The organism is Ochrobactrum sp. P6BSIII, assembly GCF_014138065.1.
Taxonomy (GTDB): Bacteria; Pseudomonadota; Alphaproteobacteria; order Rhizobiales; family Rhizobiaceae; genus Brucella.
In genome coordinates, this window is sequence record NZ_JACGXB010000014.1 from 1 (window position 1) to 108,358 (window position 108,358).

A 108,358-nucleotide genomic window follows, 5' to 3' on the forward strand; every position below is an offset into this window, starting at 1 on the left:
TTTGTTCATATCTCTGCGGTTGAACGCGCAGGTATGTACTCGCTGACCGAAGGCCAGAAGCTCACTTATGATCTGGAACAGGATCGTAAATCAGGGAAAATGTCAGCCTGTAATCTGCAAGCAGCGTAAATGAAGCTTCTTCTTTCTTGTGACCACGGATGTACTGGCACGAATGAAAGAAGTCGGCTTTAGGGTCGGGCATTCGCCCGACCTTTTTTTATTTTAATTGCTTGGCAAGGGAGCCAACACGAAAGAGAGATTAAAATGGATAACCATGTAAAGAATATCGGCCTTGCCGTACCGGCCACGAATCTTAGCATATTGAAAAATTCTGTTGCTACGCAGCGCGAGATTGAAGACGCTCACAACCAGATGTCATCCCCCTCAGAGGATTGGACAAAGCTTTCTAATATACTGAGGCGGTCATGCGGAGGCTCATCCCGAAGGCGGTCTTTTCGTAGATAGCTCCAAAAGGACGCGCGCTACTGGCTAAGTTTTCGTTCTCGTCTCCAACGCTTTCAGCCTCTCCGCAAAATAGATGATTTTATTCAGATCATACATTCGGCTGGCCGCGTCTTTCTCCCCAAACCGATAACAAGCCTTGAAGATATTGCCGAGCGCGAAGGACATGCCTTTGTGCTCGATAAGGTCGTTTAGCTCGGTCGCTTGTGGAGGCAGCTCGTAATAGCTCGTGCTGCCGCCGTCGGAAGTGACGGACGAGAAAGGGCGGTCGCAATCGGGCGCTTTTGCTATGTCAGCGGCCGATCTACCGCTGCGCGCCCATTCAGCCATCTCACGATCAATTCGTGCATCTGGAACCATTAGACTTCCTCCCTCACCTTCCGCTTCGGCTCTTCAAACTCCTCAGTTACAGGGCCACCAGCAAGTAGTCCCCGGACCGACGACAGCTTATCCCGAACAAGCGGGCGAAACCGACGCGCTGCGAACGGCGGATTGTCATACCCGAACTGCGGGCAGATGCCGCGATCAACGCCTTTGAGCCGTACACCGATGTAGCTGCCCTGCGTGTAGTGCTCGAACGGGCCGATCCAGCTTACGGTATAAACTTCGCCCTCTTTGATCTCGATGAACTGTTCGAAGCCGACCTTGGCATCGATGCAGACGACTTTTTCGCCAACTTTGAAGGGGATCATGGCGCCTCCCCAATCATTTCGAGAGCTTCTGTATAGCGCACGCGATGTTCCTCATCGTCGCCATAGGCACGTAGATTGTCGCGCAGGTCTGCGATCTTCACCGGTCGCGCGATAGGATTGGAGCAGGCCCGTTTGACGTAGACGAGATAGTCTTCGTCATCGCGACGGGTGATCGCATTCAAGGCAAGAACGATGTCGTCGTCAAAGCCGAACGAATAGATATCGTTCAGCGACGTGTTCGTGTGCTCGATCATGTCATGCATAACAGCGAGGATCTGCGTTTCGCGTGTCTCCTGAGCCATCATAACGCGCAGTGGATGCAGAATGTACGGATCGCCGTTGTCGCTCTTCTGGTCCATATGCGCCGCTGCCGCTACCGCAATTGCTGTTTCAAGGTTACTCATGGGTTTTCTCCTGCGAGGATGGCGGCCGCAACGTCAGGCCCGAGGAGCTCGCCGTCGTGATCGTACCATGCCTCTCGCTCACGTGTTGCCACATCCGCGAAACGCTGACGCTCTGCGAGGATGGAGCGGGCGATGATCTCCTTCACAGAATTTGCCAGCCCGTTCATGTCGAAGCTATCAATTGCGGCGTCACGCACATCGCGCGGTGGGAGCCACAATTCCACCGCCTTCTTTGCCGTTGCTTCAATATCTTCTGGTATCGTCACGCCGCTGCCCTCCATGCCGTCAAACTCCGAAATTCCCACGGCACGCCGTGGTCGTAAGCGCGCGCAATACCAGCTCTCATTCCATTGCTTATACCAAGATCTTCGTAGATCACGCATCTCTCTGCCACGCGATACCATGCAAGGCCAGCCTCAATGCCCAGTTCTCGCTCATCAGGCCGCAAGTCGTCCAGCACTTGCGTGTGTAGCAAGTGGCTCGCAATCGGTGCTTCGCCCCGGCGCAGGCTGTCTAGAAGGCATGCGCGGGCATAAGCGGTATTGCGCACGACATCGCCGCCGTACGGGCTTTCGATGATGACGAGTGGCTTGCGGCTATCGTTGTAAGGTTTTGGCGCGCGGCTTATAACTGTCCCGCCCGCCCTGATCTGTCGTCCTTCAACCGCCGCTCGCGCGGCGCGGTCTTCTTCCGGCCATTCATCGCCCGGTCTATGCACGCCGTAAAGCTGGTGTAGCTCCATATTTCTCTCCTCGTATTTTGTGCTTTGATGGTTGGTGTTTTGGTTAATGAATTACTAATATCACATTGATTTTATTTAATGTTTGCGCCGAACTCTGTTCATCTGCCATTCAGTTCGTCCCCGATATGTTGCGGACAACAAAGGAGAGTATTTATGTTCAAGAAAGCCGTACTAGCAGCCATCGCAATGACCTTCGTTGCCGCTCCGATGGCGCAGGCCCGTGATTACCACCATGGCAAGCCCGCTCCGCATCGCTACGAGCCGCAGCGCCCACATCATGGCAAGGAGTTCTATCGCCATGATCGCCGCGACCACGGTCGTCATCAGTGGTCGAAGGGGCAGCGTTACAGCGATTGGCGTCGCCATCAGGAGATTCGCGACTACCATCGCTATGGCCTTCGTAAGCCTGGCCGTGGCCAGCATTGGGTAAAGGTCGACAACCAGTATCTTCTGATCGCCGGCGCTACCGGATTGATCGCAGGCATTCTCGCTGCACAATAGGGCAACCAAATTAGAGGCGGGCATTTGCCCGCCTTTTCTCTTTAGGCCGCCGCACGACTGGGTTGATTATCATTCGCGGCCACCGGCACACGCGCTGCGCCTTGGACCATTTCAGGCCGAAGAATGTCGCGACCTACTTCGCCAAACTCTTTGCTGTAGGTGATCCGCTTTGCCGACCGCCCAGATAGCCATCCTCCGCCCGCTGCGTATGCGTCAGGAGCGGCAAGCGTTTCGTGCTGCTCGACATACATCAGCGCGCCTTTGCGGGCATCGTCGCTGTGTCTGTGCCCGATGTGCACGTAGGCTTGAAGCGACCGCCCGAACATTTCGCGGAACATGCCAGCAATCGTCGCCTCGATATTCGCTACGCCGCGTTTGTGACCATGATGATAGGCCAGCATCGTTCGACCCCATTCGAAGGCATAGTAAAGAGAGGGCGAGTTATCGACGGTGATACGCGGCTCGTTTTCGTACATGACTGCCAGCATTTCGCGAAGCCATGCAGATGACGCCGGATCATGATTGCCTGAAGCCATCACAACATGCACGCGCTCATGCTTCTGCAAGAGCATATCGATGATGCGTCTGATTGTGCGGATTACCACCCGGATGACTTTTTGCAGACGGCTGTCAGCATCAAGAACGTGCTTGTGTGCCGGTGTGACGCTTTCCAATGCATCGTGATGCATGAGATCGCCCAACTGTGCCAGAATAGCCGTGGATGCGTCAGGTGCCTGCGCTACAGCAGCAGAGAACCAATCAAGTAGAAGTTGCTCTGCGATGCGCAGATCGTAGTCGCTGCCCGTCTCTTCGCGCCATGACATCATCCCGAAATGGTTGTCAGTGATCGTGAACTGGTTGAGCAGATCTTCGCGGCAGCCTTTCGGAGCTGGCATAATGCTGACACGCGGCAGGTCTTCCTTGAGCGCATCGACCATGGCGGCCAACGCCCCGGCTCTCGCCTTACCGTCAGCCCGCTCCATGATGTGCTGCGTGATCACCCTGCCTTCAGCGTTCACGAGCGTTGTCTTGCCCCTGACAGCGAGGCCAGCCGTAGGCTCATAGACCGGGCCAGCCTCTTTCGTCTGGCGCACGTAAGTGCCGTTCGGCATCTCAGTCAGGCTTTTGATCGCACAGCCGGGCAACGTCGGCGACGGACCCAACAGCCCAATCTCCGCGGCCCGCTTTATGCTCTCGTGAAATGCCGACTTCTTTATGCCAAGCGCAGCGGCAGCCTTAACCAGCGTGCCGTGCTCGCGGTAAGCATCAGCGCGCCGCAGGAGTTCTTCGTATGAAAGGCGCGCACCCGCGCCCTGTCTGTCATGGGACATACAGTCTCCTCATGTTCGGTTGGTAGCCGTGGTGAGCGGCTCGGATTGGTCGTCCGAAAGCGGAAAGAGAATGAGTCTCGAGGTGAGATGTAAAGTGGAAAATGGAAAAGCTGCAACACAACCTTCACGCAAGGTTCATCCCCCAGCCTCCGCTTTGTGAATATGGAACAGGTGTAGTTGTTGATGAATGAAACCCGTAGGCGTGAGCGCCGTGGTCGCCCAAAAAATCCAATCGAAAAGACCAGTATTTCCATTCGGCTTGAAGTTGAATTAGTGCACAGAATACAAGCGTCTGACCCCAATTGGCGCGAGAATATCGCCGAACTTGTAAGACGAGAATATCAGTTAGATGTTACGAAATGATCAGCACAGCCTCGCTAACCGTGGTGAGCGGCGCAATATGCAGGATGGAATATCTCGATAAATGTGGTGTTAATGGACTAAATAAAAAGAGCGGCCCGAAAGCCGCTCTCTTAAGAAACTGGTCACTTGGCCCATCGACCCTCGTACTTAAACTCGGTGGCCTTTTCGAGCTGTTCCTTGGTGGCGTTCATTTTTGCCGACCATTTCTTATCATTCTCAGAGTAGACAATCTCGATGGCATCCGGGTCAACGACCACATACTTTTCGCCTACGCCCAAGAAGCCGCCAACCGATACGATATAGCCTTCGACGTCACCGTCGCCCATCACTACATCCTGGATCTTGCCGATGCTCTCATCGTTAGCATTCGTAACGTCAAGATTTAGAATATTGCTAGTAATAACGTCGGTCGGCTTTGCAGTAACAAATGCCTCTTCTTGTGTTGCGGTAGCGTTCTGCGCATTTGCAAAAGAAACGAGTGCAGCAGTTGCAACAGCAGCTAGCAAAATACGACGCATATTATATTCTCCATTCTTATTTGGTATTTCCGAACATATAATGCGTATGCAGTATCTTTGGTTCCAATCTTTACGGAATTAAGTTCTACTTCTCACCGATTTTGGCTGCATGAGATTATCAATCCGCTCGGTGAGCCCATCAATGCGATGCGCTACGCTTTCGATGGCTCGCATGATCTGCGACGTCTGCTCCTGCATGCCTGCCTTGGTAGCGAACGTCTCTGCCGCGCGAAGCTTGTAATCGGAAAGCTCCTGCCGCGTCAGGCTGGCAAGAGCGGTTGCAGCGTCAGCTTTGGCAGCGTTGCGCGTTTCAGCTTTCGCGATCTGGCTTTCGACGTACTTCCAGAGGCCAAACAGAAAGCCCATCAGCATTACGATGAAGCCGACCACGGCCATGATTTCAGCGCCGGTCATCCGATAATCCCCCTTGCTGCTACGCCCAGCCATAGGCAGGCCAGCCACATTCGCGTCCTCACGGGCGCACCCCGCACAGCTTTTCAAGTTTCGTGTTTTCTGCGACGATCTGACGTTTCGTGCCGTCGGTCAGGCTGTCTTCAACACTCGGGCGGACGGGCCGCGCGACATCGCAATAGCTACCGGCCGTCACGCATCCACCGAGACAGAGCAGCGTCAACATCGCCGCCGCCAAGCTTGCTGGTTTCATCTTCGATCTTCCTTGCTTTATTGGCGGCTTTAAGCCGGTCAGCGGTGGCGCTTGTGGCATTGTCCGCCCTGCCTTTGAGGTAAGCACCCGCTAGAATCGCAAGGGCCGCAGCGATAGCCACGGCCCAGCCTGTGATCTTGGAACGCAGGGTTAAGAGCCAGGTCATGTCGGCACTCCCGTCAAAATAAGCGCGCGCTGCTGCCCTGTGAGCGGCAGCAGATAGCCGTCGCGGGTTGCTGTGGCATCGCAGACTGTGAGTTTGGCGTTGTCCCACTGCTGCGAGCCGTTATCGATCCGCACCGTGGCCGTTCCCGCGTCGCTGTCATATTCAATGGCAATCCTTGTAAGGCTCACGCCGCCACCCTCTTCAGTTCGAGCCTGCCGCTCTTCCAGAGCCAGAAGCCCGCGCCTGCTGCGACCAGCAGGAGCGCGACAGTTGCGAATGCCCATGGATTGGAAACTGCGCCGATAAGGCCGGTAACGAGCGTCCCGCCTGTGCCTGCGACGATCGTCTGCACCGTCTTGTCCTGCAACAGAGGCACATCATCAGGCTTGGCGTCTTCGGCAATGACAGGCTTCATTTCGCGCGCCGCCACAAGGCTGTCGAGGAAGTTGCGGTAATAGCCGGCGATCAGGCTGGCTTTGTCACTGCCGTTGACGATGGCGCGGGCGCCTTCTGGGTTAGCGTTACCGGCGCCGAAGTAGTCAGCCAGCCGCTTGCCGGTAAACTTGCCGTTGATCATCCCGTCAAACAGGATGCGGATAGCCGTCGCCATCTCCAGCGCGGAGTCGGGGTTATCGCCAAGGCCGTACTTCTTATAGTTGTCGCGCCCGGTGATCATCGCCAAGGCACGACCGCGGTATAGCCAGCCGTCGTTCGCACCGGTATTGCCCATGCGCCCGCCGTAGACCTTGTTAGCCAAGGCCTGCGGATTACGCACATAAGGCTGGGCGGCAGCAACAGAAGCGAACCGCGACGGCCAGACCTGCCTTATGCGAGCGGCACTGGTGTAGGTGAGGTTTTCCTCGATAGGCTGCATCTTGCCGCCAGTTTCGTGGAATGCTGTCGCGAGCACGTAAGCCGTCTGCTCGTCCGGCAGGCCTCGCCGCTCTGCTTCGGCCAGAATTGCCGACGTGCCGTCGACCTGCGCCTGGCTCAAGCGCCCGCCAAAAGGCGCGCGCCTCGCATACGCGAAGAACGTTGTTTTGTTCATGGGGATTCCTTGTGAAGAGTCGATGTGACGACAAAGCACCCGCTTCCAGTCGGAAACGAGTTTCAAGAACATTCAAACTTCGGATTGATAGGGATGCCGCAAGCCAGACTATCGTATTGGCGCTGTCCGGCTCACAGACTCGTGACCTAGCCAGCCTTGACTGGTTTCACTTGTAATAGAAACTGACGTCCTGCTTTTCAGTGGATTGAAGTGCAGAACTTGGAGACGTTCCCGAGCATCGCGGGCGTCTCCTTTTTTTGCAAAGAGGGGCCGCCCCGTCCTCGCACGCACACTGACCGGGGCTTTGTTCAATTTATACGTGCCAACTGAACCTTCTCCCGCAATGAGAGTTATCTTGTGAGGAGGAGAGCGAATGAGTTGGTGGTTTATCGGAACGATAATGGTCGCGCTGCTTGCCCTGATCGGCTTCATGGTCTGGATAGAGAAGAATCGCGAATGACTATCTTCAATCTCACAATCTCAGATCATATGATTGTATTGGGCGGCGTAATTGCCGCTTTAGCCGTTGCGTGCTTTTTGCTATGGCGACTTCCTCGCTGAGGGAGATGAAAAAGCCGCCTCCATGGATGGCCTTCACACAAAACTAAGGCGTCTTTGATAGGCGCGGGGATGGTGAAAACTGGTTTTTTCTTTGCTCTGCCGGCAAAAAACTGTTTGATTGCCATCAACTACTTTACGGGGAATGCATATGCTTAACCGAATGCGTAGACGTGCACTCAGACTGATTTCCAGAACGAGACCCAAAACCTTTCCGACGAGAGAGAGCATCTACTCTATCGTTGATAGTGGAAGTGGTATTCTGGAGATTGGGCCATTTTATAGTCCCACCGCGATGGGACCGAATGTTAAATATTTTGACGTTATGGATCAATCATCTCTGCGGGAAAGAGCTAAAGTTCACGGTGCGCCAATCGATAAAATACCAAATATCGACTTTGTTTCTCCATCCGGTGACCTTTCGATAATTGAAGAGAATTTCTCCAAAATACTTAGCTCTCATTGCATCGAACATCAGCCTGATTTGATACGTCACCTCAACCAAGTTTCGAAAATCCTTAATGAAGACGGCATCTACTATCTGATCATTCCTGACAAGCGATATTGTTTCGATTATGCGATACCGCATTCTACGCTTGAAGAAGTTATCTTCGCTCAAGGGGACACGCGTCACCCATTGTTAAAGGTAATCGAGCATCGAGCGCAAACGACGCACAACGATGCCTCCCGACATTGGAACGGTGACCATTTCAATGATGATTGGAAACGGTCGCAGACTCACCGCGCAAAGGCGGCTATCGCAGAATACGAAGCCGCCGCCGGGGGTTATGTAGATGTCCATAGGTGGCAATTTACACCTGACGTGTTTCAAAACATTATTATGGCGTTATTTGAAAGACGACTTATAAATTTAACTGTTCGTGAGATAAATCAAACACCCGTCGGCCGGTTCGAATTTACGTGCTTGCTTGCCAAATCATAAGAACAGACGATAGTGCTTCGAGGCAAGCTCCGATTACTGGTGATATTGATCTTACAAATTAGTTGCCCCCCAGCAATTCCGCCGCCCTTTCCTCACCAAACAAATCCGTCGCCATCTGAACGAGCAGCGGCCAAAGCTCATGATCGGAGCGGAACGTGTTTGCGGTCAGAAAGATTTGACGGGTGCGGAACGGTTGAGTGGCCATAGCCGCATTTACCTGTTCGGCCTCGACATCAGTCATGCGTTCCCAGAGAGTAACAGCAGGGATGATCGCGACGGGATCGACAGCTGGCGGTGAATATTCGACCACTTGCCCATTTTCCCAACGGCGCAGCCCCTGCCATGATAGAAACTCCTGATGCTGCTCGACTGATATCTCAACCGCTTCGGCAGGAATTTTGCAGTTAGGATTGTCCTGATAGCCGACAATTTCAACGACGGGATTGGGATTTTCCTCAGTCGGGTCCGGCACTGCACTATAGACCGGAAGCTTACGGAACCCGTGAATTCTTTCATCATAAAATGCAGCCGGGAAACCCTCATTATCAAATATACCATAAATCATAAGGCTAATTTCCCCTTGTTTGAAAGCCAATTCTTATGGTGCCTGTAGCGGCACCATTTGCCGCAATTTGCATTGTGGAGTTGGTAAAATTGACGACAACCGGCTGTGCGGCACGTTGAGAAGCCGACGCCCAATCACCGTTTGTAAGAAGTGCCCCATGAAATTGCGCCGTTGGGAAAGCTGTCGGGAGTGTAATGGTTGCTGCCAAGGAAGCGCTCAATGTTAAGACGGCAGAACCGAACTGCGTGATTAGGCCGTCCGGATCTCTAGTCCAACCATTTTGACCGACCAATCCTCCGCATATCTCCTGCCACGCTCCCCAAACGCCATTGGTCAAGTTGCGCGAGAACACACGTGATCCGTCTCTTTGCCAATATATTTGGCGACCATAGGTCGTAACGTTCATCATGACTTGCAAGAAGCCCGCTCCAGCGCCCGGATTATTTGCTGCCGATGCGTTCAGGACGTAAAATCCGGTCAATACTGCAAGATTGGCGTCGGTTAGCGGCGGTGCATACTCCTGTAAACGCCCCGGCAGCTGCGCGTTAGGTATTGTTCCCAATGTGCCATAAACGCCCGCCGCCGTTGTATCGTCAAGAATGGTGCGAGCGAACGGAGATAGTGGGGTGACGTCCATACCATTGACGCCCGTAAAATACGGCATGGTATCTGCCGCACCCGGAAGCGCATCCATACTGCCAGCGCCGGTAAAGTACGGTAGCGTCTTGGTCGCGCCATTGACACCCGACAAGGCTTGCAGGTTGCCATTTCCGAGCAACTCAATCAACGTCGTCGTCTGCGCAGTGACGCGAGCACCATCCGGCATGAAGCGCATACGATAAGCAAACGTTCCCGAAGGCCCCGGCCACGGTTCGGTGAACGTTCCCGCGGTGTTCGAGGCAATGCGCGGGTCAGAAGCCGATGAGGCCGCGATGATCGCCGTGTATCCCTTCAGTTGAACGGTATCGCCCTCTCGGAACTGTGCCGTTCTCCAAAGGGTGTTTGTGCCCGTAAAACTCACTGAATTTTGGGTAACAGTGATCGTTCCCGACACGTAGTCGGACAAAACAGCCATAGATTTTTCTCCTGAGATCAGCTCGGCGTTATGCCGAAAATGTAGTACCGGACACCCTGAATGCGGGCACCGTAGTCAAGGCGCGTCCAACTGCCAGCCTGACTGAATGCATCAGACCAACCGCTATCTGGCGAGCAAAAGAAATCGACATAGGTGTCATTCACTTCGGCCAGCATGGATATGTTGGAAACATCGACCCCGCGCTCCGCTCGATAGATCGGCGTCGTCACACAGTTCGGAAACACGGTTGAGTATTTCAGGTAAGGCACGAAACCGGCGTTGTTGAAGTTCAGCCGATAGGTTCTTGCGCCTTTATCTATCGAGGTCGGAGGTTGCGTTGCTCCAAAGCTGGATATCGGAATAAAGCCCTGAGCGATGATCTGGAATTGCGGATACCGACTGTCAAACAGGATATCATTCGGACGGCTGGCAGGGTCACTTGTGCCGGGTTTCTTGATCTGAACGAAGTCCCGCGTTCCATCATTGCCACGGAAGATGACCTGATTGCCGCCCGTCGATGTCGGCTGATCATCCACGTTAAAAACGACATATCGCAAGTCAACAGCGTCTTTCTCCGAATTGTAGAACGTGATGCTGTTGTTGGACACGGTGTAGGATAACCGCCAAAGTCCCGCCGCTGTGGTGTCCGTCAGAAGCCCAGGTACGCGCCACGTCTGCCCGGAGACACGGAACATCACGTCAACAACCGCCCTTTGCGAGAGGATGACGCCAGCAGGTGCTGCTATCGTTCTAGATTCATTGGCGGGGATATTGTTCTCGGTTCCGTTCATGACGCACAAAGCCGGGGAGCGGTTGTTCGTACTCATGATCGTGCCGAACTCATTCGTCGTATTCACGTCATAGCCGGGTCTGGAAAGCACAAACCGACTGGAACTTGCTTCCAGCGACAGTAGGCCCGTTGTCGTCGTGTAAGTCCGCATAGCCGACGCATCGGCAGGCAGGTCCCATACACTCGGATAAATGGCGTTGGGGTTTCTGTTGTCGGTGTAGATCAGCTGGTTTTTCCAGACGAACCATTCTCCAAGCCCGACAAAGCCTTGGTCAGTCGTGGAGATTATGCCGTTGTAGACCGTCGGGAATGTGGTTGATCCACTCGTCGTTCCAACCATTTTTCCCATCACGGTATAGAACTGCTGCGCCGTCACCACGTTATGATTGGTCGAGCCAACCAAGGCGTAATAGCTGAGGAAAGACCCGCACTCAATTCGGTTGGTCAGCAGATCAACCTGCCTGAACTCCGACATCGGAACATAGCCCATGCTCGGATAGGCGTTCGTTATTCGGTAATACGTTGTGACATTGTAGAAACCTGTAGCCGTTCCCGTCCGTCCAGAAATGACCACGTTGCCCCGATCATTTGTGATGTTGAAGGTTGCCGGGAGCGCAGATAGTTCTGCCGAGCGATAGAAAAACGGGTTCGTCGGAAAGACATAGGACAGGTTCTGTGTCTCCGAATTGAAGAAGAACCTGTCAAATGCCGTGTTCGCCAGCGCCAACGGATCGTCAGTGTCGTATTTCAGGCATTTTAGAACCGGGCCAACGCCCGGTTTGTAGCCGATGAACGTCTGGGTCATGTGAAAATCCTGAGATCTGCCAGCGAGCCGCTGCCGCGAATAATCAGCTTGCCGTTATTGGACTGAAGCTGATCGAATTTCAGCGTCCCCAGCCTCATGTTTTGGGCATAGACTTCTCCATTTTGCACAACGAACGGATAGGTGAAGCTTCCATCATCGTTTGGATCGGCAATGGCAAACTGATTGGCAAGGACAACAAACTGACTACCTGTCGGTGTGATATTCACAAACCATCCGGCCTGCCGCCACGTGCTCCCGGTATTTAGCCTGCCGTACGCGGCAATCTTTACCGATCCGCTTGTCCCGGCTGTAGCTGTCATGCGCCATGTGGCGTTTGCGCTAACATCATTGACCGACGCATTCACATCTGTGAGTGCGTTTGATACCGCCGTTATCTCGCCGTCGACATTGTCCACGCGGCTTTGAAGCAGACTGACAGTGCTCGCATCGGCCTTTTCGCCAAGGCTCACATTGATCTGTATTAACTGTTGACCGATGGCGCTGTTCGGCCCGGTAGCTGTCAGAATATCTTCCTGCCACTGAGCTTGCGCAGTTCCGAAGGTGCTGGTCAGTTCACGGCGAATGGCTTGGCGGTCAGCGTAATTGCTGTTGTGGTTGTCCGACGTCGTTGTCGCCAGTTCCTGCGCCTGTCGCTTCAACTCGCGCATATCATCGGTCATGTAGTTGATGAGGCCACGCACATCTTCGTCAAGGCGCTCGTAATCAACTGGGATATCATCGCCTGCCGCCTTAAGTGTCGTGAACGGCGTTGCTGTCGACCAAGCCACCGACCGACCATTGTCCACGCGCAACCGTGTCCGGACAAACCAGTCAGTCAGCGAGGTCAAGCCTTCGACAATAGGAACATTGATCACGTCCCACGTCACGAACTTGGTAAACACCTGCGACGGATCATTCGCTGGCCAATATTCGATATCGACGCCGACTACCGAGATATCATCAATTGGATCCCAGATCAGTCGCACACCGGGCAATTCGCCTTGCCCATCTGCAACGACAACAATTGGAATGGCGAAGAAGTTCTGCACTTCAGCCAGGTATTGCGGCGGCGGCACGACGATGATGTTCGGCGGGTTGGTCTCATATGCGGTCGGGTCGAAAACACCATTGCTGATCTGCTGCAACGACAGTGAAATGTCTCTGGCGCCATCGGTATTGATGCCGCCAAGCTGGCGCGTCAGAACCTGAAATGTGCGGTCCCCATACTTCTTGCTGTTCCAGCGAACCCACCGGCCTTCCTTGATCGTGTCGAGGAACTTCGGATGAACGACGATTTCCGCTGATGCCTGATAACGAGCGCCACGAATGGCGATATCGGCAAGTCGGTCCACCTGCCGAACATCCGTAACAGCGGAATAAGGAATGGCGCTGGCAAGCGTTTCCCTATCCTCGGCCAATGCCCCGGCGTCAATCCGGGTTGCCGCATCCTTCGTCTCATAGAAATCATCCGGCGAGATATAGGACGCCGCGACTGTATTGATCAGTTCCGTACGCTTGCGCTTGACGCTGAAGCGCAACGCCGCACCACGCTTGATATCGTCATCGGTAATGGTTGCAACGATAGCTTGTGGAGGGCCAGCAATGGGAAACTCGCCGTCAACACGTTCAACCCATGAGCCGCACATGGCTTCTAGGATCGGCGTCAGGTTTGCATCGTGGTTCGCGCCGGGGCCGTCCTTGGCAATAGCATGGGCGCGATAGCGCTTCGAACCATCGACCATGAATTCATCGCAGATATTGGCAGCTTGGGTGTAATCACCGAGCGGCAAGCGGCTTGCGCGGACGGCCTTGCCGACCATTCGCTGAGTACCATTGAAGAAACCGCGCTCCAGATTGTAAATCTCGACAACCGGATTGTCGGAATATTCCCATGTGCTCTGGTCTTCCCAGCGATGCGCACCGGAACCGCCCACAGTGCTGTCTTTGCGCCAGTCATAAAGCGGCGCGCCGACGACTTCGAACAGAAGCTTTGCTGGCGAGGTAAGGCCATCGCCATCCTTGCGCAGTTCGGAGAACACGATTGCATAGGCAACGCCTGCGCCGCGATGGTTCGCAGTCCAGCGCCCGGAAGGACGGGCATTGTTGATCAGCGTCGGCTCGGCCTGCTGATCCATCGTGCCGTAATAGAACTTGACCCGGACGTTATCATGATCGTCGCCGCTCGTGCCTTCATTCGGCACAAGCCAGTAACCGTCCGCGTCTTGGACTGACAGGACGCGCCATTCACCGTTGTAGCGAACACGCGGCACAGAGGTGATGCGGAAACTCGACAGAACGAACACGTCCTGAATGAGCCGCCCGCCACTGCCGTAGCTGTTGCGATAAATATGATGGCCTTCGGTCGCACAGGTGCCGAGAATGACCGAACGCGGGATATTCGAGCCGTATTGAGTTTCCAGTTCGGAAGCACGGCTTTGCGACTTGGGCGGGAAAAGCGCGTTGAGAGCAAACCTTGCCGCAATGCCGAATGCAGTCTGCGCAATACCCGCAAGGATCGGGCTTGCAGCTGCCCATGCGGCCACGCTCGATACAATGCCGCCGATAGCGGTAAATATTGGTGCGAGAAATGGCATGCAAAAGCCTCATGCAGGCGCAACAAAATAGGCCCGCTGTCAACGGACCTTCAAAGGCGCGAATTATCGTATGTTTTAGATGCCGACCTTGTAGGCCTGCACGATATCGGTCACCGGGTAGAATGCGAGGCCGTTAGGCTGTTTGACCGCGAACCCGGTGCCGCTGATGAAACCGGCGACGTATTCGTCATTGATTATCATCACGCCGACATCACCCCGACGGGCAGAGAGCCGGTTGACGGGTTCAAGCTTGAGGTAGTTCTCAAAAACGTCCTTGACGTTCTCGCAGCCATTGGCGCGCATCTTGCGAGCGGCCCCGGCCTCGGTTTTATATTTGCCCCGGAACTCGGCGAGAGGGTTTTCACCGATAACCGCTTCAATCGCATCTGCCGCCGTCATCAGGCAGTCCGAGACGCCCCATTCTGGAGTGATGGATACGTGAGCCGTCGCAATATCTTCCAGCGCCCGATCCCAGCTCGGGACCCTAGCCGAATTTGATTTTGAAGAATTCATTCTTGATCCTCGCTGCATACTCAAAAAGCATGTCGCCTAACGAAACAAGCTGCTGATCCTCGTGCGAGGCATAACGATAGCCTTCGCGGAAATTGTCGACTGCACCGGTCTCGATATTGCCTTCCAGCCACACATTGTCGCCTTCCTCGCGGTGGTCGATAGTATCGACATAGCCGTACCAAGTCGGCTCGGCGTGAAGGAAAGCGTTCGAGTCTGGATCGAAATAGAAGTCGTAGAACGTGACAGGACGGTTCTTGTAGTCTTCCTGCTCAATAAGCTTCAGCTTGTCGGGTGTAAGCCCGAAATCAGCAGCGGCAGGCAACCGCATAGTCACGGGCTGGGCAGCCGTACCGAGCGCATACATGGGCTCGTCGATGTCGACCAGTGTGTTGCCGTTGTACGTGAGGCCGCCGTAAGGGACGCTTCCCTTGCCAGAAAAAAAGCCATAAGTGCCGGTGCCGAATTCAACTTTGACGGCAGAGGCAATCTTGCCCCTGCCCTCGTCGAGCAATTGCTGTAGACGTGCTGGGAAAGCCATGAGGCCTCCTGATTTGGTGGGATACTCGACTTCCGATTGCGACTCGGCTTTGATGCTCGCGTTAACAATGGGAGGCTTGAAATGAAGCAGATACGACTACAAGCAACTGATTCAATTCCGGAAATGGGGATGGACCTCGTCGGCGGCTACGGTTATGAAAAAGATCAAAATGGCGCCGATTTGTTGTGTGGGCATTGTGATGCCGTCATATTCCCCGCGCACTCCTTAGATGACAAAGGCATGCGTTTACAGATGCAGGGAGTCACCTGCCCCTCATGCGGGGGTAGCAACACCTTCGACACGCAGGCTCTTAAGGGAGAATGATCCCTCGATAGTCAATTTGATGGAGGGCTGCTCATCAACGTCGAAAATGAGTTCGTGCAGCCCTGCTTCAATTCTCGTGATGCGGCGCAATGTCCAAGGCTGACTGACCATCATCCGTGGTTTCTCTTCCATCATCTTCTCCTTCACTTCGGCACTTCAATCAACTGAAACGACGCATCGGGAAACTTGCCATCGCCAATTTCCCACGTCTTCGGCATCAACCGCATGTTCATCACCGGTTTTTTGAAGCGGACCGTCGCGCCGACCGTGATGTAAGACGGTAGAAACGGCTCGGTCTTCACCTGCACGCTCGTGCTGGCTGCTGTGGCATCAGCAACAACGCGAGCGATGAAGTTGTAGTCACCGACGGTTAAACCGACCAAATCGCCGTTCATCAGCTTCAAGCCGACTGCGACGCCATTCAAAGTGAGCGTGTTGCCGTTGATCGCAGCCAGCGTCGCGGTGCCGGTGATTGCCGGGTTATTCGCGTCACCCCAGTAAGCTTGTGGGATGCAAACATGCTTCGGTGTGTAGTGCACCGTCACTTGACCGCCCCGGCATCGATCGATAAACGCCTCGAGCAGATTGCGCTTGGCGTTCGTCAGCGCTGTAATCTTTGCGGTCCACGTCCAAAACGGATCGCCGTTCTCAATCGCAGAAATCGCCCGATCTCCGTATTGAGACATGGAAACCGGGCGATTCAGGATCGGGAAAGTCGGCTGATATCGCAGGCCAGTCGGAAGAAGTTCAGCCATTACCTTGCTAGCCCCCTTGAATTGACTTGCCTTAGATCGCGTGCCGTTCGCATTGCGCCCGTTTTATCGAAGGCGGTAAGCCCCTGTTTCACGTTCCGCTGTGAAATGCGTTCGACTTCGGCCTGCCAATTGCCATCGCGATCCATGTAGACGCGAACATCGGCAATGCCGGATTGAGCTTGCTGCGTTGCAGCAGATGAGCGCAGGATCGGCATGGATGGGGCGCGCAAAGGTGAGCCGCCATCCTTCAGTCCAATGACGCCGCCGCTGTTGATGGCTTCAAGCAAGCCGCGGTTGCGCTTAGTGGCAGCTGCATTCACGACGAATTCCTCATCGCTCAGCATCGCCGGGATTTTGTCGCCACGCGGCCCGCCAGGACCGCGAACGATTCCCCCGCCAGCGCGCTTCACCGGTCCACCATTCTTACGGAATATGCCGCCCAGAGCGCCGAATAGATTGAAGCCGCCCTTGTCGGTATCGAAGATGTTCGCGAGGCCGATTTCAATCAGCTTATCCGCGATCTTCCCGAGCGCGTTAGCAAAGGTTTCTGCTGCGCTGGCGCCATTGATAAGATCGTTAGCTATGCCGCTGACCATATCCTTTTGGAAAGCCGCCATATCTTTGGCACTTTCCTTGATCCGGTTTTGTGCCTCGGCCAACTTGGCCGCTTCTGCGCTAGCTAACGCCCACTGATCTGCCGCAGCAGCGATTTGTGCTCGCAGTTCAGGTGTGAGCGCGACACCTGCCTTTTGAGCCGCATTGAGCAATTCCTGCTCAGTACGGGCCTTTTCCATGGCATAGCCATAGTCGTTGATCAGCGGATTGATCTGGCGTTGCGCTTCGGTCTCGGCGACAAGTGCAGCAGTGCGGTCGGTGATACGTCGAATATCGCTGTCGAACCGCTCAGCGGACGTCTTCTTCGTGCGGCCCTTCTTCTTGTCGTCTGGTGTAGTCGCGATGCCGCCGCCGTAGCCCGATGGCGTTGAGGCGAGGATCTGCTGAGCTTTCTTCTGTTGGTCTTCTAATACGCCAACTGCGCTTGCCAGCGCGATAGCGTCATTTCCCGCGGTCTCAGCGGCATATCTAAGAGGCTCAAACCTCATCCCAGTCGCATGGAGGAAGGATTGATCCCGCATGAGGGCCGCATCTGCATTTGCGCTTGCCTGCGCATAGGCTGCTTTGGCTGCTTCAAGCTGTAAGCTGATCTGCTTGACCAATTCAGTCTGGTATTGTCGCGAAGCTGAAGCCGCACTTTCCAGCGCAACCTTGTTTTCACCAACCGCATCACTGAATGATTTTGCGGTCCGGTCGCCGGACGACATATTGTTATAGAGCAGGTAAACCGCCCCTGCCGCAGCACCTGCTAACAGGCCGATTGGCCCAAGCGATGCACTGAAGGCGGCAACTACACTCGTACCTGTACGAAGTGCGGTCAGGAATGAGCCTAAAGCAACAACGGCCTGGCCAAGTCCGACTACTACGCCAGCGATCGCCCGCCCCGTGAACGCGGTAATCAGCACGGTCGCAAAGACTGCGACGACGTCGGCTATTTCTTTGAAGTTGTCAGCAACATACTGCAGCGCCTGAACCAGTTGCCTACTCGCGCCAGCTGACTTATCGGCATTGCCGATATAAGCGGTAAACTCGTTATTAATCTGCGTGAAGGCGTCGGCAATGGTCGCGTTGGTGGCCTTGAACTGAGCCTCAATACCCTTTTGCGCATTCAGGATAGCCTTGAACACGCGATCGGACGTCAGTTTCCCATCGGCGCCAAGCTGCTTCAAGCCTGCGATCGTGGTCTTAAACTCGTCAGCAATTGCCTTCGCAATGACCGGAGCGTTTTCACGCAACGACCGGAGTTCATCGCCCTGCAACACGCCAGAACCCAAAGCTTGCCCGAGCTGGAGAATGCCAGCAGCTTGTTCCTGTGCGGACGCACCGCCAGCCTTAAAGGCTTTCGAGACAAGCGACGTTGCCAAAGCAATCTCGTCTTCCGACTTGGCTACGGCGGAGGCCGATCTGATCAGCCGAGCATATAGGTCAGTATAGGCTTCGAGACTTGTCCGAGCTTCGTTCGCACAGCCCTTCAACTCATTCAGCGAACGTGCGCCAACACCAGCTGCCGTCGCTGACGAACGAATGAGGTTTCCAGCCTGCGTCCAAGCATCCGCATATTGCATCAACTCGCGCGTGCCCAATGCGGCAGTAATGCCGGTTAGGGGAGCAGCGAGGTCTTGCATCGTGCCCTTGCCGATGTTTCCAAGCGCCGCATTTATGCGCTGCACACTTGCGTTTGCTGACTTCTCCATCTGGTCCATCTGGCGGGTGAATTGACCACGTTGCCGATTAATCGCGTTCTCCAAGCGCTTGAAATCGGCCGAAAATTGAATGACAAGGGATTCAAGGTTAGTGGCCATGGTGGGGCACCTATGTAAATAGAACAGAGATTTAATGGTTTGGGCTGGCTAGGAATCGCGTTCCTATTCGCCGGCCCTCTGGTGTCCGCGTATGGCTATTGGGATTTGCTCGCGACGGTCGCGAAGAACGTGCAATTCGGCGGCTATTACAATCAAAGTGTGGTCATGCCGTATGCGCTACTGACCCTTGGCGGTATCGCGTCACTGGCATCGCTGCCGCTGATTATCATCGGTCGTGACTTCGAAGGATTTGCCACGGGAGTCGACGGCGCCAAATCTGGCTCTCGCGTGAAGGAGCCGACGTTTTAGCAAAAGGATCTGCCATGCACCCGGACTTAGAATCTCTTTGCTCCGATGTAGATGAGATCGTTGCAATTTTGCGCGCCCATAATGTTCAGGGCTGGGCAAGAGCGCTCGAAAAAGGCGCTTCAGAAATCAGACTTTCTGACTTTCACGGCGTGATACGCATCCTGCACTGTTATGGCGGCATGGGAACGCTCAACGACATCATCATATATGAGCAAAATGGTAGATTGTTCGATGCTCTTAGAACCCAAATCTATCACAAAGCTGAAGCTATCCGAGCGGAAGAAAATATAATTGCGCGTGCAGGTTTTAACCCATTAACGTAGAAAATAGTCCAAGGAGGGGGATAAATGAAAGTCATCGTCACTATTTGCGCGATCACGCTGACTATAACCGGTTGCGCCAGCAGTAAGGCATCTGACCCTGCAAACAAAGAACTGAGATGCCAGCAACTGCTTAGCCGGGCCAACATCCCAAGATTGCTGGAAGCGGAGCGCGCTCAGGCTCAGGCCGAGGCAACGCAGCTGGGTTGCTCCTAGCAGCCCAGCTTACCCCTCGCTCACCCACTCCCAAAGCTCGTCTTTTTCCTTCTGGCTTAAACCGCCATCGTCGGTCGAGTTAGCTTTGACGTAACCGTCAACGGCAGCCATGAACTGCCACATGGACATGCGTCTTACTTCTTGCGGCGTGAAGCCGAGCGCCGCACCATTGCCGTAGACCGCGGCAAATCTGACTTTTCCGTTGGGGAGACTGTCAAGTTGCTCTCCGTCTGATTTGCCGCCGCTGGCTCCCCCACCGGCTCTTCCGGTACGCCTTGAATGCCAGCCTGCAGGATGATGGTGGCGAAGACGATATTTTCGGCAGGTGGGCGCTTTTCGATGTAGGTTCGCACGAGTTTCGTGGCCGCCGTTGGCTCCAGACCGCCACCAATCAGTCCCTGCCGGATAACATGGGCAATATCGCCAACACGACATTGTTTAGTGAAAAGCCGATCCAGAATGACCCAAGGACCAGCGTCGCAAGCTTCCTGCAACGCTTCCAATTCGCCCCAACCAAGGCGGAAGGTATAAGTACCATCCGCCCAGTCGAGTTCAACTTTCGCGTCTCTGCTCATTATGGAGCCGTCGGAGTCGAGGTGCGGACCATCTCGCCGTCGGATTGCATAGAAACGTTGTTTGTCGCGCGTTCGCCGTTGTTGCCGCCAATTTCGAGACTTTCGACGTGCATTCTTCCCGTGTAAGTGTACGTCGTGGCGGGAAACTCGAGATCAAGCTGGACAGGAACGCTATCAATCGATTCCGCGGCATCAAGCCAATCTTCGACTGACTCTGCGGCCAATACGCCTTCTCCGTTCACCCCCATAGAAAGCGACACCGCGTCGCGACCAACCCAGTCGACCTTATCGGGGTCTTCACAATCTGGGATCGGAACTTCATTGAGGTTTTTAGTCAGACTGATAGAACGCTGCGTGAAACCGCAAGGTGCAGCGTAGGTGATTTCACCGCCAACACCCACTGTACCGATCTTGACGCGGACTTTGCCACCTTTGATCGTAGTTGCTTGAGCCATTGCGGCCCTCCATACGAAAACAGCCACCCAAGGGCGGCCTATAAACAGATTTTCGGGGTGATCGGCGCGGAGTGCCTTAGGGCTGCTCGATGATCGCCGTGTAACGGATCGACGCGTGGTTGATTGCGCCATCCTTGATGTAGTCAGTTCGCCAATATTCGAATGTCACGAGGGCGTTTGCTGTCAAAACAGGTTCCCACCCTCGTGTTGCGAGACGCACTGCGTTTGCGACGTCGCGCATCTGCTTTTTGGCTGGCTCAATCGACCAGACATCCAGCTGGAAAATGATATCGTCAGCGTAAATGCAATCGGCATCAGCCTGTTGAGCGCTCGACGTGCCAATACTGACGTATGGAAAGATTGAGGGCGAAACCTGCCCTTGGTCGTTCGTGGGAGGATTATCGTAACTGCGCTGGCCAATCAGGGCGACGAGCGCGGGAAAGTTGCGTAGGCGCTGAATGATGGCGCCCTGAAGCTCTAAAACCGGGTCCATTAGCGATCCGCCGCAATCTGTTTTGCCGCTTTTGTAATGGCACGAGATACGCGAGCTTTTGCGCTGCGCCGCCTCGCCCGCCACGAAACATAGAAGAACGGCTGCGCCTTGGCGCCCGGATTAAATGTGCCGGGATACATGCCGCCGTTCACGTGTGGTGCGCTGCCGAATTCGACCAGATGCGCGTAACGCACCTTGGAATTGCCGGCGTAGATCGTGATTGTCAGTTTGCCGTCATTCGACTTAACGCTGCCAATGCGCTGGCTGTATTTTGGAGCTGCGCCCCACGTCCACCCGATGCTTTCCATCAGCTCTCCGTCATCGACGGGGACCAGGTTTTGCATCATGTTGACGATTTCCTGCGCGCCTTGCTCCATTGCCGATCTAACGAGTTTTTCAGCTACTTCTGGGAACTTAGTTAGCTTGATCTGTAAACGGTCGAGACCTTTAATCTTAACCGCCATCAAGTTTCCTCGCCTTCAACAACGAGCAATTCCAGATAAGCGCCGCGCTCGTCCGGATTGACGACGGTCTTAATTCCGAAAACCCGGTTCGGTCGTTGCGCGCCTTGGATGTCGACTGTAACGCCAGCCCGAGCGTCGTATGCCCGCCACGATGCCGTTATCTGCCTTGCCGCAGTGCTACTGCGAATGGTCAGATTGTACGGCTGCATGGACTGCATTCGCGCTGCCATGACGCTTTCGGCATTACTGCCGTATCGCGGTTCCAGCCTTCCGGGCACGGTGAACTGGTCGATCCACTCACCGCGCGTGCCGCCCCACTCATCGCTTATTTGTTCGCGACGCTGAAACGTCAAACGGCAGTTCAGGCTGCCGGCACCTGCGCGCTTCGCCATGCTTCAGCCTCGTCTTTCGTGGGAGTTGGAAGCCGCTCGGCTTTGCCAGCGGCAATGGCGCGATTAGCGCAGGGCGTGGTTACAAGCCCGACGTAGCCTGCCGGATAGCGGATCGTCACAGCTGGTTTGGGGATGAAATCGTAAGTGGCTGTGAAGTGGAGCCAGGGCATGCGCGTTCCTTTGGCTGGCTTTTGATCTGCGCAATGACTATTTAAGGTCATTACTTGCCCCGTTCATCGAACTCATTGCGGAGAAGAATGAAGAGGACGTTCATACTGACCTTCGTGGCTCTGAACATATTATCTGCACCAGCGTCGGCTAATGACGCGCAACTGGTTGCAGATATGGCCGCCAAGTGCTGGACACTGCCGGAGGGAACAGACTATCAGCGAGCGTCTGCGACGTTCGAAGTTACCTACAACGCGGAAGGGCAGTTGACGCAAATCGTCACCGTTGAATACCAGCCCGTCCGAAGAGCGGGCGAACAGTTCGCAGTCAGCGCTCAAGAAGCGTTGAAACAGTGCGCCGGTGAAACGACCATCAAGTCAAAGACGGTACGCGTCGTCATGAGGTATGTTGCACCACAACCTAACGGACCGCTCATCATGAAGAAGCCGCTTCGGTAGTTTCAAACCCTCAACAGCCTATACGGATCAAGCAGCCAGCGCGCCGAACGGTTCTCGAACACCTCGGCAGTCGATTGTCGCTCGCGGTTCTCGTACAGATCACCCGCTATAAGCAGGACTGCCGCGTCCACTTCGGCTTCAGCGCCTGCAGGCACTGTGTCGCGGTTCATATAGCGCAACGCAGACCCTTGAGCGGCGGTTAAATATCCTTCAAGCTCCGCATCCTCATCAGCGAATTCAATTCGAAGATGTCGCTTTAACCGATCAAGATCCACCGCCACGGTCGAAGCCCTTCTTCTTAGCAGGCTCATCTGCGACACAGCCCAGCGTTCGCGCAACCTCGGCAATGCGACCAGTCACAGTATCGCCTACCTCAAACTGGCGTGGATAAACCTCGCCTTCAGGCACTGCCTTGAATGCCTTCGCAACACGCACTTCCATCAGCGCCTCCTGTATGAAGGGCGCCCGAAGGCGCCCTTGTATTGTTAAGCAGCTGCGATCTTGTGGTAACGCAGGGCCGTCGGATCAGTAACGCCACCGCCAACGCGCTTCGTGGTGTAAAACTGCACGAAAGGCTTGTTGGTGTACGGATCGCGAAGGATGCGAATACCCGTGCGGTCAACCACGAGATAACCGCGCTGGAAATCACCGAAGACAACCGGGATGGCGTCAGCGGCAATGTCCGGCATTGCAGCAAGTTCCGTGACTGGGAAGCCAAGGATCGTTGCAGGCTGGCCAGAAACCAGACCCGGCTGCCAGATGTAATTACCCTGACCGTCCTTCAGTTTACGGATAGCACCCTGCGTCTTGCGGTTCATAGTAAACCGCGCATTCGGCGTGCGCTCACTTGGCAGGTCGTAAACCAGATCAATGAGGCCGTCGGTCGTAAGGCCAGCTGCGTCACCGCTATTCACGGTCGGGATTGCGCCCCACGGATGCGAGGCCGCAGTCGTGTAGGTCAGCAAGCCTTTGGGCTTGTCAGTGCCGTTGCCGGAAACGAACGCGATGCCTTCCTGATAGGCGAACTCAGTCTCGACTTCACCGGCAAGCCAGTTTTCGAGATTGATTTCGGAATCATCCAGCAAGCGCTGCGTTGCTGCAGGATTGGCGTAGATTTCGCCGGTGTTGAACTTCACCTCGGCGAACTTTGCAGCCGGGGTTTCAGGACGCGCAGCGGATTCGCCTACCCAGCCAGACGCGGTAGCGCGGTCGTTGTAGAGCTTGGAGAAGCCGTTACCAGAAATCTGAATGACCGAAGCGATGCCACGCATCGGAGAAACGATCTTTAGCTTGTCGGTAATGGTGCGGTCCCATTCGGTCGGAGCCGTATAGCCGCCATCTTCTGGAACTGCGACGCTCATCGCGGCTTGTGGGTTGGCCTGAATGAATGCATCGATGCTCGCCTCGTCGCCCTTGCGGAAAAAGCGATTGAATGCCTTGGTATATTCGGCGTTCTTCGCTTCATCGCCAGGCTTGGACGCGCCTGCCGTCTGCAAAGCGGCGAGCTTCTGGGCCTGCTCGTCGAGGGCAGCCTGAAGATCGCTTACAGTGGCGTTGATGCGCTCGACCTTTTCGGTGCGAACTACATCCTCCGTGCCCTTCTTTACGTCATTGAGCGCTGCGCTGTGTTCTGACTTGAACGCTTCAAATGCGCGGCCCTGCGCTTCAATGAGCGCCTTGATTTCATCGGGTTCCATGTGGTTATCCCTTGGAAAGAATATTGGTTGTGCTGACAAGCGCGGCCATAATGCCGGTCATGTCTTTGGCTCTGGTCTTGCCAGCGTCGCGCGTGGCGTTCTCGGCGGCATCGCGCTCACCTCGAATTTCATGGAGCAGTTGTGTACGCGAACGGCGCGTCTCACCTGCGGCAGCTAGCGCTCGGTCAATCCGACGCATTGCTGCGATATGTGCGGGAAGTTCAGCCTTTGCGTCGGGCTTGCCAGTTCCAGCGCCCTTTTCGTCCGCAAAGCCCTTTTCAATTGCCTCATCGGCAGACAGCCAAGTGCCGTCCGACGCCTTTGACGGGCCATCCAACAGAGAAAGCACGACGTCTTGTGCCAGTCCGGTTCGGGCAGCGTAAATATCCGCCATCGAACTATCGAAGGACTGGAACAGCGTCGCGGCATCGGTGAAATCATGCGTGTTGCCGACGGCAAGCCCCCAGGCTCGGTGGATCATCATCATTGAGCCGGTCGACATGATCACCCTGTCGCCAGCCATCGCGATGATTGATGCCGCAGACGCCGCATAACCCATCACGTTGACAGTGACTTCGCCGGGATGGCTTGCGAGGAGATTGTAAATCGCCAATCCCTCGAACATGTCGCCGCCTGGCGAATTCACGTTCACTGTAACTGGGTTTTTCCCGATAGATCGAAGCGCAGCAGCGGCTCGCTTGGCCGTAAACCCGCCTCCGCTCCAATAATCCTCTCCGATCACGTCAAAGATCGAAAGTGTGTTCGGATCGTCAGCTTCTGCCGCTTGTGGAGCGCTCTCCCACCGCTCCAAGGCGGAGAGAGGCACATCCCACTGATACGACTTCGGTCGCGCAACGGCTGCAACCGGCGTTCTGTTAAGGCTCATTGCGTGTTCCTGAAGGAAGGCGGCCAGTTTCTGGCTGCGTCATTGGATTTTTGAGGCTGTCCGCGTCTGGATCGTCGCTCTGGCTCAAGCCCACATAATCGCGAGCTTCATTCTGGGACATCCACGGTCTGGAGCCACCCGAACCCAAGGCTTTCGCGAGGAATTCGGCCTGATCTTTAATCGAACCGCGAAGCAATTCGCGCTCATCGAAATCAGCCTGATACGATCGACGTTCTTCGCGGGTCAGAAGGCACCGAGAAACCGCCTGTTCCCAAGCGATGAACCACGGTGCCAGTCCATAACGAACGAAAAATTGGCCAAGGGTTTCAATGCCACTGCCCCATGACGTGTCATCCATCATCAGAAGAGGCCGCGGCACACCAAAAGCGCGCGCAACCTCTTCGATCTGGTGATTTCTTGTCTCGATCTGCTGGCTGTCTCTAGCCGTCTGCGAGAATGGCTCGGCCTTCATGCCTTCTTCAAGGATCAGCCACTTGTGCGCGTTTTCCGCGCCGGAGAACTTTTCCTTTAGGCTCGTATCGAGGTTTTCAAACTCGTCATCACCAAGTTTGCCGGGGTGCGTGAGCGCACCGCCGACCATCGTACCGTTCTTAAACAGACGAGCCGCGGCTTTCTCGGTCTGCATGGCAAGGCCGATAGCCTCTTTTGCCTGCTGGACACGGGAAAGGCCGATGACGCCATCGTCCGTCATGTCACGGAGGTGAAATACCTCCGACTGGGGCAGCTCGACATATCGACCGCCCTTCAAGACGACTTTGTAGATGACGGTCAGGTCGTCTTTCTGCTCGACGGTGACATTCGTCGGGTGCAAAGGCTGCAACGCAACCACGCGCCTACCGCTTCGAACAATACGGGCGTATGCATTGCCGTAGGTCAGTGCATGCGACTGCAGCTGTCGGCGGAATTCATACGCCGTCTGCCATTTATTCGGCTGCGTAAGAAGAACATCAAACAGAGAATGATCATCGGCTGGGTGAAGTCGCCCCTTCCCGTCCTTGTACATCAAGTAAAATGGCAGCATCCCGATGCTGCCTGAGATGAGGTCAACACAGCGAAAAACCGTTGTGTTGAACAGAGCAGCCTTTGGCGTTACCGCCATGCCGCTTGCGGTTTCTGCACCGCCGCCAATAAATGCGGCCAGCCTTGGATCATCCAAGCCGTCAAAATATTGCCAGTCAGCTCGCGGAGCTCGTTTCGGCGCGACCGAAGGCGCTGCCTCCGGTTTGGACCGGAACAGGTCTAAAATACCCATATCTTTCCTTGTTCCGATTAGCCGGCCATTCGGATGCCGCGTTTCTTGTAGACGGACTCTTTCGGCATAACCGCGCCGTCCATCGCCACACCAATCGCCATTGCCAGAGCGACGGCAGCGTCGATGCGCACCGATGCCTTCGTCTTTACGAACCACCGATTGTCTTGCGGGTCATGATCGAAGGTGGCACCCATCAGGGCAGTCATGAGCACCGGACTACGCCGCATACGAATGCGACCGTCGATAATCATGTCTTCGAGTGCCAGAACAGAACCCGGCATCCACAAACCTTGTGGCGGCGGTAAGCCAGCAGCTTTCGCCGCTTCTACCTTTGCAGGCTCAGGCCGAGCCCGAACCTTGCCGCCCTGTGGGTGTGCGACATGTTCAATGTCCAAACCCAACGCTTCGACTTCCTCGCGGAACTTGTCATAGGCGTAGCGGTCATAGGCGATGGCTTGAATGTCAAAGGCTTGATCGATTTGCTGGACCCGCGAGGCCACGAAGTCATATCTAATTCGCTTGCCGGGCGGAGCATTTAGCCAGCCCTGTTTTACCCAAAGCGCATATGGCGCCTTGTCAGCCTGTTCTCGCGCTTCCAGCGTATCAGCTGGCGTCCAGGCCTCTACCCACGCATCAAACGTCGGCAGATTGACAGTAGATCCGTCCTCACGGTCCATTTCCTTGAAGCCAGTGGGCACAACGCACGCAAGAACTGTCATGTCCTTGCTGCCGGACAGGTCGACGCCCATGAAAACCGGCTTGTCTACGTATTCGACTTCCGGGTCGAAGTCATCCATAACGCTTTCAACGGTCTCGCGTGGCATCCATGCCTTGTCTGCATCGGTCCAGCAGCAGAAATGCAGGCGCAAAATGCCGTTCAGCTTGCCCGGCATCTGCTTTGCCTGAGCTACAACACCGGCCAGATATTCCTGCGTCAGGATAACACCGAGAAGCGGGTTAGCCTTCTTCCAGCAAGTTTCGTCCTTGAGTGGATCGTCGCCCTTGTCCAGCGCGCAGACGTAGGAAAACGTCGTGTCGTCGATCACCTCGCCGACATAGGTAAAATCCTCGTCCGGCGTCTGCGTTCCCGCAGCTACCTTGACGGCATGCTCGTGCTCTTCCCAGCAAATGCTGTTTCGGTCGCTACCCGAGTTCGTAATCATCAACAACAGAGGCTGACGGCGAAACTTAAAGCCTCGCTCCAGCATTTCCATCGTCGATCGGTCAGGATGTTCGTGCACCTCGTCGCAAAGCGCAAAGTGCGGGCGCGGACCGGAGCCCGACTTGCCGGAATCCTTTGAAATCGGGCGAAAGAACGATTGTGACTTGTGATGTGCGATGTTGAATTCTCGACCGATACCGCCGCTGAATTTCAGCCGTTCGACCAGCGCGGGAGCGGCGCAAACCATCTTCACGGCATCCTGAAACAGAATGCCGGCCTGCTCTTTCTTGGCAGCCGCCGCATAAATCTGGGCGCCAGCTTCCTTATCTGCAATCAGACCGTAAAGACCGACACCGCCAGCAAACGGCGACTTACCGTTGCCCTTGCCTTCCTCGATGTAAGCACGGCGAAAGCGGCGCGATCCGTCGGCACGTTTCCAGCCGAACAGCGAACCAAGCTTGAAAGCCTGTGAGGCATGCAGCTTGAAGGGCTTACCTTCGAACTGACCTTCGGAAAGCTTTAGCCGCCCTTCAAAGAACCGAAACACGCGGTCGGCAGCATCGTCGTCCCAGTAAAGCCCGCGCTCATGGCAATGTTCGAGATCGTCAAAATGGCGGCGACAGGCATTGCGAACGTGAGGGCCGGCAACTTCTCTGCCATCAATGACAGCTTGCGCATAAGCGCTCACACGCTCAAGCGCAGGCATATCAGTCAAGCAGATCGTCCTTTTCTTCGCCCTCGTCAGGTGCCGCCACCTTGGAAGCATCAGCAGGCGTTGCGCCCATCTGGCCAAGCATCTGGCGAAGCAGATTCATCGCCTGTACGCCAACTTCCTGTCCGGCCATGATGCGACCCTGAATGGTGGATGCCATGCCGACCAGCGTGCGGTGCGATTCATTCAGCCACGGCAGCTCTTTCGCGAAAAGCTTCCAGGCTGACTTCGCCTTGATATCGGCGCTGTCCTTCAGCCACATGGGAGGAGCGCCAAGCGGGCCGTTTGCGGCTGGGTCTGTGCGGTTTTTGTACCGTCCGGCATGCGTTTTGTCTCGCCCCTCGACTTTGGCCTTGCCGAGGGGATTTCTCGGCTTTGCCATGGAATGAAATCCTTATGGGGTCATATTTTGAATTGGAGATGCATGCGCTGTGGGTCGCCGCCGGTCCGGGGCTGACAGCCCTCTGGACTTTTCGATGCCCCCGGGGTCGATCAGATGACCGGCCATCCGTCTGGTCCAAACCGAACGACGCTCTGCCCGAGCTCTTCACGCTGCTTGATACGGTCATGGCAGGGCTTGCAAAGTGATTGCAGGTTATCTGCATCCCAGAACAGATCCTCATCGCCTTTATGCGCAATAATGTGGTCACATATCGTGGCCGCTGTGACGTCCTCTTGCTGCATGCAGTAGGCGCACAGAGGATGCGCAGTCAGTTGCCGCTCACGTAAGCGTTGCCAACGTGCGGTTCGATATAGCCGCAGCCAAGGCCGAGAAGATGCTGACATGTGGGGTTCTCGTCCCTATGCCAAGGAACATTTTTCACTGTCCCCGCGTTAGTTCTGCATCCCTGAAGGGACACATCGATTGGTCAGAAATCCAAACCTGAATAGGAGGAAGATATGCCACGCGGTGACAAATCCAAATACACTGATAAGCAAGAACGCAAAGCAGATCACATCGCCGAAGGATACGAAAAGAAAGGCGTATCAGCTAAGGAAGCTGAACGCCGTGCTTGGGCTACTGTGAATAAGGACGATGGTGGTGGCAACAAGCCTGGCGGCTCAGGTCGCGGCAAATCTACAGGCAATCCCGCCGCACATAAGGGCGGGAAGGAGGGCGGTGAAGCAGCTGCCTCCAGAAGCGCTGCAGAACGCTCCGCCTCTGCGAAGAAGGCAGCCGCAACACGCAAGCAGAACGAGGAACACGCCCATCACCATTAAGGGCATCATATAATCAGCAAAGGGAGAAGACGTCATGAACAGCACAGAGATGAAAGCCTGCATTGAAGCATGCCTTGCTTGTTATCAAACGTGCCTCGGGATGGCGTCTACCCATTGTCTTGAGGAAGGTGGTGAGCACGTTGAGCCCGTGCATTTCCGAACAATGCTCGCCTGCGCTGAGATATGTAGGACGTGCGCCCATATCATGCTTTTGAGGACGCCTTTGCATCAGGCGGTGTGCAAAGCCTGTGCTGAAATATGTGAGGCCTGTTCCAAGAGCTGCGAAGACTTGGATGGGATGGACGAATGCGTGGCCGCTTGTGATCTCTGCGCTGCAACTTGCCGGGAGATGGCGGCTTAGTAGTTACTCAAAACCTGCATAAGGGTGGAACAATTCATTACTCTTCGCCGTTTCGGTTTGGCAATTCAAAAGGAGAATGAAATGGCTCAGACCACCGAAGGCATGCTTTCCGAACAGATCGACGCACTGCGCAAGGAAATCAGCAGCCTATCGTCCCGACTGTCAGATCATCTCGGCAATCTATCCGGCGCAACCGACGACGCCCTCGCGTCCACGAAAGACGCTGTAAATGTGCTCGCCGAAGGCGCGCGTGAACATGGCCAGCGTGCTGTTCAGTACGCACGAGAAAATCCCGGCACAGCATCCGCATGGGCTTCTGTTGGTCTGGATGCATTCGTGGCCTGCATGCTCATGAAGGGCCGCGGCAACCGTTACCGTTAGAACACAATCGGCGGGGAGCCCACCGCAATAGGCTCAACCCACCGAACCAGCAGCCGGAGGAGAAACGGCGCTGGAATAGTTACCCGGTCGTGGACCGGGGGGCATAGAACGCCCAATAAAAAGGCCCGCAAACGGCGGGCCAATCTTTTTGTGTCTTCTCACCCATAGGTGACTTGAGTGCGCGTTACTTAAAGTGATCCTGATTTTTTGTTATTTATCCGATAGTTATCGTTATCCGCCTTGGATTTTTGGTGTGAGAAAAATCCATCAAGGACTGTAAGACCGCGGTAAACCAGCCCTTTCCCGGCCAATGATGCTGCCGTTCCCTTGAATCCCTCAGCTTCGCCGACGGCTAGTAGAGTCTGCCCACCAAGAACCGCGTCTTCAACCGGGTCCAGCAATGCGCCCAGAGCCGACCTGATGCGTGCCAGTACGGGCTTCTTGTCGATATAGTCAGCTAGCGTATCCTCGTTTAGTCTAACGTGCATGCTCTCGGTTCGACCTGACACCTGCTCCCCTCGATCATTGATAATTGACGCTCGAACCCGAACCGCGGGAATGTCATAAGCGGATTTAGACCGCCGCACCTTCGATGAGCGAACCAGTTCCCCATCTTCAAAGTTAGAATAAAACACCGTAGCCGAGCTATCAGAGCCGCCATAACTCTGCCCCTTCAAAGGCTCGGATTCACACAGCGCCACCAACTGACGATACTGCAATACTGCTGCAATCAGATCTGGGCGCTTATCCCTGCGCAGAACAGCAAGGAGAGGGAAATCCTCATCGCGCGACTGAACGCAGTTCGGATCACCAATGGATTGGCGTTTTTCGATTTTCTTGCGCAGTCGTGTGAGAGCCCGCTTTTCTGTGGCTCTGTTGTTTCCCGCGAAATCCCGGCCAGATGCTCGATCTTCAGGTGAGCGGATAATCCTCGGCTTTTCATCTTCCTTTGTCGGCTCCACTGCACGAAGCGTGTACTTGCCGTTTCCATCGCGTTCAAACCTGGTGTCGGTCCGATATTCGTGATCACCCTTCATTCGTGGGTGATATTCGCTCACCGGCTCCTGCGAATTATCGTTAGAAGCATCGTGTTGTCGGTAATGCCCATCAACAAATCCGATCCTACGCGCACTTGTCTCGTTGACGAACTGATGTGCGTCAATTTCCAGCATCAGATCATCAACGGCTTTCAGCGTGCCATCCGAAATATCCCGATACTCAAAAGAACGCTGATACGTTCGAACGGGCGAGCCAACTTCGTCCAGGTAAATATCACCAGCTTTTTGAATTCTCATATGTCATCCTCGTGTTTTGGTTTGGTTGGTTAGGCTGCCTTGGAGGCGGGCGTTTCTGCAAGCCACCCCAGAACCGCCGTAACGGCCCGCTCAGCGGCTTCTGTCGTTGTGGTGGCCCGAATGACCAGAACCGTGTAGCCAAGCCGCTGTAGGGCCGCATGGCGGTCTTTCTGGGCTGGTGACAGTCTTCCCTGCCCGACCTTGTTCTCGATCAGCAGCAGACGACCGTATTCGCCATAGATGCGGAGGTCAGGTTCACCGCTCGTCATTCCCGTTGCGATTGCCTGAGCTTGTGCTCTTGGTCCACGCTTGCTGGCGTTCATGTCTCCGGCCAAAAGGAATTGGCGCTGATACTGTGGCAGTCGGCGGAGTGCGGAAACCTGTGCCGCCTGTAATTCCCATTCGAGCGGCAGGGCTGGCTTGGTCGTCACCTTGCCAGCCTTCGTGGTGATCTTGACGCGAGCGCCGTTGATGCGGACGGTTTGTGTTTTGGTGGCGGTGACGGTCGTAGATGAAGGCGCGCGTGTGCGGCTGCGTGCCATGTGAACTCCTCGTGTTGATTGCGGTATGCCGTTGGTAGCGGCGTGAATCGGATGGTGGTCCGATAGAAAGATGGAATGAGTCTCGAACGAATGTGTCAAGTGGAAAGTGGCATGGCCGGTAGAGACGATGCGATCGATTACCCGCCGATGTCAGGTTGCAGGTTGTATTTCAACCGAGCCCGAAGTGCGTAAAGTGCGTAAAGTAATAAATCGCAACTTGATGCGCTGCGCGCTCAAGTGCGCAATCTCTCTATAAGGATGATTGCGCACATTTAGCAGCGTGCATTTGCGTAGAGTTGAAGCAGAAAAAATCGACTCTACGCACCTCACTTACGCGTTACCTATGGTTGTATTTTAATTGTGACAGCAGGTTGTGCCGATAGGCAAAAAAAGAGGGAAGGCGGGGGCCCTCCCTCTCTTGTGAAGCCAGAAATCTAGGCCTTATTGATTTGGCTTATGGCCAAGTTCGTGAGCTTGTTATTTGTGGCTTTTTCCTGATCCAAAATCTGGGTCAGTAAGGTGTGCGCTTCCGTATGTCCGAGCTCCTTTGCCCACTCTCGCAGCGAACCATATCTGGAAATTTCATAATGCTCGACTGCCTGGCAAGCTGCGAGCAAGCCTGCGTCAAGAGCTGTTCCGCTTGCCTCTTCAATCAAGCCGTCGGCTTCCTTAATCAGCCCTTCGATCGCGTCGCATTTCTCAGCGGCAGGCTTTAGCTTAAGAGACTTGAACACTTCATTCAGGATCGTGATCTGCCACTTAGTTTCTTCGAGATGTTCCTCAGCGGCTTGCTTCAGTTTGGCGCTTTTGGCCGCCTTGGCGACTTTCGGGAGAGCCTTGGTAATGGCGTTTTCTGCGTAATAAATGTCCTGCAAGGTATGCTCGAAAATATCAGACAGAGTTTTCATGATCGTCCTCCTAGTTGGAAAAGCGAAACGAAACAATTGCTGATAGGTTCCTTGATCTAGTCTGACGTTTGAAAGCGCCCCGGGAAAATTATCGCCACCATCCATGCATCTTCTTTGCAGACCGATACGCAGAACAATTAAAGCTCCAGTTGCCGCAATTCAGCCTCAATTGCTTTCCTCTCACATAAGGCGCATGGTGATTGTCACGGCAGCATTTAAAAACGGGCGCTGTCGTTCAGGCACCAATAGCCTAGCCCGCAACGAAGGAGGGCATCATGTCTTCCACCGTCTTGAATTCCAGAAACATTACCATGATTTCCCGCATTCTCAGGGATGCTCGTCTACCGAGCGACACGCAAGATTTGCGAACTGACGCAACGCGATATCTCGCACGACGGTTTCGTGAAGGCACCTTTGATGAGGATCGTCTACGGATCGCTTTAAAACAGTTCATCGAAAAGCATCGAACAATGACAAAGGCCGTTGATCGTTGGATTGATGAAGGCGGAGCTGCGTAAATTAAAAGGAGGCCACAATGGCTCAGAGCATCGAAGAAAAATTAGCGGAACAGATAACAATACTCCGAGAACAAATAAAAGATTTTTCCTCCCGGGCTGCAAAACAAACCAGCAGTGCCTCCGATGGCGTAGAACGCGTCCTTCACTCAACCAGAGACGTCGTGAGCGAAATCGTAACCGAGGCGCGCGATCAAGGGCAGAAGGCCATTAATTACACCAAAGACAATCCCGGAAACATTTTTATTTGGGCCTCTGCAGGTGTTACTGCGGCGATTGCGTATCTTCTGTCACAGCGTCGCTAGTCCACAACGGAAATATTCGCCCAAAGGCGCGTGATGAAACCTGAAACCGTAACTAAAATACTCATTGGTATTTTTCTGATTATATTGATTTGGTGCTTATATCTAGTTATGGGTACTTCATATTGACCTGGCGAGCCAGCAGACGGGTTTCTTCCACCCTCCCAGCACCAATTGTCGTGTAAGAATTTCGATTCGCGGGTTTCCTCATTTTTCCCAATAAGGGTCGTTTATGATTGTGGCCTATGTTTCATCTGCTGTTGTCGGTGCAGGCGTTTATCTCCTACTGAGGCGCAGAACGCGCAAAGCGCGTATCATTATCTCAGTTGCCGTATTTCTAGTCTTGTGCGCAATTTTCAGCGTTTGGTTCATTAATACCGGGGGGACTTACGGAATTATGGGCAAAAACGGCATCACACCAGATTGGTCGCGGCAATAAAAAAAGCGGAGCCGAAGCCCCGCTTTTCAAACCTTCGCGCTAACTTACTAGCCTTCCGAACCTAGAACTTCGCACCGACCCGCAGTGCGAATGCGTGGTCTCGCGCGCCGGAACCGCCGAAGCCGGTTCGATATTCGATGCCGGTTGCCCAAGCATTCTCGAAGTTGAAATCGAGCGACAGGCCCACATTGCCGCTATCGCTGCTCTCGCCTTCGATGTCGAGCGCATAAGGAAGCCCGCCAAGCGCACTGTAGCCCATGGCGGCCCGGCTGGAACCCTGGAAATCATGGGCATATTCAGCGCGGACACCAGGGGTCAGGCGTCCCCATGTGTAGTCGATGGAGTAATTGGCACGCAAACCAACCACGCCCGTGACAGTATCCACGGTCTGATCACCATAGGTCAGCCGGTAGATGCTATCGCCGCCTTCTGAATAAGCATCAAGCCAGGAGCGCGACATTTCCATCCGGCCATAGGGCGAGACCAGCCACGTCTCTTGACGAAATTCGTAAGCAGCCGTCAGCGATCCGAACAATTGATGGCCATCCCGTTTGCCGTCGGTCAAACTGCCGTCTGCCGTGATGAAACGGGTGGAGTCAAAATCCAGAATGCTGCCGCCGACAAGCGCATCGATAAAGAAATTGTCGATTGGTTTGAAGCTACCATAGACAGCGGCGCTGTAAGCATTGGCACGGCTTTCCGTGCCGTTGTCGCCAATATCTGTACGATCCCGCCCATACCCGACACCGAAGCCCGCCACGAAGCGTTCCGAGAACCGGTAGTCGATGCCGCCGCTCACGCCGACAAGCGTATAGTCCAGATCGAGCTTGCCGCTATCGCGCTGGCCGAAGTTCACAAAGCCGCTGCTCCAGAATGCGAATGGTCCAAGGTCTGGATCGATAGTCGGCGCAGGCTGCTCCGGCTCTTGCAAGCCAATCGCCTTGCCCGGAAAAGCATCGCGCTTTTCGGGCGCATAGCCGAGGGCCGCATTATGCGTTGCAGACGCGGACGAAGACGGGTCGGACGGGTCCAACGATGCCGCGTTGGACGCCTGCCCGCCGAGCCGCACAACGAGACTGGACTTTCTGCGGTCGCCTTCATCATGCAATTGCTCAAGCCGGCTTTGAAAATTCCGGGTTTGAACTTGCGCAAAACGTCTTGCGGCACTTGTCTGTGCGTTCAACAAACCGATCACTTCGGGATCAAGCGTGGGATCGGGGAAAACCATGGCCGCACGGTTGACCACAACCGTATAGCTGCGATTGGCGCCGCTTGGCGCAGTTACAACAATCGAAACCGTATTCGCACCAACTCCCAACCCCACCGGAGTGCTTGAACTTCCCGACGCAACATTGCTTCCTGCAACACTTACCCGGGCGGAAGGCTCGGAAACGGTTGGAGCGAAGGAAATGCTCTCGACACTATTTTCGACGTTGACAGAATAGCTGAGCGTCTCCTTGTCAAATGCCGGATCCAGCGATCCGACGCTCGGAAGAAGGCTCGCAAGCGTTGCATCCGCCGACACAGCGCGCGTGACATTCACCGTATAGCTGCGTGTCGTTCCATTTTGCGCAGTGACGACAACCGTTAGGGTCGTATTGCCGATGCCCAACGGGAACGCACTGCTCGCGCTACCAGAGGACACGGCTGCTCCGTTGACAGTAATGGTTGCGGTCGGATCAGCAGAAGTGGGCGTCAGTTGTAACGACGATGTTTCGGTGGGGACCGCCAGCGCATAAGTCGTCGCGCTCGGCGAAAATGCCGGGTCAAGCGATCCAGCGCTCGGAACAAGGCCTACCAGATCGGCATTGCCCGACTGCGCGCGGATGATATTGACAGTGTAGGTTTTCGTCGTGGTTCCATTCTGCGAGGTTACAGTCGTGGTAACCGTGTTGCTCCCCACCACCAATGTGATTGCAGCACTGGACGTTCCATTGGGCGTTGAAACCCCGTTGACGGTAACTGTTGCGTTGGTATCTGCAAGCGATGGTATGAACGAAATGTTCTCGACATCGTTTGCGACATTCAACGTGTATGCGTTTGTGTTGGGAGCAAAGGCGGGTGTTAAACTGCCTGCGCTGGGAATGAGGTTCTGCAAATCTGCGCTTGGTAAGGGATCGAGTATTAGGTTCAGTGCATTGGAACTGAAGTTGCCATTTCCTGCCACGTTGACGACAGACCCAGCTCGTATCGTCAAGGTCGCAACGCCAGATCCAGACATTGTAACGACAAAGGTATATGTTATGTTGTCGCTAGTCGCCAATGAGTGCATGGTGCCATTGATCGCTCCGGCAGAAGAAATATCGAAATCGCCTAAAGTGAATCCCGTTACCGGCTCAGAGAATGTAACTGTTACATTTTTGATGGCGTCAAACTGTGTTGACGAAGTTGAAAGCGTAACTGTAGGTCTCGCAGTGTAGACCAATACTCCAGACGTGACCCCGACATTATTGAGAGTTAATGCCGCTGAATCATTCGCGCTATTACTAATGGACCCGCCGTTGGCCGCAAGTGCACCAATTGCAATTCCGTCTATATCCATGTCACCGGGCTGAATCGTATAGGAAAAAGTGAGGATGCTCGAACCGCTGCCGCCCTTATATTCCGCATGCTTGGTGTCTGACCCGATAGTAATTGATAATGACGGGGTGCCAGTTACAAATACGGGTTGATCAAATATCACCGCGAAATTCAGATTTGAGCCCGCGTTGTAATATCCACTCGCAGGAACAGTAACTGACGATACTCTTGGCTCGGCGGCTGAAATCGTGAGATTGGCCGTGTTTTCGGAGTACTCGTTGCTGTCATCCGTGGCCCGGAAAACAAAGGAATCGTCACCTACAAATTCAACATTGGGCGTATAAGTAAAAGTGCCGTTGGTATTTAGCACAACACTGCCAGAGGCCGGGACCGTCAATAGGCTGAATGTAACCCTATTCCCCGTAGCCGTGAGACTACCAGTTATCCATTCATTCTTCGAACCACTAAAGTATTGAGGCGAAGTCACTGGAGCGGAATAAGCGCTTAACAGAGATGAAAGCAGCCCCAATATTCCTAGAAAAGGAATCAAGTAACGGCGCCATCTACAAACGCCAAACGCGCCGCTCATCCCCATTGCCCGCATGTGCCCCCCCGCCATAGCGATTAAATAAAGTTTTATTGTCACTAAAAGAGATGAGCGACAAGAGGTTTACTGGATAAATAAAAGCAAAAAAGAAATACGGCAAATGCCGTATTTCTCAAACCGCCCTAACGAAAGTTGTCATGCGACGCTGAACGGGGTCCCTCTCTTCCACTTTGGACAAAAAGCCTTCCTTGAACAGTGCCTTGGTTATCATACCGGCTTTCTTCCGCTGTGCATCGTCGTCGGCGTCCAGCCCTACGGCATAGGCAACAGCCAACCCGACCCAGTCTTTGGCATTTGCCGCCTGTTTGTACATGCCGCCGTTTACAGCGCCTCGAATGGCTTCTCGCTGTTCATCAGTCAGCCCTTCGGCCACTTCCTCGCTGGACGGCCAATGCCATTCGGTTACGACCGGCGCGTGGTCCTGCGGCTGGGTCAGTCCGCGGCCATTGCCCAACGCCACGCTTTCGATATGCCGCCAGTCCAGCCGGTGTGACAGCGGCGTAAGGTTCGACTTGCCGTATGTGATCGAGAAATAGCCGAACCGATCCATACCGGGAATGCCAGCTTCATTGGCCTGTGCCTCGGACATACGGTTGAGCACGCGCACCGAACGCGCTGCACCGATCAGCGCCACAGCACCGCGAGCATCTTCGACTGTTGCCTCGCGGTCGCTCACCTTGCGCAGATGGTGCACGATGTCGATGGAACAGTTGGTGTAGTCCGCGATCTGCGCCCATAGCTTTGCGACCTTATCGATTGCGCCGTTGTCGTTTTCGTTGACCTGGTGCGTGGACACGAACGGATCGACGATCATCACGTCGATGCCATTGGCAAGGATGGTCTCGGCAACGGCTTCTACGATCGGCTCCTGGATTTTGACGCCTTTCTTGTCATCTATCGCTACGACAAGCTCTTGCTCGCGGCCACTGTCGAGGAACAGATGGCCATCAATGTCTTCCGGCTTGAGGTTGAAGTGGATGCACGCCGCCATGATACGGCGCTCCAACTCGTCGCGCGGATCTTCGACGTTAAAGAGCCAGACCTTAAGCCGACGCGGAGGCTTAACGCCATTCAAAGCCTTGCCAGACGCCATAGCGAGCGCTTCCACGATGCTGTTTGCAGTTTTGCCTAGGCCACCGGGCGCAACAGTCTCCGAGACGTACTTGCGGATGAAATGCCGACCGAAAGCAAACTCTCGGCGTGGCAGGGTAGACGGGTCTTTCCACTGAAATGGCGTAGCTGAGAGGATGGGCTGGTCGGTGGGGGCTTCTTCAACGACGGGGACGTCAGGTTCCTCGTTGTGTGCTTCGGGTTCTCGCTGCACATCAACTTTCGCCCGCGCGTTGTCGAGCATGCGCGTGATGTCCACGAGTTTGGTATTGTCATTAACGGCTTCCGGCGTCTGACGCGGATGCATTTTGCCCGCCTTCAAGCCATTGTCGATTGTCTTGCAGCAACGTGGAAAGTCCCTGCCCCAGCCGCGCGCCACGTCCTGCAGTAAGGCCCGCGCTTCGGATTCCGACAAGGCCCCAGCACCGACGAATGTTCCCATCCGGAATGCAGCGTCGTTCAAGCGGTTGTTGCGGTTGCCCATCGGCTCCATGGCGAGGTCGTCGAGCTCGGACTGTACCGCGCGCTCGACGTATCGGTCGTTGATCGTGCCGGATACTGACGGTGCCTGGTACATGGTCGTGCTGTCGTATGACCGCGGCAGAACGAGCTCCAGCAGCCAGTTCGGCGCATCAACTGGTTCCATGTCGACCAACCAGCGGTAAGGCTGGCCAACAGCAGGCACACTGCCAGCCGCGATGACATAGCCGCCGTCGCCGCGAACGTCGATGCCAGCGCCCAATGCCCCGCGGTTGCGAACGCCAGCCTTGTGCTTGAAGAAGTAATGTCGGCCGCCGCTCGTGGTTTCAGCAGTTAGCGTGGGTGGCAAGGCGCCGTGCTCGGCTTCCAATGCGGCGAGCGTATCTGGGCCGCCGTGCTTCGGATCGATATCAAGCACCCACGCCCCGATAGGTGTACCGGTCGGCACACCGATCATAGCACCTGGATTGCGGCGCCAGAGTTCACGCACAATGCGCTCATTCAGCGTCGCGCCGCGGAACCCATTTGAGGTCAGCGGAGTTTTGGTGGCGAGAATTTCAATGATGCCATCCTCGTCGACGAACTCCTCGTCAGCGGCACGGCATGGGAAGACAGGCCAGTTGCGCGCCGTGTAAGACAGTGCGACGTCGAGCATGGAGTCTTCACCCGAAAACACTTGGATGTTATTTTGCATCAATCTTCCTTATTGGAGCCTGAAGATGTCCAAAGGACGGTATGAAATGATGAGAACGAGCAACGGCAAATGGTCGGTCATCGATACCGAAACCGACCACGTGGCCAAGCTGCAAGATTCCTATTTAAGAGACCTCGATATCGATGAGGCCGAGGCGGCGGCGGCTCTAATGAACCGAATTCATGCCGCAGGTCTAAACGTCACGCCGCAGTGATTGTCGGGCATGGGTTCTAATGGAGCGGTGGAGGGCTGAAACATTAAAACTCCTCACGGGAGAAATCCAATGATTGAGAACGGTTATGATGTGCGACGAGAGCACGACGGTACTTGGTCGGTCTTCGACAAGTTCAGCGGTGAAGTCGTTTCGATCGATGGGCACGTTCAAGCGCGTCTTACTGAGGCGGAAGCCAGAGAGGCGCTTGATTTGCTCATTCGCAAATACATCGTGCGCCACCATGAAGATGGCAGTGGACGCCTCCCTTAGGCGGCAAAATCAATGTTGATTATTTCCGCGAGCGCCCCAAGGTGTGATTAGGTTCCACTAGTGAATCAAATCGGGGTATGCAGTGCAGAAGGTCGTTGATTGGTTTCTTCCTCTGTTTTTAGTCATTGGAATTATGTTCGTCGTGCTTGCTAACCCTGAGCCGGTCGCACGCGATGCGCTATGCAATGAACTTAAGATTTGTTTTTCGTCGAAGCACGCAGCCTTCTGGAACAATCTTATGTATGAAGGCGGGTTGGGCGTTGTTGTAAGCATCGCGTTCTACTGGCTGCTAGTAAAAATACCGGAGAGCACTAAGCGAAGGAGGCTAAGGAGTTTTCTTTCGAGAAGCTACGCGGCATTTCGAAAAGAAGTAGTAATTCAGTTCTTGTTTGCATCGAGAGGTTCAGCCCCTCTCGATTTGGTTGACAAAATTACTGAACAGAGCAAATTCCGGTCCTACTTTAAACAACCAAGTGAATTGGTGAACGGTGATAAATGGCACGACGTCGCAAACAATATTTCAGAACGACAATTGTATGACTTACTTATCGTTACAGAATCTCTGCGAGACGACATCATCTACGTTCTCAATAACACCGACATCGGTGATGAGCGCTCTTTCCTATTTCTCCAATCTTTACGACGAGCAATCAACGCGCATAATTTTTCTTCGACTGATTATGATGACCAAAAATCTTTGATGGGCTTTTTCTGGCAGATCATGGCGGGTTGGAACCCTGGTGAAGGATACAAAGAAAAAGACCCCATTCAACGGATCATCGACCGGATATAGTCGATCAAAACGGCGCCTCCTTCAACGCTTCCCGCATCCCCCGCCCGCAGCCTTCCCACGCGGCTTTGACCAGTTGCCTGGCTTCGAGCTCATCCATGGTGGCAAGGTCGGTTTTCTGTATGGCCTGCAAATACTCCCCAACCGACTCGACGCCCATATCAAGAGCGCGCAGCTCGTACGGGTCCAATCGCCGCCGGTGCCGAATATGCTCGGCAATGTCGGCGCATTCCTTGCAGAGCCAGCGGATCGGTTCTCGGTCTGCTTGCACGCCGAGGCCAACGGCGTGGCGGGCGCAGACGTGGCAGATGTCTTCATCAACCGTCATATGGCCCTCCCCGCATTTATTTTAACTTCTGGTTGAGAAAGCGTGTTATGGTGAACAACTTCAAGCGAACCTCTCCAATACGGACCCTTGAAGTTCTTTCCCGCTAGTTGAGTGCATGCGCGGGGAGAAATCTGAGCCGGGGCGCTTTCGGGATGACGGTGCCCCCGGTTTTTTTGGTGAAGACGATAGCGGGTAGTCATGCGGCCACCCTCCCCAGCAAAAACTGATTGTCGTTTGCGGCCACATACTTGCCAGCCTCGTTGCCCCACGATGACCAGCCCGGCCATGCTTGGCGCGCGAACAGTTCGAGGTACGGGCCGTCAACAAGCCGCTCTATGCGCTCATACTGCTCATCAGGCTTGCGACTATGCTCGCGGCGCGGCGCTTTGATTAGCGAACGCACTCCTTTACTCAGGCGACGCGGCTTGCCTCGCTTGAATAGATGGCAGATTTCAACTTCCTGTCGGGTCCAATAGCCCATTCCCATGCGCCCCTTGTCCCAGACAAAAGCTACGCTGACGGGACGGAATCCCCACGATGCGGCCACATCGAAGGCTTCACGCTGCAGGTGTGAAACGGTCCACATGAACAGCAAACAGTCGCGGGCGCATACCTGCTCAACAGGTAGCGCCTTGATATCGTCGAGCGACATCACGCTGTAAGGCTGGCGACCTCTCGCAGGCGCGACGTTCTTTTTGCTGTAGGTTCTAAATGCCCATGGCGGGTCCGCAAGGACGCAGCCGAAAGGCCCGCTCGGTAGCGGCTCAATCATCCTCATCTCCTCGTGTTTCGTGGTGGTAACCCGCCAGTTGGTAGCTGGCGGGGTGGTGGTTAAATTTCTAATTCCCTGTTAATGGCTTCCAGCGCTTCCTGTGGTGCCCTGAGATATGCTTCTTCCAAGGAATATAGGTTTGAGCCTTCTACGTCTTTCCGGCCTGGACCCATTTTGTTAACCCAGTAGTATTCAACTTGATAAGTGCCATCGTCAGCTTGAACGAGATACCAGCGATCCACGTACTGCCCAGCATTGCCACCGGATTTAGAATATATCTCTATTTTGCGCACGACTTAGTCCTTCATTCAGCGACGTGCTTCAAGGTACCGACAAGTTATTTCACCATCAAGCGGTTACGTTGACGCTCACCTCGCCACCCGCTCATCCCAGACCCTGAACCCCGGTACCTGACGCATGCCGGCGCGCACGGTTTCCTCGGCCATCGACTGTACGAGTTCCTTGAAGCGTTCCGACGCTCGACCATATGCCCAATCCAAAGCTTTACCTTCATCTTCCAAAGTGCAGCGCCAGATCGTGCGCAGCCCTGTGCCAGTGGTTGCTGAGCGGTCTTCGCGCTTAGCCCAGCGGTCGGCTTTCTTGGCCTCGGCAAGCAGTTCTTCGGCCTTTTCGCGCTCTTCGAGATTGCCTGCGCTGGCTCGCATGGCTTCCTGCACTTCCGCTGCGATGCGGTCAGCCTCTTCACGCGCAGCACGCGCTGCTGCTTCCTTCTCGGCAACGAGCTTATTGCGCCACGGCGTCAGCAAGGCCTGCAGCGTCTCCTTGCCGAGAACGACCTTGCCTTTTACCGACTTCGTATTGCCGATCAGCTTGTTGTACCGGTCCTGTATCTCTGCCTTTGCATCGTCATGAGGCTTTGCTTCGTCCTTGCGAGCTTCGTCGGCGCGCTTTCCGGCCTCATGCAGCTTATCGTGCAGTTCGGTGATCGCGTCGGCCAGTTGCTGACTGTCGATGGCTTCGCCGTCCGCGAAATTCTTAGCTTCATTGAACAGGTCTTCGATTTCCTTTTTAACAGTCTCGTAGGCAGTAAGCGGCGGTCTGTTATGGCCAATAGGCGCAGCGTTATACGGGTCGTAATTGTCCGTCATCATTGCTCCTCGTGTTCTGGTGGTTGGTTTTGCTGCGATAAGCAGCGGTTGGTAAGTTAACATGCCTCGCGGCGCATCCCGTTAACGGATTGGCTAATGTTGATAAACTCAATACAACTGATTTAGTGTAATTAATACTTGCTTTTAACTGTCGCATGCGGCGATTGTTTATGTATATTCGCCCAGCTCTTGGGAAGGAGTTAGACCGCCCAGGCGCGCACCGTCCGCTGCCGGGCGGTTTTTTGTTTTCCGCATATCAGCTATGCAATTTCTACCCTTGCAACGCATGGGGGGTGGACCTATTTACGCCTCGTTCGGTTTCATCCTCCTCCCAGAAACTGGACCATAAGCGCGGCACTCCTCCTCCCAGTCGCGCTTTACCAATCAGCCCGTTGTGCACTCCTCCCACCGCAACGGGCTTTTTGTTTTTCGGTTGCAGTTCCAAATGTTGGCAACCGTTACATAATGTTATTTCATCATTCTCTAATATAAGCCTATCTAGCGGGCGCAATTCCTCCTTTGGAATGGACCCGCATCGCGTGTACCAAAGCCCCCCGCCCGATCGCGCGATGCGGATACCCTTCAAGGCCGATAGCAACGCTTCATGCCTTGCCTCGCCGCAATTGCTCTCCATCTTCTACATTCCAAGCCCTTTTACAGATGGAGATCGACATGAGCGGCGAATTGGAAAAGCAGCTAGAGATCGAAGAGCTCGCGAAGCAACTTTTTGAGCAAGAGAATTCTGATCCCGACCTGAACTGGGATTCTGCCGTTAGCAAAATCGTAAGCGGAGCTAGTGTCGGTGGTGGCGTTCCCGACGAGGTGAAGGAAAAATATAGAGCCAGAGCCGCGCAAATTCTCAGAGACCGGGCAGAAGGCAAGGACGACTAACCCCTGCCTTGATTAAAACGGTACCTCATCCCCTATCTCCGCCAGCCAGGCCGGCTCATTATCATTGCCAGCCTCGGGTACATTGTCATTCGCAGCGCCCGCAATAGCGTCGACCACTTCCCAGTATTTGCCGTTGGGCTTCACAACGACTTCACCCGTGGGCAGCAATTCGTTTTGGCGTTCCATGAATTCCAGCACGGTTTTTGGGAACGGTGCCTGACCGCCGTGCTTTCGCCACCACCTGTCTGACTTCGATTTAAAGAAGCCGGTATGCGCGGGGCCGAGCCATTCATTGATTGGCGACATACCAATCCAGTACGACACCTTCACACTGTCCTGTTTGCCGCCCTTGCCTTCGTGGTACGCGAATGTGCGGCGCTCCACCTGGCGGGTGCTGGCATTGTCCTTCGACAGCATCGGCACGTCTTCGGCCTGTGCAGATATCTTCGGCGTCTCATCGACCGGGAATTCGTAACCGCAGTCAGGACAGGTGTGCAGCGAGGCATGGATCAGCGAACCGCAGCCTACTAGACCACGATCGTCAGGCTCTTGCGGACACTGCTTGACCGGCGCTTCCCCGTCGCCTTTCTTCATCCCTGGCGGCGTAATTGCATCAATAGGACCGTGTTTACGAACGACACCCGCGAAATCCAGAAACAGGCAATCCTCTTTGCCGGGATAGAGGCGCAGCCCACGACCAGCCATCTGGACAAATAGGCCCGCTGATAAGGTCGGGCGACAAAACGCCACCAGATCGATGATTGGCAGGTTCGTGCCTGTCGTGAGCACAGAATTGTTAGTCAGTGCGCGGATCTTGCCAGCCTTGAAGTCAGCCAGAATGCGGTCGCGTTCACCGGTTGGAGTGTCGCCGGTCACAGTCTCGCAGCTAAAACCACGGCTGCGGATTTCGTCCCGCATATGCCGTGCATGTTCGACGCCGCTGCAAAAGCATAGCCAAGCCTTGCGCTCCGCACCCGACGCAGTGCCGTATGTGACGATCTCGTCGACTACCGAAGCCGTGATATCGTCTTTGTCGATCGCGGCCTGAAGCGCGTTCTGCTTGTAGTCGCCGCCTTGCTTACCGACGCCAGATAAGTCGAATGCGGTTGCCATACCCTTGGAAATAGGACGGCAGAGATAGCCTTCCTCGATCATTTCGCCGATCGGCTTTTCAAAGCAGATGTCGTCGAAAAGTGCGCCGTCACCTTCCGTTAAAAGCCCCTCGCCCAGTCGATAAGGCGTGGCTGTGAGACCGACCAGCTTTAGGTCAGGATTGATGGCACGCAGGCCATCGATCAGCTTGCCATACTGCGTTTCCGAATTGCGGGGCATGAGGTGTGCTTCATCGACCAGAACGACGTCAATATGGCCAATCAGTTCCGCCTTGTTTGCGATGGTCTGTACGCCGCCGAAAACGATCTGCGCCTTCGCATCCCGCCGACCCACGCCAGCCGAAAAGATGCCAGCTGGCGCGAACGGCCATATGTTCAAAAGCTCCTGATAGTTCGACAGAATGAGCTCGCGAACATGCGTTACCACGAGCACGCGCATGTCGGGCCAGCCTTCAATCAGTTCCTTGCATATCGTACCCAACACGAGGCTCTTGCCACCGCCGGTCGGCAATACGATAAGAGGAGAGCCGGGTTGTTCGCGCCAGTAGTTGTAAAGGCCGTCAACAGCGGCGCGTTGATAGTCGCGTAAGGTTAGCAATTGGGGGAGTTACCTTGTCTGATAATGAAAAACTCGAGAAAGAAAACGAGCAGTTTTCTTCGGCGATTTTGTATGTTGCGACGGCAGTTTACGTCGGCGTCTCCGCTATGGTTTTCGGCGCGCTCTATGCGAAGTTGCCATCATTCGGCGAGGCGTTTTTGACACTGATGAAAGACTACGGAACGATCTTGGCCGGCATACCTGTTCTAGTTGCAGTCGTCGTGGCTAAGCAGCAGTTGGATGCGATGCGGCGGCAGCATGTTGCGACGGTAAAGCGCAGTTTGATGGAACGGTTGGACGCGTTGAATGGCGCCGAGAAGTACATACTAAGCGTTCTAGATTTCAATCCGGACAGGAGCCGCATCGTCGCAAGTTTGGTAGGGTCGGAAGTCTATGTTCCACACGTACCAGAAGAGCAAAGCGAAGACTGGTCAAAGCATCTACCCTATGAATTGGTCAACACCGTAACTACTGTGGGCTCCATTGCCAAAATTATGGGGAGGGTCCTGAATAAGAAGAATATCGAAGAGACCTTCTTAAAAGACCTGCTGCAGCGATTGCGAGATCAAGCCAACAATTCGCTTGATGATATTCATTCCGAGCGGGATCACCTCTCCCAATACTGGTCCTAACCACCCACCTCTCCCCTCACCCCATCCACCCAAATCTCACCCGTCTCCAAACGATAAGTAACGGTCTCTGCAATATCGTCAGCATCGATCTGCTCGCCATTTATCAGCCCCGGCAGGTAGAGATGAGCCGGGCAGCCGTCGCGTTGTTCGTCGATCGACAATGGCTTGTTCCAGCGTGCGCATGACATGTGGCAATCACCGCCATGCTCTGGCTGAACATGAAGGCAGGTGCGGCAGTTGACGCGCGGCTGCACGCCTTCGTGGCAGACGCCACGGTGCTTGCAGAACATGCAGCCGAAGAACTCTGGATCTTCACTGATACGGCTTGGCGGCTCGTCCGAAAACACGATGCGTTCGCAGCGTGCCAGCAGTCGAAGGCAGAATTCGACGTCGTATTCGATGCGCTCGGCATAAAGCGTGTCGGTGTTCTTGCACGACGCCAGATACAGGCAGCGTGTCAGACCGAAATCATGCATTCCAAGCTGGCACTGGGCATAATGCAAGGGCTTGGCTTTCTGGCAGCCCTGCTTCTGCAGTTCCTTGATGCCCTTTTCGTTGCTCGACTTGAATTCCAGCAGGTGTTCAGTCTTCGGCGCCTCTGGAACGCCCATTGCCTTGCCGTCGCACTTGCCGCGCACAAATCCCGATACCAACCTGATTTTGTCCTGCTGTCCGTAGACGTCGACGCCAATGCTTTCGAGGTCAGCGACCAAGCGATCTTCCTCGATATTGCCGGTAGCGAACAATCTTAACTGGCGGCCCGAATGAACCTCGTGCGCCGATACCCAGCGGAAGCCATACCAAAGGGCTCTGTCACATACCGTGCCAGCCTCGCCAACGCTGATGCCCCATGAGTCCCAGGATTTAGCCTTGGCCTCGTAAGCTGCGTAGATGGCCGACACCGTAGATGAGGTAGGGCGTGGGAGCGGTGCCATGCGTTAGTCTCCTCGTGTTCGGTGGTAGAAGGCGCGGCTGGTAACCGCGCCTGTTGGTTAGCTTAACCCCACGGTCGCTTTTTGCCTGACGCAGTCGCCGCTGGGGCCGGCTTGTTGCTGTTCGCCGCAGCCGGTCGGTTGTCATTGGCCGGGCGGGCCTGCGCTACAGGCTGATTGGCGTCGATCGAAGGCTGGGGAACGTTACCTTCATCGGGATAAAAGAGTTTCCGGATACGGTTGCTGGCATTGTATGCTTTGCCCGTCTTCTTGCTGACGCCAGCGGGATTTTGGACAATTTGCGCAGTGAAAGTGATGAACTGGATCTGCTCGGTATCTTCCAGAGGCCCGTCATGACCAACCGCCCGGCAGAGCTTGGCGAGGTCTTTCTGACCACGTTCCTGTCTTTGAGCGCCTCGGTTCTGAACGTCGACCCAGTGCCAAATGCGGCGGCCTTTGTATTCCTCCGGCTCGACCACATCGATTGTGAAATTCACCGCGATGTCTGTTCCGTCGACTTTTACATCGCCGGCGGAGATTTCGAGCTTTGCAATCATGTTGGGCAGCAGCTCGAAATCAGACTGTTCGGTGCTGTGATCCTGCGGGTTAAACTGAACGCCTAATTGCGCCATTTGTCATTTCCTCGTGTTTTAAGGTTGGGTTGGTTGTCGTTAACAGCCAGCGCTAACGATGGCTGGAAAGGCTTGGTAAGTTTCGCGCCTTTCGATAGGTTGTCCTGCCACCAGAGGGGTTGCAGGTTTTCCAGCGCCCAGCAGCGCTTGAAATCTATGTCTTCCGGCTTTTCGTAATTGAACGCCGAGCGGGGGATAATATGATCGATATGCCAGCCATATTGCCCATGGTTTTCCCATGTCATGCCTGGTTGGAATTGGCGTTCTAGATGCGCCATAAGGTCATCGACGCTATACCCCACCAGATCGGACCAGCTGCGCCCTGCCTTTTTGCCTTTTAGCTCCCCGTGAATACCACGAGATATTACGTCATCTATTTTACCCTTTGGCGTTGATCTACGCTTAGCATCTCGTGCCTTCCCGTTTTTTGAATACCAAGTGCGCCAGTCTTCCTTGATTTTGTCTGTGTTGTTTAGCTTCCATTTTTTCGTGGCGGCTTTTACTTTTGCTGAATTTGCGGTTCGATATTCACGCGCGTATTCCAACGCCGCCCCTCTGTTGTCCGCGTACCTCATGCGCTTCTTTTCGAGTTCACGCTCGTGGTTTTCAGCATACCATTCAGACCAGTTGGATAGGATTTCATCCCTGTTTTCTGCATATGCTTTCTTACGATATGCCTTCAGGTGTTCTTCATTTTCGGCGGCCCATTCCCTATTTCGATCCGCGGCGCATGTGACGCATGACCGGCTGCTAGTGAACCTAGGGGCGACATGTCCCTTCTTGCACGGCTTGCCAGTGAAGTAGTGCGTTGCTCCGGTCTGCCTAGCCTCCGCGCGGGTGCCCGGAAGCTTGTTTTCATCATTCACCGGCTACGCCTTCGCCCGATGAATAGCCGGGCGGTAGAACCCGCCAATGAAACCGAGCGAAGCGCCGATCTGCCACATCGCAAGGCCCGCCGCGTTGATGCCAACGGCGGCAAGGAAGGCGTGGATTGTTTCTGCGAAAAACAGGCCCACGACCCAGCCGACGAACGCGCCACCGAGAACGCCGATGAGCGGAGCGAAGAAGAGGACGGCCGCGATTGCGACGAGGCCAGCTAGAGCTTTTTCCATCACGCCGCCTCCCTCTGTCCATTGTCGTTGGCAACCGGCCAGAACTTGGCAATGTCAGTAAAGCCCTGCCCTTTGCGGTAAACGACGCTGTCCGGCATCGAATAACGGTTCTTGGCGTTGAAGCCAGCCGCCTCATTGAAGTGCACTTGGCGCTCTTTGCCGCCTTCCGCGTGGCTAACCTTCGTCTGGCGCGCCACTTCTTTTTCCTTGATGGAGATGCGGTAGTTCATGAACGCGACGATGTCGGACTTCTCGCGAACCAGTGCATTCGATCGTTTATGCAGCTTAGGCTGGTATCGTGAATACGGGTCAGTAGTCGGGCTGTCGAAGCGCACAATTTCAGGGTGCGCCAACATGACGACATACATGCCCGCACGAGACAGCGCAGACACCGCTGCCATGAGCTCGTTCCATTCGGTATCGGCTTCCACGTAGCCTTTCCCGAATCCGGCCTCCTCGATGCTGTTGATACCGAGGCGGGCCGAGGTCGCACGCCAGACAAGCGGTTCCAGCCCGTCGAGGCTGTCGATAATCACAGTGCGCCGGTCGTGTTCTTCGGTCAGCAGTTCGCCGATGACGTTCAGCAGATCGTCGAAGGATTCAATCGTGCCGGGTGTTGCCATTTCGATGTCAGACGGCGGGCGCTCGCCTTCGGTTGCCAGATAGATCGGGTCGGGGAATTCTGCCGCGAGCGACGTTTTGCCGATGCCGTCGACGCCGTAGAGAAGTATCACAGGCGGATCGTTTCTCTTGGTCGACTTGAGGCTTGAAAGAGATAGAGCCATAGGTCTCCTCGTGTTCAGTAGGTGTGGTGGGTAACGGCGATTGCGGCGATGACGGCCGCAAGTATGAGCCAGCCGACAAGCCATGCGGGCGGGCTTGTGAGGGCGGTCATTTAAAGGCCGCCACTTGAGAGTACATCACAGCTGACATAGCCATGAGGTAGGTAGCACTTTGGATATCTCCGGCCCAATGAGCGAAGATGGCGAGGAATAGCGTAATAACCGCCGTCAGCCTGGTTAGTATGTCCAGCATCAGTGTGCACCCCACAAATAAAGCAGCCCGTAGAACGGCAGCAGCAGGTTCCAGAACAGGAAGGCTGCAATTGTCGTGGCGATTGCCAGCGCGAACGCTGCAAGCGCCAAGGACCGCCCGATGCGACCGACGCCGGGCTTTCGCCCGGGAACAATGTGCGGCATGTCAGCCATGGCTTTTGTGGCGAACGAGTTCATGCCAACACCCATGCGTAAAAGCCGACGGTCAAAGCGAGCGCAGCTACAACTGCCAGGCCCCAGAGAAAGCGGTCTCCAAGGCCGAGCGTGGTTTCCGGCTCGTAGAAGGTGTCGCCCTCCGCGTAGTCTTTGGGCGCATAGTTGCGCGTGTGGCTGTACGTGGTGGAGGTCATGCTGCCACCGTTACTGCGTCTGCACGCATTACGATTGGTGCTTTCTGCCCAATTTCGACCCAGACATAATCGCCGTACCGGGCGAGTTCGTAGCCGTAATATCCCTTGTTTAGGCGGACTAGCGGACCTTTTGCCACGTGCAGTTGTGAAGGCCCGGCCTTGGTCGCGTCGATATAAGCGGCGCCGTCCTGTTGCTCCGCAACCGGTTGGTTGTCATTGCAGGCTGGCTCGTCGACCCATTCGGCGATGAGGTCGTGTTCCCGATCCTTGTAGAGCGAGAAGTTGCCGCCCTCGTACCAATCACATTGGTCGGTCGCGATAATACGGTCGCTGGCAACCCACCCAAACGCCCGCCTCCGCATAGGCCCAACCTTGCGTCCATCCCGAGTGCGATAGAACTTGCCGGCTTCGATGGTGAGGGGGGCTGGTTCTAGGTTAGAGAGCTGGACATGCCAGTTGCGTCCTGTTTCTCCCCATCCGTCGAAGGGCGCATCAAATAATACTCGGGCATAACTCTTTTCTAGCTTCTCAATAAGCCCGATCGAACCTCTGTGACGATACTCATATTCACCGGCAGTTAATCGCACCCGATCACCTACCTTGAAGGCAGGCTTGCCAGTTGCGTCAGCAACGGGCACGCGTTCCACAGTGAATTCGCTCACAAGGCGATGACGTTTGTCGCCAACATTATCTGTGAAGACGACAATCGCCTCACCATCTTGTTCATAAGTCTCTTGGACATAAAAAGTATTACCGGCCCTGTAGTCTTTGCAGGAATCATCAAATTTGGCCGTAATTCTATCGCCAACCTTCACTGTTTGCTTGTCAGCCATCACGCTACTCCCCTCGTCTTGGTGTTTTTCGTAAGCTTCACTTTCTTGGTGAAATCGACCGGGATGACGTTGTCCTCTTCAGGCTTGTCAGCCTCGACGCCGCCGTCGTCCTCTTCAAAATCTGGCTCAACTTCGAAGCGCGAGACCTCAAGTTGCACAAGGCCAGTACCGGGAATCATGAAACGCACAGTCAGCCAGCGAAAGCTGTCGCGCTCCTCGATGATGATGCCCTTCCACTTCCAAAGCCGATGGACGACGATCTCGCCGGGCAAATCCCAGCATTCCCCGCAATCGCAGGTCATGCGGCACCTCTTTTCGGTGCGCGGTGGTAAGTGACTGGCGCGTTCGAGACGTAGCGCCCGTCAACGAGACGTACTTCCTGTCGTGCCTCTGCTTTTTGCGCAGCCGTCCGGTAAGGCTTGCGGTTTGTCATGTCCCGCTCGCCAGTTCGCGTGTATTTGGTTTTCAAGGTATGCCCTCCTCATCGGGAGGTTAGTCGTCGGCCCCGTCATCCTCGCGGTCGGCCTGCCTTTCGGCAATTGTGCTGCCCCGTAAGGCTAGTGGACTGTGCCTGTGTATGGCCCGTCCAGAATAGTTATGCGGGGCAGTGAGACATAAATGTCCATGCATCCTCCCGAATAACCGCCGTTAAAAGTTGTGCGGCGCACAACGGTCTTCTCTGTTGGGCTTGGTGGCGGTAGCGTGGGCGATCTTTCGGAAAGCAGCGACCATGCGTGGCCTCTGGTAATGCCCATCAATTCCGCGATTTTCCCAAAAGACGCGCCATTTTTACGGTGCGCGGCGGCAGTTGCCTGCAGTCTGTGTCTTGATGAATGCTGCATGTCTCCTCGTGTCAGTTGGTGATGGTTGACAAGCGCCGCATCTATCGGCATCTGTCTCGTCGGCCGGGGTGGTACCTGGCAAGGAAACCCCGGCGTAGAAGTGGCTTCGGCCCTCCTCGTGTTAACCGGGATGTACGGGAGCGGCGGGGTAACGGGTGGTGCCGACCCACAACGCCGCTCTTTTTAGATTTCGGCGTTGGAACCAAATTCGCCGCCAAGTAGTTTTCTTCTTGATAAACAAGGAGATCACTATGCTTACAGCCGGTGTGATGTGGCTTTTTGGCGTTCCGCTCGTCGTCGTAATTCTTGTCTACTTCCTATTCCTCAGAAGGCGTTAACGCCTTCGTCTGGGAACGCCGAAAGCGCCGGCCGCGTTTCAGCGGCCAGCGTCCCTGATGATTTCTATGGTGGCACTTCAACGAGAGCCGGTTCGCTTCTGTCGGCAACTTTCGTCATTCGCTCTCTCCTCTATTTCGATTGCGCCTGAGCGCGGCTTCTATCTGTTGAGTGCCGATATCCTTGGGAGGATGTTTTCTGGCATCATGAGGTAGGCCCTCCTTCGAACTGTCCGGCGTCTTCTGCGTCGGTTAATGAGAATGGTTATATACGCTATTCGTATGTTCGTCAATCACTACAATACGTTTTTCGTATTCTTCGTTATGAAAACAAAAAAGGGCCGCTATAGCGACCCCTTACTACTATCCGATTAGCGTATTAAAGTTGGCGCCAGAATTCCCGCGAAATGCGTATCACCAGCTTGCGCGCCCAAACGATTCGAACGTCCTCTATGTCGGGAGCATTCGTACTAGATAGCGTGAACAACCCAGGCTCGGATCCGCGGCGGATCGTTTTGATTAGCATCCTGTCGTCCTCAAGACGAACCATGCAAGTCTGGCCAAGCGCATCGTCTGCAGTCAACTCCTTACCCGAATAGGCAACTAGGTCGCCATCTTCGAATATCGGATACATGCTGTCGCCACGCACGATAGCGCCAACCGTCCCCTGCGGCAGCGCCGCCGCTACAGAAACCTCATAAAGCGGATCGCCATCATCGATTGGACATACAGCCGCACCTGCCCCAACATAGCCAAGCACTGGAATCACAGACTTGCGATCCGGCAAAGGCAACCCGCTCAATCGGCTCATGACGACCATTTCATGAGCTTTAAGCTGACGCTTGCCTTTGAGTATTTCGCTAATAGTAGGCTGACGACCGAGACCGAGCTCTTTCGCTACTTGCTCTTGGGTGAGCCCGCTGGCCTCTAAGGCCTCCGCAAACCACTTGATTACTTCGCTATCCATAAATGCGTTATCGCATAATCGTATATTTATGTCATATACGCTTTTCGTATTTCTAGCTTGACCCTTCAATACGTTTACCGTATATATTTCCCTAGTAGCACGAAGACGGCCTCACCAGCCTGATCTGCTGACCATCCAAAACACGAGGAGAAACCCACATGACTGCAACGACACCGAGAAGAAGAAGCTCAAAGCCTCGCCTGAATGAAATCATCGGCGGCGGGTTCTTTGTATTCCGCCGCGGCAAGAAGACTGGCCGCGTTGGCGTCTATACCACCATGCCATACGAACACGGCTCGTTTGAGCAGGCTTTGGCCGAGGCGACGCGTCTCGCTGCCCTTTGCCCCGGCGAGACCTTCGAAGTTTTCCAGACGAGCGGCGCAGTGGCTTGCTGTGCTCCAGTTGAGCTGTCGGAGGCTGCATAAGATGGAGCGCGACCCCAACACTGAACTGGAGGATGCGCCGCTGTCGCGCGGACAAAAGAACATCGTCGACGCGCTGGCAGCGATCTATCCTCGCCGCATCTACATCAACGACCTCGTCGATAACGTCTACGCCTTCGATCCGAATGGCGGACCAGACAATGCGCGGCAAGTTGTGCGAACGCAAATTTGCCATCTCCGCAAGCGCCTGCCTTCCTTTGGCTGGATGATTCCGCAGACAAACGGCCAGCAAGGTCAACGGGGGTTCTACCGTCTCATGCCAGTTGCCGAGAACGACAACGTTAAGCAGGAAAGGGCAGCAGCATGAACCGCGCGCTTTTGGAACTGCTTGCCGACGACGATTTTGAAACGGAAACCGACGCACCGAAGGCCGGCAATGTCGAGCCTATGCGCCGCCCTGATTATCGCGCCAAGAAGCATGCACGCCCACAGCCGTGGCTGCGTTATGCGGCACGCGAAGCGGTCGAGATGACCGTCGTTGTAGCCTTTTGCGTTGCTGTGTGCGGCGTTGGGTTGGGGTTATCCGCATGAGGCGCGAAAGATAGCGACGGGGCGTCTAAGCCCCCGAACCCCCAGGAATAACGGCCTTTGCGCGTCTGGCGCCACGGCTTTTTGCACCCACCAAACACGAGGAGAATGACATGCACAGACATGTATCGACGACGCACAACATTGTGGCACCCACCCTGACCGCCGCTGAATTTCAGCAACAAGGCACGACCGCCGCGCAGGTCCTGTCGATTTCAAAGGCCGTGCGCGCTCTTGGCTACCACATTGAAGCCGAGACGCTACGCGACACCGCTTTCGAACTGGCGCGCATTACCGGCGCTCGGTTCCGCTATGGCGCTCCGCGCCAGCGTCGCAGCCCGGCCAACGACAATCGCCGTCGGCCACATAGGCAGTAAGAGCTCGGAACACCTAAGCTGCGATATCGCTATCAAGGCTCATCAAGTATTCGACGAGCTCTTCCGCATCTCTCTTCCGGAGAGAACAGCAACCTTGGCCATTAAGCGAGACAGGTTGGTTCGTGACCGTTTCTTGTACTGACCAAAGACCATCTGGCTGTTGAGAAATGTAATAATAATGACTTGTCATAGCCAGCCCTCGCCACAGTGCATTCGACATCTTATCTCTCCCGCTATTCAATTATTAGGACAAATACCCCATCAACCAGAGCACCAGAATTACAGGGAGGGGTAATCCAATGAGCCAAAGCAATCCGCCCTTCAGCATGTGCAAAAATCTCCATCATTTCATTCCGCGCACTAACGCCCGAGGACGATCGATGGTTCCGCTAAAGATCATGAATTGAGAAGATTTAATCAGCCAGTTTGTAGGAGCAGCTATGCCCCTTATCGACCGCCGCCCCAAACTAGTGACGTCGTGTAGGCGGTCCACGATGTGTAAAGGAAGACTGCCAATTCAAATAGAAGGCGATGTCGGCCGCTTCTGCTTCGGAAAGATCGCACACAAATTGTCCGCCAATTTTCGGGATTTCACCCGATTTGGCGTCAAATACCGACCAAGTACCATTCGGTTCACAGCGAGTAAAAAAGCGTACTTTGGGCATAGTCGTGGGCTCGTAACTCTGCCATTTTTACTCAGAATTTTGGGGTTTTCAACCGCCATTTCGCGCGCAAGGAGGCTGGGCATGACTTCTAAAGAACTAACACACGACGAACTGAAAGCCATCGTTGCCGCAAAGCTGGATGTTCCAAACACCACGGCGACAGACATCCTGTCCGCGATTCTTGACGCGCGGCAAGAACCCTCTGAGGCAATGAAACTCATAGGAACGTGCTATTGCGATGAACCGGCTTCAGCTTGGCTTGCAATGCTTGCGGTGTCTCCTCTCGTAGAGCAGAACATATGAAACTCACCCGTGCGCAAAAGAAGCTATTAATTTCTCTTCAAAGCCGTGCTGAGTTTTTGAGTCGTGGAGAAGAAGTTCCTGAGCAATTGGTAAAGATGCGATTGGCGAAGTGGGTTGATACCTATATGGGGCGAGGTCTTCTATCGATTACACGTGCGGGCCGCGCCGCACTGAGCAAGAAAGATGAAGTGCAATGAACGCGCGTAGGCAAACGCGAATTCTCATCATCGCTGTGGCCATCGTCGCCTTCATCGTTGCCTATAACAACATTCCGCAAATTCGCATCGGAGAGCGTGCGCAAGGCAGCTACGAGGGTGGAAGCGCAACAGACGAGGATGTTTCGAAGGCAGTGCAGGAAGCACAGAAAGCCGCGGAGAAGGCAGGCCGTGTCGTGTCGCCGGAAAGTGAGTGAGCGGTGCCAGCTTACACCTACGCCGACACTGAACGATGGCTAGACGCTATTGCCGGTGTAATTGCCTGTTTCCCTGAAACGGAACAGAATCTCCTGCCACTTTATGAGCGTGTAGAGAGGATGCAGCGCAGTCTAGCTGGAAACGACAATATTCGCGACCGCATCAAATCACGGCTGCGTCGAACGGCAGCGTGAATTTTTCCATCTGTTCTTTTCGCCATTCCAAGGAACCGCCCGTGCCATATCGTGGGCGGTCAACTGTATGGCCCATCAGCATCCGGCGCAGTTCATCGTCCAGGCCCGCCTCTTTCATGCGATCCTCGAATGAGTGGCGAAGCGAATAGACGGTATAGCCGGCACTCTTCGGAAACAGCTCGTTGTCCTTGAAATACTTATTCAGCGTCGCCGATAGCGTGTCTTCCTTGTTCTTGTAACGAGGGAAGCCATTCCGATGTTTCTTAAAAACCTCATGCGCTATGCCGACCAACGGCAGCTTGCGAACAGACGAAGCGGTTTTAATCTCGCGCGGATCTGCAGCATCTTTTCGTGGCGCAATCAGGATATGCGGAACCTTGTCGGCCAGGAATATGTGCTCGGCCGTAATGTTGCAAAGTTCGCTTGGCCGACAGCCCGTTTCAATCATCGCTAGCACGATCCCGCGTGCCTCATCGTTCATACTGACGAGCGGGCCGTATGTCAGGAACTTGTCGCTGATCAACTGCGTCGGGATCGGTGGCCGTGACTTTTCAACCTTCTCCGCAAAGCTTAAATCGCGGAACGGGTTCGGCCGATCCCTGTCGCCCATATGCTTGAAGTATTCAGCAAAGAGAACACGCATCCCGCCCATCATGCGATTGCCCATACTGGCGGATATCGGCTGCTTCCCTTTGGCTGGCTTCGTTATCATTTGTAGCCAAACCTTATAGAATTTCTGGGCGTCCTCGCGCGTTATGTCCGCGATAGCCTTATCCGAGACAATCTTCACAAAATGGTCGATCGCCCGCTGCTTGTGTGCGCGCCAACGTTTCTTCTGGATTTCGCTTTTTCCAGTCAGTTCATCTGGCGTAATTTCATCGAAGTAGATTTTCAACGCCTGCTTTACAGAGACCGACGGGATGCTTGCGGCTCCCACGGTTGCAGTGTCTTCAGCAGGATTTCCCGTGACGAGTTGTAAACGGCCAGCCAGCGCATCATCAGTCAGCAAAAGCATTTTTTCTGCTGGCATATAGGAAATGCCGATAGCCTCGGCTCGCTTAATGGCGGCATCATAAAGTGCCCTTGCCTTATCGCCAGCAGCCCCAGCCTTCAACATCGCCCATAACGCGTCGTCAGCAGATTCGTATTCGTTGCGCTTCGTCATCGCGCGAGCCAGGTCGTTTGTCTTTAAGCTGATCCTGACAATCGGGGCTCGGCCATCTTTGGACGCGACGTCCGTCGGCACTCGCCTGACGTATTGGTAGACGCCATCACGATCTTTCAAATAACGGTGCGGATCAGTTTTGATACGATAGCCAGCCATACAAGCATGATACCATAGCGTGGCACACATTGTAGCGCATTTTGTAGCACAGTATGTATCACAAAACGGTACGTTTAAGATCAAACCAACAACAAAAATTCCGCCTAAGCGGTTGATATTGTTATATTATTTTTGATGAATGGCTGAAAGTAATGGTACGGTCGGTTGGAGTTGAACCAACGACCTCAGGAGCCACAATCCTGCGCTCTAACCAACTGAGCTACGACCGCGTACCTTTGCCGGTATGAGCGCCTCAGCGCCGCCGACAGGGGGTCACATACGGAGAATCGATCCATATTGCAAGCGATTATAGCGCTCTTTTTTCAGAAATTCCCAATTGTCGGATTCAATGTCGAATTCCACCCATATTCTACAGAGACTGGTAACCATTGCAGGCGGCTGGCTGTGAACAACCGAAATATCGGGCACAACCTGTAAAATTGCCATTCCGGCATTAACTAATGAAACAGAAAATCGGGCTCATACCGTATGGGAATATGGACCCGCGGCCTCAGTGAGCTTATTAACAGGCGGTTAATGGCTACGACGGGGCGGTCGAAAGAACAGATAAGGACCGGTATGTCTGGATCATACCCATTCATCGATATTGCCGCGCTGGACGCTATCCGCGAAGGCTTTGCCAAAGGCGATGCGCAGATTGTACTGACACGCGACCTGTCGGCTGTGCTTTGGGTGAACGGCGCCGGAGCCAGACTGTTCGGCTTCGAACGTATCGAGGATATGATCGGCAGTGCAATCGATCTGCCTGTCGCCGCCCGCCGTCAAATCGCAGCCGCCAGCGACGATAACAGTGCAGAACCCCGCGCAGTGTCCGTGCGCCTTGGCGGCGGCCTTCGTTCTGAACTGACGCGCCTTTGGATTTCCCACATTTTTCTGCCCGATGGCGTGGCTGGTCTTGCGATCACCGCCAGCGGCACATCGAGCAATGCCGAAGATATCATCGCGGGTCTCAGCGATGACGACACGCATGTTGCGTTGATCGATGCCGACTGCAAGGTCATCGCGGCAAGCAAGCGCTTCGCCGCGCTCGATATTTCCGCTGCAACGCTTGAAGATCTGGTCGTGGAAGCCGCCGATACGCCTGACCGTATCGTCAAGCGCCGCATCCGTGCAGGTCGCCAGTCGGTTCCGGGCGCAATCGCCCGGCTGATCGATGCACCCGCGCTGCATCTTCTGTGCATCGTCGCCGAAGCCCCGGCGCAGGTCACAGCCGAGACAACATCGATTCAAGCGCACGAGCAAACCGCTGTCCAACCGCCAGAAGGCGCGGAAGAAATTCTTGAAGAAATGCTCCCTGAACAGGAACCGCACGAGCCGGTCGCTACGCCAGTGGCTGAGGCCGTCAGCGAGCCCGCAGTGGAAGCGCAAAAGCCGCAAGGCTTCCGGTTCGACCGCGATGCGCCGCCTGCCCGCTTCATCTGGAAGACCAGCGCCGACGGCGTGTTCAGCGAGATTTCGCCGGAGTTCGGCATCACTGTCGGCCCTAATTCGGCGGATGTAACCGGACGCCGTTTCAGCGATGTCGCCAATGTGTTCGGCTTCGATCATGATGGCAGCATTGCATCGCTGCTCAGCAAGCGCGACACATGGTCGGGCAAACGCCTGATGTGGCCCGTCGAAGGCACCAATCTGCGCGTGCCGGTGGAACTGGCCGCTCTGCCGGTCTATTCCCGTGATCGCGCGTTCATCGGCTTCCGCGGTTTTGGTCTGGTGCGCCCTGACGAAGCGGTAGAAGATCCGGAAGAAATCGGCCTCGCGCTGGCGGGCGGCATTCCGCAAAATCGCAAGCCTGAAGTTCAGGAGGCCGTCAACAGCGATGCCTCTGACGACGATGTACTGGCGCTGACCGAAGAGATCGCCAATGACGATCATCCCGGCGAGACGCTGCCGAAGCCGCCGCTCAACATCGCGCCCACAGCCGGACGTCGCGATTCAGACAAGGTGATCAACCTTCTGAATGCAGCGGCCCAGGAAAAGGTCGCATCCGATCAGGCGAAGCTCCTGAAAGTCAGGGAGCGCGAACAGCGTCCGGAAGGCGGACTGACCAAAACCGAGCGCAATGCGTTCCGCGAAATCGCGGATCGTCTGCGCAAGCAGGGTCTTTCCAGCTCGCAGACTGAGACGGTTTCCAACGTGCCGACGGACACGCCTGTCATTACGCCGGAAGAAGCCACCTCTGAAGCAACCCCGACAGCACCGGTTATCGAACCTGTCGCTCCAATTGCGGAAATTCCGGCAGAACAGCCCGCTGTTTCGCAACGCGAAGAGCAGCAGGTCGAAAGCCTTGCCAGCGACACCACTCACGAAACAGCTGCTATAGACGAGACAGCGCTGCTGGCCAATCTGCCGGTTCCCGTAATCATCCATTCCGGCGACGAAGTGCATTACGTCAATCAGGCGCTGCTCGACCTCACCGGCTATGATGCGATTGAAGACATTCGCCATGCGGGCGGCGTAGAAGCGCTGTTCAACAGCGAAAGCGATGACAATGCGCCGCGTCAGGGAATGGTGCTGCGTCATGCCGATGGCAGCGAACAGCCGGTCGATGCGCATCTGAACGCAATTGCATGGCAAGGCGGTCGCGCCTTGTTGCTGAGCCTCATGCCCGTTGCCGAAGCACCGGTTGCAGCTGCACCTGTTCAAACAGCCGTGCCGCAATCCGTCACCGATGACGAGGAAAAGCAGGCGCTGGAAGCCCATGTGGATGAGCTGAAAACCATCCTCGACACAGCGACCGATGGCGTCGTGCTGATCGACCCGGAAGGGCGCATCCGCTCGATGAACCATTCTGCATCCGCTCTGTTCGGCTATGACCGTGACGAGACGGAAGGCAAGTTTTTCTCCATGCTCTTCGCCATCGAAAGCCAGCGCGCGGCGATGGATTACTTGAGCGGACTGTCCGGCAATGGCGTGCTGAGCGTGCTCAATGATGGACGCGAGGTGATCGGTCGCGAAGCCAAGGGCGGCTTCATCCCGCTCTTCATGACCATCGGCAAGCTGCCGCAGAAGCGGGGTTTCTGCGCCGTGCTGCGCGACATCACGCAGTGGAAGCGCACGGAAGAAGAACTGACAAATGCGCGCAAGGAGGCCGAACGCGCCTCCAACCAGAAAACCGATTTTCTGGCGCGTATCAGCCATGAAATCCGCACGCCGCTGAATGCTATTATTGGCTTTTCCGAACTGATGGCCGACGAGAAATTCGGCCCCATCGGCAATGATCGCTATCGCGATTATCTGCGAGATATCAACCGCTCCGGCAATCATGTGCTGGCGCTCGTCAACGACCTGCTGGATATCTCCAAGATCGAAGCCGGTGCGCTTGAAATGCAGTTTGAAGCGGTGTCGCTGAATGACGCAATTGCCGAGGCCATTGCACTGATGCAGCCGCAGGCAAATCGCGAGCGCATCATCATCCGCTCCAGCTTCCAGTCCAATCTGCCGGACATCGTCGCGGATGCGCGTTCGATCAAGCAGGTGGCGCTCAACCTTCTGTCCAATGCAGTGCGGTTTACCGCGCCCGGCGGTCAGGTCATTGTCTCGACCAGCTATGAGATGAATGGCGACGTGGCGATGCGGGTGCGCGATACGGGCATCGGCATGACCAAGTCGGAAGTCGAGCAGGCGCTGAAGCCATTCCGTCAGGTCAATGCCTCGCAGCGCCGCCCAAGTGAAACGGCTCGTGATTGGCGTAATGAAGGCACCGGCCTCGGATTGCCGCTCACCAAGGCGATGGTTGAAGCCAACCGCGCCCAGTTCGCAATCGACTCGACGCCCGGTCGCGGTACGGTTGTGGAAATTCTTTTCCCGCCGACACGGGTTCTGGCCGACTGATCAGCTCCATCCTGATTTCCAAAAAAAAAGCGCCGGGCAAAGCCGGCGCTACGAGAATCTCAGAGACAAAGACACAAAAGCAACTTGCAAGAGGATGCCGGAAACGGCGGCTCGATCATCACCCGTTGTGTTAACGCTTTTTCGCATAATGCCAGTTAATGCGACCTTAATTTCATCGTTCAGAATTTACACATTCGTAGCGACTGTAAAATCAGGGTTAAATTTCAGACAGTAATTGATTAACCATAGAGCGTTGCCAGCAAAATTGTGACACGGTTTTGCGTCAAGAACTGCGCGAAAACAATTTGAGCGATTCCCTTCAGGGCAGAACCGTTCTAAACCGAATCTGCGAAGGCGGCTTTGCTTTGTGGCGCGGCTCGTTTAAACGAGAATAAAAGGGATTAGGGATCGGATGGTTGATGCGCTGGCCTAAGTTCGCACGCCTTGTCATCGCGCTCGTCATTCTTTGTGCCGCGGCTGCAGCGACCTTGCTGGCCGTGGTGCCTTTCATTGTCTCGACCGATGCGATCCGCGTGCGTGTGGCGCAGGAAATCAGTGCCTGGACCGGCTATAGCGTCGAACTTCGCGAAGCCCCTCGCCTGAAAGTCTTCCCCGTGCTGCGCGCCTCGCTGAACGGCGTCACCTTGAGCAAGATGACCGAACAGGGCCAGAAGCCCTTCATGAGCGCGGCCCGCATTGACGTTGAACTGTCGCCGCTTGATGCGATCATGGGGCATATTTCCTTCTCGGAAACGCAGATCGTGCGCCCGCATGTCAATCTCGACGGGCCGGTTTCCAATTTCCCTGCGCTGCTCGACGCCATTGCCAATTCCAACGGTCGTCTCGGCACCGCAATCCGTGCACAGCGCGCCTTGCAGCAGCGCGGCACAAACAACAACACGCAGGCAGCCGAACAGGCATCGCAGCCTTTCGGCCGTGTGGTGGTGCGCGATGGAACGGTTTCATTTCCGCGCCCTGAAAATGGCGGTGGAAACGGTGGAGATCCTGCCAAGGATGAACAGCTGACCAATGTGAACATGACGCTGGAATGGCCCCAGACGTCGAGCGCGGCGACGCTGCGCGGCAGCGGTAAATGGCGCAATGAAGCCTCGCAGTTCAGCATCACGGCGGCACAGGCGCTGCCGCTTCTGGCAGGCGGCACTTCGGATGTGACGGCGAGCTTTACCGCCAATCCGCTAAGCCTGACCTTTCAGGGCAAGGCCAACATTTCGGAAGACCGTTTCTTCGAAGGTGATCTGAGCGCGAAGACACCATCCTTGAGCGGAGCGGTGCGCTGGCTGAGCCTGCCGCCCATCGCGGGCAGTTCGCAGGTCGGTGCGTTCTCGCTCGATTCCACCATTACCGCCACGCCGAAGCGCTGGAAATTTGCCGACGTTGAGATGAACGCTGGCGACAGCCCTGCCAAGGGCGTGATTGAAATCGGCCTTGAACAGGAACAGCCGGCCGTCACCGGCACGCTTGCCTTCGACAAGCTGGACCTTCGCAGCCTGTTCGCGGCTTTTGTGCCCCTGCCGGACACCACCGCACGCGCACCCAATGATCGCGGCAATACGGACGCCATCGATACGAGCTTCTTCGACCGTTCGGAGTTTGATCTGCGTCTTTCCGCCCAGAACGCCACGGCAGGCCCCGTCACGCTGACGGGCGTTGCAGCCGCGATCCAGATTCGCGGCGGTCGTGCGATTTTCGATATTGGCGACGCCAAGGGGTTCAACGGCACCTTGCAGGCAAATGTGCAGATCGTCCGCGATCTCAAGAGTGCCACGGGTGAGCTGCGTTTTAACGCGAGCGACATCGAGAGCACGCAGTTCCTGACGGCGCTTGGGTTCGACAAGCCGTTTATCAGCGGCAAGGGCAATGTCTCGCTGTTCATGAAAGGCCCGGTCAATCGCTGGTCCGGCCTGCTTTCCAGCGCACAGGGCAATGTGTCGGTGCAACTGAACAACGGCCAGATGCAAGGCTTTGCCGTTCAGGACTTTCTGACCAAGGCGCAGAGCGAGCGGTTCTTCGCGCTGGAACGCAAAGACAATGTCGCACTGGCCTTCAACCGGCTTGACCTCAAGGCCAATCTTTCCGAAGGCGTGGCGTCGCTGGAAAGCGCACGCCTCGACACTTCGGACGGGACGCTCAATCTTGCTGGCATCGTGCCTTTCGTGGATCGCAGTCTTGCGCTGAGCGGCGAGGTCATCTTCCCCAACAGCCAGCCTGAAACGCCAGAACAGCAGCCGCAGGCCGGAGCGGAAGGCCAACCAGCGCCAGCGCCCGCCGAGAATGCAACGCCCGCCAAGCCGCCATTGCATTTCTTTGTCGGCGGCTCCTGGGATCGGCCATTCATCTCGCCATCGTCAACCGGATTGGGGCAGTAAAGCCCCAATCAAAGCCAAGCATTTCCAGCAAAAGTGCAAAGCGGTTTTGCGTAGGATAATGCGTCAAAACAAATAGATAGAGCGGTTCCAAGATTCCGTTTTAACCGGAACCGCTCTAACCCATACGGAATGCTGCCTGCTCATCGCGACGGCGCTGCACTTCGCGGCGCTTGTTGACGATGGATGCGATGATGACGCCCGTGGTCACCAGCGCGATCAAGATGGTGCAGACCGCATTGATTTCCGGCGTCACGCCAAGACGCACCTGGCTGTAGATTTTCATCGGCAGCGTGGTGGCGCCCGGCCCGGAGGTGAAGCTTGCAATCACCAGATCGTCAAGCGACAGGGTGAAGGCCAGCATCCAGCCAGAAACCACCGCAGGCAGGATCACCGGTAGCGTGATCTTCATGAAGGTGGTGACCGGTGGCGCGCCGAGATCCATCGCTGCTTCCTCCAGCGAGCGATCAAAACTCACCAGACGCGACTGCACCACGACCGCCACGAAACACATTGCGAATGTGATATGGGCCAGCGTGACGGTCCAGAAACCGCGGTCGAAATTCATCGCCACGAAAAGCAGCAGAAGCGACAGGCCGGTGATGACATCCGGCATGACCAGCGGCGCGTAGACCATGCCCGAAAACAGGATGCGACCGCGGAAGCGGGTATAGCGCGTCAACGCCAGCGCCGCGAGCGTACCCAGCACGGTTGCAATGGTCGCCGACAGGAAGGCGACGCGGATCGTCACCCATGCCGCGTCCATCAGCGCCTGATTGCGGAACAGCTCAACATACCATTTGGTCGAGAACCCCGCCCAGACCGTCACCAGCCGGGATTCATTGAACGAATAGATGACCAGCAGCACGATGGGCAGATAGAGGAAGGCGAAGCCGACAACCACCGATGCGATATTGAAACGGGACCAGTTGTTGTTCATCGCTTATTTCCCCTTTTCCTGCGCACGTGCCTGCACCTGCTGGAAGATCACAATCGGCACGATCAGCAGGATCAGCAGCACCACCGCAACAGCGGACGATACCGGCCAGTCGCGGTTGGAGAAGAACTCGCTCCAGATCGTCTTACCGATCATCAATGTCTGCGATCCGCCGAGAAGATCGGGGATCACGAATTCACCGACAGCCGGGATGAAGACCAGGAAGCAGCCTGCCAGAACACCGGCAAGTGACAGCGGAAACGTGATTTTCCAGAATGCGGCAAACGGCGTGCAGCCCAGATCCTGCGCTGCCTCAATCAGCGAATAATCCATCTTTTCAAGCGACGAATAGATCGGCAGCACCATGAAAGGCAGATAGGAATAGACGATACCGATGAAGACCGCCGTATCGGTGTTCAGAATGTTGAGCGGCGTATCAATGACATTGAGCCACATCAAAAACTGGTTCAGCAGCCCTTCGGGCTTCAGAATACCGATCCACGCATAGACGCGGATCAGGAACGAGGTCCAGAACGGCAGGATCACCAGCATCAGCAGCGTCGGGCGGATTGTCGTCGGCGCGCGCGCAATGCCATAGGCCATCGGATAGGCCACAAGGAGCGTCAGGAAGGTCGAAATGGCCGCGATGCGGACGCTCGACAGATAGGCCTTGTAGTAAAGCGGGTCATCCAGCAGCCAGAGATAATTGGCGAACGACAGCTGCTTGATCTTCTCCCAATTGGACGCGAAGCCCTGGGCCAGATCGAATGTTGGCATATAGGCCGGGATCGCCATCGCGACTTCCGACAGGGAAATCTTGAAGACGATGAAGAACGGGACGAGGAAGAATACCAGCAGCCAGAAATAGGGTATCGCAATGACGAGGCGGCTGGCGATGGAAGCAATCAGCTTCTGCATGGGGCAATCCTCACGCTGTGAGCACCAGACCGGCGTCGGTATCGAAGGAAACCCAGACGCGCTCGTCATAGGTCAGCGGATTTTCGGTCTTGCGCACCGCGTTGAGGCTGGCAGCCTTGATGGTGCGGCCATTGTCGAGACGCACGTGGAAAACCGTCATATCGCCGAAATAGGCGATATCCCACAACTCGCCTTCCACCGCGTTGACTGACGCTTCTTCCGGCTTGGTGCGCGAAATGCGGGTCTTTTCCGGGCGCACCGCATACCAGACCTTCTGGCCCGGATTGAGCTGCTCGCGGGTTTCGGTCTGGATATGGAAGCCGAATTTTTCGGTGGCGATTTCCGCCTCGCCATTGGCGGACTTCACCACTTCACCTTCGATGATATTCACATTGCCGATGAAGTCGGCCACGAATTTGGAGCGTGGCGCTTCATAGACTTCAGCTGGTGTCGCCACCTGCTTGATGCGGCCCTTGTCCATGACCGCGATACGGTCTGACATGGTCATGGCTTCTTCCTGATCGTGGGTCACGACCATGAAGGTCATGCCAAGCTTGACCTGCAAATCCATCAGTTCGAACTGGGTTTCTTCGCGCAGTTTCTTGTCGAGCGCGCCAAGCGGCTCATCCAGCAGCAGCACCTTGGGGCGCTTGGCGACGGAGCGGGCAAGCGCCACGCGCTGGCGCTGGCCGCCAGACAACTGATGCGGCTTGCGCTTGCCATATTGCTCCAGCTTCACGAGCTTGAGCATTTCCGCAACGCGCGCATCGATTTCCGATTTCGCCATACCGTCCTGCTTGAGGCCGAAGGCGATATTGTTCTCGACCGTCATATGCGGAAACAGCGCATAGGACTGGAACATCATGTTGACCGGGCGTTTATAGGGCGGGATGCCGCGCATATCCTGACCGTCCAGCGTGATACGGCCAGATGTCGGCTCCTCGAAGCCTGCCAGCATGCGCATCAGCGTGGTCTTGCCACAGCCGGATGCACCCAGCAGCGCAAAGAACTCGCGGTTGAAAACATTCAGCGACAGATCATCGACGGCGGTGAAATCGCCGAAGATTTTCGTCACATTCTCGAAAGAAATGTAGGGCTTGGCCGCCGCGTCATTCCAAGGCGCAAATTTGCGGCGAAAGCTGCCAAAAGATTCCATACCGTTCCCCTATCCGATCTACCCGGAACCAAAAGTTCGTCTCAAAACGAGACTGCTTTCGATGATTATGCAGCATTTACAAGACGTAGAGCGGCCCTCTGTCCAACAGTGAGCCGCTCTTCACAATGTCATATGCGGGTCAAACCCCGGCATAGAGCGGTTCCAGTTAAAAACGGAATCGTAGAACCGCTCTATCTATTTGTTTTTCGCATTATCCGACGCAAAACCGCTACGCACTTTTGCTGGAAATGCTCTAGCGTTCGATTATTACTGGCCTGTGACGATCTTGGTCCAGGCACGGGTCACCACGCGCTGGGTCTTGGTGTCATAAGGCGTCGGCACGAACAGCTTCTTCATGACGTCTGCGGTCGGGTAGATCGCCGGATCATTAAGGATGTCTTTGTTGATGAATTCCTGCGAAGCCTTGTTGCCATTGGCATAGAACACATAATCCGAAGCCTTGGCCGCCACTTCCGGACGCATGATATAATTCATGAATTCCAGTGCTTCCGGCACATGCTTGGCATCAGCCGGGATCGCCATCTGGTCAAACCACATCAAAGCGCCTTCCTTCGGGATCGAATAGCCGATCTCGACGCCCTGATTGGCCTTTTCGGCGCGATCGCGTGCCTGGAAAATGTCACCCGAATAGCCGATGGCCATGCAGATATCGCCATTGGCGAGTGCATTGATATATTCCGACGAGTGGAACTTGCGAATATTCGGGCGGATCTTGAGATAGAGATCCTGCGCCTTCTGCAAGTCGTCCGGCGACGGAGAATTTGGATCAAGGCCGAGATAGTTCAAAGCCGGACGCAGCATTTCGCTGGCGGAATCCAGAAGATAGATGCCGCAATCCTTCAGCTTTGCCGACTTTTCCGGATCAAACAGCACGTCCCACGAATCGATGGTGTCGGTGCCGAGCGCTTCCTTGATCTTGGCCTTGTTGTAGCCAATGCCGGTAGTGCCCCACATATAATTGACCGAGTATTCGTTGCCCGGATCGTAGGTTGCGGCTCGGTTCGAAATCTCGTCCCACATATTCTTGAGGTTCGGCAGCTTGTCCTTGTCGAGCTTCAGGAACACGCCAGCGGGAATCTGGCGGCCAAGAAATTCGCCCGACGGAACAACGAGATCATAGCCGCTGCCACCGGCCAGAAGCTTGGTTTCGAGGATTTCATTGGAATCATAGACGTCATAGACGACCTTGATGCCCGTTTCCTTGGTGAAATCCTTCAGGATGGAGTCGTCGATATAATCCGACCAGTTGTAGATATTGACCACCCGCTCCTGTGCGCTGGCGGAGAATGTGGCGGCGGCAACAACGCTCGTCACGACGGTGGTAGCCAGAAGGAAGGATTTGATCCCCATTATTTGCTCCATTCTACACGCTCATTTTCGGTGCAGGTACAGGTTGGATATACTATTCCTTGATTGCACTTTTTTAGATTGCACCGGTTTCGTCAACCGCCTGCGTCGATCACGAACATAAAAAATTGCAACCTGAGCGCTGCTGGAGGGGCGATGAGATTTCGGCTGTGCTGAGCCGAAAATGGTGGGGTTTGAGAACCGGAGCGGAATGTACTTCAAGCAAAGTCCCGAAAAGTTGCAGACTTTTCGGATAAGACTTGCGTAAAAGGAGCATACATGAGCACCGGAAGCGAAAAACCACGCCATTTGCAGGCCATCACAGCCGAAATATCGCGCCCCTTCGCGCCTCTATTGGAAATCGAATGCTGATAGCCCCGCCACCATCTCGTCCAGTCCTAACGGGCGGGTCAAAGGCGGCTCGGCGCGGGTGACGCAGCCTTGCCGCTCGCACAGACGACAAGCCGGACCAATCTCTGTATTGCCCGCCTTTGCGATAGCAGCGCCGTAAACGGTCTCTTCCCCCGCCTCCAGCGCGCAGCCAAGCAGGATAGCGGTGCGGCGCGGGCGCTCGTTGAATGCGCCTTGCGGCCCTTCCAAAGTGCGCGCGACGGTGAGAAATGCGGTGCCATCCGGCAGTTCCGTTGGTTCGACCAGCACCTGACCCGCCTGCGCGAAAGCCGCATAGACCGGCAGTTTCGGGCACTGCCCGCCAAAGCGTGTCGGAAAACCCTCGGCGCCTGCTACGCGCAACCGGTTACCGGCATGGTCGATTTCCATCACAAAGAACGGCAGAGCGCTCGCCCCCTGCCGCTGCAAGGTGGTGAGACGGCTCGCCGCCTGCTGGAACGACACCCCGAACCGCGAGCGCAATGCATCGACATCATAGCGCATCCGCACCGCGGCATCACGAAACTGGCGATAGGGCATCATCAGCGCCTGAGCAGCATAGCGCGCCAGCTCGAACCGGGCGATGCGCTTTGCTTCACCGGACGACAGCTTCAGCCCTTCCGTTTCCGCGCCGATCACCACCTGCATACGGATGAGCGCCGCTTCCATGGCGATCTCCTGCAACTGATCAAAAGGCGACAGACGCTCCGAAATAAACAGGCGCTGTGAATGGCGATCATAGCGCCTGCGCCAGTTGGGCATGGTCGCGACCGGCAATGTGCGCACCGTGATACCATGCTCGCGCCGCAGCCATTCCTTCAAGGCTGCCGACAGATCGCCATCCGGTTTCAGCAGCGCGAAAAAGCTCTCTGCTTCTTCTTCGATACGCGGATAGTGATTGGGACGTCGCGCCATCACATCGCGCACTTCATCCAGCGGCAGGCGTGTGGCGGAAAGCTGCGCCGCACTCCCCTCATGCGACAGCAATTGCGACAGATCGGACAGGCGTTGCTGCTGCTCGCGATAGGCCCGGTAGAGCTTCATGATTCCGACGGCGGCGTTGGGGGCCGCCTCGCCGATTTCGACCAGTTCCTGATCACCCGGCAACTCGCCAGTCAGAAGCGGATCGGAAAATACTTCCTTCAATCCGGTGATCGTAGCACCACTTTCGGCCTGCAAACTATCAAGGTCGAGCTTGTAAACACTGGCGAGCCGCAACAACAGCTGCACCGTCAAGGGCCGCTGGTTGCGCTCGATCAGATTGAGATAGGACGGCGAAATGCCAAGCGCCTCGGCCATGGCCGTCTGCGTCAGGGACCGCTCGTTGCGAATGCGCCTGATGCGCGGCCCGGCAAAAATCTTGCGTTCGCTCAACTCTGTCCTCCCAAACCCGCGATGATGAATTTTACAATTCATGACAAAATAACTGCAAAGTCAGACTTTGACAATCTTTACAAATTTACAGAGTGCCTTCGTCAAATATCCGACAGCTTAACTTCAATTTTAATGCGCTTTTGCTGCTTTTTCTGGCTCATCATCCAATGCGAATGTAAATTCAGTCACAGAAAGAGCAGCGACTAACCGCTCTTCGAGAACCAGTGAAAAGTGTGAGGAGACACCGAGATGACAGATTTTTACAGCCTTATTCCTTCGGCGCCCAAGGGTCGTTTCGACGGTATCGAACGTGCGCATACGGCCGAAGATGTAAAAAGGCTGCGCGGTTCGGTGGAGATCAAGTATTCGCTGGCTGAAATGGGCGCAAACCGCCTCTGGAAGCTGATCCATGAGGAAGATTTCGTCAACGCGTTGGGCGCGCTTTCCGGCAATCAGGCCATGCAGATGGTTCGCGCCGGACTGAAGGCGATCTACCTCTCCGGCTGGCAGGTTGCAGCGGATGCCAATACGGCATCGGCCATGTATCCGGATCAGTCGCTTTATCCGGCTAATGCGGCTCCGGAACTGGCCAAGCGCATCAACAAGACCTTGCAGCGCGCCGATCAGATCGAAACCGCCGAAGGCAAGGGACTTTCGGTCGACACCTGGTTTGCCCCGATCGTTGCCGATGCTGAAGCAGGCTTCGGTGGACCGCTGAACGCTTTCGAGATCATGAAAGCCTTTATCGAGGCCGGTGCGGCAGGCGTGCATTATGAAGACCAGCTCGCTTCGGAGAAGAAGTGCGGCCATCTTGGCGGCAAGGTTCTGATCCCGACAGCAGCGCATATCCGCAACCTCAACGCGGCGCGCCTTGCGGCAGACGTGATGGGAACGGCCACACTGGTCATCGCCCGCACGGATGCGGAAGCTGCCAAGCTTCTGACCTCGGATATCGACGAGCGCGATCAGCCCTTCGTTGATTACGATGCAGGCCGCACGGCGGAAGGCTTCTATCAGGTGAAGAACGGCATCGAGCCATGCATTGCCCGTGCGATTGCCTATGCGCCTTATTGCGATCTGATCTGGATGGAAACATCCAAGCCCGATCTCGAACAGGCTCGCCGCTTCGCGGAAGCCGTGCACAAGGCGCATCCGGGCAAGAAGCTCGCCTATAACTGCTCGCCGTCGTTCAACTGGAAGAAGAACCTCGACGACGCCACGATTGCCAAGTTCCAGCGCGAGCTAGGCGCGATGGGCTACAAGTTCCAGTTCATCACGCTGGCCGGTTTCCACCAGCTCAACTTCGGCATGTTCGAACTGGCACGCGGCTACAAGGACCGGCAGATGGCAGCCTATTCCGAACTGCAACAGGCGGAATTTGCAGCCGAAGCCAACGGCTACACCGCGACGAAGCACCAGCGCGAAGTCGGCACCGGCTATTTCGATGCCGTATCGCTCGCAATCACCGGCGGCCAGTCTTCGACCACCGCCATGAAGGAATCGACTGAAACAGCACAGTTCAGACCGGCTGCCGAGTAGCAGTCAGTAATCAAACAGGAGGAACAGTTCCATGAATTCGCCAGCACGCGTCAAGGAAAGAGCAGAAGAACAATCGTCAAGCATGTCCACGGATCAGCAGACCGTTATCCGTATGCTCGCCAACGATCTGCATCGCCTCAACTACACCGTCATGAAGGCGGTCGAGGCAGGCGTTTCGGTGGAACTGGTCCGCTCCGCCCGTCATCATGGTGGAGACGGCAACTGGGGTGATCTTCTGATCCCCGTTATCGTCACCCACGACAAATGATGACGATCCTGACAATTGCCGTCGCCACCATGTTCTTTCATCTTGCCGGTGGCGACGGCAGAAAACCCATCCCGGTCATTGCTTTCCAAAAGCCTTGACCGACCAGGTCACCCAACGCCTTCCTCGTCTTCACTCCGTCCCCCGGCTGCCCCTTCAGCCGGGGATTTTTTTGCACAAAACACCCATTTCAGAAATCGTCGTATTTTCCAGAATTGTAATAATTGTGAATATAAATTTAATACAGAATTGTATATCGAAGTACGCTTTAATTCATGCTTTCAATATAAATGTAAAAAATATCAAACGGAGAAAACAATGAAGAATAATATTCTATTTATTTATATTATATCAAGCGCGATTATTACAATTCCCAACCATTCAATGGCGAAAGAAGTCGCTACAACAGCATATCAAGATCAGGCGACGCGAGGCATCGTCGATGACATCGAGTGCATTTACAAAAAGGGCTTCTTCGACCCCGAGTGCTGGAAATCATAAGCCTCAACGACCGGAAAAGCCCCTTGGATGGGGCTTTTCTGTTTCAGCAGTTTGTGGAGCATCCAAACACAACGAACAAAACACAAGGATAGCCATATGAACGCCCTCCTCGCATTTCTTGCAATAGTGCTCATACCCTTGGCATTCGGCTCAAAGTATTCTGTTGTCCAGGACGTCAATGCTGCCACCATCAAGGACCGACAGTCATCGGCCCCACACACCATCGATTTGAAACTTCCAATCTGCATCATTGATCGGGAACTATGCGCTCCACGCATTTTGCCGTGATGCCGAAACAAGGCTGAACCCAATCAGTCATTCGCCCTCCCGACATGTACAAGCCTCCGACTGCGGGCGGCGCTTGTTTTTTCCCGCGACGGCCTCCCGCAGATGTTCTTCACTGGATTCACTGCTTGTGCTGCACGATGCTGAAATCCGCGCCAAACCGGCTTGCGATTGCCAGCGTATTTTTCTGGAAAGACACGTCAATTTTAATAGATTCTAATGAATATAAAATATCTTACAAAAAAATAATTCGATATTGGGCTATATAAATCGAATATTATCGTGCTTATCTGTAAATGCATCGATGCATATTTACTTTGAAAATTAATATTAGGATTTATATTATGAAGAAGTATTTAGTATATACCACGCTTGCACTGGCTACCATGGCTGCTTCTGCTGGTCAGTCTTATGCAAATCCCGTTCATGATGTTCAAAGCCAGCTATCTGCGAACGGCCCGGCCGATGGCTTTATTTGCATTGTAACGCCAGTCTTCAAGTGGTGCCCATTTAAGTAAGAACTCAAAGATGGAAGCTTGGGCATCAACCCAAGCTTCTCACAACAGCAGATAATCGACAGGCTGCGGGAGGTCCGGCAGATTGGCCTCCCCCAGGGCTTCCCGCAGGTTGATTTCAATCGTATCGGCAATTGCCTCTATCGGCAGATCGTTTGGCAAAACACCGAAAGGCTCTTCCAGTTCATCGCCCAGCGCATCAAGGCCGAAGAATGTATAGGCCACCAGCGTCGTCGCAAAAGGCGTGCCCCAGCCCAGCATGTCGGCAAAGCCGAACGGGATGAAAAAGCAGAACAGATAAGCCGTGCGGTGCAAAAGCAGCGTATAGCCGAAGGGCACAGGGGTGAACCGCAACCGCTCGCATGCCGCCTGTATCTCCGCCAGCGCACTGACGGAATTGTCGAGCGTCTGGAAATCGATCGGCTGGATATCGCCTTTCGCCCGCAGACCGGCCAGCACGCCGCCAAGCTTGCGCAGGATGAAATCGGGTCCGTTGCGGCTTGCGGCCATGGCGGCATGTTCATCCGTTGACAGCCACTTATCTCGCTTTGCGGTGCTATTGCCCGGACGAAGATGGACAACCATCGCCTGAGAAAAACCTATGGCGTAATGCAGCAACCGGGCGCGTGCACCTTCTGCACCTGGCACGACATCCAGAAACATCGTCTGGCGCGCGAGATTGCGTGTCGTATAGACCAGCTTGCCCCAGATTTTGCGCGCTTCCCACCAGCGGTCGTAGCAGGCATTGTTGCGAAAGCCGAGAAAGATCGACAGCGCAATGCCCAGCAAGGCGAAGGGCGTGCCATTGTTGAATGCGGGCACCCAACCCGGAAAGACATGATGCCCCGCTACCACAACCATCGACAGCAGAAACACTGCGCATATCTGCGGCAGTATGCGCACCACAATGGAGCCTTTGACGATGAAGAAGAGCTGCCACAAGGGCGGGCGCGGGCGAACAATCATAATATTTCAGTCCGGAAGCAAAGCGAGCCGCAAATAAAGCGGGAATAAACAGGCTATACACCCTTCTGTCAGCCAATAGCGAGCAGGAAGACCATCACGATCCTGTATTTTCTGCCGGTAGAATGCTGCACCGATCCCGATCATCTTGTGCGTTCAACACAGCCATGATCGCGCAGGATAAAATGTCGGTTCAGTCTTTCATTGATAGTGTCGCCCTAAAGACCGGCATCGACCCTGCGGTCGCCGAACGCGTTGCAGGGATCATGTTTTCCGTCGTTCAACACGAAAGACCGGATCTTGGCGCCCGCCTGTTCGACAAAATTCCGGGCGCGGAAGAACTGGCCAACGCCAATGACGTCATGGCCAGAAACGCCGAGGGCGGACTGTTGAGCTGGGTTGCCAATGCGGCCAACAGTCTTGCGGGTGAAAGAATCGGCGCCTTGTTGAAAGGCCTCGCGGCGCTGAAGGCGAGCGGCCTGACAATGGAGCAGATCAAGCAGGTCAGTTTGCAGGCGCTCAGTCACGTTCGGGAACTGGACAACCTGCTCGCAGACGAGCTTAAGGCGCATTCTCGCAATTTGAAGGCACGGTTCGGCCTTTGAAAGCGGGGCTTCGTCGCCCAGATAGCGACAGTTTTCCGATAACCAAAAAAGCCTGCTGGCCCCATTTGTCAACCACAGCCGACGCAGCTATCATGCACATATCGAAATCATTTTCTGGTGATGGATGTCTGCTGATACGACGGAAAAAAAGGTTACGCGTGCGCCGCGTCGCCGTACGCCTGCCTATGTCAAATCCCTGCGCGGGGTGAAAAACTGGAAGCAGGCAACCGAATGGCTAGCCTGGCGGGATATCGAAGACATCGAATGCATCACCCCCGATCAAGCGGGGGTTGCGCGCGGCAAGATGATGCCGTCCAAGAAATTCACGTCCAACACATCGCTGGCGCTGCCATCGGCAGTCTTCATGACGACGATTTCCGGCGATTATCCGGAAGACGGCTACGGCTTCCATTATCCGGAAGACGATGGCGATCTGAGACTATTGCCCGACCTTTCCACCCTGTCGGCTGTTCCTTGGGAAAGCGATCCTACGGCGCAGGTGATCTGCGATCTGGTCTATCAGGACGGACGCGCCGTTGAATTCACGCCGCGCAATGTGCTGCGCAATGTCGTTGCGGCTTACAACAAGCGCGGCCTCAAGCCGGTGGTGGCACCGGAAATTGAATTCTATCTGGTGCGCAAGAACCCCGACCCGGATTATCCGCTGACCCCGCCGGTTGGCCGTTCGGGCCGCGCCATCGGCGGCGGACAGGGTTATTCGATTGCGGGCGTCAACGAGTTCGATGAACTCATCGATGATATCTACCATTTCTCCGAAGGTCAGGGTCTGGAGATCGACACGCTGATCCACGAAGAAGGCGCCGGTCAGCTGGAAATCAACCTGCGCCATGGCGACCCTGTCGAACTTGCCGATCAGGTTTTCCTGTTCAAGCGCACGATCCGCGAGGCCGCGCTCAAACATGACATGTATGCCACCTTCATGGCCAAGCCCATTCAGGGCCAGCCGGGTTCCGCAATGCATATCCACCAGTCGATCATCGACAAGAAGACGGGCCGCAACATCTTCACCAATGAGGATGGCAGCGAGAGCGAGGCTTTCCGCCACTTCATCGGCGGCATGCAGCGCCATGTGCCGAATGCTCTGGTGATGTTTGCGCCCTATGTGAATTCCTATCGTCGCCTGACGCCGGATGCCTCCGCGCCGGTCAACGTCAAATGGGGCTACGACAACCGCACCACCGCCTTCCGCGTGCCGCGCTCCGACCCCAATGCGCGCCGCGTGGAAAACCGCATCCCCTCCTCCGACGCCAATCCCTATCTGGCGCTGGCGGCTTCGCTTGCCTGTGGTCTGATTGGCCTCGTCAACAAGATCGAGGCGGAACAGCCCGCAACGACAAGCGTCAACACCAAGGAAGTGGAACTGCCGCGCGGTCTCATCGACGCCGTGGAATTGTTCGAAAGGGACGACGAACTGCGCAATCTGATCGGCAGTTCCTTCGTCACGACCTATGCCGCCATCAAGCGCGCCGAGTTCGAAACCTTCATGGAAGTCATTAGCCCATGGGAACGCGAGTTCCTGTTGCTCAATGTGTAGGTTAGGGGAGTAGGGCAGTAGGGCAGTAGGGCAGTAGGGCAGTAGGGCAGTAGGGCAGTAGGGAACGATAAACGGGGGATCATGGCAGTCAATTCATACCGTGATCTCCTCGTGTGGCAGCAAGCGATGGAATTGGTGACTTCGATTTACGAATTGACCAATGGTTGGCCCAAAGAAGAAATTTATGGACTGACAAGTCAGGCGCGCCGGGCCGCTGTCTCTGTACCTGCCAATATTGCTGAAGGCTTTGGCCGCGAAAATCGCGGCTCCTACCAGCAGTTTCTGCGCATAGCTCAAGGTTCCCTGAAAGAATTGGAAACACATCTGCTTATCGCCGAGCGGTTAGGTTACATCCAGAAAGAGGCAATAGATCCGATGATGGCTGCGAGTGAAAGTGTCGGCAAACTTCTACGCTTTTTGATCAGAAAGCTCTCCGACTAGAAAAACATACTGCCCTACTGCCCTACTGCCTTATTGCCTTACTGCCCTATTCCGCCCCGGAGACAACGATGCCCTACCAGTCCCCAATCTCCCCCGGCCTTTCGTGGTACGAAGCGAGTGTGCCGGAGCGGCCTGAATATCCAGAACTTGACGGTTCGCGGCAGGCCGATGTCGTGATCATCGGCGGCGGCTATACGGGACTTTCCGCTGCCTACCATCTGGCGAAACAGGGCGCAGACGTGGTTCTGATCGAAGCCGAGCGTTTCGGCGATGGCGCATCGGGGCGCAATGGCGGCCAGTTCGGCACCGGCCAGCGCACATGGGCGGAAGACCTCGAAGCCGAATATGGCTATGAACGCGCCAAGGCCCTGTTCGATGTTGCCGAAGAGGCGAAAGCCTATCTGCTGGCCTTCGCGAGCGAGCACCAGATCGACATGGACTATGTGCCCGGGCAAATCTCCGTCGTGCACAAGCCGCGCTATCTCAAGCAATATGAGCGCCACGCGGAACTGATGCAGAGCCGCTTCAACTATCCGCATGTACGTTTCATCGGCCGCGATGAAACGGCGGCCTTGCTGGGGTCCAGCCGCTATCACGGCGGCGTCTACGATGCCGGAACCGGCCACATACACCCGCTGAAGCTGCTCATCGGCACCGCCAAGGCGGCAAAGACGACTGGCGCGAAGCTCTATGAGAATACCAAGGCAACCGGGATCACCACGGCCAGCGGGCGCGTGGAAGTCGCGACGACACGCGGCACTATTGTTGCGAAAAACGCCTTCATCGCCGTCAATGCTTATGGTGGCACGCTGGAGCCGATCAGCGCATCGCATGTCATGCCGATCCGCTCTTTTATCGGTGCGACGGTGCCGCTCGGCAACGACAGCCCGGTCATACCGGGCGGCGAGTCGATCGACGATTCCCGCTTTGTGGTTCGCTATTTCCGCCGTTCGAAAGATGGCCGACTACTGTTTGGCGGTCGCGAAGCCTATACGGCAGACAATCCGCGTGAGATCAGCACGCATATCCGCCGTCAGATCGCAGAAATCTATCCCGCGCTTGGCAATGTCGAAATTACCCATGCCTGGGGCGGTTCGGTCGGCATAACCATGCCGCGCCAGCCTTTTGTCCGCGAAGTGATGCCGGGCGTCATTTCGGCAGGCGGCTATTCCGGCCATGGCGTGATGCTGGCGAATTTCATGGGCAAGCTTTATGCGGACAGCATTTCCGGCAAGCGCGAGAAGCTCAAACTGTTTGAAGAACTGCGCATTCCCGCCTTCCCCGGCGGCCGCACATTCCGCGCACCGCTCCTCTTCCTCGCGCTGTCATGGTACGCGCTGATGGATCGCGTATAAAATAGAGGCGAGGCGCCAATAGGCGCCTCGCCTTTCTTCGACCTGCATTCTTGCAGGCCGCTCCCCTAAGAGCACATCCCGAAAAGTGTGAAACACGCTCTCACACTACAATTGCAAATTCGTCAGGCCGTGGCGAAACGAGTGATTTTCGAGCACCGGAGCGGAGCGTACTTTTAGGTACGTGAGCACCGGCGCGCAGGAAGTTGCTCGTTGCAGCCCGGTATGGCGAAGAATGCAACTGTAGTGCTAAGCAGCGCGCTCCCCGGCCCTCAAAGCCAGACGCTGATAGGTTTCTTCCACGACATCACGCATCGGCAACATGCCGCTGAGACACAACAATGCGCGCATATGTTCGCGTCCGCCCTCATAGCCCATGATCGGCGCGAAGGGCTGCATCACGATGTTTGGCTCGTCTGCATAGAGCTGCTGATACTCGGCAAAATTCATGAAGCTCTTATAGCTGTCGCCACGCAGCAGATAGGTTTCAACCGCGGCCCCTTCGGCAAATATCGCTTCATGGCTTTCGAGCAGAATATTGTAGTAATCGATGGATTGATCCATCGCCACGCGGGTAATGGAACGTCCGTTGACGAGATCCTTGGCGCGGATCAAAACGCCGTCGATGAAAAGCGCATGATTGGGCGAAAGATAGAGATCGCGACGCGGTGTCATGCGATCCAGCGCATGGCTGGCGATGCGGATCGGCATCACGTCTTCGCCCCATTCCGCGCCGCCCTTTCTGTAGCGTTGCCAGCCGACCCATTTGACCGGCACGACCTTGCAATCAGCGGTCACGACAAGGTCGCCAACGGCGAGGTTTTCCACGGCGACCGGTCCGCTCATGGTTTCAACCAGCGTCCCTTGCAGCAGGCAGTTGGTGCCGCCGCCATCACCGCCACTGCCTCCATCCTCCCACCATTTGGTTCCCAAGGCGCGGGCTGGCGTTGTGAAAGATGACGCCAGAGCGCCAATCGTGGCAGCCCTTGCGGCGGCTGCTCCCGCCACGCCCAAAAAATGGCGTCGCGCTCGGTTGCGCGGTGAATGCCTGTTTTGTTGTTCTGTCGACATAAATCCCTCCGCTCCATCTGTCTGTTACGACGCATCGCCCGCATAAAGCGCCGCGCGCTTTTGCCGGAAATACGGTTGAACATCGGCCTGAAAACCAGTGCGGAGTTTTGCAAAGCACGATGCACAGATTGAAAACCCGAAACGACGCTTGCCATTGCGTGGAAATTCGTCGTTTCGATCGCTTTGCCCCAAGACTACGGTTCTGATCTTAGCTGATCATTCTCCGCTGAATATTCCGGCAAAACGGACGAAATCCTCGGTAAACAGGCGTAGAGCCTACCTCCAAAGGGGGAGATTTTCGGCGTTTTCTCGTGTGCCACAAAACTTCGCGAACTGATCGAGATTAAGCGCCGCCGCTTGCAGCCTCCGATTCTGCCGCTTGTCGCGATGCTAAAAATAGTATACCCCCCTATTTTATAAGGAGGCGGCGATATGAGCACGCATCATCCGCACAGCGATCATGTTCATTCACATGAGCACCCTCATTCGCATTCGCACGGGCGCCAGCTCGAAGCGCGGCACGAGCATGTGTTTCTGGGCGAGAACCACCAGCGCAATGAACGACGCACCTGGATCGTGATCGCCATTACCGCCACGATGATGGTGATCGAGATCATTGCCGGGAACCTTTACGGGTCGATGGCGCTGGTTGCCGATGGCTGGCACATGTCCACTCATGCGGCGGCGATGCTCATTGCAGCGCTGGCCTATCTCTATGCCCGCAAGCATGCCAACAATCCGCGTTTCACCTTCGGCACCGGCAAGCTCGGCGATCTGGCGGGCTTTGCCAGCGCAATTGTTCTGGCCCTGATCGCACTGCTCATCGGCTGGGAAAGTTTCCAACGCTTCAGTGCTCCGGTGAGCATCAATTTCCATGAAGCCATTCTGGTCGCCTGCGTTGGCCTCGCGGTCAATCTCGTCTGCGCATGGTTGTTGAAGGACGACCACGCGCATCACCACCACGGACATGAGCACGCGCATGACCATGAAAAGGGTCACGACCAGAACCTGCGCGCCGCTTATGTCCACGTGCTGGCCGACGCGCTGACCTCGGTACTGGCAATTGCCGCACTTCTTCTCGGCAGCCTTTACGGCTGGCTATGGCTCGACCCGGCCATGGGCATTGTCGGTGCATTGGTGATTGCACGCTGGTCCTGGGGTCTCGTTCGCGATGCGGGCGCAACGCTTCTCGATTATATTCCTGAAGGCGAGGATCTGCCCGAAGAGATCAGTGAAATCATTGCGAAGGAAGGCGGCGAAATTGCCGACCTGCATGTCTGGCAGCTTGGGCCGGGACATCACGGCGCCATCGTGTCGATTGTCACGGCAACTCCGAAGGCGCCGTCCTATTACCGCAAGAAGCTTGCAGCGATCCACGATTTGTCGCATGTGACGGTGGAGGTGGAAGCCCGCCCCGCCTGACCGATCGACCATTCAGGAGCAGCCATGACCCATACCATCCGCGAAAAGCAGAAGCTTATCAACCGCGTGCGCCGCATTCGCGGGCAGCTTGAGGGTGTGGAGCGGATGCTTGAAGAGGAAAAGGGCTGTTCCGAAGTCATGCAAGTAATTGCCGGCGTGCGCGGCGCTGTGAACGGGCTGATGGCAGAGGTGATCGAGGATCATATTCTGATGCATGTCGCCGATGGCGACCTGCCACAGAAAGAGCGCGACGAAGGCGCCGGCGAACTTGTGGATGTGGTTCGCGCCTATCTGAAATAATGTGAGACTGTCGCTCATATTTGATTGAACTGTGCTATCAGACCGATAATCCTTCGACAGATTCGGATTTTCTGCATGGCGACCGGTTCAGCTTCCACCGACAAGAAAACCGCAATTCCCTCAACCGTGTGGATTTTGGGTTTCGTCAGCCTGTTGATGGATATTTCGTCGGAAATGGTACAGACACTGCTGCCGCTTTATCTGGTGGCGGGATTGGGCGCATCCGCGATGATGGTCGGCTTTATCGAAGGCCTGTCGGTCGCCATCGCCACGATCACCAAGCTTTTCTCCGGCGTCATATCCGACTGGACCGGCCGCCGAAAACCCCTCGCAGTGGCGGGCTATGGGCTCGCGGCCCTCTCCAAGCTGATCTTTCCGCTTGCCACGACTGCGGGCGGCATCGTCACCGCCAAAGCCATTGACCGTGTCGGCAAGGGCATACGCGGCACACCGCGCGACGCTCTGATTGCCGACGTTACGCCGCCGGAAATTCGCGGCGCGGCCTTCGGCTTGCGGAAATCGCTTGATACGGTTGGCGGCTTTGTCGGTCCGCTTGTCGCTATCGGCTTGATGCTCGCGACAGGCGGCAACATCGTCACGATCTTCTGGATTGCCGCCATCCCGGCCTTCATCGCGGTCGCGCTTCTGATCGTCGGCATTCGCGAACCGGAAACACCGCCTGCGCGTTCAAAAGGCTTTCCCCGCTTTGCCGATACAGGGAAACTCAATGCCGCCGTGTGGATCGTCATTGCTGTCGCGTCGATCCTGACGCTTGCCCGTTTTAGCGAAGCGTTTCTGCTGCTCAAAGCGCAGGAAGCCGGTTTTGCCGCTGCATGGGTGCCAATCACCATGGTTGTCATGCATGCGGTTTATGGACTGACCGCCTATCCCGTCGGCAGCCTGTCGGACCGGATGGGCCGCAAGGGCCTGCTTGCCGCAAGCCTTGGCTTTCTTGTCGCCGCTGATCTGGTGATCGCCCTTTCGACGTCGATTTATCCCTTTCTGGCGGGCATTGTCCTGTGGGGACTGCATATGGGCTTTTCGCAAGGCATTCTCGCAACGCTTATCGCAGATACCGCGCCCGCCCATCTCAAGGGCACCGCCTTCGGCATATTCAACGTGATCACCGGCTTTGTGATGCTGACGGGAAATATCGGCGCGGGCTGGCTATGGGAGGCCCATGGCTCGTCTGCCACCTTTCTCGCCGGAGCGTTCCTCTCCGCGGTCGCGCTTTTAAGCCTGCTGCTGCTTCCTAAACCGCGCACCAGGAATGCCTGAAGCGGTCCTAGAGTGGCCCTAAAGTGGCATTGCCGAGGTCTGCTTGACGGCCTGGCTGGGCACATCCGTCTTGAGGTTCTGCACACCCTTGATGCGACTTAGATATTCCGACTGGAACCGCCTATATTCCTCAATATCTGCCGCGACCACGCGGATCATCGCGTCGTAATCGCCCAGCATGAAATAGCATTCGAGCACCTGCGGCAGCTTCAATATCTCGCGCGCAAATTCCTGAAGCGTCTCCTCGTCCTGCCTGTCCAGCCGAATGCGGGTGAAGAAAGTCAGCCCCTTGCCGATCTTGGCGGGATTGAGCACCGCGACATAGCGGTCGATCACGCCCGCTTCTTCCAGAAGCTTCACCCGCCTGAGACAGGGCGACGGCGACAGACCGACCTCGCGCGCCAAATCATTGTTGGCGATGCGTCCGTCGCGTTGCAGCACGCGCAGAATCCGCTTGTCGATCTCGTCCAGTTTCATTGGCCACCGATTTCAATTGTGCCCACACTATTGGCATTTCCTGCCAAATATTGCTGCAATTGGCCAATCTTTGCAACCCGATTGCTCAAGACATTGGCTATATTGCCGTTCGCTCTCAGGCAAAGATGCTCAAGCATTTCCAGCAAAAGTGCAAAGCGGTTTTGCGTCGGATAATGCGTGAAAAAATGGACAGAGCGGTTCAGTAAAAACGGGAACCGCTCTGGAGTAACAGACAAGGGGCAGCCGCGAGGCCCGCCAACGGGAATTTTATGGATATTTCGCAGGCCTATGTGCCTCAACAAAGCAAATCCGGGCGCCGATCTGAATTCTGGCGGGGTGCTGCCGCCGGACTGCCAGTTTTGCTTGGCATTATTCCCTATGCTCTGGTTCTGGGCGCACAGGCCGCACAGAAGGGTCTCAGCGTCGTTGAAGTACCCTTGATGACCGGCCTGAATTTCGCAGGCGGTTCGGAATTTGCAGCTATCCAGCTCTGGACCTCGCCGCCACATGTCCTGCTCATTGCTGCCATCACGCTTCTGGTCAACAGCCGCCATCTGCTGATGGGCGCGGCCCTTGCACCCTTCATCCGCCATCTGCCGAAGCGCAAGGCTTTCGCCAGCCTGTTTCTGATGTGCGATGAAAGCTGGGCGCTCGGCCTCGCCGATGCAAAGCGCCGTCAGGAGAAGGGCGTCAATCCGGCGCTGAGCCTCAAATTCTATGCGGGCGTCGCCATTCCGTTCTACATCGCGTGGGTGCTTTTCACCACGCTTGGTGCAGCCTTTGGCCCGATGATGGGCGATTTGCGGCCCTATGGTTTCGACATGGCGTTTCCGGCAGTGTTTCTGGTGCTGCTGGCCGGCATGTGGAAGGGCTTTGCCGCAGCGCGCCCCTGGCTGGTCAGCCTTGTCGTCGCCGCCGTTACCTATCTCACCATTCCCGGCGCATGGTATGTCGCCGCCGGTGCACTTTCCGGCCTCGTTGCCGCCTATCTTCTGGCAGGTGAAGAATGATCGATCCGTTAGCCGTTCTCACCATCGTTTTGATGGCCAGCGTCACCTATCTCACCCGCATCGGCGGCTATGTGCTGTTGCGCAATCGCACGCTCAGCAAACGCGCCACCGCCGTGATGGAAGCCGCGCCCGGTTGTGTGCTGATATCAGTCATCGCGCCGGATTTCGTCTCCGACAAACCCGCCGATCTTCTGGCGCTGGCAATCACCATTCTTGCCGCCACGCGCTTTTCCATGCTGCCGACCGTGATCATCGGCATCAGCGCTGCCGGTCTTTGCCGCTACCTGATCGGGTAGCGGCAACGCACTTCAATGCAGGTGCTGTAACTTGTCGGGATTGCGGACGACATAGATCGCCGCAATCTTTCCGTCTTCGATATCGAGCGCGGTGGTCTGGATCTGACCATCCGATTCAAGCGAGATAAAGCCCGGCAGACCATTGATAAAGGTGGTGCGCAAGAGCTTGGAACCATTGGCTCTGAAATAGCCGGCAAGCTTCTCGTGAATTTCCATGACATCGGTAAAACCGAAAATCGGCTTCGGGAAAGCCGGACGTTTTCCGCCGCCATCCGCATGCATGTGCACATCGGCGGCGAGCATGGTTCCCAGCGCGTTCATATCGCCGCTGCGTGAAGCCGTGAAGAAAGCCTGCGCCAGTTCAAGACCGCGTTGCTTGTCGACCTGAAATCGCGGGCGCTCTTCGCGGACATGTTTGCGCGCACGGGCAGCGAGCTGGCGGCAGGCCGCTGCATCGCGCTGGATTGTTTTCGAGATTTCATCGAAGTCGAGGCCGAATACGTCATGCAACAGGAAAGCCGCCCGTTCCAGCGGTGAAAGCCGCTCCAATGCCAGCATCAGCGGCAAGGTAACATCGTCGTCTTCCTCTTCCTCCTCGATCACCGGGTCTGGAATCCACGGGCCGAGATAGGTTTCGCGCTGCCTTTGGCCGGATTTAAGCCGGTCGAGACAAAGCCGCGTCACCGTGCGCCGCAGAAAGGCTTCCGGCTCGCGGACTTCGCTGCGATCGGCGTTCATCCAGCGGATGAACGCCTCCTGCACCATATCTTCCGCATCGGCGACAGAGCCGAGCATGCGATAGGCGACGCGGATCAGTTTCGGACGCAGCGGATCGAAAATCTCCGCTGCGTCGTCATGAGCCTGCTCACCCACCATCAGGCGACCGCCTCGGCGGCGGGCTTCTGGGCGGTGGCTTTTGCAGCCGCCGGATCGAACCAGAGGCCGAAGCCAACGGCCATGCGGTTCCAGCCATTGATAATGTTGATCATCAGCGTGAGATTCACCTGTTCCCCCTCCGTAAACTGCGCCTGTAAGGCCTTGCGCGCTTCGGCAAGATCATGACCCTGCGAGAGGCGAGTCAGCGCGTCCACCCAGCCAAGCGCAGCGCGCTCGCGTTCAGAATAGCATGGCGCTTCCTGCCAGGCCGAGAGCAAATAAATCCGCTGTTCGGTTTCACCCAGCGAACGGGCCTCAATCGTATGCATGTTGATGCAATTTGCGCAGGCATTGATCTGCGACGAGCGAATTTTGACCAGTTCGATCAGGCTTCCTTCCAGACTGGAAGCGACGGCCTGCGAGGTGGTCATCCAGGACTTCATCAGAGCAGGAGCAACATTGAATGGGTTCAGCGTAGCAGTCATGGTCTCGTTCCTTTCGGGTTTAATTTGGTGGTTCGAAAGACATGACGAGCGAGCAACACTGAATGTGACATGCAGGCAAAAAAATTTGCCGATGGCCGTTATTTTCCAAGTTCCCCCAATATCCATGCCCGAAAAGCCCGGATTTTCGGCACGTTACGGCGGGATTCCGGATAGACCAGCCAATAGGAACGGCCATCGTCGCAGAGGAGGTCGAAGGGCTGGATCAGCAGACCCGCCGCAACTTCCGCCGTATGAAAAGCTGGTGTGAGGATACCCATGCCAAGGCCTGCCGTGGCTGCACGCCCTTCCAGATGTTGTGCACCCAACCGGTTCTGCGTGTTACCCCGCACCTGCGGATCGCGAACGCCAGCGGCTTCGAACCACAGCCGCCACCACGGATCGCTCGCATCAATGGCGGGCAGGCGCAACAGGTCGGCGGGCTCGCGCACCCCGCCAATGCTCGCCGCAAGTTTCGGGCTCAGCATGGGAGTGAATTGCGCCTTGATCAGCTCATGACTGACCAATCCCGGCCAGTTGCCAGTGCCGGTGCGGACAGCCAGATCAACCTCGCTCTGGGTGAAATCGACCAGTCTGTCGTTGGAATCGAGCCGCACCGCCAGAAGCGGATGCTCCATCTGGAACGAGCCAAGGCGCTGAACCAGCCAGTTGGCCGCAAAAGTGGCCACGACGCTAATCGAGAGAACACCTTCCGTATCCTCCCGCAAGGTCGCGAAAGCCGTGCGCATCGTTTCAAAAGCTTCGGTGATGGACGGCGCCAGTCGCTCACCAAGCTCGGTCAGCTTCACCTGTCTCGGCATGCGCAGAAACAGGGGCGCACCGACGCGCTCCTCCAGCATCTTGATCTGATAGCTGACAGCGGCCTGCGTCATGCCAAGCTCTTCCGCAGCCTTGGTAAAACTTGCATGCCGGGATGCGGATTCAAAGACGCGAATGGCGGATAAAGGGGGAAGCGACGACACCATGATGCATAAGTTCTCCTTATGCATGGTAATCGACGTTCAATTGGAAAACAACAGCTTTTCTGGCCATATCTATAGGCAGAATTTAACTGAGCTGTCTCCCACGGCTCACAAAAGCAAAGCCGGAACCATGCAAAACATCAAGATCAATGCGCCAACCCTTGCAGGGGTCTGCACTGCGTCTGGCCCTTCCGATAAAGCCGCCACTGGCTGGTATCGCCTGTTCATGCGCCTGTTTCAGCGCAAACCAGCGCCCTATGTCGTCAGCGAACATTCGCCCGATTACCTGCTGCGCGACCTTGGCCTCATGGAAGGGCGTCAGTCACGCTTGCCGCGCGGCGGACACAGGCTACCTGACTGGCGCTAGAGCGGTTCCGGTTAAAACGGAATCGTGGAACCGCTCTATCCATTTGTTTTTACGCATTGTCCTACGCAAAACCGCTTCGCACTTTTGCTGGAAATGCTTTAGTTCACGCGCTGATAACCGCAAAGCCCCGCGCCTTCAGGCCGCGACGGTCTTCGTGCAAACTGCTGACGAGACGGTCGCGGCTGCCGCCCAGATGGGCGCTCAACAGCTTTGCCGCCTCGTCGGGATCGCCATTGCGCACCGCTTCAAGGATTGCGTGATGCTCGCGCCAGGCGCGGGCAAGTGCTGCTTCATCGCGCACTTCCAGCCAGCGCGCCCGCGACAGGCGCTGCATTGCATCGCGGACGCCACGGCTTAGAAACTCATTGCCTGATAGGCGCGCCAGTTCGATATGAAAATCCATGCCGACCCGATGCCATTCCTCCCGCGAGGTTTCGGCATCGCAACTGTCCAGCATGGCGCCAATCGGCTCGACGCCGCTGCGATCATTAAGCGCCGCAGTCAAACGGATCGCCGCCACTTCCAGCGCCTCACGATAGACGCCGATCTGTTCAATTTCGTTGAGATTGATCGGCGAAACGGTCCAGCCGCGCCCTTCGCGACAGACGAGACCTTCTGCTTCCAGCCGCAACAGTGCTGCGCGGATCGGCGTGCGGGAAGCGGCAAACTGCGCCTCCACCCAGCGCTCCGTCACGCGTTCGCCCGGCCCAAGCTCAAGCCCGAGTATCATGTCGCGAAGCTGCGTTTCCACTTCTTGCATCTGTGACATTGCCGACCGGTCTCCTTATTCATCACGCCGTGAATGCCTTGCTCCTGACGGGAGTTGACAAGGCGAAGCAACAGGCGCATGCATGTATTCCGTTTTGGTATCCCAAAATGGAATACAAGACAATCCCATTCCCGCATCGTCCATTCACACATCAAGATGCAATCGCAGGACATGACATGAGTACGACCCAAGCTGCCGCCAGGGACGCCGACGCTTTAGACGGCTCCGCTGGCCCTATGGCTGGCCCGAAACAGGCTGAGGAAAACCACGAGCGCTACTGGAAACAGAACCTGCTCATTTGCCTCCTCGGTTCGTTCACCACGCTGATCGCAATGTCGCTCCTGCTGCCTTTCCTGCCGCTTTATGTGGAGCAGCTTGGCGTGTCCGATCATGCGGCCATCGTGCAGTGGTCCGGTATCGCCTATGGCGCCACCTTTCTCGCCGCCGCCTTCGTCGCGCCGCTCTGGGGCAAGCTTGGTGACCGTTATGGCCGCAAGCTGATGCTGATCCGCGCCAGTCTCGGCATGGCCATCGCCATGTCGCTGATCGGCATGGTGACGAGCGTCTGGCAGCTGGTCGCGCTGCGCCTGTTCGTCGGCATTGCGGGCGGCTACTCCTCCGGCTCAATGATCCTCGTCGCGACACAGACCCCGAAAGACAAGACCGGCTGGGCGCTGGGCGCGCTTTCGGCGGGCATCATGGCAGGTAATCTGGCCGGGCCGCTGCTCGGCGGCGCATTGCCGCCATTGATCGGCATCCGCGCCACATTCTGGCTGGCGGGCGGCGTGATTTTCCTGACCTTCCTCGCCACGACTTTCCTGATCCGCGAAGAGCGCAAGCCGCCGAAACCGACCAAGGAGCAGAAGGCGGAATCCATCTGGGCTGCCATCCCCGACAGAAAGCCGGTTCTGGCCATGCTGGTGACGGGCATGCTGCTGCTGTTCGCCAATATGTCGATCGAGCCGATCATCACTGTCTATGTCATGCAGCTGATGGACGACCAGACCAAGGTCACGCTGATTTCCGGCGTTGTGATGGCTACGGCTGCACTGGGCAGCATCCTGTCCTCGTCGCGCCTCGGGCGTCTGGCCGACCGCGTCGGGCACAGATATGTCATCATCGGTGCGCTGGCGGTTTCCGCATTGTTGCTGATCCCGCAGGCTTTCGTTACGCAAGCCTGGCAACTGATCGGCCTGCGCTTCCTGATGGGGCTGGCGCTGGGCGGCCTCCTGCCCTGCATCACCAGCGTCATCCGGCACAATGTGCCCGACCGTGTCGCCGGCGGTATCCTCGGCTATTCGGTCTCGGCGCAATATGTCGGACAGGTCGCGGGCCCGGTGGCAGGCGGCTTTGTCGGCGGCCATTTCGGCATGCGGGCCGTGTTTCTCGGCACCTGCCTGATGATGGCATTCGGTGCGCTTTATAACTGGATAGTGCTGCGCCGCGCTTCACAGAACTGACGCAACCAAGGGATACTGGCTGTCACTCCATCACTTCCATGATTCTTTGAGACATTGAATGACAGACCATATCTTCGCGCCCTTCGAAACGCTTGCCGCTGAACTTCTGCCGCATGCATTGGAACATGGTGAGGACGGATCACACGATCTGTCCCACCTCGCCCGCGTCTGGAAGAATGCCTCGGCCATTCACAGTACCGAAGGCGGCGACGCCGAAATTCTCTGCGCGGCGGCAATTCTGCATGATTGCGTGAGTGTGGAGAAAAATTCACCCGACCGGCACAAGGCCTCGCGCCTTGCTGCCGACAAGGCGTCCGCACTGCTGCGCAGCCTCGGATGGGACGATGAGCGCATTGCCCGCGTCGCCCATGCGGTTGAAGCGCACAGCTTTTCCGCCAATATCGAGCCCGTGACCATCGAGGCGCAGACCTTGCAGGATGCCGACAGGCTCGACGCAATTGGCGTGATCGGTGCAGCACGCTGCTTCTATATTGCAGGCCGTATGGGAAGCGCCCTTTATGACTGGCGCGACCCGCGCGCTGATGACCGCGCGCTTGACGACAAAGCCTATGCGCTCGATCATTTCCGCACAAAGCTGTTCAAGCTTGCCTCCGGTTTCAGAACAGAAACCGGAAGGCGCATGGCCGCCGAACGCCATAAGCGGCTGGAAGCCATTTACGATGACTTCCTCGCCGAAGCAGGTTGCTAAATGGAATAGCCGCCATCGACACTGAGCGCCGTCCCCGTCACCATCGAGGCGGAGTCGGATGCGAGCCAAAGGGCAGCCTCGGCCACATCGTCCGGTGTCGAAAACCGATCGAGCGGGATCGTCGCTTTCAGGGCCTGACGCGCTTCCGGTGTATCGTCCTCCAGAAACAGCTTCAGCGCTTCGCTGTCGCTTTCCGCCGGGCAGATGCAATTGACGCGAATGTTCTTTTCGGCCAGCTCCAGCGCCATCGCCTTGGTCGCGCTGATAATCCAGCCCTTGGACGCGCTATACCAGACCAGCCCCTTGCGCGGACGCAGGGCTGTCGCCGAAGCGGTGTTGATGATGACGCCCCCGCCCTGATGCTCCATGATCGGCACGACGATCTGCGTCGAATAATAGAGCGCCTTCATATTTACCGCGCTGATCAGATCGAAATTGTGTTCGTCCACCTCGGTCAGCGGCATGTTGCGATGGGTGAAACCGGCATTATTGACCATGATATCGATGCGCCCGAAAGCCTCGAAGGCTGCACGCGCCACGCGTTCGACATCGTCCTTGCGTGAGACATCCGCCTGAACCGACAGCGCATTCTTGCCCAGATGCGCCAGTTCGTCTTCCACGCGCTTCACATTGACGTCAGCCAGCACGACTTTCGCGCCTTCGGCTGCAAATCGGTGCGCCATGCCTGAACCGAAACCCGATCCGGCACCGGTGATGATTGCGACCTTATCCTGCAGCCTCTTCATGTCATTCTCCTTTGACAAAGTCGTTTCAGACTTTGTGTGCAAATCACTTGAAACACGATTGTTTGTTCCAATATGGCTTTAAGATGAACATGTCATGTGTGCATAAGCGGTTAACCCGACAAAACCGACAGGCTGCCTCCGCGTGGGGTCTAATCCCTGCACTTTGCCGACATTTGCCCCCGAGTTCAAATTCACGAGAATGCGGCAATCGGACGGTTGAATTTAAATCGATTAAATTATAAAGATGGGCCGCGCATATGGCACCGTTGTCATAGTAGGCTATGACTGACAGACTGATTTGCGCGAACGAAAGAAGAGAGCGACAGATGACCAGCCAGACTATTCCGGTAGAGCCTTTCGACTGCATCGTTTTTGGCGGCTCGGGCGACCTAGCCGAACGCAAACTGATCCCGGCATTGTATCAGCGGCAGCGTGCAGGCCAGCTCTCCGACCCGACGCGCATTATCGGCGCGTCACGCAGCGCCATGACCGATGACGAGTATCGCAAGTTTGCGCGCGATGCCATTCATGAGCACGTCAAGCCTGCGGAAGTCGACGAAAAGCAGGTCGAAGAATTTCTGAAGCGTGTCAGCTATGTGGCCGTCGACGCCAAGTCCGAAGAGGGCTGGGATGCGCTCAAGACGCTGATCGGCAAGAAGCCGGAAAAGATTCGCGCCTTTTACCTCGCGGTCAGCCCGACCCTGTTCGGCGACATTGCCACGCGCCTGAAGAGCCATGGCCTCATCACCCGCGACACCCGCATCATCGTTGAAAAGCCGATTGGCCGCGATCTGGATTCGGCAATGGCGCTCAACGACACGCTGGGCAGCGTGTTCCGCGAAGACCAGATTTTCCGTATCGACCACTATCTGGGCAAGGAAACAGTGCAGAACCTGATGGCGCTGCGCTTTGCCAATGCGCTTTATGAGCCGCTCTGGAACTCCGCCCATATCGACCATGTCCAGATCACCGTTGCCGAAGCTGTCGGCCTTGAAGGTCGCGCCGGTTATTACAACACGGCAGGCGCACTGCGCGACATGGTGCAGAACCATATTCTCCAGCTGCTCTGCCTTGTGGCAATGGAACCCCCATCGTCGATTGAAGCGGATGCCGTGCATGACGAAAAGGTCAAGGTGCTGCGCTCGCTGAAGCCCATCACCAATGCCAATGTCGAGGATGTGACGGTTCGCGGCCAGTATCGCGCGGGCGCATCTGCCGGCGGTCCGGTTCGCGGTTATCTCGAAGACCTCGAAAGCGACACCAGCAACACGGAAACCTTCGTGGCGCTGAAAGCCGAAATCGCCAACTGGCGCTGGGCGGGCGTGCCGTTCTACCTGCGCACAGGCAAGCGTCTGGCGACCCGTGTGTCGGAAATCGTCGTGACCTTCAAGCCGATCCCGCATTCGATCTTCGGTGAAAGTGCTGGCAAGGTCATCGCCAACCAGCTCGTCATCCGCCTGCAGCCCGATGAGGGCGTCAAGCAGTGGCTGATGATCAAGGATCCGGGCCCGGGCGGCATGCGCCTGCGTCATGTTCCACTCGACATGAGCTTTGCCGAATCCTTCAGCGAACGCAATCCGGATGCCTATGAACGGCTGATCATGGACGTTGTTCGCGGTAATCAGACCCTGTTCATGCGTCGCGACGAAGTCGAGGCCGCATGGCGCTGGGTCGATCCGATCCTCCAGGGATGGGAGTTGAACAGTCAGCCGGTCCAGGGTTACACCGCAGGGACGTGGGGGCCATCGTCGTCCATCGCATTGATTGAACGCGACGGTCGCACTTGGCACGAAACGTTGTAAGGACCCTGAAAGGAACGGCATGAACATCGAACGTCACGACTTCACCAGCGGAACGGAACTGGCGCAATCGCTTTCTGAGGCGATTGCAATCAAGCTGGCTGCCGCAATCGCTGAGCGGGGACAGGCCACACTGGCCGTCTCCGGCGGCACCACGCCGCTGAAACTGTTCGAGGTGCTGTCGCGCAAGATGATCGACTGGAACCTCGTCACGATTACCCTCGTTGACGAGCGTTTCGTGGCAACAGACAGCGATCGTTCCAACGAAAAGCTGGTACGGGACCATCTTTTGCGCGATCATGCAGGCGTGGCCCGTTTCATCGGGCTCTTTAATCCGGCGGCGACGGCTGAAACGGCGGCACTTGCTGCCGCCAGCCGCATCGACGCATTGCGCCGTCCTTTCGACGTGGTGGTGCTTGGCATGGGTAATGACGGTCATACCGCATCATTCTTCCCGAATGCCGACCGGCTCGATCAGGCGATCGACCCGGCAACACGGGCGCTCGTTCTGCCAATCCATGCCGAAGGCGCGGGCGAAAAGCGCCTGACACTGACCTTGCCGCTGATCGCCGAGGCCGACATGCTCGTGCTTCACATCGAAGGCGCGGCCAAGCAGGCAACGCTTGAAAAGGCGCTGTCCGGCGACGACGAACTTGAAATGCCGGTACGGGCCGTCTTCCACCATGCCCGCACCCCCATCCAGCTTTACTGGACCAGTTAAATTCCATTCAGGCCAGATTGGCACAGGTGATACCCATGCCCATGCAGTCCGCTCACAAACGCATTCAGGAAATCACCGAGCGCATCCGTGAACGCTCCAAACCAACCCGCGAGGCCTATATTGGCCGCGTGCGCGAGGCTGCGTTGAAAAAGCCGAACCGCACGGTTCTGGCCTGCGCCAATCTCGCCCATGGTTTTGCGGCCTGCGGACCGCATGACAAGGCTGCGCTGACTGGCGACGAAGTGCTGAATCTGGGCATCATCACCGCCTATAACGACATGCTCTCGGCGCATCAGCCGTTCGAGACCTTTCCGCAGCTGATCAAGCAGGCTGCCCGCGATGCGGGCGGCGTTGCGCAGGTGGCAGGCGGCGTACCGGCGATGTGCGATGGCGTCACCCAGGGTTTCGCCGGGATGGAACTGTCGCTGTTCTCGCGTGAAGTCATTGCCATGGCTGCAGCTGTCGGCCTGTCCCACGACATGTTCGATGCCGCCGTCTATCTCGGCGTCTGCGACAAGATCGTGCCGGGCCTGATCATTGGCGCGCTGACCTTCGGTCACTTGCCTGCGATCTTCGTACCTGCCGGTCCCATGACCAGCGGTCTGCCGAATGACGAGAAGGCAAAGACCCGTCAGCTTTATGCGGAAGGCAAGGTCGGGCGCGAGGAACTGCTGATCTCGGAATCCAAGTCCTATCACGGTCCCGGCACCTGCACGTTCTACGGCACCGCCAATTCCAACCAGATGCTGATGGAAATCATGGGCCTGCATCTGCCGGGCGCGTCCTTCATCAATCCGGGCACGCCGCTGCGCGATGCGCTGACGCGCGAAGCCGCCAAGCGGGCGCTGGCGATCACGGCCTGCGGCAATGAATATACGCCTGTCGGCGAAATGCTGGACGAACGTTCCTTCGTCAATGGCATCATCGGCCTCAATGCCACTGGTGGTTCGACCAACCATACGATCCATCTGATCGCGATGGCTGCGGCAGCTGGGATCAAGCTGACCTGGCACGATATTTCCGAGATTTCGGACGTGGTGCCGCTGCTCGCCCGTGTCTATCCGAACGGTCTTGCCGATGTGAACCATTTCCACGCTGCTGGCGGCATGGGCTTCCTCATCCGCGAGCTTCTCGACGGCGGCATTCTTCATGAAGATGTGCGCACCGTCTGGGGTGAAGGACTGCGCCCTTACGCCATCGAGCCAAAGCTTGGCGCTGACGGCACCGTCATACGCGAGCCGGTTCCCGAAAAGAGCGGCGACGACAAGGTGCTGGCGAAAATCCATTCGCCATTCCAGCCGAGCGGCGGTCTCAAGGTGCTGACGGGCAATATTGGCAATGCGATCATCAAGGTTTCCGCCGTGAAGCCGGAGCGTCAAGTGATCGAAGCGCCTGCAAAGGTGTTCAACGATCAGGCCGAATTGCAGGCTGCCTTCAAGGCAGGCGATCTGACCGGCGATTTCGTCGCGGTGGTTCGCTATCAGGGGCCGAAAGCCAATGGCATGCCGGAACTGCACAAGCTGATGACCGTTCTCGGCATCCTGCAGGATCGCGGCCAGCGCGTGGCGCTTGTCACCGATGGTCGTTTGTCCGGCGCTTCGGGCAAGGTTCCTTCCGCGATCCACGTCACGCCGGAAGCACTCGATGGCGGCGCCATCGGAAAAATCCGCAATGGCGATGTTATCCGCCTGGATGCCGTCAATGGTACGCTGGAAGTTTTGATCAATCACGCGACACTCGACGCCCGACTTCAAGAGCGTCCCGATCTTTCCGCCAACGAACATGGCATGGGTCGCGAATTGTTCCGCGCCTTCCGGCAGATCGCCGGGCGGGCCGATGAGGGCGCATCGGTCTTCTAGCCCATGAAATAAGGCAAAGCGGGTTTTGCGCCGCTTTGCCTCTCAAATCGCACTAGTTTGCGTGAAGAGGCGCAAAAAGCGCCTCTCAATTGTGTCAGAAAACGGGCTTTTTTGCGCCTACACTGCGGCAAGCCGCCGTCAGCGTATTTGCCATCAGCATGGCGATGGTCATCGGGCCGACACCACCCGGAACCGGCGTGATCGCGCCCGCAACCTTCTCCGCATCCGCAAAATCGACGTCGCCGACGAGACGGGTTTTGCCCTCGCCCCTTTCCGGTGCCGGAATGCGGTTGATGCCGACATCAATCACCGTCGCGCCGGGCTTTACCCAATCGCCCTTGACCATCTGCGGACGACCAACGGCTGCGACCAGAATATCCGCCGTGCGTGCAATCGCAGGCAGGTCCTTGGTGCGGCTATGGGCAACCGTGACCGTTGCATTGGCAGCAAGCAGCAGATTGAACATCGGCTTGCCGACAATGTTGGAGCGCCCGATCACCACGGCATTGAGACCGGAAAGATCGCGGCCATGAACGCGCTCGATCATGATCATCGCACCGGCTGGCGTGCAGGGCACGAAGGCCGTATCGACCTCGCCAGTGCCCAGCTTGCCGACATTGATGAAGTGGAAGCCGTCCACGTCCTTGTCCGGTGAAATCGTCTGAATGACGCGGCCTGAATCGATATGCTTCGGCAGCGGCAGCTGCACCAGAATGCCGTGAATGGCCGGATCGTTATTGAGGCTCTCGATCAGGTCGAGAAGCTCCTGCTCCGACGCCGTGTCCGGCAGATCATGCTGAACGGAATGGAAGCCGCATTCCTTGGCCTTGCGGCCCTTGGAGGCAACATAGACCTGGCTCGCCGGGTCTTCACCCACGATCACCACGGCAATACCGGGAACAACGCCGGTCGCTGCAACGAGCTTTTCGGTTTCGGTCTTCACCGTGGAAACCACATCCTCGGCGAGCTTCTTGCCATCGATCAACTGGGCCATAGCGAGCGCTTCTTTCTGTTCGAAATATCGGCTTTGCGAGATAAACGGGCTGCAATGTCTGGGAGATACATCACATCCGTCGGGCATACATGCCAATAAGCGTCATGGCGCGCGATGACAATTGGCGAAAGCGCGACAAAGTGAAAATCGGGACAGGATTTTCAGAAGTTTCAGGAATGATGTCAGAACCGCGTGCCACGGTTCGCGCGCACATCGTCGATAGTGCGCTGCAACTCGTCCGCCTCTCCGACCGTATCGGCCCGATTGTTCTCGACTTCCCAGCGCTCGTTCGCTTCGCGAATGACGGCGGCCAGCCGCGTTTCGCCATAGGTTTCGAGCACGTCTTCGGCTTCTGGTTCGTCCGGCGCCTGCGCTTCTCTCGACGGCTCCACCCTGCTTCCAAACAGGCACGAAAACAGACCGAGCCATAGCCCGCCCAGCAATCCGGCCAGAAGTGAATTCTGCACCGACAGGCCATGTCGACTGGAAGACAAATTCGCCGGCGCGACGAGGCGCACCGTGGCTCCCGTCGCCGACAAGGTGCTCATATCACCTTGCGCCGCACGCATTTGCGCATCTTCATAAAGCGCCTGCCGTGCCGCCAGATCGCGCTCCATCGCCTGAAGACGATTGCGGTCTTCATCCGTTGCGGGCGCTGCATTCAGCCCCCTCATTGCAGAAGCCGCCTTCTGTTCGTTTTCGACAGCTTTTCGCAGATCGGCCTGAATCAGACTACGCTGATTAGCGATTTCCGTGTCGATTTCAGCGGCAAGGGTTTTGGCCGCATCGCTTTGACCGGCCGCACGATATTGATCGACGAGCGTACCCAGCACGCCTGACCGCATATCTTCCGGCAAACCATCCTGCAACAGGCTTTCCGCCGTCATATTGCTCAAGCGACCAGCCTCGGCACCGATCCGCGCCGTTTCTGCCTTGGCGTCGGCAAATGCACTCTCAAGTGCTGCACGATCACCGTCGCCAAAATTCCGGCTGGCGCGGAACGCTTCAACCGCCGCCTTGGCGGAAGCTGCATCCGCTTCCAGCGCCTGCAAACGTTCTGGCAAACCTACATCCGGCCCGCCCGTGCTTCCTGTCAGCTGATCGCGGAAAGCCTGCGCAACGGCATTGGCAACTGCTGTTGCCGTTTGCTGTGTTGCGGCCTTGGCTTCAACCGTGACGATGCCGCTATCAAGCGCCTGCGAAAATTCCAGATGCGGGCGAAGCAATGCCGCGCCCGTTTGCCCGGAAGGCGTCGCGGGGGCGGCTTCGCCTTCCGCTGTGGTGAAACGATCAAGCGCGTGGCGTAGCTGGTCAAGCAGCGGTGGAGTCCCGAAATCCTGCGGCGACTGGATACGCGCCAGCTGGGCAGCACGGTTCAGCACCGCCTCGGATGCAATCTCGCTACGACGTTCTGAAGGAAACACCTGCAAGGATGTAGACGCGCTATAATGCTGCGGCTCAAGAGCTGCATAACCAAGCCCCAGCAACCCGCCCAGTACGGTGAAGCCGAGAATGCGGCCCCAACGCAGGCGCCAGCGCCCGCGCGGCTTGGCAGGTTGCGCCACAGCGGCAGGAGCGACAACGGCAGACACCGCGTGTTCCGGTTCGGCCTGCCTTTGCAGGTCCGGTGCAGGGGCCGCCGTTTGCGGGGCTGTTTCCGGCTCAAGCCGGGACTGCAATTCGGCGCGTATGGCGCTCATGCGCTGACGCATATCGGCAGCAGGGTCATGGACCGTCGAAGGTGCTGTGGGTTCGCCATCCAGCATTTCCTGCTTACGGCGTAGAAGTTCGTCGCGACGCCTGCGATGCTCGCGCTCGGCCAGCAATTCTTCGGCAAGCTCGGCAGTGGTCTTGGTCGGGCTGAGATCGGGTGTGATGCCCTGAGACCGGGCCAGAAACTCGGGAGCATAAGCTAATAAGGGGCGTACAACAGCAGCTTGTCCCTTGTTGTTTTGCTCAACCATCGCTTTTTCCCGATGCCTATCCAAGCCCATCTACCGGTCCGAATGCCCGGACCATCCGCCCATGATCATGCCATAACACAGACCAAGAGAATTATGGCATCCACCATGGCAAACAAACCGTTAAAATTGTAATTTTCCATAGTGATTCATACCGATGCGCAACCGGAGGAAGCCAAGATGCAGCCCAAAATGGAACATCCGGTCGATATGGGACGCCTCGAAGGCATTGTTCAGTTCATTCAGGCAGCAGAACGTCTGAAAAGCACATTGCGTTCCGGCCATACCGCCGAAGGCCGCCCGGAAAGTACTGCCGAACACAGCTGGCGGCTCTGTCTTCTGGTCACGCTTTTCGACAAGGAGCTTGAAGATTGCGACCGCCTGCGCCTTCTCAAAATGTGTCTTGTGCATGATTTGGGCGAGGCGATTTCCGGCGACGTCCCGGCCATTCATCAAAGCGCTGACGATGGCCGCGCCGAGCGTGAAAAGGCCGATCTGATCCAGCTATGCGCGCCGCTTCCCGACGATCTGGGTGCGGAAATTCTTGACCTGTGGGCCGATTATAATCGCGGCACCTCTCCGGAAGCGATCTTCGCCAAGGGGTTCGACAAGATCGAAACCATGCTGCAGCACAATATCGGGCTAAACCCGCCCGATTTCGATTATGCATTCAATCTCGGCTATGGCCTCAAGCAGACCGAGCGCCACCCGCTATTGCGCCAGTTTCGCACCCTTGTGGATGCGCAAACGGCGCGCAATGCGGATAAGCAGAAGCGATCAGTTTAGCGTCGCGAAGTGCCGCAGCGTGAAGACAATCTGGTAGAGCAAGGCGAGTGTGGCAAAGACCGCATGATAACGCCGGTTATCCCAGAACATGGCGATGACGCTGAACACGATGAAACACACAGTCTGAATCGGATATTCGATACCATAGAGGTGATAGTGATCGACGCCTTTCAACAAGGTGTCGAGGACGTCCACGACATGGATCAGCGCCAGAATGCCGAAGAACCATTTGCGCCGTGACAGGAAATAATCGCGATAGCCGGTATATTCCTCCATGCTGTCGGGAAAGAGCAGCGTGCATTGCAGGAAATAAAGCCCGGCATAGAAAATAACGAAAAGATATTTTTCGAATGTCCATTGAGGAATAATTCTGAGGCCGAACTCGAACCACCAGAAATGCACCACCGACAGCAGCACGAAGGCCACCCAGGCCATATGCACCGGATAGATTCTCTGCTTGCCGGGATGCTGGATGAAACGCGCAACGCCGGTGAGAAGGCGCGAAACGCACAAGCCCAGAATCATGCCGATGATGATGCGGACGTGGCCGAATGCTTCTGCTGGCGGAATACCAGTAGTCAAAGACGGATCCATTGGCCCCTCAATCCAACTGCGCAGATAAACTTAAAAATCCGCAACTTCCATGCAATTCCCTCAGAACATACTGGTCGATATTTTATGAGGCTTCAATAATTCACGGGCAAGAAAGCTATAGTTTCCGCAGTTTTATGTTTTGTCTGCTCGTATCGATCAAATATGGCACAGCCGCCTTGCGGATCGAGAAGGCAGAGGTTTATACCCTCTGCAAACAACCTTGGCGCTCCGGCGCCGAAACATTCAGACAGGCGGAACAATCACTATGCAGGATACGGTCATTCTCGTCGGTTGCGGCAATATGGGCTTTGCCATGCTCAAAGGCTGGCTCGACAACGGCATTTTGAAAGCTGGCGACGTTCATGTCGTCGAGCCGACGGATGCGCTTCGCGAGCGTGCTGCGGGCGCTGGCGTTCATGCCTATTCCAGTGCGGAAGCGCTGCCTGCCGACCTCGAGCCGCGCATGATACTGGTTGCCGTCAAGCCGCAGGTCATGAACGCTGTTCTGCCTGCCTATAAGCGCTTTGCGCCAGCCGCCACCTTTGTCAGCGTTGCAGCAGGCATCCCGGTTGCGCTGTTCGAGACGCATCTGGGCCACGATGCAGCCATCCTCCGCTGCATGCCCAATACGCCTGCCGCCATCGGCAAGGGCATGATGGTGACCTTCAAGAACGCCAATGTGACTGCCGATAATGAAGCTTTCGTCGCACGCCTGCTCGCCACTTCAGGCAAGGTCGCAAGCGTCCACGAAGAAGCGCTGATGGATGCCGTCACGGCGGTTTCGGGTTCCGGCCCGGCCTATGTGTTCCACTTCATCGAAGCCTTGACCGATGCCGGTGTCACCGCTGGCCTGCCGCGCGAAACGGCAGGGCTTCTTGCCATGCAGACCGTGATGGGTGCAGGCGCGCTTGCCGACGCCAGCACAGACACTCCGTCGAAACTGCGCGAGCAGGTGACGAGCCCGAACGGCACCACGGCGGCGGCTCTGGAAGTGCTGATGGGTGGCGACCGTCTCAAGACGCTTGTTGCCGAAGCGGTTGAAGCAGCGCGCAAGCGTTCCGTGGAACTCGGCAAGGCCTAATCAGCCAGTCTCGGCACCGCTTCGATCAGCGCTCTGGTGACAGGCGCTTGCGGTGTCAGAATCAGCTCCTGCGTCGGGCGGTTTTCAACGATCCGCCCGCACTCCATCACCGCAATGCGATCCGCCATAAGTGCTGCAACCGCAAGATCATGGGTGATGAAGAGATAGGCCGTCTGTTCGGCCCTTTGTATCTCCCGCAACAGGTCGAGAATTGCGCCGCGCACCGTCACATCGAGCGCGGAAACTGCTTCATCCAGCACGATCAGTGAAGGGGATGTCGCAAGCGCGCGAGCAATGGCCACGCGCTGCCGCTGGCCTCCGGAAATTTCGTGCACTCCACGCCGTGCAAGCGCCGGATCAAGCCCGACCTTTTCCAAAAGTCCCGCAATATCGCGTTTGATTCCGTGAATGCGCAGCGGTTCATGCAGAAGATCGCCGACGCTGGCGCGGGGATTGAAAGCGGATAGCGGGTCCTGAAATACCATCTGCATGCGCGCGCGTCGGCTGCGCAGTACAGCACCTTGCCATGCCAGCCAATCCTCGCCTTCGAAACGGATCGTTCCGCTTTCCAGCGGGTGCAGGCGCAGCAAAGCACGTGCAAGCGTGGATTTGCCGCTGCCCGACGGACCTACCAGCGCCAACGTTTCACCCTTGGCGATCTCAAGGCCGACATGGTCGAGCGCCAATGCACCGCCATAACGCGCCACCAGCCCGTCAGCCTGCAACAAAGCCTCAGCCATGGGGTGTCAACTCCAGTGCAGGCACAGCGGCAATCAGCGCGCGCGTATAGTCCGTCTGCGGTGTGTCGATGATCGCGCGCGTTTCGCCGCTTTCCACAAGCGCACCCCGGCGGAAGACTACGATACGATCCGCAAGCCCGGAAGCGAGTGCAATATCATGCGTGATGAAGATCAGCGTCATGCCGTCTTCACGCACCAGTTTGCGCAGCAGCGCAACGATTTCTTTTTGAACGATGGTGTCGAGCGCGCTTGTCGGCTCGTCAGCGATCAGCACACGGGGATTGGCAGCGATGGCGAGCGCTATGGCGATACGCTGCTTTTGCCCGCCGGAAAACTGATGCGGATAGCGGTGAAAACTCCGCTCCGCATCGGGGATATGGACGCGCTCAAGCAGGGCGAGCGCCCGCTCCTTTGCAGCAGAACTGTCCAGCTTTTCGTGGGCGCGAATGGTTTCGACCAGCTGCGCGCCGATGCTCATCAGCGGGTCGAAGCTCGATGCCGGATCCTGAAAGACAAAGCCGATATCGCGTCCGGGCTTCATCGGCCCCTCGGCCCAGTCAATGCGCCCCGATACCCGCGCATTGGCAGGCAGAAGCCCGGCAAGCGCCAGCGCCAGCGTGCTTTTACCGGAGCCGCTCTCGCCGATAATGGCGAGCGTTTTGCCCACCTCTATATCAAGCCGGACATTGCCCAGCGCCGTTTCGCGTCCATAGGTGACGGAGAGATTTTCCAGCCGCACGAGCAGGCTCATGATTGCCCCTCGCGCCGTGTAGCTGCGGCCGTCACACCCTCGCCCGCCAGATAGACGCCGACGACGGTCAATGCCAATGCCAATCCCGGCACAATCGAAAGCCACGGCGCGGAGCGCAGCACCGTCCGGCCTTCCGCAATCATGCCGCCCCATGTGACCCGGTTCGGATCACCCAGCCCCAGAAAGGACAATGCCGCCTCGATCAATATGGCCGAAGCGACGATCACCGGCACCAGCGCCAGAACCGGCGGCAAGGCATTGGTCAAGATCTGACGAAAGGCGATCTCCAGCGGATGCATACCGATAATGCGAGCCGATGCTACGTAGTCGCGTTCGCGGATGGATAGCACCTGCCCGCGTGTCAGCCTTGCTGCCTGCGTCCAGCTCGAAAGCACGATAGCCGCCACCAGAACCGGCAATGACGGCCCGGCAAGACTGACCAGCGCCAGCGCCAGGAGAAAGCCGGGCACGGTTTGAAACGCCTCGGTGATCCGCATCAGGATTTCATCGACAATCCCGCCTGCAAAGCCTGCCAGCACGCCGACCGCGCTGCCGACAAGGATGGAGGCCAAAGCCGCCGCAAGCCCGACAATCAGCGAGGTGCGCCCGCCATGGAAAAGCTCGGCCAGCACGTCACGACCGAGCCGGTCTGTACCGAGCGGAAAGGCGCTATTGTCGAACGGTGACAGCAAGGGGGCGGCGACAATCCGGAGTGGATCACCGGGGAAGAGAAGCGGCGCCAGCAGCGTGGCTGCGACGAGGATCGTCAGGATGATCGAACCCGCCAGACCTTCGCCGGTTTTGAGGCTGCGCAGAAAAACCTTCATGCGCGGGCCTTTCCTGCCGCCCGCTGGGCAATACGCGGATCGAGCCAGACATAGAGAAGGTCGACAAGGAAATTGACCACGATCACCATGATCGCGCTTGTGAGAATGACGCCCAGAAGCAAGGGCGTATCGCGGCTTGCCACGGCTTCCTGCGCCAATCGTCCGAGGCCGGGAACTGCAAAGACGCTTTCAATCACCACGCTGCCGCCCAACATGCTGGCCGCCTGCAATCCGAGCAGGGTGACGAGCGGCAGCAACGCATTGCGCGCCACATGGCGCAACACGATGCGCGGTCGCGAAATGCCGCGTGCGCGCAAAGCCCGCACAAAATCCATACGCCATATGTCAGCCATCGCAGCGCGCATGACACGCAGATAAAGCGCCAGATAAATCAGCGCCAGTGACACAACCGGCAGCACAAGATGAAGCGCTATATCGCCTGCCCGCGCCAGCCCCTGCTTGCCCGATGCAATCGTTTCGATGCCGCTCGATGGCAACCAGCGCAGTCGTATCGAAAACAGAATGACCAGCACCAGCGCCAGCCAGAAGCCCGGAATGGCATAGAGCACGAGCGAGGTGATCGACAGAAACCGATCCCGGAAACTGCCGGGTCTTGCGCCTGCGACAAGCCCAAGCAAAGTGCCGACGGCAAAAGACAGCGCCGTCGCCGCGCCCATGAGCAGAAGCGTATTGGGCAGCCGCTCCAGAATGACGCCGAGAATGGGCCGGTTGAAACTGACCGACCAGCCGAGATTGCCCTGCACGAGAGAGGCGAGATAGGCGGCAAGCCGATGCCAGACCGACTGATCCAATCCCCAGCGGGCGCGCATATCCGCTATCTGCGCAGCATCACCGCCAAAACTGACGGCATAGGCGTCAACCGCATCGCCGGGGGCAAGTTCCAGCATCAGAAAACAGCCGACAACGACAATCAGCAGCACAAGAATGCTGCCGATCAAACGTTTCCGGAGAAGGGTTAGAATCTGCGCCACGCCGCGACGATACAATCAACGCGATGTTTCGTCACCGTTCTATCGCGGTTCCGGTTAAAACGGAATCGTGGAACCGCTCTATCTATTTTTTTACGCATTATCCCACGCAAAACCGCTACGCACTTTTGCTGGAAATGCTCTATCGCGGTTCAACCCAGGTATCAGCCCAGTTGGAAACAGCCCAGCGCGGATTGTTGGAAACATTCTTCACCCGCTCATTGGCAACAGTGATGAAACCCCATTCGGCAACATTGATAAGCGGCAGATCCGCTTCCACTTTTTGCTGGAACTGATGGTAAAGCGCCGTGCGTTTCTTCTCATCGATTTCGCGCGCTGCAGCGGCAATCAGGGTATCCAGTTCTGCATTGGCATAGCCGCCTTGATTGGAGAATGGTACACCCGCCGGAATGCCACTTTCAACCAGAATAGTGGTGGAGATAGCCGGATCGCCACGATAGACGGTTGGCGCAACAGCGAGGTCGAAGTCGTGGTCGGTATAGACCGCCTTCTGGTGCGCCGCCGCGTCATTGTTGACGATGCGCGCATCAATGCCAATCGCGGCCAGAGCCTGGCGCAGATAATCACCGAATTGCCTCGTCTCATTGAAATAAGGCGCGGGCAGCAGCTTCAGCGCGAAGCGTGTTCCGCCATCGCCCCGCTTGTAGCCCGCCTCGTCCAGCAGCGCATTCGCCTTGGCCACATCAAACGGATAGGACGGCACATCATCCGTATAGAACTGGCTGTCATAGCGCGGCACGGGACCGGTCGATGTCTTGGCATAGCCGAGGAATATGGTGTTGACCACAAAGTCGCGATCGATCGCATGAGCGATCGCCTGACGAACCTTCAGATCGGCCAGTTCCTTGCGGCGATGATTGATTTCGACCACGAGCTGATAGGTCAGCGCCTCGTAGCCCTTGGAAACGACCGTCAGCCTCGGCACTTTCGAAATGCGGTCAAGGTCGGCCAGCGGCACGGCGGAGAACGCCGCCAGATCAATCTCTTCGGCCTCCAGCGCTCCGGCTGCGGCAGCCCGGTCGGGCAGAACACGATAGACGATCTCGTCGAGATAAGGCTCGCCCTCGCCCCAATAGGCATCGTTCCGGACCAGCCGGTAATATTCGCCGGTCTTGTGCTCCGCATATTTGAACGGTCCCGTACCGATAAGCTTTTCATTGGCCGGATTGGCCGCAATATCGGTTCCCGCAAAAACATGTTTCGGCAAAACAGCGGTCAGCGCTGGAAGAGCGTTGCGTATGAGCTGGAACGGCGTCGGCTCCGAGAAATGAAAGACGGCGGTATGATCATCCGGCGTTTCCACCTTTTCCAGCGCCTTGAACACAACGCGACCAAGATTTTGCAATGGCTTCCAGACTTCAAGGGCCGAAAAAGCCACATCTGCCGCCGTAAACGGCGTGCCGTCATGCCATTTCACGCCTTCGCGCAGGCGGAATGTTACCGTCAGCCCGTCAGCCGAGCCTTCCCAGGCCGTGGCCAGACGCGGGCTCAAACCGTTTTCACCATTGAATGAGGCTTCGGCCAAAGGCTCGACGATCTTGCTTGCAACGAAAAATACGCCATTGGAGGCGACGATAGCCGGGTTGAGATTGCGCGGTTCGGAGTCCGCAGCCACGACAAGTCGTCCGCCCTTCTGCACGTCGCCAGCTGCCCGCGCCCATTTCGGAATTGCGATTGATGCGGCCAAAAAGGTCGAGCCGACCAGAAAAGCTCTTCGCGACGTGGTGAATTGAGACATGACCCCTCCGGCCTCGCATTTTTCTTCCTGTCGGCATATTTCTATCGCAGCCGCCTGCAAATGACAGGGTCAAATCCTGTCACCACGACAATAAATATTGAAAATCATTTCCTTTTTTGAAATTTTGACCAATAGATCAATGCAGTATAATCCAATTATATGCTCGCTGATTGTTCAGTATTTCCCAGAATATTGCTGAATTAATTTTTCACATAATGCCTATCTTAAGAAATTCTCCCCTTGCCAAACAGGCGTCTTTGCATAGATCATGGTTAATTATGTGTTGTCGCATTTCGTGAGGAGCGAACACGATCAGCACATGACGACAGGAGAATACCCCACTCCTGTTTCACCCACTTGCAGGCCCGACAGGAAAATCCGGCTGCGAGTTTTTTGAAGCTGAACCACATTGGAAGAGAGGAAACAGAAATGACTAGTTTGCTGCCCCCGCTTCATGACGGTCACGCACCGATCTATCTTCATCATGCATTTCAGGATGCAGTTGACGCTTATGAAGATTGGACTTTGGAATCGGCCGAGCCGGTTGTTCAGGTCAATGGCAAGATTACGCGTATCAGCGTTGTCTTCCGCCGCCTGTGGAGCTGCACCGACATGGTGCCGCGCCACACGCTGGAAGCATTGAAGGATATCGTTCCGTCGACACTGGTGCATGCGGAACGCTGGAAAGAAAACGCAACTTTTTCGGAAGCCGCCCATGTCATGCGCGCTGCTTTGGAACGGCGTAAGGCACGACGGCTCCCTGTCGTGTGCTGATATTTTGAAAACAGCCAGGCGGGCGGGTTCATCCCCGCCCGCTTTTTTGTGCACGAAAGGTCGAACGCAGCCAGTATGATCTTTTTCAGCCGGAACGATCCCTTTATGAGCAATCAATAAGCCTCCCAAGCCCCGTACAAATCATCTCAGGAGTTCCGATGCGTAAGCTGCTTACCGCCGCCCTCATTCTCGCTTTCTGCACAGCCGGATCGGCGATGGCAAAAACCATACGCGTCGGCGTCACGCCCGGCCCGCACGCCCAGATCATGGAAAAGGTCAAGGAAGTGGCCGCTGCCAAGGGGCTGGAAATCGATATTCAGGAATTTTCTGATTACGTCATTCCAAACATGGCGCTGGCCGATGGCGCGATAGAAGCCAATTCGTTCCAGCATCAGCCCTATCTCGACAATCAGGTTGCCGACCGCAAGTTCGACATTGTGAGCGTGGCGCAGTCCGTAAACTTCCCGATGGGCATGTATTCCAAAAAGCTCAAGAACATCTCCGAGCTTGCCGATGGCGCGACAGTGGCGATCCCCAACGATCCGACCAATGGCGCTCGCGCCCTTCTGGTTCTGGCCGATAACGGCCTGATCAAGATCGATCCGGCCAAGGGTTTGCGCGCCAGCGTTATTGACGTGACCGAAAACCCGAAGAACCTCAAATTCGTCGAGCTTGATGCGGCACAATTGCCGCGCTCGCTGGAGGATGTCGAGGCCGCCGTCATCAACACCAACTACGCCATGGAAGCTGGCCTTAACCCGGCCAAGGATCCGCTGATCCGCGAGGGCGAAAAGGCGCCCTATTTCAACATCATCGCCGTGCGCACCGCCGACAAGGATGCTGACTGGGTCAAGGAACTTGTCAGCGCCTATCACAGCCCGGAAGTGAAGGCCTTCATCGAAGAAACCTTCAAGGGCTCGGTTCAGCCGTCCTGGTAAGCCGCTTCACCCGACGCTAGAGCGGTTCCGATTAAAATGGAATCGTGGAACCGCTCTATCTATTTGTTTTTACGCATTATCCTACGCAAAACCGCTACGCACTTTTGCTGGAAATGCTCTATCGCAAAAGAAAACGCCGGCCCGAGAGTATCGGACCGGCGTTTTTCTTTGACGGAATAAATAGATTCAGAGCTTGCGGAACCGCACGCGTGCGCTGCGCTCGATGGCGGCGACGGTCAGTTCGTCCAGCGTCCAGCGGTCGCGCAGCATCTGGAGAAACTCAAGCTCTTCCTGCTCGACATGCAGATCGGCGGCGGCGACTTCAACCGCCAGCGCATAGGCCGTGTCGTAGAGCTTTTCCGGCAGTGCGTCGTGGGCAAGGTCGAGGATCTTTTCCAGACCGTCTTCATCGGCCAGCAGCGCATAGCACTCATTGGCGAGGCGCGGCAGCTCGGCCGTATCGAACCCACGGAACACCGGAAGGCGCGTCACCACATTGCCGATGGACTCCAGTTCCGCATCGGTCACGGTTGTATCGGCAGCCGACGTCGTGATCATGATGTAGACGAGCGCATCCTGCGGCGAGATTTTCTTCATCGGGTACTCCTCAGCAACACTCGGATAGGAATCAGCGTTTCCGGTTATAATTTGCGGGAAAGTTAGGAAGCCTCCTGCGGTTACGCAAGGAAATTCCGCACCAGCCGTTGACGACACGGGGTTGGCGCGCCATAGAGCATAAGCACGGATTTGTGCACCGTTTTTCAAAAATCACGCCCTTCACAGGATATCAGGATAAAACCATGACCTCGCATCGTCTGCTCGAAATCACGCTGACCCCGGAACTGACCGCGGCGGCTGCAGACGTGAAAGCATGGCCCTTTGAAGAGGCGAAGAAAATCCTCAAGCGCTATGCCAAGACTGGCCTGCCAGACACGGTGATCTTCGAAACGGGCTATGGCCCGTCGGGCCTGCCGCATATCGGCACCTTCGGCGAAGTGGCCCGCACCTCGATGGTGCGCCATGCCTTCCGTGTTCTGACGGAAGACAAGGTGAAGACGCGCCTGATCTGCTTCTCCGACGATCTCGACGGCATGCGCAAGATTCCGGACAATGTGCCGGACAAGGCCGCTCTTGAGCCTTATCTGCAAATGCCGCTTTCGTCGGTGCCGAACCCGTTTGGCGGCGAATACAAGAGCTTTGCCGAGCATAACAATGCCATGCTCTGCCGCTTCCTCGACACTTTCGGCTTCGACTATGAATTCGCAAGCGCGACGGAATATTACAAGTCCGGCAAATTCGATGCCGTGCTGCTCAAGGCTGTCGAGCGCTATGACGACATCATGAAGGTCATGCTGCCAACGCTTGGCGAAGAGCGGCAGGCGACCTACAGCCCGT

Annotated in this window: 127 protein-coding genes and 1 tRNA gene (1 of these 128 cut by a window edge); 50 read left to right on the forward strand and 78 right to left on the reverse strand. The window is 56.2% G+C overall.

Annotation, left to right across the window (positions count from 1 at the left end):
• Window positions 1-129, forward strand: a 129-nt coding sequence (locus FHW00_RS18305; RefSeq protein ID WP_182514680.1) for a cold shock domain-containing protein, incomplete at its 5' end; no start/stop codon positions are given.
• 360 nt (window positions 130-489) lie between these two features.
• On the opposite strand, the gene FHW00_RS18310 is transcribed toward FHW00_RS18305, so the two are convergent.
• Genes FHW00_RS18310 through FHW00_RS18330 form a run of 5 tightly spaced genes read right to left on the reverse strand, consistent with a single transcriptional unit; the run spans window position 490 to window position 2,300 of the window.
• Window positions 490-822 (reverse strand): hypothetical protein, encoded by a 333-nt coding sequence (locus FHW00_RS18310; protein ID WP_078339712.1) that lies wholly within the window; start codon window positions 820-822, stop codon window positions 490-492.
• On the reverse strand, window positions 822-1,154 hold the full coding sequence (locus FHW00_RS18315) for a hypothetical protein (protein ID WP_078339713.1): 333 nt from the start codon (window positions 1,152-1,154) through the stop codon (window positions 822-824). Before FHW00_RS18315 ends, FHW00_RS18310 begins: the two co-directional genes overlap by 1 nt.
• The gene (locus tag FHW00_RS18320; RefSeq protein WP_078339714.1) at window positions 1,151-1,558 is read right to left on the reverse strand and encodes a GTP pyrophosphokinase; all 408 of its coding nucleotides are present in this window, start codon (window positions 1,556-1,558) and stop codon (window positions 1,151-1,153) included. Before FHW00_RS18320 ends, FHW00_RS18315 begins: the two co-directional genes overlap by 4 nt.
• Window positions 1,555-1,824 (reverse strand): hypothetical protein, encoded by a 270-nt coding sequence (locus FHW00_RS18325; protein WP_139364392.1) that lies wholly within the window; start codon window positions 1,822-1,824, stop codon window positions 1,555-1,557. Before FHW00_RS18325 ends, FHW00_RS18320 begins: the two co-directional genes overlap by 4 nt.
• On the reverse strand, window positions 1,821-2,300 hold the full coding sequence (locus tag FHW00_RS18330) for a DUF7768 domain-containing protein (protein ID WP_210189482.1): 480 nt from the start codon (window positions 2,298-2,300) through the stop codon (window positions 1,821-1,823). The genes FHW00_RS18325 and FHW00_RS18330 overlap by 4 nt, the downstream gene beginning before the upstream one ends.
• 153 nt (window positions 2,301-2,453) lie before the next feature.
• Here FHW00_RS18330 and FHW00_RS18335 point away from each other — a divergent pair, with 153 nt between their 5' ends.
• Window positions 2,454-2,801 (forward strand): RcnB family protein, encoded by a 348-nt coding sequence (locus FHW00_RS18335; protein WP_078339716.1) that lies wholly within the window; start codon window positions 2,454-2,456, stop codon window positions 2,799-2,801.
• 41 nt (window positions 2,802-2,842) lie between these two features.
• Here the strand turns inward: FHW00_RS18335 and FHW00_RS18340 are convergent, their stop codons facing one another.
• From FHW00_RS18340 to FHW00_RS18365, 6 genes are all read right to left on the reverse strand, one after another.
• The gene (locus tag FHW00_RS18340; protein WP_078339717.1) at window positions 2,843-4,132 is read right to left on the reverse strand and encodes an oxidoreductase; all 1,290 of its coding nucleotides are present in this window, start codon (window positions 4,130-4,132) and stop codon (window positions 2,843-2,845) included.
• 485 nt (window positions 4,133-4,617) lie between these two features.
• Window positions 4,618-5,013 (reverse strand): PRC-barrel domain-containing protein, encoded by a 396-nt coding sequence (locus tag FHW00_RS18345; protein WP_078339718.1) that lies wholly within the window; start codon window positions 5,011-5,013, stop codon window positions 4,618-4,620.
• A gap of 78 nt (window positions 5,014-5,091) precedes the next feature.
• On the reverse strand, window positions 5,092-5,427 hold the full coding sequence (locus tag FHW00_RS18350) for a hypothetical protein (protein WP_078339719.1): 336 nt from the start codon (window positions 5,425-5,427) through the stop codon (window positions 5,092-5,094).
• Between the two features lie 179 nt (window positions 5,428-5,606).
• On the reverse strand, window positions 5,607-5,843 hold the full coding sequence (locus FHW00_RS18355) for a hypothetical protein (RefSeq protein WP_078339720.1): 237 nt from the start codon (window positions 5,841-5,843) through the stop codon (window positions 5,607-5,609).
• Window positions 5,840-6,031: a hypothetical protein gene (locus FHW00_RS18360; protein WP_078339721.1), complete on the reverse strand. Its 192-nt coding sequence runs from the start codon at window positions 6,029-6,031 to the stop codon at window positions 5,840-5,842. The genes FHW00_RS18355 and FHW00_RS18360 overlap by 4 nt, the downstream gene beginning before the upstream one ends.
• On the reverse strand, window positions 6,028-6,891 hold the full coding sequence (locus tag FHW00_RS18365; RefSeq protein ID WP_078339722.1) for a chitinase: 864 nt from the start codon (window positions 6,889-6,891) through the stop codon (window positions 6,028-6,030). The genes FHW00_RS18360 and FHW00_RS18365 overlap by 4 nt, the downstream gene beginning before the upstream one ends.
• Before the next feature lie 709 nt (window positions 6,892-7,600).
• Here FHW00_RS18365 and FHW00_RS18370 point away from each other — a divergent pair.
• On the forward strand, window positions 7,601-8,392 hold the full coding sequence (locus FHW00_RS18370) for a hypothetical protein (RefSeq protein ID WP_445557953.1): 792 nt from the start codon (window positions 7,601-7,603) through the stop codon (window positions 8,390-8,392).
• 58 nt (window positions 8,393-8,450) lie between these two features.
• On the opposite strand, the gene FHW00_RS24595 is transcribed toward FHW00_RS18370, so the two are convergent.
• The 6 genes from FHW00_RS24595 to FHW00_RS18400 all read right to left on the reverse strand — a co-directional run bounded on the left by FHW00_RS24595 (window position 8,451) and on the right by FHW00_RS18400 (window position 15,272).
• On the reverse strand, window positions 8,451-8,957 hold the full coding sequence (locus FHW00_RS24595; RefSeq protein WP_445557954.1) for a hypothetical protein: 507 nt from the start codon (window positions 8,955-8,957) through the stop codon (window positions 8,451-8,453).
• Between the two features lie 4 nt (window positions 8,958-8,961).
• Complete coding sequence (locus FHW00_RS18380; RefSeq protein ID WP_078339723.1) at window positions 8,962-10,032, reverse strand: pyocin knob domain-containing protein; 1,071 nt, start codon at window positions 10,030-10,032, stop codon at window positions 8,962-8,964.
• A 17-nt stretch (window positions 10,033-10,049) separates the two neighbouring features.
• On the reverse strand, window positions 10,050-11,627 hold the full coding sequence (locus FHW00_RS18385) for a hypothetical protein (protein WP_078339724.1): 1,578 nt from the start codon (window positions 11,625-11,627) through the stop codon (window positions 10,050-10,052).
• Window positions 11,624-14,221: a phage tail tip fiber protein gene (locus FHW00_RS18390; RefSeq protein ID WP_078339725.1), complete on the reverse strand. Its 2,598-nt coding sequence runs from the start codon at window positions 14,219-14,221 to the stop codon at window positions 11,624-11,626. Before FHW00_RS18390 ends, FHW00_RS18385 begins: the two co-directional genes overlap by 4 nt.
• Before the next feature lie 75 nt (window positions 14,222-14,296).
• On the reverse strand, window positions 14,297-14,734 hold the full coding sequence (locus FHW00_RS18395) for a DUF6950 family protein (RefSeq protein ID WP_078339726.1): 438 nt from the start codon (window positions 14,732-14,734) through the stop codon (window positions 14,297-14,299).
• Window positions 14,706-15,272, reverse strand: coding sequence for a hypothetical protein (locus FHW00_RS18400; RefSeq protein ID WP_078339727.1), 567 nt, complete (start codon window positions 15,270-15,272; stop codon window positions 14,706-14,708). Before FHW00_RS18400 ends, FHW00_RS18395 begins: the two co-directional genes overlap by 29 nt.
• Before the next feature lie 81 nt (window positions 15,273-15,353).
• On the opposite strand from FHW00_RS18400, the gene FHW00_RS18405 reads away from it, so the two are divergent.
• Window positions 15,354-15,596: a hypothetical protein gene (locus FHW00_RS18405; protein WP_139364393.1), complete on the forward strand. Its 243-nt coding sequence runs from the start codon at window positions 15,354-15,356 to the stop codon at window positions 15,594-15,596.
• Window positions 15,597-15,739: 143 nt separating this feature from the next.
• On the opposite strand, the gene FHW00_RS18410 is transcribed toward FHW00_RS18405, so the two are convergent.
• Together FHW00_RS18410 and FHW00_RS18415 are read right to left on the reverse strand one after the other, a co-directional pair.
• Entirely contained in the window at window positions 15,740-16,351 is a 612-nt protein-coding gene (locus FHW00_RS18410; RefSeq protein WP_078339729.1) for a hypothetical protein, read from the reverse strand.
• Window positions 16,351-18,768, reverse strand: coding sequence for a tape measure protein (locus tag FHW00_RS18415; RefSeq protein WP_078339730.1), 2,418 nt, complete (start codon window positions 18,766-18,768; stop codon window positions 16,351-16,353). The genes FHW00_RS18410 and FHW00_RS18415 overlap by 1 nt, the downstream gene beginning before the upstream one ends.
• A gap of 39 nt (window positions 18,769-18,807) precedes the next feature.
• Between FHW00_RS18415 and FHW00_RS18420 the strand changes: the two genes are divergently transcribed.
• The 3 genes from FHW00_RS18420 to FHW00_RS18430 are packed head-to-tail and all read left to right on the forward strand — an operon-like array spanning window position 18,808 to window position 19,613.
• Complete coding sequence (locus FHW00_RS18420; protein ID WP_139364394.1) at window positions 18,808-19,077, forward strand: hypothetical protein; 270 nt, start codon at window positions 18,808-18,810, stop codon at window positions 19,075-19,077.
• A 14-nt stretch (window positions 19,078-19,091) separates the two neighbouring features.
• Window positions 19,092-19,400 carry a DUF6966 domain-containing protein gene (locus FHW00_RS18425; RefSeq protein WP_078339732.1) on the forward strand — a complete coding sequence of 103 codons (309 nt, stop codon included), beginning with the start codon at window positions 19,092-19,094 and terminating at the stop codon, window positions 19,398-19,400.
• A gap of 24 nt (window positions 19,401-19,424) precedes the next feature.
• The gene (locus FHW00_RS18430; RefSeq protein WP_078339733.1) at window positions 19,425-19,613 is read left to right on the forward strand and encodes a hypothetical protein; all 189 of its coding nucleotides are present in this window, start codon (window positions 19,425-19,427) and stop codon (window positions 19,611-19,613) included.
• A gap of 134 nt (window positions 19,614-19,747) precedes the next feature.
• On the opposite strand, the gene FHW00_RS18435 is transcribed toward FHW00_RS18430, so the two are convergent.
• The 6 genes from FHW00_RS18435 to FHW00_RS18460 all read right to left on the reverse strand — a co-directional run bounded on the left by FHW00_RS18435 (window position 19,748) and on the right by FHW00_RS18460 (window position 22,162).
• On the reverse strand, window positions 19,748-20,188 hold the full coding sequence (locus FHW00_RS18435; protein WP_078339734.1) for a gene transfer agent family protein: 441 nt from the start codon (window positions 20,186-20,188) through the stop codon (window positions 19,748-19,750).
• The gene (locus FHW00_RS18440; RefSeq protein ID WP_078339735.1) at window positions 20,188-20,643 is read right to left on the reverse strand and encodes a phage tail tube protein; all 456 of its coding nucleotides are present in this window, start codon (window positions 20,641-20,643) and stop codon (window positions 20,188-20,190) included. The genes FHW00_RS18435 and FHW00_RS18440 overlap by 1 nt, the downstream gene beginning before the upstream one ends.
• A gap of 76 nt (window positions 20,644-20,719) precedes the next feature.
• Window positions 20,720-21,136 carry a DUF3168 domain-containing protein gene (locus FHW00_RS18445; RefSeq protein ID WP_078339736.1) on the reverse strand — a complete coding sequence of 139 codons (417 nt, stop codon included), beginning with the start codon at window positions 21,134-21,136 and terminating at the stop codon, window positions 20,720-20,722.
• Window positions 21,136-21,600, reverse strand: coding sequence for an HK97-gp10 family putative phage morphogenesis protein (locus tag FHW00_RS18450; RefSeq protein ID WP_078339737.1), 465 nt, complete (start codon window positions 21,598-21,600; stop codon window positions 21,136-21,138). Before FHW00_RS18450 ends, FHW00_RS18445 begins: the two co-directional genes overlap by 1 nt.
• Window positions 21,600-21,992: a head-tail adaptor protein gene (locus FHW00_RS18455; RefSeq protein ID WP_078339738.1), complete on the reverse strand. Its 393-nt coding sequence runs from the start codon at window positions 21,990-21,992 to the stop codon at window positions 21,600-21,602. The genes FHW00_RS18450 and FHW00_RS18455 overlap by 1 nt, the downstream gene beginning before the upstream one ends.
• Window positions 21,962-22,162 carry a hypothetical protein gene (locus tag FHW00_RS18460; RefSeq protein ID WP_078339739.1) on the reverse strand — a complete coding sequence of 67 codons (201 nt, stop codon included), beginning with the start codon at window positions 22,160-22,162 and terminating at the stop codon, window positions 21,962-21,964. Before FHW00_RS18460 ends, FHW00_RS18455 begins: the two co-directional genes overlap by 31 nt.
• 87 nt (window positions 22,163-22,249) lie before the next feature.
• Between FHW00_RS18460 and FHW00_RS18465 the strand changes: the two genes are divergently transcribed.
• Entirely contained in the window at window positions 22,250-22,618 is a 369-nt protein-coding gene (locus tag FHW00_RS18465; RefSeq protein ID WP_078339740.1) for a hypothetical protein, read from the forward strand.
• A 2-nt stretch (window positions 22,619-22,620) separates the two neighbouring features.
• Here FHW00_RS18465 and FHW00_RS18470 read toward each other — a convergent pair whose 3' ends face one another.
• The 8 genes from FHW00_RS18470 to FHW00_RS18500 form a co-directional block, all read right to left on the reverse strand.
• Window positions 22,621-22,899 (reverse strand): head-tail connector protein, encoded by a 279-nt coding sequence (locus FHW00_RS18470; protein WP_176168339.1) that lies wholly within the window; start codon window positions 22,897-22,899, stop codon window positions 22,621-22,623.
• Window positions 22,883-23,059 carry a hypothetical protein gene (locus FHW00_RS18475; protein ID WP_176168340.1) on the reverse strand — a complete coding sequence of 59 codons (177 nt, stop codon included), beginning with the start codon at window positions 23,057-23,059 and terminating at the stop codon, window positions 22,883-22,885. The genes FHW00_RS18470 and FHW00_RS18475 overlap by 17 nt, the downstream gene beginning before the upstream one ends.
• Before the next feature lie 44 nt (window positions 23,060-23,103).
• Entirely contained in the window at window positions 23,104-24,315 is a 1,212-nt protein-coding gene (locus FHW00_RS18480) for a phage major capsid protein (protein WP_078339742.1), read from the reverse strand.
• A 4-nt stretch (window positions 24,316-24,319) separates the two neighbouring features.
• Window positions 24,320-25,201 carry a head maturation protease, ClpP-related gene (locus FHW00_RS18485; RefSeq protein ID WP_078339743.1) on the reverse strand — a complete coding sequence of 294 codons (882 nt, stop codon included), beginning with the start codon at window positions 25,199-25,201 and terminating at the stop codon, window positions 24,320-24,322.
• Window positions 25,191-26,474: a phage portal protein gene (locus FHW00_RS24600; RefSeq protein ID WP_078339744.1), complete on the reverse strand. Its 1,284-nt coding sequence runs from the start codon at window positions 26,472-26,474 to the stop codon at window positions 25,191-25,193. Before FHW00_RS24600 ends, FHW00_RS18485 begins: the two co-directional genes overlap by 11 nt.
• Before the next feature lie 17 nt (window positions 26,475-26,491).
• On the reverse strand, window positions 26,492-28,342 hold the full coding sequence (locus FHW00_RS18490) for a terminase large subunit (protein ID WP_078339745.1): 1,851 nt from the start codon (window positions 28,340-28,342) through the stop codon (window positions 26,492-26,494).
• 1 nt (window position 28,343) lies between these two features.
• Entirely contained in the window at window positions 28,344-28,730 is a 387-nt protein-coding gene (locus FHW00_RS18495) for a hypothetical protein (protein WP_078339746.1), read from the reverse strand.
• Window positions 28,731-28,840: 110 nt separating this feature from the next.
• Window positions 28,841-29,134, reverse strand: coding sequence for an HNH endonuclease (locus FHW00_RS18500; RefSeq protein ID WP_078339747.1), 294 nt, complete (start codon window positions 29,132-29,134; stop codon window positions 28,841-28,843).
• 114 nt (window positions 29,135-29,248) lie between these two features.
• On the opposite strand from FHW00_RS18500, the gene FHW00_RS18505 reads away from it, so the two are divergent.
• The 3 genes from FHW00_RS18505 (at window position 29,249) to FHW00_RS18510 (ending at window position 30,311) form a co-directional block, all read left to right on the forward strand.
• Window positions 29,249-29,569, forward strand: a complete 321-nt coding sequence (locus tag FHW00_RS18505) for a plasmid stabilization protein (RefSeq protein WP_078339748.1) — start codon at window positions 29,249-29,251, stop codon at window positions 29,567-29,569.
• A gap of 34 nt (window positions 29,570-29,603) precedes the next feature.
• Window positions 29,604-29,930 carry a four-helix bundle copper-binding protein gene (locus tag FHW00_RS24605; protein ID WP_078339749.1) on the forward strand — a complete coding sequence of 109 codons (327 nt, stop codon included), beginning with the start codon at window positions 29,604-29,606 and terminating at the stop codon, window positions 29,928-29,930.
• An 81-nt stretch (window positions 29,931-30,011) separates the two neighbouring features.
• Window positions 30,012-30,311: a hypothetical protein gene (locus FHW00_RS18510; RefSeq protein ID WP_139364396.1), complete on the forward strand. Its 300-nt coding sequence runs from the start codon at window positions 30,012-30,014 to the stop codon at window positions 30,309-30,311.
• 188 nt (window positions 30,312-30,499) lie between these two features.
• Here FHW00_RS18510 and FHW00_RS18515 read toward each other — a convergent pair whose 3' ends face one another.
• The 3 genes from FHW00_RS18515 to FHW00_RS18525 all read right to left on the reverse strand — a co-directional run bounded on the left by FHW00_RS18515 (window position 30,500) and on the right by FHW00_RS18525 (window position 33,056).
• Entirely contained in the window at window positions 30,500-31,606 is a 1,107-nt protein-coding gene (locus FHW00_RS18515) for a hypothetical protein (protein WP_078339751.1), read from the reverse strand.
• A 29-nt stretch (window positions 31,607-31,635) separates the two neighbouring features.
• Entirely contained in the window at window positions 31,636-32,148 is a 513-nt protein-coding gene (locus FHW00_RS18520; RefSeq protein WP_078339752.1) for a VRR-NUC domain-containing protein, read from the reverse strand.
• Between the two features lie 434 nt (window positions 32,149-32,582).
• Window positions 32,583-33,056, reverse strand: a complete 474-nt coding sequence (locus FHW00_RS18525; RefSeq protein WP_078339753.1) for a YciE/YciF ferroxidase family protein — start codon at window positions 33,054-33,056, stop codon at window positions 32,583-32,585.
• Between the two features lie 275 nt (window positions 33,057-33,331).
• On the opposite strand from FHW00_RS18525, the gene FHW00_RS18530 reads away from it, so the two are divergent.
• Together FHW00_RS18530 and FHW00_RS18535 are read left to right on the forward strand one after the other, a co-directional pair.
• Complete coding sequence (locus tag FHW00_RS18530) at window positions 33,332-33,574, forward strand: hypothetical protein (RefSeq protein ID WP_078339754.1); 243 nt, start codon at window positions 33,332-33,334, stop codon at window positions 33,572-33,574.
• 17 nt (window positions 33,575-33,591) lie between these two features.
• Window positions 33,592-33,876: a hypothetical protein gene (locus FHW00_RS18535; protein WP_078339755.1), complete on the forward strand. Its 285-nt coding sequence runs from the start codon at window positions 33,592-33,594 to the stop codon at window positions 33,874-33,876.
• 497 nt (window positions 33,877-34,373) lie between these two features.
• Here FHW00_RS18535 and FHW00_RS18540 read toward each other — a convergent pair whose 3' ends face one another.
• Both FHW00_RS18540 and FHW00_RS18545 read right to left on the reverse strand, forming a co-directional pair.
• Window positions 34,374-37,421 carry a cadherin-like beta sandwich domain-containing protein gene (locus tag FHW00_RS18540; protein ID WP_176168341.1) on the reverse strand — a complete coding sequence of 1,016 codons (3,048 nt, stop codon included), beginning with the start codon at window positions 37,419-37,421 and terminating at the stop codon, window positions 34,374-34,376.
• Window positions 37,422-37,551: 130 nt separating this feature from the next.
• Entirely contained in the window at window positions 37,552-39,723 is a 2,172-nt protein-coding gene (locus FHW00_RS18545) for a bifunctional DNA primase/polymerase (RefSeq protein ID WP_078339757.1), read from the reverse strand.
• Window positions 39,724-39,748: 25 nt separating this feature from the next.
• Here FHW00_RS18545 and FHW00_RS18550 point away from each other — a divergent pair, with 25 nt between their 5' ends.
• From FHW00_RS18550 to FHW00_RS18560, 3 genes are all read left to right on the forward strand, one after another.
• Complete coding sequence (locus tag FHW00_RS18550; protein WP_078339758.1) at window positions 39,749-39,937, forward strand: hypothetical protein; 189 nt, start codon at window positions 39,749-39,751, stop codon at window positions 39,935-39,937.
• A 69-nt stretch (window positions 39,938-40,006) separates the two neighbouring features.
• Complete coding sequence (locus FHW00_RS18555) at window positions 40,007-40,207, forward strand: hypothetical protein (RefSeq protein ID WP_078339759.1); 201 nt, start codon at window positions 40,007-40,009, stop codon at window positions 40,205-40,207.
• Window positions 40,208-40,289: 82 nt separating this feature from the next.
• Window positions 40,290-41,000 (forward strand): hypothetical protein, encoded by a 711-nt coding sequence (locus FHW00_RS18560; protein WP_078339760.1) that lies wholly within the window; start codon window positions 40,290-40,292, stop codon window positions 40,998-41,000.
• Window positions 41,001-41,004: 4 nt separating this feature from the next.
• On the opposite strand, the gene FHW00_RS18565 is transcribed toward FHW00_RS18560, so the two are convergent.
• The 4 genes from FHW00_RS18565 to FHW00_RS18580 form a co-directional block, all read right to left on the reverse strand.
• On the reverse strand, window positions 41,005-41,325 hold the full coding sequence (locus FHW00_RS18565) for a DUF6511 domain-containing protein (RefSeq protein WP_078339761.1): 321 nt from the start codon (window positions 41,323-41,325) through the stop codon (window positions 41,005-41,007).
• A 196-nt stretch (window positions 41,326-41,521) separates the two neighbouring features.
• Window positions 41,522-42,097, reverse strand: coding sequence for an MT-A70 family methyltransferase (locus tag FHW00_RS18570; protein WP_078339762.1), 576 nt, complete (start codon window positions 42,095-42,097; stop codon window positions 41,522-41,524).
• A gap of 59 nt (window positions 42,098-42,156) precedes the next feature.
• Window positions 42,157-42,390: a hypothetical protein gene (locus tag FHW00_RS18575; protein WP_078339763.1), complete on the reverse strand. Its 234-nt coding sequence runs from the start codon at window positions 42,388-42,390 to the stop codon at window positions 42,157-42,159.
• 75 nt (window positions 42,391-42,465) lie between these two features.
• Window positions 42,466-43,209 carry a hypothetical protein gene (locus FHW00_RS18580; RefSeq protein WP_078339764.1) on the reverse strand — a complete coding sequence of 248 codons (744 nt, stop codon included), beginning with the start codon at window positions 43,207-43,209 and terminating at the stop codon, window positions 42,466-42,468.
• A gap of 669 nt (window positions 43,210-43,878) precedes the next feature.
• Here FHW00_RS18580 and FHW00_RS18585 point away from each other — a divergent pair.
• Complete coding sequence (locus FHW00_RS18585) at window positions 43,879-44,097, forward strand: hypothetical protein (RefSeq protein ID WP_078339766.1); 219 nt, start codon at window positions 43,879-43,881, stop codon at window positions 44,095-44,097.
• Window positions 44,098-44,109: 12 nt separating this feature from the next.
• Here FHW00_RS18585 and FHW00_RS18590 read toward each other — a convergent pair whose 3' ends face one another.
• Window positions 44,110-45,807 (reverse strand): DEAD/DEAH box helicase, encoded by a 1,698-nt coding sequence (locus FHW00_RS18590; RefSeq protein ID WP_078339767.1) that lies wholly within the window; start codon window positions 45,805-45,807, stop codon window positions 44,110-44,112.
• A 14-nt stretch (window positions 45,808-45,821) separates the two neighbouring features.
• Between FHW00_RS18590 and FHW00_RS18595 the strand changes: the two genes are divergently transcribed.
• Window positions 45,822-46,439, forward strand: coding sequence for a hypothetical protein (locus FHW00_RS18595; protein WP_078339768.1), 618 nt, complete (start codon window positions 45,822-45,824; stop codon window positions 46,437-46,439).
• Here the strand turns inward: FHW00_RS18595 and FHW00_RS18600 are convergent.
• The 10 genes from FHW00_RS18600 to FHW00_RS18645 all read right to left on the reverse strand — a co-directional run bounded on the left by FHW00_RS18600 (window position 46,436) and on the right by FHW00_RS18645 (window position 53,497).
• The gene (locus FHW00_RS18600) at window positions 46,436-47,374 is read right to left on the reverse strand and encodes an oxidoreductase (RefSeq protein ID WP_078339769.1); all 939 of its coding nucleotides are present in this window, start codon (window positions 47,372-47,374) and stop codon (window positions 46,436-46,438) included. The two genes, FHW00_RS18595 and FHW00_RS18600, sit on opposite strands and share 4 nt — an antisense overlap.
• A 62-nt stretch (window positions 47,375-47,436) precedes the next feature.
• The gene (locus FHW00_RS18605) at window positions 47,437-48,003 is read right to left on the reverse strand and encodes a DUF669 domain-containing protein (protein WP_078339770.1); all 567 of its coding nucleotides are present in this window, start codon (window positions 48,001-48,003) and stop codon (window positions 47,437-47,439) included.
• Window positions 47,991-48,869 (reverse strand): hypothetical protein, encoded by an 879-nt coding sequence (locus FHW00_RS18610; RefSeq protein WP_078339771.1) that lies wholly within the window; start codon window positions 48,867-48,869, stop codon window positions 47,991-47,993. Before FHW00_RS18610 ends, FHW00_RS18605 begins: the two co-directional genes overlap by 13 nt.
• Window positions 48,870-48,872: 3 nt before the next feature.
• Entirely contained in the window at window positions 48,873-49,115 is a 243-nt protein-coding gene (locus FHW00_RS18615) for a hypothetical protein (protein ID WP_078339772.1), read from the reverse strand.
• Window positions 49,115-49,900, reverse strand: coding sequence for an ATP-binding protein (locus tag FHW00_RS18620; RefSeq protein WP_078339773.1), 786 nt, complete (start codon window positions 49,898-49,900; stop codon window positions 49,115-49,117). Before FHW00_RS18620 ends, FHW00_RS18615 begins: the two co-directional genes overlap by 1 nt.
• Window positions 49,901-50,149: 249 nt before the next feature.
• A complete protein-coding gene (locus FHW00_RS18625) occupies window positions 50,150-50,347 on the reverse strand; it encodes a hypothetical protein (RefSeq protein WP_445557956.1) in 198 nt (65 codons plus the stop codon).
• Window positions 50,344-50,520 carry a hypothetical protein gene (locus FHW00_RS18630; RefSeq protein WP_176168342.1) on the reverse strand — a complete coding sequence of 59 codons (177 nt, stop codon included), beginning with the start codon at window positions 50,518-50,520 and terminating at the stop codon, window positions 50,344-50,346. Before FHW00_RS18630 ends, FHW00_RS18625 begins: the two co-directional genes overlap by 4 nt.
• A complete protein-coding gene (locus FHW00_RS18635) occupies window positions 50,517-51,353 on the reverse strand; it encodes a hypothetical protein (protein WP_078339775.1) in 837 nt (278 codons plus the stop codon). The genes FHW00_RS18630 and FHW00_RS18635 overlap by 4 nt, the downstream gene beginning before the upstream one ends.
• Window positions 51,353-51,655, reverse strand: a complete 303-nt coding sequence (locus FHW00_RS18640) for a hypothetical protein (RefSeq protein ID WP_078339776.1) — start codon at window positions 51,653-51,655, stop codon at window positions 51,353-51,355. The genes FHW00_RS18635 and FHW00_RS18640 overlap by 1 nt, the downstream gene beginning before the upstream one ends.
• Before the next feature lie 1,254 nt (window positions 51,656-52,909).
• Complete coding sequence (locus FHW00_RS18645) at window positions 52,910-53,497, reverse strand: S24 family peptidase (protein WP_078339778.1); 588 nt, start codon at window positions 53,495-53,497, stop codon at window positions 52,910-52,912.
• 158 nt (window positions 53,498-53,655) lie between these two features.
• On the opposite strand from FHW00_RS18645, the gene FHW00_RS18650 reads away from it, so the two are divergent.
• The 7 genes from FHW00_RS18650 to FHW00_RS18680 all read left to right on the forward strand — a co-directional run bounded on the left by FHW00_RS18650 (window position 53,656) and on the right by FHW00_RS18680 (window position 56,225).
• The gene (locus FHW00_RS18650; protein WP_078339779.1) at window positions 53,656-53,922 is read left to right on the forward strand and encodes a hypothetical protein; all 267 of its coding nucleotides are present in this window, start codon (window positions 53,656-53,658) and stop codon (window positions 53,920-53,922) included.
• 1 nt (window position 53,923) lies between these two features.
• Window positions 53,924-54,247 (forward strand): hypothetical protein, encoded by a 324-nt coding sequence (locus tag FHW00_RS18655; RefSeq protein ID WP_078339780.1) that lies wholly within the window; start codon window positions 53,924-53,926, stop codon window positions 54,245-54,247.
• Window positions 54,244-54,471: a hypothetical protein gene (locus FHW00_RS18660; protein ID WP_078339781.1), complete on the forward strand. Its 228-nt coding sequence runs from the start codon at window positions 54,244-54,246 to the stop codon at window positions 54,469-54,471. The genes FHW00_RS18655 and FHW00_RS18660 overlap by 4 nt, the downstream gene beginning before the upstream one ends.
• A gap of 110 nt (window positions 54,472-54,581) precedes the next feature.
• A complete protein-coding gene (locus FHW00_RS18665; protein WP_078339782.1) occupies window positions 54,582-54,845 on the forward strand; it encodes a hypothetical protein in 264 nt (87 codons plus the stop codon).
• Window positions 54,846-55,591: 746 nt separating this feature from the next.
• Complete coding sequence (locus FHW00_RS18670) at window positions 55,592-55,813, forward strand: hypothetical protein (protein ID WP_139364398.1); 222 nt, start codon at window positions 55,592-55,594, stop codon at window positions 55,811-55,813.
• Window positions 55,810-56,010, forward strand: a complete 201-nt coding sequence (locus tag FHW00_RS18675; protein WP_078339784.1) for a hypothetical protein — start codon at window positions 55,810-55,812, stop codon at window positions 56,008-56,010. The genes FHW00_RS18670 and FHW00_RS18675 overlap by 4 nt, the downstream gene beginning before the upstream one ends.
• Window positions 56,007-56,225 (forward strand): hypothetical protein, encoded by a 219-nt coding sequence (locus FHW00_RS18680; protein ID WP_078339785.1) that lies wholly within the window; start codon window positions 56,007-56,009, stop codon window positions 56,223-56,225. Before FHW00_RS18675 ends, FHW00_RS18680 begins: the two co-directional genes overlap by 4 nt.
• Window positions 56,226-56,388: 163 nt before the next feature.
• Here the strand turns inward: FHW00_RS18680 and FHW00_RS18685 are convergent, their stop codons facing one another.
• On the reverse strand, window positions 56,389-57,744 hold the full coding sequence (locus tag FHW00_RS18685) for a site-specific integrase (RefSeq protein WP_445557957.1): 1,356 nt from the start codon (window positions 57,742-57,744) through the stop codon (window positions 56,389-56,391).
• A gap of 153 nt (window positions 57,745-57,897) precedes the next feature.
• A tRNA-His gene (locus tag FHW00_RS18690) sits at window positions 57,898-57,974 on the reverse strand.
• Window positions 57,975-58,323: 349 nt separating this feature from the next.
• Between FHW00_RS18690 and pdhS the strand changes: the two genes are divergently transcribed.
• Both pdhS and FHW00_RS18700 read left to right on the forward strand, forming a co-directional pair.
• Window positions 58,324-61,596: a cell-division control histidine kinase PdhS gene (gene pdhS / locus FHW00_RS18695; RefSeq protein WP_078339786.1), complete on the forward strand. Its 3,273-nt coding sequence runs from the start codon at window positions 58,324-58,326 to the stop codon at window positions 61,594-61,596.
• 419 nt (window positions 61,597-62,015) lie between these two features.
• Window positions 62,016-63,983: an AsmA family protein gene (locus FHW00_RS18700; protein WP_078339787.1), complete on the forward strand. Its 1,968-nt coding sequence runs from the start codon at window positions 62,016-62,018 to the stop codon at window positions 63,981-63,983.
• A 115-nt stretch (window positions 63,984-64,098) separates the two neighbouring features.
• Here the strand turns inward: FHW00_RS18700 and FHW00_RS18705 are convergent, their stop codons facing one another.
• The 5 genes from FHW00_RS18705 to FHW00_RS18725 all read right to left on the reverse strand — a co-directional run bounded on the left by FHW00_RS18705 (window position 64,099) and on the right by FHW00_RS18725 (window position 70,123).
• On the reverse strand, window positions 64,099-64,920 hold the full coding sequence (locus FHW00_RS18705; protein ID WP_078339788.1) for an ABC transporter permease: 822 nt from the start codon (window positions 64,918-64,920) through the stop codon (window positions 64,099-64,101).
• A gap of 3 nt (window positions 64,921-64,923) precedes the next feature.
• Window positions 64,924-65,835: an ABC transporter permease subunit gene (locus FHW00_RS18710; protein WP_078339789.1), complete on the reverse strand. Its 912-nt coding sequence runs from the start codon at window positions 65,833-65,835 to the stop codon at window positions 64,924-64,926.
• A 10-nt stretch (window positions 65,836-65,845) separates the two neighbouring features.
• Complete coding sequence (locus FHW00_RS18715) at window positions 65,846-66,991, reverse strand: ABC transporter ATP-binding protein (RefSeq protein ID WP_078339790.1); 1,146 nt, start codon at window positions 66,989-66,991, stop codon at window positions 65,846-65,848.
• Window positions 66,992-67,258: 267 nt separating this feature from the next.
• Window positions 67,259-68,362: a polyamine ABC transporter substrate-binding protein gene (locus FHW00_RS18720; protein ID WP_078339791.1), complete on the reverse strand. Its 1,104-nt coding sequence runs from the start codon at window positions 68,360-68,362 to the stop codon at window positions 67,259-67,261.
• Between the two features lie 348 nt (window positions 68,363-68,710).
• Window positions 68,711-70,123 (reverse strand): helix-turn-helix domain-containing protein, encoded by a 1,413-nt coding sequence (locus FHW00_RS18725; RefSeq protein WP_113533365.1) that lies wholly within the window; start codon window positions 70,121-70,123, stop codon window positions 68,711-68,713.
• 249 nt (window positions 70,124-70,372) lie between these two features.
• Between FHW00_RS18725 and aceA the strand changes: the two genes are divergently transcribed.
• The 3 genes from aceA to FHW00_RS18740 all read left to right on the forward strand — a co-directional run bounded on the left by aceA (window position 70,373) and on the right by FHW00_RS18740 (window position 72,428).
• The gene (gene aceA, locus FHW00_RS18730; protein WP_078339792.1) at window positions 70,373-71,662 is read left to right on the forward strand and encodes an isocitrate lyase; all 1,290 of its coding nucleotides are present in this window, start codon (window positions 70,373-70,375) and stop codon (window positions 71,660-71,662) included.
• Window positions 71,663-71,693: 31 nt separating this feature from the next.
• Complete coding sequence (locus FHW00_RS18735) at window positions 71,694-71,930, forward strand: SMc00767 family acetate metabolism repressor (RefSeq protein ID WP_078339793.1); 237 nt, start codon at window positions 71,694-71,696, stop codon at window positions 71,928-71,930.
• A gap of 315 nt (window positions 71,931-72,245) precedes the next feature.
• Entirely contained in the window at window positions 72,246-72,428 is a 183-nt protein-coding gene (locus tag FHW00_RS18740) for a hypothetical protein (RefSeq protein WP_078339794.1), read from the forward strand.
• An 842-nt stretch (window positions 72,429-73,270) separates the two neighbouring features.
• Here the strand turns inward: FHW00_RS18740 and FHW00_RS18745 are convergent.
• Window positions 73,271-74,194 carry a bestrophin family protein gene (locus FHW00_RS18745; protein WP_078339796.1) on the reverse strand — a complete coding sequence of 308 codons (924 nt, stop codon included), beginning with the start codon at window positions 74,192-74,194 and terminating at the stop codon, window positions 73,271-73,273.
• Between the two features lie 182 nt (window positions 74,195-74,376).
• Between FHW00_RS18745 and FHW00_RS18750 the strand changes: the two genes are divergently transcribed.
• The 4 genes from FHW00_RS18750 (at window position 74,377) to FHW00_RS18765 (ending at window position 78,147) form a co-directional block, all read left to right on the forward strand.
• The gene (locus FHW00_RS18750; protein WP_139364399.1) at window positions 74,377-74,796 is read left to right on the forward strand and encodes a DUF2267 domain-containing protein; all 420 of its coding nucleotides are present in this window, start codon (window positions 74,377-74,379) and stop codon (window positions 74,794-74,796) included.
• A gap of 124 nt (window positions 74,797-74,920) precedes the next feature.
• Window positions 74,921-76,351, forward strand: coding sequence for a glutamine synthetase family protein (locus tag FHW00_RS18755; RefSeq protein WP_078339798.1), 1,431 nt, complete (start codon window positions 74,921-74,923; stop codon window positions 76,349-76,351).
• 81 nt (window positions 76,352-76,432) lie between these two features.
• Window positions 76,433-76,792, forward strand: a complete 360-nt coding sequence (locus tag FHW00_RS18760; protein ID WP_078339799.1) for a four helix bundle protein — start codon at window positions 76,433-76,435, stop codon at window positions 76,790-76,792.
• 68 nt (window positions 76,793-76,860) lie between these two features.
• Complete coding sequence (locus tag FHW00_RS18765; RefSeq protein ID WP_078339800.1) at window positions 76,861-78,147, forward strand: NAD(P)/FAD-dependent oxidoreductase; 1,287 nt, start codon at window positions 76,861-76,863, stop codon at window positions 78,145-78,147.
• A 246-nt stretch (window positions 78,148-78,393) separates the two neighbouring features.
• On the opposite strand, the gene FHW00_RS18770 is transcribed toward FHW00_RS18765, so the two are convergent.
• Window positions 78,394-79,215 (reverse strand): Hint domain-containing protein, encoded by an 822-nt coding sequence (locus FHW00_RS18770; RefSeq protein ID WP_078339801.1) that lies wholly within the window; start codon window positions 79,213-79,215, stop codon window positions 78,394-78,396.
• Window positions 79,216-79,647: 432 nt separating this feature from the next.
• On the opposite strand from FHW00_RS18770, the gene dmeF reads away from it, so the two are divergent.
• The 3 genes from dmeF (at window position 79,648) to FHW00_RS18785 (ending at window position 82,215) form a co-directional block, all read left to right on the forward strand.
• Window positions 79,648-80,637: a CDF family Co(II)/Ni(II) efflux transporter DmeF gene (dmeF, locus tag FHW00_RS18775; RefSeq protein ID WP_078339802.1), complete on the forward strand. Its 990-nt coding sequence runs from the start codon at window positions 79,648-79,650 to the stop codon at window positions 80,635-80,637.
• A 24-nt stretch (window positions 80,638-80,661) separates the two neighbouring features.
• Complete coding sequence (locus tag FHW00_RS18780; RefSeq protein ID WP_078339803.1) at window positions 80,662-80,937, forward strand: metal/formaldehyde-sensitive transcriptional repressor; 276 nt, start codon at window positions 80,662-80,664, stop codon at window positions 80,935-80,937.
• Window positions 80,938-81,012: 75 nt separating this feature from the next.
• Entirely contained in the window at window positions 81,013-82,215 is a 1,203-nt protein-coding gene (locus FHW00_RS18785) for an MFS transporter (protein WP_078339804.1), read from the forward strand.
• 18 nt (window positions 82,216-82,233) lie between these two features.
• On the opposite strand, the gene FHW00_RS18790 is transcribed toward FHW00_RS18785, so the two are convergent.
• A complete protein-coding gene (locus tag FHW00_RS18790; protein WP_078339805.1) occupies window positions 82,234-82,692 on the reverse strand; it encodes an Lrp/AsnC family transcriptional regulator in 459 nt (152 codons plus the stop codon).
• Complete coding sequence (locus tag FHW00_RS18795; RefSeq protein WP_113533363.1) at window positions 82,689-82,928, reverse strand: hypothetical protein; 240 nt, start codon at window positions 82,926-82,928, stop codon at window positions 82,689-82,691. The genes FHW00_RS18790 and FHW00_RS18795 overlap by 4 nt, the downstream gene beginning before the upstream one ends.
• 33 nt (window positions 82,929-82,961) lie before the next feature.
• On the opposite strand from FHW00_RS18795, the gene FHW00_RS18800 reads away from it, so the two are divergent.
• Entirely contained in the window at window positions 82,962-83,702 is a 741-nt protein-coding gene (locus tag FHW00_RS18800; protein ID WP_078339807.1) for an AzlC family ABC transporter permease, read from the forward strand.
• Window positions 83,699-83,998: an AzlD family protein gene (locus tag FHW00_RS18805; RefSeq protein ID WP_078339808.1), complete on the forward strand. Its 300-nt coding sequence runs from the start codon at window positions 83,699-83,701 to the stop codon at window positions 83,996-83,998. Before FHW00_RS18800 ends, FHW00_RS18805 begins: the two co-directional genes overlap by 4 nt.
• A 12-nt stretch (window positions 83,999-84,010) precedes the next feature.
• On the opposite strand, the gene FHW00_RS18810 is transcribed toward FHW00_RS18805, so the two are convergent.
• From FHW00_RS18810 to FHW00_RS18820, 3 genes are all read right to left on the reverse strand, one after another.
• The gene (locus FHW00_RS18810; protein WP_078339809.1) at window positions 84,011-84,874 is read right to left on the reverse strand and encodes a sigma-70 family RNA polymerase sigma factor; all 864 of its coding nucleotides are present in this window, start codon (window positions 84,872-84,874) and stop codon (window positions 84,011-84,013) included.
• Window positions 84,874-85,359 (reverse strand): carboxymuconolactone decarboxylase family protein, encoded by a 486-nt coding sequence (locus FHW00_RS18815; protein WP_078339810.1) that lies wholly within the window; start codon window positions 85,357-85,359, stop codon window positions 84,874-84,876. Before FHW00_RS18815 ends, FHW00_RS18810 begins: the two co-directional genes overlap by 1 nt.
• A gap of 98 nt (window positions 85,360-85,457) precedes the next feature.
• On the reverse strand, window positions 85,458-86,342 hold the full coding sequence (locus tag FHW00_RS18820; protein WP_078339811.1) for a LysR substrate-binding domain-containing protein: 885 nt from the start codon (window positions 86,340-86,342) through the stop codon (window positions 85,458-85,460).
• Window positions 86,343-86,469: 127 nt separating this feature from the next.
• On the opposite strand from FHW00_RS18820, the gene FHW00_RS18825 reads away from it, so the two are divergent.
• Window positions 86,470-86,706 carry a hypothetical protein gene (locus FHW00_RS18825; RefSeq protein WP_139364401.1) on the forward strand — a complete coding sequence of 79 codons (237 nt, stop codon included), beginning with the start codon at window positions 86,470-86,472 and terminating at the stop codon, window positions 86,704-86,706.
• Window positions 86,707-86,809: 103 nt separating this feature from the next.
• On the opposite strand, the gene FHW00_RS18830 is transcribed toward FHW00_RS18825, so the two are convergent.
• On the reverse strand, window positions 86,810-87,475 hold the full coding sequence (locus FHW00_RS18830) for a GntR family transcriptional regulator (protein WP_078339813.1): 666 nt from the start codon (window positions 87,473-87,475) through the stop codon (window positions 86,810-86,812).
• A gap of 176 nt (window positions 87,476-87,651) precedes the next feature.
• Here FHW00_RS18830 and FHW00_RS18835 point away from each other — a divergent pair, with 176 nt between their 5' ends.
• Window positions 87,652-88,935: a multidrug efflux MFS transporter gene (locus FHW00_RS18835; protein ID WP_078339852.1), complete on the forward strand. Its 1,284-nt coding sequence runs from the start codon at window positions 87,652-87,654 to the stop codon at window positions 88,933-88,935.
• A gap of 58 nt (window positions 88,936-88,993) precedes the next feature.
• A complete protein-coding gene (locus FHW00_RS18840; protein ID WP_078339814.1) occupies window positions 88,994-89,644 on the forward strand; it encodes an HD domain-containing protein in 651 nt (216 codons plus the stop codon).
• Here the strand turns inward: FHW00_RS18840 and FHW00_RS18845 are convergent.
• Complete coding sequence (locus FHW00_RS18845; protein WP_078339815.1) at window positions 89,641-90,390, reverse strand: SDR family oxidoreductase; 750 nt, start codon at window positions 90,388-90,390, stop codon at window positions 89,641-89,643. The genes FHW00_RS18840 and FHW00_RS18845 overlap by 4 nt on opposite strands.
• A 326-nt stretch (window positions 90,391-90,716) precedes the next feature.
• On the opposite strand from FHW00_RS18845, the gene zwf reads away from it, so the two are divergent.
• Genes zwf through edd form a run of 3 tightly spaced genes read left to right on the forward strand, consistent with a single transcriptional unit; the run spans window position 90,717 to window position 94,769 of the window.
• A complete protein-coding gene (gene zwf / locus FHW00_RS18850; RefSeq protein ID WP_078339816.1) occupies window positions 90,717-92,192 on the forward strand; it encodes a glucose-6-phosphate dehydrogenase in 1,476 nt (491 codons plus the stop codon).
• Window positions 92,193-92,211: 19 nt separating this feature from the next.
• The gene (gene pgl / locus FHW00_RS18855) at window positions 92,212-92,910 is read left to right on the forward strand and encodes a 6-phosphogluconolactonase (protein WP_078339817.1); all 699 of its coding nucleotides are present in this window, start codon (window positions 92,212-92,214) and stop codon (window positions 92,908-92,910) included.
• A 35-nt stretch (window positions 92,911-92,945) separates the two neighbouring features.
• On the forward strand, window positions 92,946-94,769 hold the full coding sequence (edd, locus tag FHW00_RS18860) for a phosphogluconate dehydratase (protein ID WP_078339818.1): 1,824 nt from the start codon (window positions 92,946-92,948) through the stop codon (window positions 94,767-94,769).
• Between the two features lie 94 nt (window positions 94,770-94,863).
• Here edd and folD read toward each other — a convergent pair whose 3' ends face one another.
• Window positions 94,864-95,763: a bifunctional methylenetetrahydrofolate dehydrogenase/methenyltetrahydrofolate cyclohydrolase FolD gene (gene folD, locus FHW00_RS18865; protein ID WP_078339819.1), complete on the reverse strand. Its 900-nt coding sequence runs from the start codon at window positions 95,761-95,763 to the stop codon at window positions 94,864-94,866.
• Between the two features lie 182 nt (window positions 95,764-95,945).
• Window positions 95,946-97,727, reverse strand: coding sequence for a hypothetical protein (locus FHW00_RS18870; protein ID WP_078339820.1), 1,782 nt, complete (start codon window positions 97,725-97,727; stop codon window positions 95,946-95,948).
• A gap of 177 nt (window positions 97,728-97,904) precedes the next feature.
• Here FHW00_RS18870 and FHW00_RS18875 point away from each other — a divergent pair, with 177 nt between their 5' ends.
• A complete protein-coding gene (locus tag FHW00_RS18875) occupies window positions 97,905-98,510 on the forward strand; it encodes an HD domain-containing protein (protein WP_078339853.1) in 606 nt (201 codons plus the stop codon).
• Here FHW00_RS18875 and FHW00_RS18880 read toward each other — a convergent pair.
• Window positions 98,502-99,104 carry a hypothetical protein gene (locus FHW00_RS18880; protein ID WP_078339821.1) on the reverse strand — a complete coding sequence of 201 codons (603 nt, stop codon included), beginning with the start codon at window positions 99,102-99,104 and terminating at the stop codon, window positions 98,502-98,504. The genes FHW00_RS18875 and FHW00_RS18880 overlap by 9 nt on opposite strands.
• A 265-nt stretch (window positions 99,105-99,369) precedes the next feature.
• On the opposite strand from FHW00_RS18880, the gene proC reads away from it, so the two are divergent.
• A complete protein-coding gene (proC, locus tag FHW00_RS18885; protein WP_078339822.1) occupies window positions 99,370-100,185 on the forward strand; it encodes a pyrroline-5-carboxylate reductase in 816 nt (271 codons plus the stop codon).
• On the opposite strand, the gene FHW00_RS18890 is transcribed toward proC, so the two are convergent.
• The 5 genes from FHW00_RS18890 to FHW00_RS18910 form a co-directional block, all read right to left on the reverse strand.
• On the reverse strand, window positions 100,182-100,925 hold the full coding sequence (locus FHW00_RS18890) for an ABC transporter ATP-binding protein (RefSeq protein WP_078339823.1): 744 nt from the start codon (window positions 100,923-100,925) through the stop codon (window positions 100,182-100,184). The genes proC and FHW00_RS18890 overlap by 4 nt on opposite strands.
• Window positions 100,918-101,676, reverse strand: a complete 759-nt coding sequence (locus tag FHW00_RS18895; protein WP_078339824.1) for an ATP-binding cassette domain-containing protein — start codon at window positions 101,674-101,676, stop codon at window positions 100,918-100,920. The genes FHW00_RS18890 and FHW00_RS18895 overlap by 8 nt, the downstream gene beginning before the upstream one ends.
• Window positions 101,673-102,503 (reverse strand): ABC transporter permease, encoded by an 831-nt coding sequence (locus tag FHW00_RS18900; RefSeq protein WP_078339825.1) that lies wholly within the window; start codon window positions 102,501-102,503, stop codon window positions 101,673-101,675. The genes FHW00_RS18895 and FHW00_RS18900 overlap by 4 nt, the downstream gene beginning before the upstream one ends.
• The gene (locus FHW00_RS18905; protein WP_176168344.1) at window positions 102,500-103,495 is read right to left on the reverse strand and encodes an ABC transporter permease; all 996 of its coding nucleotides are present in this window, start codon (window positions 103,493-103,495) and stop codon (window positions 102,500-102,502) included. The genes FHW00_RS18900 and FHW00_RS18905 overlap by 4 nt, the downstream gene beginning before the upstream one ends.
• Window positions 103,496-103,634: 139 nt before the next feature.
• Window positions 103,635-105,251, reverse strand: a complete 1,617-nt coding sequence (locus FHW00_RS18910; protein WP_078339827.1) for an ABC transporter substrate-binding protein — start codon at window positions 105,249-105,251, stop codon at window positions 103,635-103,637.
• Between the two features lie 429 nt (window positions 105,252-105,680).
• On the opposite strand from FHW00_RS18910, the gene FHW00_RS18915 reads away from it, so the two are divergent.
• A complete protein-coding gene (locus tag FHW00_RS18915) occupies window positions 105,681-106,025 on the forward strand; it encodes a hypothetical protein (RefSeq protein ID WP_078339854.1) in 345 nt (114 codons plus the stop codon).
• A gap of 158 nt (window positions 106,026-106,183) precedes the next feature.
• A complete protein-coding gene (locus FHW00_RS18920; protein WP_078339828.1) occupies window positions 106,184-106,963 on the forward strand; it encodes a MetQ/NlpA family ABC transporter substrate-binding protein in 780 nt (259 codons plus the stop codon).
• A gap of 186 nt (window positions 106,964-107,149) precedes the next feature.
• Here the strand turns inward: FHW00_RS18920 and FHW00_RS18925 are convergent, their stop codons facing one another.
• Complete coding sequence (locus FHW00_RS18925) at window positions 107,150-107,560, reverse strand: tellurite resistance TerB family protein (protein ID WP_078339829.1); 411 nt, start codon at window positions 107,558-107,560, stop codon at window positions 107,150-107,152.
• A 203-nt stretch (window positions 107,561-107,763) separates the two neighbouring features.
• Here FHW00_RS18925 and FHW00_RS18930 point away from each other — a divergent pair, with 203 nt between their 5' ends.
• Window positions 107,764-108,358: the 5' portion of a lysine--tRNA ligase gene (locus FHW00_RS18930; RefSeq protein WP_078339830.1), read on the forward strand. Its footprint extends 1,058 nt past the window's final position; the window shows 595 of its 1,653 coding nt (coding positions 1-595); its start codon is at window positions 107,764-107,766; the stop codon falls past the right edge of the window.

Excerpts from the sequence above, each read along its gene's own strand:
- FHW00_RS18310 (WP_078339712.1), bottom strand. The coding sequence starts at position 822 with ATGGTTCCAGATGCACGAATTGATCGTGAGATGGCTGAATGGGCGCGC.
- FHW00_RS18315 (WP_078339713.1), bottom strand. The coding sequence starts at position 1,154 with ATGATCCCCTTCAAAGTTGGCGAAAAAGTCGTCTGCATCGATGCCAAG.
- FHW00_RS18320 (WP_078339714.1), bottom strand. The coding sequence starts at position 1,558 with ATGAGTAACCTTGAAACAGCAATTGCGGTAGCGGCAGCGGCGCATATG.
- FHW00_RS18330 (WP_210189482.1), bottom strand. The coding sequence starts at position 2,300 with ATGGAGCTACACCAGCTTTACGGCGTGCATAGACCGGGCGATGAATGG.
- FHW00_RS18335 (WP_078339716.1), top strand. The coding sequence starts at position 2,454 with ATGTTCAAGAAAGCCGTACTAGCAGCCATCGCAATGACCTTCGTTGCC.
- FHW00_RS18340 (WP_078339717.1), bottom strand. The coding sequence starts at position 4,132 with ATGTCCCATGACAGACAGGGCGCGGGTGCGCGCCTTTCATACGAAGAA.
- FHW00_RS18345 (WP_078339718.1), bottom strand. The coding sequence starts at position 5,013 with ATGCGTCGTATTTTGCTAGCTGCTGTTGCAACTGCTGCACTCGTTTCT.
- FHW00_RS18350 (WP_078339719.1), bottom strand. The coding sequence starts at position 5,427 with ATGACCGGCGCTGAAATCATGGCCGTGGTCGGCTTCATCGTAATGCTG.
- FHW00_RS18355 (WP_078339720.1), bottom strand. The coding sequence starts at position 5,843 with ATGACCTGGCTCTTAACCCTGCGTTCCAAGATCACAGGCTGGGCCGTG.
- FHW00_RS18365 (WP_078339722.1), bottom strand. The coding sequence starts at position 6,891 with ATGAACAAAACAACGTTCTTCGCGTATGCGAGGCGCGCGCCTTTTGGC.
- FHW00_RS18370 (WP_445557953.1), top strand. The coding sequence starts at position 7,601 with ATGCTTAACCGAATGCGTAGACGTGCACTCAGACTGATTTCCAGAACG.
- FHW00_RS24595 (WP_445557954.1), bottom strand. The coding sequence starts at position 8,957 with ATGATTTATGGTATATTTGATAATGAGGGTTTCCCGGCTGCATTTTAT.
- FHW00_RS18380 (WP_078339723.1), bottom strand. The coding sequence starts at position 10,032 with ATGGCTGTTTTGTCCGACTACGTGTCGGGAACGATCACTGTTACCCAA.
- FHW00_RS18385 (WP_078339724.1), bottom strand. The coding sequence starts at position 11,627 with ATGACCCAGACGTTCATCGGCTACAAACCGGGCGTTGGCCCGGTTCTA.
- FHW00_RS18390 (WP_078339725.1), bottom strand. The coding sequence starts at position 14,221 with ATGCCATTTCTCGCACCAATATTTACCGCTATCGGCGGCATTGTATCG.
- FHW00_RS18395 (WP_078339726.1), bottom strand. The coding sequence starts at position 14,734 with ATGAATTCTTCAAAATCAAATTCGGCTAGGGTCCCGAGCTGGGATCGG.
- FHW00_RS18400 (WP_078339727.1), bottom strand. The coding sequence starts at position 15,272 with ATGGCTTTCCCAGCACGTCTACAGCAATTGCTCGACGAGGGCAGGGGC.
- FHW00_RS18405 (WP_139364393.1), top strand. The coding sequence starts at position 15,354 with ATGAAGCAGATACGACTACAAGCAACTGATTCAATTCCGGAAATGGGG.
- FHW00_RS18410 (WP_078339729.1), bottom strand. The coding sequence starts at position 16,351 with ATGGCTGAACTTCTTCCGACTGGCCTGCGATATCAGCCGACTTTCCCG.
- FHW00_RS18415 (WP_078339730.1), bottom strand. The coding sequence starts at position 18,768 with ATGGCCACTAACCTTGAATCCCTTGTCATTCAATTTTCGGCCGATTTC.
- FHW00_RS18425 (WP_078339732.1), top strand. The coding sequence starts at position 19,092 with ATGCACCCGGACTTAGAATCTCTTTGCTCCGATGTAGATGAGATCGTT.
- FHW00_RS18430 (WP_078339733.1), top strand. The coding sequence starts at position 19,425 with ATGAAAGTCATCGTCACTATTTGCGCGATCACGCTGACTATAACCGGT.
- FHW00_RS18435 (WP_078339734.1), bottom strand. The coding sequence starts at position 20,188 with ATGAGCAGAGACGCGAAAGTTGAACTCGACTGGGCGGATGGTACTTAT.
- FHW00_RS18440 (WP_078339735.1), bottom strand. The coding sequence starts at position 20,643 with ATGGCTCAAGCAACTACGATCAAAGGTGGCAAAGTCCGCGTCAAGATC.
- FHW00_RS18445 (WP_078339736.1), bottom strand. The coding sequence starts at position 21,136 with ATGGACCCGGTTTTAGAGCTTCAGGGCGCCATCATTCAGCGCCTACGC.
- FHW00_RS18450 (WP_078339737.1), bottom strand. The coding sequence starts at position 21,600 with ATGGCGGTTAAGATTAAAGGTCTCGACCGTTTACAGATCAAGCTAACT.
- FHW00_RS18455 (WP_078339738.1), bottom strand. The coding sequence starts at position 21,992 with ATGGCGAAGCGCGCAGGTGCCGGCAGCCTGAACTGCCGTTTGACGTTT.
- FHW00_RS18460 (WP_078339739.1), bottom strand. The coding sequence starts at position 22,162 with ATGCCCTGGCTCCACTTCACAGCCACTTACGATTTCATCCCCAAACCA.
- FHW00_RS18465 (WP_078339740.1), top strand. The coding sequence starts at position 22,250 with ATGAAGAGGACGTTCATACTGACCTTCGTGGCTCTGAACATATTATCT.
- FHW00_RS18475 (WP_176168340.1), bottom strand. The coding sequence starts at position 23,059 with ATGGAAGTGCGTGTTGCGAAGGCATTCAAGGCAGTGCCTGAAGGCGAG.
- FHW00_RS18480 (WP_078339742.1), bottom strand. The coding sequence starts at position 24,315 with ATGGAACCCGATGAAATCAAGGCGCTCATTGAAGCGCAGGGCCGCGCA.
- FHW00_RS18485 (WP_078339743.1), bottom strand. The coding sequence starts at position 25,201 with ATGAGCCTTAACAGAACGCCGGTTGCAGCCGTTGCGCGACCGAAGTCG.
- FHW00_RS24600 (WP_078339744.1), bottom strand. The coding sequence starts at position 26,474 with ATGGGTATTTTAGACCTGTTCCGGTCCAAACCGGAGGCAGCGCCTTCG.
- FHW00_RS18490 (WP_078339745.1), bottom strand. The coding sequence starts at position 28,342 with ATGCCTGCGCTTGAGCGTGTGAGCGCTTATGCGCAAGCTGTCATTGAT.
- FHW00_RS18495 (WP_078339746.1), bottom strand. The coding sequence starts at position 28,730 with ATGGCAAAGCCGAGAAATCCCCTCGGCAAGGCCAAAGTCGAGGGGCGA.
- FHW00_RS18500 (WP_078339747.1), bottom strand. The coding sequence starts at position 29,134 with ATGTCAGCATCTTCTCGGCCTTGGCTGCGGCTATATCGAACCGCACGT.
- FHW00_RS18505 (WP_078339748.1), top strand. The coding sequence starts at position 29,249 with ATGCCACGCGGTGACAAATCCAAATACACTGATAAGCAAGAACGCAAA.
- FHW00_RS24605 (WP_078339749.1), top strand. The coding sequence starts at position 29,604 with ATGAACAGCACAGAGATGAAAGCCTGCATTGAAGCATGCCTTGCTTGT.
- FHW00_RS18510 (WP_139364396.1), top strand. The coding sequence starts at position 30,012 with ATGGCTCAGACCACCGAAGGCATGCTTTCCGAACAGATCGACGCACTG.
- FHW00_RS18515 (WP_078339751.1), bottom strand. The coding sequence starts at position 31,606 with ATGAGAATTCAAAAAGCTGGTGATATTTACCTGGACGAAGTTGGCTCG.
- FHW00_RS18520 (WP_078339752.1), bottom strand. The coding sequence starts at position 32,148 with ATGGCACGCAGCCGCACACGCGCGCCTTCATCTACGACCGTCACCGCC.
- FHW00_RS18525 (WP_078339753.1), bottom strand. The coding sequence starts at position 33,056 with ATGAAAACTCTGTCTGATATTTTCGAGCATACCTTGCAGGACATTTAT.
- FHW00_RS18530 (WP_078339754.1), top strand. The coding sequence starts at position 33,332 with ATGTCTTCCACCGTCTTGAATTCCAGAAACATTACCATGATTTCCCGC.
- FHW00_RS18535 (WP_078339755.1), top strand. The coding sequence starts at position 33,592 with ATGGCTCAGAGCATCGAAGAAAAATTAGCGGAACAGATAACAATACTC.
- FHW00_RS18540 (WP_176168341.1), bottom strand. The coding sequence starts at position 37,421 with ATGAGCGGCGCGTTTGGCGTTTGTAGATGGCGCCGTTACTTGATTCCT.
- FHW00_RS18545 (WP_078339757.1), bottom strand. The coding sequence starts at position 39,723 with ATGCAAAATAACATCCAAGTGTTTTCGGGTGAAGACTCCATGCTCGAC.
- FHW00_RS18550 (WP_078339758.1), top strand. The coding sequence starts at position 39,749 with ATGTCCAAAGGACGGTATGAAATGATGAGAACGAGCAACGGCAAATGG.
- FHW00_RS18555 (WP_078339759.1), top strand. The coding sequence starts at position 40,007 with ATGATTGAGAACGGTTATGATGTGCGACGAGAGCACGACGGTACTTGG.
- FHW00_RS18565 (WP_078339761.1), bottom strand. The coding sequence starts at position 41,325 with ATGACGGTTGATGAAGACATCTGCCACGTCTGCGCCCGCCACGCCGTT.
- FHW00_RS18570 (WP_078339762.1), bottom strand. The coding sequence starts at position 42,097 with ATGATTGAGCCGCTACCGAGCGGGCCTTTCGGCTGCGTCCTTGCGGAC.
- FHW00_RS18580 (WP_078339764.1), bottom strand. The coding sequence starts at position 43,209 with ATGATGACGGACAATTACGACCCGTATAACGCTGCGCCTATTGGCCAT.
- FHW00_RS18585 (WP_078339766.1), top strand. The coding sequence starts at position 43,879 with ATGAGCGGCGAATTGGAAAAGCAGCTAGAGATCGAAGAGCTCGCGAAG.
- FHW00_RS18600 (WP_078339769.1), bottom strand. The coding sequence starts at position 47,374 with ATGGCACCGCTCCCACGCCCTACCTCATCTACGGTGTCGGCCATCTAC.
- FHW00_RS18605 (WP_078339770.1), bottom strand. The coding sequence starts at position 48,003 with ATGGCGCAATTAGGCGTTCAGTTTAACCCGCAGGATCACAGCACCGAA.
- FHW00_RS18615 (WP_078339772.1), bottom strand. The coding sequence starts at position 49,115 with ATGGAAAAAGCTCTAGCTGGCCTCGTCGCAATCGCGGCCGTCCTCTTC.
- FHW00_RS18620 (WP_078339773.1), bottom strand. The coding sequence starts at position 49,900 with ATGGCTCTATCTCTTTCAAGCCTCAAGTCGACCAAGAGAAACGATCCG.
- FHW00_RS18625 (WP_445557956.1), bottom strand. The coding sequence starts at position 50,347 with ATGAACTCGTTCGCCACAAAAGCCATGGCTGACATGCCGCACATTGTT.
- FHW00_RS18630 (WP_176168342.1), bottom strand. The coding sequence starts at position 50,520 with ATGACCTCCACCACGTACAGCCACACGCGCAACTATGCGCCCAAAGAC.
- FHW00_RS18635 (WP_078339775.1), bottom strand. The coding sequence starts at position 51,353 with ATGGCTGACAAGCAAACAGTGAAGGTTGGCGATAGAATTACGGCCAAA.
- FHW00_RS18640 (WP_078339776.1), bottom strand. The coding sequence starts at position 51,655 with ATGACCTGCGATTGCGGGGAATGCTGGGATTTGCCCGGCGAGATCGTC.
- FHW00_RS18645 (WP_078339778.1), bottom strand. The coding sequence starts at position 53,497 with ATGGATAGCGAAGTAATCAAGTGGTTTGCGGAGGCCTTAGAGGCCAGC.
- FHW00_RS18650 (WP_078339779.1), top strand. The coding sequence starts at position 53,656 with ATGACTGCAACGACACCGAGAAGAAGAAGCTCAAAGCCTCGCCTGAAT.
- FHW00_RS18655 (WP_078339780.1), top strand. The coding sequence starts at position 53,924 with ATGGAGCGCGACCCCAACACTGAACTGGAGGATGCGCCGCTGTCGCGC.
- FHW00_RS18660 (WP_078339781.1), top strand. The coding sequence starts at position 54,244 with ATGAACCGCGCGCTTTTGGAACTGCTTGCCGACGACGATTTTGAAACG.
- FHW00_RS18665 (WP_078339782.1), top strand. The coding sequence starts at position 54,582 with ATGCACAGACATGTATCGACGACGCACAACATTGTGGCACCCACCCTG.
- FHW00_RS18670 (WP_139364398.1), top strand. The coding sequence starts at position 55,592 with ATGACTTCTAAAGAACTAACACACGACGAACTGAAAGCCATCGTTGCC.
- FHW00_RS18675 (WP_078339784.1), top strand. The coding sequence starts at position 55,810 with ATGAAACTCACCCGTGCGCAAAAGAAGCTATTAATTTCTCTTCAAAGC.
- FHW00_RS18680 (WP_078339785.1), top strand. The coding sequence starts at position 56,007 with ATGAACGCGCGTAGGCAAACGCGAATTCTCATCATCGCTGTGGCCATC.
- FHW00_RS18685 (WP_445557957.1), bottom strand. The coding sequence starts at position 57,744 with ATGGCTGGCTATCGTATCAAAACTGATCCGCACCGTTATTTGAAAGAT.
- pdhS (WP_078339786.1), top strand. The coding sequence starts at position 58,324 with ATGTCTGGATCATACCCATTCATCGATATTGCCGCGCTGGACGCTATC.
- FHW00_RS18700 (WP_078339787.1), top strand. The coding sequence starts at position 62,016 with ATGCGCTGGCCTAAGTTCGCACGCCTTGTCATCGCGCTCGTCATTCTT.
- FHW00_RS18705 (WP_078339788.1), bottom strand. The coding sequence starts at position 64,920 with ATGAACAACAACTGGTCCCGTTTCAATATCGCATCGGTGGTTGTCGGC.
- FHW00_RS18710 (WP_078339789.1), bottom strand. The coding sequence starts at position 65,835 with ATGCAGAAGCTGATTGCTTCCATCGCCAGCCGCCTCGTCATTGCGATA.
- FHW00_RS18715 (WP_078339790.1), bottom strand. The coding sequence starts at position 66,991 with ATGGAATCTTTTGGCAGCTTTCGCCGCAAATTTGCGCCTTGGAATGAC.
- FHW00_RS18720 (WP_078339791.1), bottom strand. The coding sequence starts at position 68,362 with ATGGGGATCAAATCCTTCCTTCTGGCTACCACCGTCGTGACGAGCGTT.
- aceA (WP_078339792.1), top strand. The coding sequence starts at position 70,373 with ATGACAGATTTTTACAGCCTTATTCCTTCGGCGCCCAAGGGTCGTTTC.
- FHW00_RS18735 (WP_078339793.1), top strand. The coding sequence starts at position 71,694 with ATGAATTCGCCAGCACGCGTCAAGGAAAGAGCAGAAGAACAATCGTCA.
- FHW00_RS18740 (WP_078339794.1), top strand. The coding sequence starts at position 72,246 with ATGAAGAATAATATTCTATTTATTTATATTATATCAAGCGCGATTATT.
- FHW00_RS18745 (WP_078339796.1), bottom strand. The coding sequence starts at position 74,194 with ATGATTGTTCGCCCGCGCCCGCCCTTGTGGCAGCTCTTCTTCATCGTC.
- FHW00_RS18750 (WP_139364399.1), top strand. The coding sequence starts at position 74,377 with ATGTCGGTTCAGTCTTTCATTGATAGTGTCGCCCTAAAGACCGGCATC.
- FHW00_RS18755 (WP_078339798.1), top strand. The coding sequence starts at position 74,921 with ATGTCTGCTGATACGACGGAAAAAAAGGTTACGCGTGCGCCGCGTCGC.
- FHW00_RS18760 (WP_078339799.1), top strand. The coding sequence starts at position 76,433 with ATGGCAGTCAATTCATACCGTGATCTCCTCGTGTGGCAGCAAGCGATG.
- FHW00_RS18765 (WP_078339800.1), top strand. The coding sequence starts at position 76,861 with ATGCCCTACCAGTCCCCAATCTCCCCCGGCCTTTCGTGGTACGAAGCG.
- FHW00_RS18770 (WP_078339801.1), bottom strand. The coding sequence starts at position 79,215 with ATGTCGACAGAACAACAAAACAGGCATTCACCGCGCAACCGAGCGCGA.
- dmeF (WP_078339802.1), top strand. The coding sequence starts at position 79,648 with ATGAGCACGCATCATCCGCACAGCGATCATGTTCATTCACATGAGCAC.
- FHW00_RS18780 (WP_078339803.1), top strand. The coding sequence starts at position 80,662 with ATGACCCATACCATCCGCGAAAAGCAGAAGCTTATCAACCGCGTGCGC.
- FHW00_RS18785 (WP_078339804.1), top strand. The coding sequence starts at position 81,013 with ATGGCGACCGGTTCAGCTTCCACCGACAAGAAAACCGCAATTCCCTCA.
- FHW00_RS18790 (WP_078339805.1), bottom strand. The coding sequence starts at position 82,692 with ATGAAACTGGACGAGATCGACAAGCGGATTCTGCGCGTGCTGCAACGC.
- FHW00_RS18800 (WP_078339807.1), top strand. The coding sequence starts at position 82,962 with ATGGATATTTCGCAGGCCTATGTGCCTCAACAAAGCAAATCCGGGCGC.
- FHW00_RS18805 (WP_078339808.1), top strand. The coding sequence starts at position 83,699 with ATGATCGATCCGTTAGCCGTTCTCACCATCGTTTTGATGGCCAGCGTC.
- FHW00_RS18810 (WP_078339809.1), bottom strand. The coding sequence starts at position 84,874 with ATGGTGGGTGAGCAGGCTCATGACGACGCAGCGGAGATTTTCGATCCG.
- FHW00_RS18815 (WP_078339810.1), bottom strand. The coding sequence starts at position 85,359 with ATGACTGCTACGCTGAACCCATTCAATGTTGCTCCTGCTCTGATGAAG.
- FHW00_RS18820 (WP_078339811.1), bottom strand. The coding sequence starts at position 86,342 with ATGGTGTCGTCGCTTCCCCCTTTATCCGCCATTCGCGTCTTTGAATCC.
- FHW00_RS18825 (WP_139364401.1), top strand. The coding sequence starts at position 86,470 with ATGCAAAACATCAAGATCAATGCGCCAACCCTTGCAGGGGTCTGCACT.
- FHW00_RS18830 (WP_078339813.1), bottom strand. The coding sequence starts at position 87,475 with ATGTCACAGATGCAAGAAGTGGAAACGCAGCTTCGCGACATGATACTC.
- FHW00_RS18835 (WP_078339852.1), top strand. The coding sequence starts at position 87,652 with ATGAGTACGACCCAAGCTGCCGCCAGGGACGCCGACGCTTTAGACGGC.
- FHW00_RS18840 (WP_078339814.1), top strand. The coding sequence starts at position 88,994 with ATGACAGACCATATCTTCGCGCCCTTCGAAACGCTTGCCGCTGAACTT.
- FHW00_RS18845 (WP_078339815.1), bottom strand. The coding sequence starts at position 90,390 with ATGAAGAGGCTGCAGGATAAGGTCGCAATCATCACCGGTGCCGGATCG.
- zwf (WP_078339816.1), top strand. The coding sequence starts at position 90,717 with ATGACCAGCCAGACTATTCCGGTAGAGCCTTTCGACTGCATCGTTTTT.
- pgl (WP_078339817.1), top strand. The coding sequence starts at position 92,212 with ATGAACATCGAACGTCACGACTTCACCAGCGGAACGGAACTGGCGCAA.
- edd (WP_078339818.1), top strand. The coding sequence starts at position 92,946 with ATGCCCATGCAGTCCGCTCACAAACGCATTCAGGAAATCACCGAGCGC.
- folD (WP_078339819.1), bottom strand. The coding sequence starts at position 95,763 with ATGGCCCAGTTGATCGATGGCAAGAAGCTCGCCGAGGATGTGGTTTCC.
- FHW00_RS18870 (WP_078339820.1), bottom strand. The coding sequence starts at position 97,727 with ATGGTTGAGCAAAACAACAAGGGACAAGCTGCTGTTGTACGCCCCTTA.
- FHW00_RS18875 (WP_078339853.1), top strand. The coding sequence starts at position 97,905 with ATGCAGCCCAAAATGGAACATCCGGTCGATATGGGACGCCTCGAAGGC.
- FHW00_RS18880 (WP_078339821.1), bottom strand. The coding sequence starts at position 99,104 with ATGGATCCGTCTTTGACTACTGGTATTCCGCCAGCAGAAGCATTCGGC.
- proC (WP_078339822.1), top strand. The coding sequence starts at position 99,370 with ATGCAGGATACGGTCATTCTCGTCGGTTGCGGCAATATGGGCTTTGCC.
- FHW00_RS18890 (WP_078339823.1), bottom strand. The coding sequence starts at position 100,925 with ATGGCTGAGGCTTTGTTGCAGGCTGACGGGCTGGTGGCGCGTTATGGC.
- FHW00_RS18895 (WP_078339824.1), bottom strand. The coding sequence starts at position 101,676 with ATGAGCCTGCTCGTGCGGCTGGAAAATCTCTCCGTCACCTATGGACGC.
- FHW00_RS18900 (WP_078339825.1), bottom strand. The coding sequence starts at position 102,503 with ATGAAGGTTTTTCTGCGCAGCCTCAAAACCGGCGAAGGTCTGGCGGGT.
- FHW00_RS18910 (WP_078339827.1), bottom strand. The coding sequence starts at position 105,251 with ATGTCTCAATTCACCACGTCGCGAAGAGCTTTTCTGGTCGGCTCGACC.
- FHW00_RS18915 (WP_078339854.1), top strand. The coding sequence starts at position 105,681 with ATGACTAGTTTGCTGCCCCCGCTTCATGACGGTCACGCACCGATCTAT.
- FHW00_RS18920 (WP_078339828.1), top strand. The coding sequence starts at position 106,184 with ATGCGTAAGCTGCTTACCGCCGCCCTCATTCTCGCTTTCTGCACAGCC.
- FHW00_RS18925 (WP_078339829.1), bottom strand. The coding sequence starts at position 107,560 with ATGAAGAAAATCTCGCCGCAGGATGCGCTCGTCTACATCATGATCACG.